The sequence below is a fragment of the Buchnera aphidicola (Macrosiphoniella sanborni) genome, from assembly GCF_005080885.1.
Classification (GTDB): Bacteria; Pseudomonadota; Gammaproteobacteria; order Enterobacterales; family Enterobacteriaceae; genus Buchnera; species Buchnera aphidicola_AU.
Map to the genome: position 1 here is coordinate 328,953 of NZ_CP034864.1, position 115,343 is coordinate 444,295.

The window sequence follows — 115,343 nt, forward strand, 5'->3', positions numbered from 1 at the left end:
AATTCCATGTATTAGTCTTCCAGGAACAATTGATAATGATGTTGCAGGTACTGATTATACAATAGGTTATTTTACAGCTTTACAAACAGTTGTTGAAGCTATTGATAGATTAAGAGATACTTCTTCTTCTCATCAACGTATTTCTATAGTTGAAGTTATGGGTAGATATTGTGGAGATTTAACTTTATCTGCTGCTATCGCTGGTGGATGTGAATTTATTGTATTACCAGAAATTCGTTTTAAAAAAGAAGAACTAGTTCTTGAAATAGAAGAAGGTATTGCTAAAGGTAAAAAACATGCTATCGTTGCAATTACAGAACACATTTGTGATGTAAAAGAATTAGCAGAATATATTCAAAAAAAAACACATCGTGAAACTAGAGCAACAATTCTTGGACATATTCAAAGAGGTGGTGCACCAAGCGCGTATGATCGCATATTAGCTTCAAGAATGGGTGCATATTCAATTGAATTATTATTAAAAGGTTATCAAGGTAAATGTGTGGGAATTAGAAATGAAAAAATGGTTTTTAACGATATAGAAAATGCATTAAAAAATATGAAATGTATTTTTAAAAAAGATTTATTAATCACTGCTAAAAAACTATACTAATATAAAATTAGTGCCGGTCTTTCCGGCGCTCTAATTTTAATATTATTTATCTTGAAAAAAGATAATATAGGTTATGTACAATGAATATTTATAGAAAAAAAAATATCATAAAAAAATGTTTATTTGAATTTTTAGGAACAGGTTTAATAATATTTTTTGGTATTAGCTGTTTAGCTACATCAAAATTAACAAATATTAAACTTAATGAATTTGAAATTAGTTGTATTTGGGGTTTAAGTGTTTCTATTTCAATATATTTAACTTCGACTATATCTGGTGCACATTTAAATCCAGCTATTACTATTTTTTTTTGGTTATCTAACAAATTTAATAAAAGAAAGGTATTACCATATATAATATCTCAAGTATTTGGTTCTTTTTTTTTTACTCTTGTAGTATATTATTTTTATAATCAATTATTAACCACATTTATAAAACAACATAACATTATTGTTGGTTCAATAGAAAGTATTGATGTAGCTTGTATTTTTTGTATCTATCCGAACTATAATAATAGCTTTTTATATGATGCTTTAGTAGAAATATTTGCAAATACGCTATTTATTATTATTTTATTAGAATTTAATAATAAAAAACATAATTTTTTCCTACAAAATCAATTTATTAAACCTCTTTTAGTAGGAATGTTAATATGTATAATTAATTTAGTTATGAATCCTTTAAGTAATATAAGTTTAAATCCAGCGCGCGATCTGGGTCCTAAAATATTTTTAAGTTTAATTGGATGGGGAACTTTATCATTTACTGGCGGTAATAATAATCTTTTATATTGTTTAATACCTACAATTGGTCCCATACTAGGTGCTAATTTAGGAGGTTGGATATATAAAAATATTAATAGTAATTAATTGATGTTTTATTAAAAAATATCATGCGAAGTTTTTACAATTTTTAAAAAAATTTCAGCATTTAAAGATGCATTACCGATTAATAAACCATCTATATCAGGTTGAATAATAAATGATTTTACATTTTTTATATTAACAGAACCACCATATTGTACAATAATGTTTTTAATAGATGAATCGTTTTTTTTAATATAATTTTTTATAAATTCATGTATTAATTGTACATCTTTTGGATTAGCTGATATACCTGTTCCAATAGCCCAAATAGGTTCATAAGCAATAATTATATTTTGAAATGCTAATTTTCCTAATTTTTTTAGTATACAATCTAATTGATTTTTAATAATTTTTTTAGTATTACCATTATCTTTATCTATCTTTGTTTCACCTACGCATAAAATCGGTGTTAAATTTAATTTTTTAATCAAACAAATTTTTTCTGCAACAAGATCATCAGTTTCATTATGCCATAAACGTCTTTCAGAATGTCCAACAATAACATATTTCGCACCTATTTCTTCTAACATTAAAATAGAAGTTTCACCAGTAAATGGACCTGTCAAATGAATGTCTACATTTTGAGCTCCAAGAAAAATATTCATTTTTTTTATTTTTTTATAAACTCGTTCTAAATATACAGTAGGAGGTGCAATAACAATAGTGTTCTTTTCTAAATAATTTAATGCATATAATTGAAAATATTCAAAAAAACTAGAAATCATATTAATATTTCCATTTAATTTCCAGTTTGCTACTATAAAAAATTTTTTCATATTGACCTTTTAAAACTTAAGATAATAGAAACTAAGCATATTTATAAATAAAATAAGTATATATTAACTTAGTTTCTACTATAAAAATATTAAGATATATTATTTATATGTATTTGCGCGATCACGTAATTGTTTTCCTGGTTTAAAATAAGTCACATATTTTTCATTCAGTTGTACTATTTCCCCAGTTTTAGGATTTCGACCAATACGAGGAGAACGATAATGTAGGGAAAAACTACCAAACCCTCGAATTTCAATCCTTTTTCCTTTTGCTAATGACGTTGTCATATGCTTTAACATTTCTATTATAGCTAGTCTTATTATTTTATTAGAAATATGAATTTTTTTTTTAGTAATTTTTGTAAATAATCCTGACTTCGTCATAAAACCTCTGCGATTTATATGTCTTAAAAGTTATTTTTTATTAATGTTTATTTTAAAAATAAAATTTTTTATTTTAAATAGAATAATTATTCAGTATTTTTAGCAGCGTTAAATGCAGCTGTCATAACATTAGAAAAATTATCATTATTTTTTTTATTGTTAGATATTATTGTAGAATCTTTTTTTTCTTTTTCGTCAGGAATGTGAATTACAAGATAAATTATTCTATTTTTTCGATCAAAACTAGATAATTTTACTAAAATTTTATCTTCAAAATTAAATTGATTGATTATTTTTTCAGAATTTACTCGAGGAATATCAGATAATCTAATAATTCCTTCTAAATGAGATTCTGGTAATTGTACAATAATATGTTTTTTATCAATAGATTTCACTTTTCCTGTGATAATTTCATTTTTTTTAAAATTAGAAACATATGTGCTAAACGGATCTTCTTCTAATTGTTTAATTCCTAAAGAAATACGTTCTCTTTCAGCATCTACTTGTAAAACCACGGCAGAGATTTCATCATTTTTTTTATATTTTTTAACTGCTTCTTCACCAGATATTGTCCAAGAAATATCAGATAAGTGTACTAATCCATCAATTCCTCCATTTAACCCAATAAAAATACCAAAATCTGTAATAGATTTTATTCTTCCAATCACACGTATTCCTTTTTTATGAGTTTCTGAAAATTCTTTCCATGGATTAATTGTACATTGTTTTAATCCTAAAGAAATTCTTCTTCTTTCTTCATCAATATCTAAAACTGTTACTTCAACGATATCGTTTACAGAAACTACTTTAGATGGATGTATATTTTTATTAGTCCAGTCCATTTCTGATACATGTACTAAACCTTCAACACCTTCTTCAATTTCAACAAAACAACCATAATCTGTCAAATTTGTAACACGTCCAGTTATTTTTTTTTCTTCTGGATAACGCTTAGAAATATCAATCCATGGATCTTCACCTAATTGTTTTAACCCTAATGAAACACGTGTTCTGTCTCTATCGAATTTTAAAATTTTTACTTGAATCTCATCTCCTACACTTACAATTTCACTAGGATGTTTTACTCTTTTCCAAGCCATATCAGTAATATGTAAAAGACCGTCTACTCCGCCTAAATCTACAAAAGCACCATAATCTGTTAGATTTTTTACAATTCCCTTAAGATGAATACCTTCTTGTAAATTTTCTAATAGTTGATCTCGTTCTGCACTATTTTCTGATTCAATAACAGCTCTACGTGAAACAACAACATTGTTACGTTTTTGATCTAGTTTAATTACTTTAAACTCTAATTCTTTACCCTCAAGATGTATGGTTTCTCGTACTGGACGTACATCAACTAAAGAACCAGGTAAAAATGCACGTATATCATTCAATTCAACAGTAAAACCACCTTTAACCTTACCGTTAATAATTCCAGTCACTGTTTTTGATTGTTCATGAGCTTTTTCTAATATTAACCATGCTTCATGTCGTTTTGCTTTTTCACGAGATAACAACGTTTCACCAAAACCATCTTCAATAGCATCTAACGCAACATCAATTTCATCGCCTACATTAATATCTATTACACCTTGAGAATTTTTAAATTGTTCAGAAGGAATAGAAGATTCAGATTTTAAACCAGCATCAACTAAAACAATATCTTTTTCTATTGCAACGACAATACCCCGAATAATTGAACCTGGACGAGTTTTAATCTCTTTTAAAGATTCTTCAAATAATTGAGCAAAAGATTCATTCATATTAATAATATACGAAATTTTGTTAATTGTTTATTTTAACTTCATGCTAAAATAATCTTGTTTAATATTATCTTGTAATAATCCTTATTAAAGAATGTTTATGATTTTAAAATTAAATGAATTATAAATAATTATATTTCTATTTTTTTTAAAATAATTTCTATTATAGATTTAATAACTTCTGATAAAGTCATATAAGTAGAATCTAATATTATAGCATTTTTTGGTATGCATAAAGGAGAAAATAATCGATTTCGATCAGATTCATCACGATTCTTCATTTGCATAAATAATTCTTCATAATTTACATGATAACCTTTTTTTTTAAATTCTATTGCTCTTCGTTGAACACGTACTTCTAAATCAGCATCTAAAAAAAATTTGATCACAGCATCTGGAAATACTGCTGTACCCATATCACGCCCTTCTGCTATTAAACCTGATAAATATTTTAAAGACCTTTGTTTATTAATTAATATTTTCTTCATATTAGGATAAGTTCCTAATTGAGAAGAAATATTACTAATTATCTCAAGATGTTTTGTTTTATGAAAAACATCAATAGTTTTTTTTTTATTAATGAGAAATTCAAATTATCTAATAAAAAGATCATATTTTTTTCAATAATTTCAATATTTTTATGTAATGCTAAAAATGCTATAAATCGATAAATACATCCTGATTCTAGTAGAAACCAATTTAAATTATGCGCTATTATTTTAGAAACTGTACTTTTACCGACACCACAAGGACCATCAATAGTTATAATAGGATTTTTGTTTATCATATTTTATCTTTAATATATAAAAATTTTTAATTATTACAAATAGATAAAAACTCTTTAAAATAATTCGGAAAAGTTTTTGACACACAACTAGGATTAAGTATATTTACACCAATACCAGATAAACAGATAAGTGAAAAACACATAGCTATACGATGATCATTATAAGTATTAATATTAGAATATTGAAAAACTTGAGGAGGAGAAATAGATAAAAAATCTTTTCCTTCTTTAACAATAGCACCAATTTTTTTTAATTCAATACTCATCGCAGATAGACGATCAGTTTCTTTAACTCGCCAATTATATATGTTTCTAATAGTAGTAGTACCCTGTGCAAATAAAGCAACTATAGCAATAGTCATTGCGCTATCTGGAATATGATTCATATCTAAATTTATTGCTGTTAATGTATTACGAATACAAGTAATAGAATAATCTTCCCATAAAATTTTTGCTCCCATTTTTTCTAAAACATGAGCAAAATTTATATCACCTTGAATACTTTTTTTTCCAATACCAACAACTTTAACTGTACCACCTTTAATAGCAGCAGAAGCTAAAAAATAAGATGCTGAAGAAGCATCTCCTTCAATTTTATATTCTCCTGGAGTAGTATATGATTGTTTTCCTTTGATATAAAAAATACGATAAGAATCGTGCGTAATATTTACTCCAAAAGATTTAATTAAACTTAGAGTAATATCAATATATGGTTTTGAAATTAAATCTTGTTTAATAAAAATAGTTGTATCTTTCAAAGCAAGTGGTGCACTCATTAATAAAGAAGTTAAAAATTGACTAGAAATATTACTATTTAAAATAATAGAACCACCAATAAAACCACCTTTAGTTCGTATTGGAGGATATCCAACATTTTTTTGATATTCAATATCAGCTCCTCCTTGTTGTAATGCATCTACTAAATCTTTTATTGGTCTTTCATGCATTCTATCTTCGCCATGAAGAAAAACATCATTTTTTTTTAAAGATAATACTGCAAGCAAAGGTCGAATCGCAGTACCTGCATTTCCTAAATACAATGATACTGATTTAGATAGAAAAAAAGATTGTCCTATACCTTCAACATAACACGTTTTTTTATCATCAGATAAACTATAATTAATGCCTAATTTTATTAAAGCATCTAACATGTAATGTGTATCATCACTATGCAATAAATTAGTTAATTTTGTTGTCCCCTTAGCCATAGAAGAAATTAATAATGCTCTATTTGAAATACTTTTAGAACCAGGTAAGTAAACAGTTCCATTAACATAAGAAACCGGTTTTAAATCAAGAGAATCTTGCATAATTAATATACGCTCTATTTAATAAAAATTAAAATAATGTTTTAAAAATTTATATAAATTTTTTATCCATATCGATTTTCAAAATATGACATAAAATTTATCAAAGCTTGAACCCCTGCTAATGGCATAGCATTATAAATAGATGCTCGCATACCACCTACTATACGATGTCCTTTTAAATATTTTAAACCTATTAAAGAAGCTTTTTCTAAAAAAATTGAATTTAATTGAGGATCTTTTAAATAAAATACAACGTTCATATTTGATCGATTCTTAATATCGATATTATTAATATAAAAATCACTATCATCGATTTTTTTATATAATAAATCTGCTTTTTTTTTATTTAATTTTTCAATATTTTTTAAACCTCCATTTTTTTTTAACCATTTAAAAACTAATCCTGATAAATACCAAGAAAATGTAGGTGGTGTATTAAACATAGAGTTGTACTGTAATATATTTTTATAATCTAAAATCGAAGGTGATATTTTTGAACAAAACTTTATTAAATTTTCTCTTATGATAATTATAGTTATACCTGCAGGACCAATATTTTTTTGTGCACCTGCATAAATGAGATCGTAATTTTCAATATTAATTTCTCGGGACAAAATACAAGATGAAAAATCTGCTATAATGACTTTGTCATTAAAACAAGGCTCTTCATAAATAGATAATCCATCTATTGTTTCATTAGGACAATAATGAATATATTCTGAATCTTTATTAAAATTCCATTTTTTCATTGGTAAAAGAAATGTTTTTCTATCATAATGTTTTTTTTTAATTAATATTGATTTGGGGATACAATATTTTTTAGATTCTATAAATGCACATTCAGACCAATAACCACTATTTATATAATCTGCTTTTTTATCACAACTTAATAAATTCATAGGAACAGCAGAAAATTGTCCTCTAGCACCACCTTGACAAAATAATACTTTAAAATGATCAGGTATATTTAACAAATCTCTAAGATCTTGTTCTGCTTCTAAGGCAACTTGTATAAATTCTTCACTACGATGGCTAATTTCTATAATAGAAGAACCGGATTGCTTCCAATTTTGCAGTTCTTTTGTTGCTTGTAACAAAACATCTTTTGGCATCATAGCTGGACCAGCACTAAAATTATAAACTACATTCATTGTTTCACCAATTATGTTTTAAGAATTATATTTATGATTAGTTTATAAATTCTAATCCTTGCATATATTTTTTTTGAAGAATTTTAGGGATTTCGACACGACCATCAGAATGTTGATAATTTTCTAAAATAGCAGCTAATGTTCTTCCTATTGCTAAACCAGAACCATTTAATGTATGTACAAAACAATTTTTTTGTTCAGATTTTTTTTTATAACGAGCTTTCATGCGACGAGCTTGAAAATCATGCATATTAGAACAAGAAGAAATTTCTCTATATTTTTTTTGGGAAGGAAACCAAACTTCTAAATCATAAGTTTTTACAGCAGAAAAACCCATTTCTCCTGCACATAATAGAACTTTTCTATATGGTAAATCTAAAAGTTGCAATACTTTTTCAGCATGGTTTGTTAATTCTTCTAATGCTGCTTCAGATTTCTCTGGTGTTACTATTTGCACTAATTCTACTTTATCAAATTGATGTAATCTTATTAAACCTCTGGAATCACGTCCATAAGAAGATGCTTCTGACCGAAAACAAGGAGTATGTGCAGTTAACATAATAGGCAAATCATTTTCATTTATTATTTTATTACAAACTAAATTAGTTAATGGTACTTCCCCAGTTGGAATTAATATATATTTTTTTTCATCTATCATAGTTATATGAAATAAATCATGACTAAATTTCGGCAATTGACCAGTACCATATAATGCTTTAGGCTTTACTAAATAAGGAACATAAGTTTCTATATAACCGTGATTCAAAGTATGTAAATCTAACATAAATTGGCTCAATGCTCGATGCAAAAGAGCTATTTTACCATGCATTACAACAAATCGAGATCCGGATATTTTTGCTGAAGATTCTAAATCTAATTCCTGAAATTTCTTGCCTATTGTTATATGATCTTGAACAATAAAATTGTATTTTCTTTTTTTTCCCCAATATTTAACTTCTTTGTTATAAATTGAAGAATTTCCTTTTGGAACATCATCTGCAGGAATATTAGGTATACACATAGAAAAATTATAAATTTCTTCTTTTAAAATATTTAGTTGATTTTTTAAATCATGTAAAGTTTTTGCTGATTCTATTAATTTTTTTTTTGATATTGAATGTTGATTTTTTTTTGTTTTAGATTCTCTGACTAAATTGGATAAAGAATTATGTTTAAATTGTAAATCCTCTGTAGCAATTTGTAATTTTTTCCGCTTATCTTCCATAGAAGAAATTTTTGAAATATCTAATATATAACCTTTTTTTAATAATTTTTTTGCTATTATATTTAATTCATTTCTTAAAAAATAAGGATTCAACATAACATATTTTTCTCCTCTAAATTATAAATATTTTTTATTTAATATATTTTATAATTTATTCAATAACTTAATTCAACGACTTATAAACGATAAAGATAGAAAAATACTCAAATTTTTATACTCAAAAAAATAAATAATTAAATTATTTAATATATTAAGATGTATTTGATAAAATTAAAACAATTATAATATTTTCTAATTAAATTAAAAAGATATATATTATTCTATTCAAAAATATTAATCATTAATATTAAAAAATACAATATTTATTGTATTATAGACATTAATAGACATTAACAATATATTTTTAGGAAATAAGAAAATGAATATTATTAAACATAATAAAATCATTATTTTAGGTTCTGGACCAGCTGGATATACTGCTGCAATATATGCTTCAAGAGCTAATTTGAATCCTATTTTGCTTACTGGTATCAATCAAGGAGGGCAACTTATGAATACTAATGAGATTGAAAATTGGCCTGGAGATGCAGATAAAATAAGTGGATCAGAACTAATGAATCGAATGTATAAACATATTATACAACTTAATACTACAGTGATATCTGATAATATCATAGAAGTAGATTTTAAAAAAAAACCATTTTATTTAATAGGTGAAAAAAATAAGTATACTGCAGATGCAGTTATTATTGCTACTGGGGCAAATCCTAGATATTTAGGATTAAAATCAGAAAAATTATTTCAAGGGAAAGGAGTTTCAACATGTGCTGTATGCGATGGTTTCTTTTATAAAGGAAAAGAAGTTGCAGTAGTAGGTGGAGGCAATACAGCTATAGAAGAAACATTATATTTATCTCATTTTGTTAAAAGGGTACATTTAATACATAGAAAAAAAAATTTTAGTGCTGAAAAAATTTTATTAGATCGATTACAACAAAAAATTAAGAACAAAACGATCATGATTTATTTTAATTCTACTATAAAAGAAATATTAGGTGATACTTTTGGAGTCACTCACGTACGGATTGAACAAGAAAATAATAAAAAAATACAAGAAAAACATATTCCAGTTTCTGGATTATTTGTAGCTATTGGATATATTCCTAATACAAGTATATTCGTTAACGAATTAAAAATGAAAGATGGTTATATTCAGGTCAAAAGAGGTAGACATGGAAATTATACACAAACAAATATACCTGGTATATTCGCTGCAGGAGATGTAATAGATCACGTATACAAACAAGCAATTACATCATCTGCTAGTGGTTGTATGGCTGCTTTAGATAGTGAACGTTATCTAAATGAAACAACATAAAAAAAGAATAAAAAATTATCTTTATAATATGTTGTATATTAAAATATACTAGTCAAAATGACTAGTATCTGATATTATTAAAATATAAAAAAAAATTTTAGTAAGGAATAAAATGTCTAAAGAAGAAAATATTGAAATGCAAGGAACAGTAATAGATACATTACCTAATACTATGTTTCGTGTAGAATTAGAAAATAAACATATTATTACTGCTCATATTTCAGGAAAAATGAGAAAAAATTATATAAGAATATTAACAGGAGATAAAGTAACTGTAGAACTTACTCCTTATGACTTAACTAAGGGAAGAATAATTTTTAGGAGTCGTTAATAATTTAACAAAAATCATAATTAATATTTTAGAAAAATCAATTATATTCCTAAACGGAATTCATATCTTAAGAACTTATCTAATAATAATCTAATTTGAAAAAAATATATTATACTTTTCTTGAAAAACCCAAACTTTTCAAAATAATTTAAAGAGAATTTATGCGCACGCAATATTGTGGGAATATTCGAATAAAAGATTTAAATAAAAAAGTAATATTATGTGGATGGGTGCATAAAATAAGAAATTTCGGTAAGTTGATTTTTATTGACATGAGAGATCATACAGGTTTAATTCAAATTGTTGTTCATTTGAAAAATAAAATTCTTTTTCAACAAGTATTAAATTTAAAAAATGAATTTTGTATTCAAATTCATGGCATCGTACAAAAAAGAATAGAAAAAAATAAAAATATTAAAATGAGTACTGGCGAAATAGAAATTTTAGCTCATGTATTAACAGTTTTAAATATTTCATCAACTCTTCCTATAAATTATCTCAATGATAATAATGACGAATTAAGATTAAAATATAGATATTTAGATTTACGTAATTTTAATCTTTTAGAAAATCTAAAAAAAAGAAATCAAATCACTTATTTAATCAGACAATTTTTAACAAAAAAAAATTTTTTAGATATTGAAACTCCTATACTTACAAAATCTACACCAGAAGGAGCTAGAGATTATTTAGTACCAAGTCGTAATCATTATGGAAAATTTTATGCATTACCTCAATCTCCACAATTATTTAAGCAAATATTAATGATTGCTGGTATTGATAAATATTATCAAATAGTTAAATGCTTTCGTGATGAAGATTTACGTTCAGATAGACAACCAGAATTTACTCAAATTGATATTGAAGTTTCTTTTATGAATTCTAAAAAATTTATTAATTTAATAGAAGCACTAATCATCAAAATTTGGTCAAAGATTATTAATTTTAATTTAAAAAAATTTCCTATAATATCTTTTAATGAATCTATAAAAACATATGGATCAGATAAACCAGATTTAAGAAATCCACTTAAAATTGTTGATATACATGATATATTTCAAGATAAAAAATTTACACTATTTTTTAAAATAAATATTCAAGAAAATAATCGTATAGCATTATTATGTATACCCCAAGGTGCTATTTTAAGTTTAAAAAAAATTAATAATTATATCGAATATGTAAAACAATACGGTGCAAAACAATTATTTTATATAAAAATTACAGCATATCATTTTAATTATAAAGATATATGCAGTTCTATGAAAAACATATTAGACGATATTACTTTTAATAAAATACTTCAAAAAAGTAGTGCAAAAATCGGAGATATTTTATTTTTAATGGCAGATAAAGACTATATTGTAAATAAATCTCTTAGTATGTTACGTTTAAAATTAGGTAATGATCTTCATATTACTGATAAAAATAGTTGGAAACCTGTCTGGATTGTTGATTTTCCTATGTTTCATAAAGATAGTACAGGAAAACTTTCTTCTGTTCATCACCCGTTTACAGCTGTAAAAAATATGGATATGGAAATGTTAAAAAATACACCAGATATTGCTATTTCAGATAGTTATGATCTTGTAATAAATGGTTATGAGATTGGAGGAGGCTCAGTTCGTATTCATAATGCTAACATGCAAAAACGAGTATTTGATATCATTGGTATTAATAAATCTCTTCAATATGAAAAATTTGGTTTCTTGATAGAGGCATTACAATATGGAGCACCTCCTCATGCAGGAATAGCTTTAGGTTTAGATAGAATAGTCATGCTATTAACTAATAGTAAAAATATTAGAGATGTGATTGCTTTTCCTAAAACAACATCAGCTACTTGTTTAATGACTGATTCTCCTAGTTTTGTTGATATTTCAACATTAAAAGAATTATCTATACAAATATTAAAAAAAAAACAATTATAAAAAATTTTTAAAAAAAACTTTTTTTATTATACCTAATACACATAAACACGAAGAACATAATACAATAGATGGGCTTGCAGGTGTATGAAGAAAAAAACATAAAATGATTCCTCCTGTAATAGAAACAATACTTGCTATAATAGCAATTATAACCATTTTTTCTGGTGAATTAGAAAAATTTTGTGCTGTTGCTGGAGGAATAATTAATAAAGATGTAATTAATAATGCACCTACAAATTTAATAGCTATAGCAATACTGAAAGCAGTCATTAACATAATAGTTAAACGAGCATAAAAAATATTTACGCCCTCTATTTGAGCTAATTCTTCATTAATTGTTGCTAATAAAATAGAATTCCAACGATAGTATAAAATAGTTAGTATTATTAGACTACTTATAATAATAACAATTAAATCATATTCTGTGACAGATAACAGATCGCCAAATAAATAATTTGTAATATCTGTTGTATGATGATTAGATATGAAACTTATAAGAATCATTCCTAAAGATAATGAACTATGTAATATTAGACTAAGTATTGTTTCTAAAGAAAATGGTAATGATTTTTCTAACCACGCTAAAATAAGAGAAAGTGTACTCATCAAAAGAAAAAGAGAAAAAAATGAATTTATATTGAATATAAGAGATATTGCTATACCAAGAAGAGAAGAATGTGATAAAGTATCACCAAAAGATGACATACGTCTCCACACGATAAATGAACCTAATGGAGCAGTAGTTAAAGAAAGAACAATCCCTGCAAACCATCCAAAAAAAAATATTTTAAACATATAAACATGTACTCTTTATTTTAGTAAAATATATTTAAAAATCATGAATGTGATTGTGATGATGCTGATAAAATGCCAGTTCTTTTACACGTTTAGAACCAAAAATAGAAATAAATTCTAAATTATTACAAACAGTTTCTGGTGTACCAGAACAACAAATATGATTATTTAAACAAATAACATCATCTGTTTTAGCTGTTACAAAATTTAAATCATGAGAAACAAATAGAACTGAACATTGTAATTCATTACGAATTTGATTAATCAATTTATAAAAAGTTGCTTGTCCAATGATGTCTAATCCTTGCATAGGTTCATCTAAAACTAATAAATCAGGATTATTCAACAATGCTTTTGCTAAAAGAATTTTCTGTGTTTCTCCTCCAGATAACTCTTGTAATTGTCGATATTTTAAGTGTTTTGCTTTTACACGTTTTAATATTTTAGATATTATGATATTATTTTTTTTTCGAGATAATTTCATGTAGCGTTCTACTGTAATAGGTAATAAATTATTAAGAAATAGCTTTTGGGGTATATAACCAATAGATAAATTCTCTCTTCGAATAATCTGACCAGAATTAGGTTTAATTAATCCTAAAATCACACGTATTAATGTTGTTTTACCTGCACCATTTGGTCCAATTAACGTTAAAACTTTATTTGAATGTAAAGATAATGTTATATTCGTCAAAATAGAACGATTAGATACATTTACATGAACATTTGTTAATGTAATTAATTTATACATATTTCATAAAACATCTCTATTAAGGAATGTATTTTTTAAATTAAAATGTATCATTTACATTGAATGTAAACTAAAATGATCTTTTTATTCTATAAATTACTTTTTAAAACGATATTTATACTATTTTATTAATTTATAAGTATATTACGATTCAGTTCAGTAGAGATACTATTTAATAAAATTAATTCGTATATTTATAGATTAAAAGTACAATTTTAATTTTTTAAATTTATTTTTTTAACATATATGTTTATGTTATAGAATTAACCTAATTAACACAACTCATCTTTAATATGTTATTTCAGACTTATCAGTAATCATATTTTTAAAAAATATTATTATAAAATTAAAAGTAATCATAATATGTAAAATAATTCTTGAAAATTTATATATTTTACACTGGATCAAAAAAATGAAGAAATTTTAAATAAAGATTGTACTGACGATTAATACAAGAAGATTTTTTCATATTTGAGCATTAAAGATGAAAAACAATTTTTATACAGTTTAGATGTAATTTATAAAACTATATTACTATCAAAATACATTCACTTAAAACAATGAAGAAAACATTTTTTAAAATTTAATAAATATTTTTGAATCTGCTGTGCTATAACTATAAATAAATATTAAAATAAATATAGTATCTTATACTATAATAAATTTCATCTATTTATCTGGAAAAATTATTTATCTATAGATAGCATATATTAGAAAGGAATATAGATAAGAATAAAAAATATTTCATTTAATCATATTATAAACTTAGGAAAAATATTTTTTATAAAAATGAAATTAGTATATATATCTATTATATTTAATATATTCATTAAAATAAAACATTCATATTAATCACAATTTAATCAATTTTAATAGAAAATGAAAATTTTATTATCAATTTCAAAAGAACAAATTTTTATGCAAAATTTTTAAAATTCTATTGTATAGAATTACAACACTTTTAAAATTCTACTAGTATTAGTTTTTCCTATCTCATTCATAATATCACCTTGAGTAATAATAACTAAATCTCCACTAAATAAAAAACCTTTATTACATAATAATAAAATTGCTTCTTGAGAAGATTTAAAGCCATCATTTTTACTATGAAAATATACAGGTGTTACACCTCTATAAAGAGCAGACAATCTTAAAGTCTTTTTATTTTTTGATAAAGCAAAAATAGGTAATCCAGATGTAATTCTGGACGTCATAAGAGCAGTCTTTCCAGATTCTGTCATAATAATAATAGCTTTAATACCTTTTAAATGATTAGCAACATACATAGCTGACATAGCAATAGCTTCTTCAATATCATTAAATTGTACATTAAGACGATGTTTAGATACATTAATACTTGGCATTTTTTCTGCACCTTGACAAATTTTTGCCATTTTTATAACTGTTTCTGATGGATATTTTCCAGATGCTGTTTCTGCTGAAAGCATAACAGCATCACTTCCGTCTAATACAGCATTAGCAACATCCATTACTTCTGCACGAGTAGGCAAAGGATTTGTAATCATAGACTCCATCATTTGTGTTGCTGTAATAACTATTTTGTTTAATTTCCTTGAAGTTTTAATCAATTTTTTTTGAATACCTGCAAGTTCATAATCACCAATTTCTACCCCTAAATCTCCTCTAGCTATCATAATTGCATCTGATTCTGAGATAATATCTTCTATTACATCTTGATTCATTACAGCTTCTGCACGTTCTATTTTTGCGATAATTTTAGCATGACTACCAGATTTTTCAGCTAATTTTCGTGCCTTTTTTAAATCATCACTACATCTAGGAAAAGATATTGCTAAATAATCTACATCAATTTCAGTTGCTAAAATAATATCTTTTTTATCCTTTTCGGTTAAAACATTTGCAGATAAACCACCACCTAATTTGTTAATACCTTTATTATTTGAAAGAATACCACCCATAATAACTTTTGTAATTATTTCACTATCCGTAACATTTATAACTTTTAATTGTATTCTTCCATCATCTAATAATAATACATCATTAACTGTTACATCATATGGTAATCTTTTGTAATCAATACCTACTCGTTCTTGAGTACCACTATTTTCTTCTAAAATTACATCTAATATAAAAATATCATTTATTTTTAAAAAAATATAACTATTCCTAAATCTAGAAATACGAATTTTAGGTCCTTGTAAATCACCAAGTAATGCAATATGAAAATTTAAATCTTTCATAATTTCTTTCACTTGATATGCTCTCAATTTATGTTCATCCGCTGAACCATGAGAAAAATTAAATCTCAAAACATTTGCTCCAGATTGAATAATTTTTTTAAGATTATTATTTATATCTGTTGAAGGTCCTAAAGTAGCTACAATTTTTGTTCTTCGTAATCGATTTAACATAAAATATACCTTATTAAAAATTTTTTTATGTCATTAATTGTTTATCAAAAAATATTTTTTTTATTTTTAAGTTATTTATTAATATATAAATAGTAATATATTAGTAATATATAAAAATATTATATAAAAATAAATAAGTGATACTAAAATTATATTATATTTATTAAAAAAAAAAATATATATCTATAAAATTATGCTCGTATATAATATTTTCAAAATTTTCTAATAAAAATATTTTTTAATTACTATTATTCAATTATTGTATTAAATTTTACAATTGATATTTTAAATGTTTAAAATAAAGAGAAGATTATGCTAAAAGAAAACAATCTAGCTTGTGATTTAGTTATTTTTGGTGCTAAAGGGGACTTAACAAAGAGAAAATTATTACCTGCTTTATATAAATTAGAACAATATCAAGAAATAAACGAAAATACACGTATTATTGCTACAGGACGCGCTAATTGGGATACAGAAAATTATATAAAAATAACAAAAATTGCAATAAAAAAATTTTTAAACGAAGATATTCAAGATATTGTTTGGAAAAAATTTAGTGCACGTATAATATTTTGTAATATTAATGTATATGAAAGTTCTCATTTTTTTAGATTAAAAAAAATATTAAAACAAAAAAATAATACAGTTATTTACTATTGTGCAATTCCTCCTGAAACACTGAATTCTATTTTTATAGGATTAGGAAATGCAAATTTAAATTTTTCATCATCACGTATAATTTTAGAAAAACCATTAGGTATTTCTTTACAAACGTCTCGAGAAATTAATAATCATCTTTCTAAATATTTTTTAGAAAAACAAATTTTTCGTATTGATCACTATCTTGGTAAAGATGCAATATTAAATCTTTTTTCTTTAAGATTTGCTAATTCATTATTATTTCATAATTGGAATAATAAAACAATTGATCATGTTCAAATTACTGTTGCTGAAGAAGTGGGTATTGAAGATCGATGGAATTATTTTAATAAAATGGGACAAACAAGGGACATGGTACAAAACCATCTTTTACAAATACTTACTATTATAACAATGGATGCACCCAGTAATATTACATCTGAAACTATTCGAGATAAAAAAGTTGAAATATTACGTACACTTAAGTCTATTAATATTGATAATATTCACAAAAAAACTGCACGGGGACAATATAGTTCAGGTTTAATTAACGGAGAAAAAGTACTTGCTTATTTAGATGAAAATGGTGCAAATAAAAACAGTCAAACTGAAACATTTGTTGCTATAAAAATCGATTTAAATCATGAAAGATGGTCTGGTGTACCATTTTATTTAAGAACAGGAAAACGTTTAGCACATAAATATTCTGAAATAGTAATTTTTTTCAAAAAAAGTCCTATAGAGTCATTTCAGAATTTTAATTCCACATTATTATCTAATAAATTAATTATACGTTTAGAACCAGATCCAAATATTCAATTTGATATTTTAAATCAAATTCCTAGTTTAAAAAGTAAATATGAATTAGATATCATTCAATTAAAATCTTATACGCTCAATGAAAAGTATTCTCAAAAATATTCTGTTAACGCGTATGAAAGATTATTATTGGAGAGTATGAGGGGTATACAATCTTTATTTGTATCTCGTGAAGAAGTAGAAGAAGCATGGAAATGGATAGATCCAATTATTGATGGATGGAAAAATACAAAAAAAAATAATCTTCAATTATATAAATCTGGTAGTTGGGGACCTAAAAATTCAAATATATTACTTGCTAATCACAATCATTCTTGGTATGAATTTAACTAAGCTAATTTAAAAAAAATATCAACCTTGACTTAATTGAGATAAATATGATAGGTTAATTTTTTATATGTAAAAATAATATAATTTTTAAAACATATATAATATATATATTTACAATATTTCAAATTTTCAATTGTTTTTTTTAACATTCGTTTTGCTAATCTAGGAAGATAATATCTTATGATACGTATTATTCTTTTCTTATTAACTAATTTAGCAGTTATGTTAATATTCAGTTTAATTCTTAGTCTAACAGGAATTCAATCTAATAGTATTTATGGTTTATTAATTATGTCAGGCTTGTTTGGATTTAGTGGTTCTATTTTATCTTTAATTCTTTCAAAATGGATTGCTTTAAAATCAGTAAATGGTGAAATTATCACGCATCCTCGAAGTGATATGGAAAATTGGTTGATTAACACTGTACGTGAACAATCTATTAAAAAAGGTATCATTATGCCTCAAATCGCAGTGTATGATGCACCTGACATGAATGCATTTGCAACAGGAGCACGCCGTAATTCAGCGTTAATTGCTGTTTCTACAGGACTTCTAGAAAATATGACACACCATCAAGCAGAAGCAGTAATTGCTCATGAAATCAGTCATATTGCAAATGGTGATATGATAACTATGACATTAGTACAAGGTGTTATTAATACATTTGTAATTTTTGCGTCTCGTCTTCTTTCACAAATAATAAGCAGTATTATATCAAACAATCGAAATGAAAATAATACAGAAGAAAAAAATCCTTTAATATACTTTTTTATTTCTACATTACTTGAAATTATCTTTGGTGTATTAGCTAGTATAATTACTATGTGGTTTTCTAGGCATCGTGAATTTTATGCAGATGCTAGTTCTGCAAAAATGGTAGGTCGTGAAAAAATGATTTCAGCTTTAAATCGTTTAAAAACTAGTTATGAACCTCAAGAATCTGATAGTATGATTGCATTTTGCATCAATGGTAAATCCAATTCTTTTTTAAAATTATTTTCATCTCACCCGTCTTTAGAAAAAAGAATACAAGCTCTACATAATAGAGAATATATGTAATAAAGAAAAAATCCATGTTTCTCTTAATAGAAATATATTTTTTATATTTCTATTAAGAATGCTCAAAGTCATTTTTTTAAATATATTTAAACTTGACTTTTTATAAAAAAATGATTTAATATATAAAATATTATGCTTTTTATTATAAAATTTTAATCATGAAGTTTTAAAGATAAAAATAAGTTATAATTCTGTTTATGCATGGAATATTAAAATTAAAAATTTTAGAGTTAAAGACGTTAAAAAAGCTTCTCTTGACCAATCTTAACTTCATGCTAATACAGTAATTTTTCTTTTTTATCCATTTTATCTATAATTAGCAATAAAAAGATAAATAAAATATTTTGAGGATGTTACAAATGGCTAAGATTAAAGGTCAAGTTAAGTGGTTTAACGAATCTAAAGGTTTTGGTTTTATTACACCGATAGACGGAAGTAAAGACGTTTTTGTTCATTTTTCTTCTATTCAGGGGAATGGATTTAAAACATTAACTGAAGGCCAAAATGTTGAATTTGAAGTTCAAGATGGACAAAAAGGTCCAGCTGCAATTAATGTATTTTCTATATAATTAATAAAAAATAAATGTAATTAAAAAATTATAAGTCTTCTGTATATATAAAATCAGAGGGCTTTATTTTTTCGATTGATTAGGATTATAGTTAATATTTTAATTTGAAAAATTTATTTTTATTTTAAATAAGCAATAATTTCAAAAATTTATACTCTCAAAAATATATTCATTATATGACCTATTTTTATTAAAAAATTTATTAAAAAATTTTTAATCTTCTAAATAAATCGATACATCCTATTTTTTTACGGAGTTTTCTGATGGAGTTTTTTTTCAACCCGTCAGCTTGGGCTGGATTATTAACACTAATCATCTTAGAAGTAGTATTAGGAATTGATAATTTAATATTTATAGCAATTTTATCAGAAAAATTACCTCCTAATCAAAGAGATCAAGCACGTTTAATTGGTTTAGGATTAGCATTAATAATGCGTTTAGCATTATTATCATTAATATCTTGGGTAGCAACTCTTAATACTCCTATTATACATAACAATTTTTTTGCTTTATCAATACGTGATATTATTCTTTTAATTGGTGGTTTTTTTTTATTGTTCAAAACTACAATAGAATTACATGAAAGATTAGAAAATAATCATCATGAAAATTCAGAAAACAAAAATTATGCAGGTTTTTGGGCTGTAGTAATTCAAATTGTTGTATTAGATGCAGTGTTTTCATTAGATGCAATAATAACAGCTGTAGGTATGGTTAATGACTTATTAATTATGATGATGGCTGTTGTAATAGCAACAATTATCATGTCATTTGCAGCAAAAAAACTAACCAATTTTATTAATCTACATCAAACAGTAGTTGTTTTATGTCTTAGCTTTTTGCTGATGATTGGTTTTAGCTTAGTAACAGAAGCATTAAGATTTTGTATCCCAAAAGGATATTTATATGCTGCAATAGGATTTTCTATTTTAATTGAAGCCTTTAATCAAATAGCACGTCATAATCTTATGAAAAATCAATCTAGAAGACCAATGAGACAAAGAGCAGCAGAAATAATTTTACGTTTAATGATTAAAGAACAAAATCAATATGAAAAAAATGAAATAAAACAAAATAACACTAAAGAAATTCATTCTTCTCAATCTTCATCTTCTCAAGAACACGAAATATTTAAAGAAGAAGAAAGATATATGATTAATGGTGTTCTTACATTAGCTGGTCGATCTATTAGAAGTATTATGACTCCAAGAAGTAATATTTCTTGGGTAAATATAGAAAAAAATACTGATGAAATTCGTACTCAGTTATTAGACACTCCACATAGTTTATTTCCAGTATGTAAAGGCGAATTAGATGAAATAATAGGTATTGTACATGCTAAAGAGTTATTAGTAGCTATTGAACAAAAAATAGATATTTATACCTTTTCTAAGAAAACAACACCTATTATTATCCCAGATACTTTAGATCCTATTGATCTGTTGGGTGTACTTCGTCGAGCGCAAGGTAGTTTTGTTATTGTAAGTAATGAATTTGGTGTGATACAAGGATTAATTACTCCATTAGATGTTTTGGAAGCTATAGCAGGAGAATTTCCAGATGCTGATGAAACACCTGATATTATTAAAGAAAATAACAGTTGGTTAGTGAAAGGTGAAACTGATTTACATTCTTTACAACAATTACTTAATACTGAAAAATTAATTAAAGAAAAAAATTATGCGTCTTTAGGAGGATTATTAATTGCTCAAAAAGGTCAATTACCTATTCCTGGAGAAGTGATCTATATTCATCCTTTTTATTTTCATATTGTTAAAGCAACAGAATATCGTATTGATTTAGTAAGAATTATAAAAAATCAAGATGAAAATTAATACTATATTACATAATTAATAATAAGAAAATTATACAAATTTTTAAAAATATTAAATTAATTTTTTGAGAAAAATATGTCTAATATTATTTTATCCATTGATAGTTCTTTAGGTCATTGTTCAGTTGCTATATATAAAAAAAAATGTATCTATCAATTAAAAGAAAAATGCAAAAAAAAACATACTATTACAATATTACCAATGATTCAAAAAATCTTATTTCAAACAGAAACAACATTTAAAAATTTAAATTATGTTGCTTTTTCAAAAGGTCCTGGAAATTTTACGAGTATACGGATTGCAGCAAGTATTGCTCATAGTTTAGGAATTAGTTTAAATATTCCTATTATTAGCATATCTACTTTAGCTATAATGGCTGAAAAAGCACAGCGTAAATATAAAAAAAAAATTTTTAATTTTTATTAAAGCAACTAAAAAACAATATTATTGGGCTCAATATAAAAAAAATAATAAATCTATTTGGATAGGAGAAGATACTGAATCTTTAATACAAAAAAAATTAATTTTAAATGAAATAAATAATTTACAAAAAAAATGGACTATAATCAGTAATGTCTGGGAATTAATTGAGCTTAACGAAATTTTTAGTATAAATAAAAATCATTATTGTTCTCCTGAAGCTAAAGATATTATTCCATTTGTATTATTAAAGATTAAAGAAAAATCGTTTTCTTACTGTACAGATAATAATATTAATTATTTGTATAATTTTTTTTAATATGTAATCAAAATACAACAAAAAAACAATCAATGCTGAAATATATTAAAATACTTCAGTATTGATTGAACTAAATTAATATAATATTAAAAAAAATATATTCATATATTATTTTTATTAAATCAATGAATCAGGTAAAATAATATTTAATTCTAATATAGAAATATCTTCGTTTTTTTGTTCTAATTGAAGTGTAACCATATTTGGTTCAATATTGACATATTTGCAAATTACAGACAATATTTCACGTTTTAGTTGTGGAAAATAATCCGGTTCATTATCGTATTTTCTTTGTTCTGCAATAATAATTTGTAATCTTTCTTTAGCAATATTAGCAGTAGTATTTTTGTTCCGGGATAAAAAAAAATCTAATAAAGCCATACTCCTATCTCCCGAATAAACGTTGTAAAAAACTTTTCTTCTCTTCTTCAATAAAACGAAACTGATGCTTTTCTCCTAATAATCTATTAACAGTATCAACATAAGCACAACCTGCATTTGAATTATTATCTAATATTATAGATTCTCCTTGATTAGATGCTCGAAGTACAGATGCATCTTCTGGAATAACACCTATTATAGGAATTTGAAGAATATCTAAAATATCTGTCATGCTTAACATTTCTCCTTTTTTAACACGAGTTGGATTGTATCGTGTCAATAAAAGATGTTCTTTGATAGGAGTTATATTGTTTTTAGCTCTTTTTGATTTAGAAGCAATTATTCCTAAGATTCTATCAGAGTCTCGTACTGAAGATACTTCGGGATTAGTAGTAATAATAGCTTCATCTGCAAAATATATTGCTAAAATCGCACCAGCTTCGATTCCTGCTGGTGAATCACAAATAATAAAATTAAATTCCATTTTTATTAGTTCATTTAAAACTTTTTCAACTCCAATATATGTTAAAGCATCTTTATCTCGAGTTTGTGAGGCTGGTAGAATGAATAAATTATTAGTTTTTCTATCTTTAATTATAGCTTGATTAAGTGAAGCATCACCTTGAATGACATTAATAAAGTCATATACAACTCTACGTTCACATCCCATAATTAAATCTAAATTTCTTAATCCTATATCAAAATCTATAACAATTGTTTTTTTTCCTTTTTTTGCTAAACCAGTTCCAATAGCTGCACTTGAAGTAGTTTTACCTACACCTCCTTTCCCTGAAGTTACTACAATAATCCGTGTCATATAAAATGTCCTTAAAAAAACATACTTAACTGAGAAAATTAATAGTTAAAAATTTATTTTTTAAGTAAATTTGGGCTGATTTTCCAATAAATTCTGATGGTATTTGATCTAATAACCAATATTCACCAGATATCGAAACTAATTCAGCAAATAATTCTGTACAGAATATTTTTCTTGTTGTATCTCCATCAGCACCGGCAAGTACTCTGCCACGAACTGTTCCATAAATGTGAATATTTCCATCTGCTACTAATTCTGCTCCTGCACTAACATTATTAATAACAACTAAATCAGCATGTTTTGCATAAATTTTTTGACCTGACCTTACAGGTATATCTATAATATGAGTTTTTTCTATTTTATTAATAATACTTTTTTTTGTATTTTTTTTTGTATCAATATAAAAGTTAGAAATTAAATCTGAATTAATTTTTTTTCTTTCTGATAAAATAGGTAGTCCTGAATCAATAATAGTTTTTTTTAATGGATTGGTTTCTGTACACCCACTAACTCCTACAACTAAAAAACCATGAGAAATAATAATTTCTTTAATTTTTTTCCAATCTGCTGTATTACATAAACCTGAAACGTTAACAATAATAGGTGCATTTTTAAAAAATTTTGGACATTCTTGAATTTTTTTATATAATGATTGATTAATTAAATCAATATTTTTATCATTCAGATATAGTACTAATAATGTAAAATTACTGCCTTTAATTTCAATAGATTTTTTTTGCATTTTTATTGCTCGATAATATTTACTTATATCCACCACACATAAAATATAATTTTTATTTTTCATACTTATTAAAATAAATAAATTATATGCGACCAAATTATAATATAAATAATATACGATAACAATTTCTATTTTTTTATTAAAAAATACATATGATGTCAATTATTTAATTATAAAAAATCTTCAATAAATACGTTTATATAAAATATGAAATATATTCAATTATAAAAGGAAGATTATTCACTTGTTAATATCCCAAAACAGTCAACTAATATTACGCAATAAAAAAATTTTTGAAAAAAAAAAAGTATTATTTTTTGGAAACATAAAAGATGATTATCCTTTATATTTACAAACTATTAATACTAAAATTCATGTTAAAAAATATGATTTTTACATTTTTTTAAAAAAAAAAATATTAAAAAAATTAGTATTTATAATAATTTATTACTATCGCAAGAAGTAATTCAAGAATGTGATACTATTATTTATTATTGGCCGAAAGATAAATCTGAAGCTAAATTTCAATTAATGAATCTTATTTCTTATTTAAAAATAGATTCTGAAATCTTTATTGTAGGAAACAAGACTAGTGGAATAAAAAGTTCTATATCTATATTTAAAAAGTGGATTCAATTAAAAAAAATAGATAATGCTAGACATTCAATATTAATTTCAGGTTTTTTAAAGAGAAGAAAAAAATTTGTTCTAGAAGAATTTTATAAAACACACATATGGAAAAATTTATTTATAAAATCTTTACCGGGTGTATTTGGACATAAAAAAATAGATGAAGGCAGCAAATTACTTGCTTCTACTTTTTCATATTCTATTAAAGGATCAGTTTTAGATGTTGGTTGCGGGACAGGTTTTTTGTCAATATCTATATTATATTTTTCACCTGATGCTAAGGTATCTTTAGTTGATAATGATTTAGCAGCATTACAATGTAGTAAGTTAACATTAGATGCTAATAATTTAAAAGGAGAAATAATATATAGTAATTTATATTCAAATATTTTTGAAAAATTTGATTTAATCATTTCGAATCCTCCTTTTCATGATGACTTAAAAATTACTTTTGAAATAATAAAAAAAATAATATTCAATGCTAAAAAATATTTAAAATCAACAGGAAAATTGAGATTTGTAACAAACAGATGTTTTAATTATCATTTTTTTTTAAAAGAAAATTTTAAAAAATATTCTATTTTAGCAACAACAAAAACACATAAAGTATATGAAGCATCTTTAAAATAAATTTTAATATTTTTAATACCCGGAGCGGGACTTGAACCCGCAAAGCTATAAAGCCGAGGGATTTTAAGTCCCTTGTGTCTACCAATTTCACCATCCGGGCAAAAATCGTTTTAGAGGCGTATCCCGGAATCGAACCGGGTTATACGGATTTGCAATCCGCTACATATCCAATCTGTCAATACGCCTATAACTATACATTATAAAAAAAAAAAAGAAAAATTACAAATAAAAAAAGAAATTATTTTTTAATAATTATTAAAAATAAAAAAATATCTTTACAATAAACATTGTAATAATTTATTATATCAATTAAAATATTATTGCAATTATTTTATATCGGAGAGGTGGCCGAGTGGTTTAAGGCAGCGGTCTTGAAAACCGCCGACGAGCAATCGTCCGAGAGTTCGAATCTCTCTCTCTCCGAAAATTAAAAAAAATAACTTTAAAATGTTAACAATTATTATATTTTTATTACATTAAAAAATATTTTTATTCATTACGATCGCTAATATAATACATAAAAATTTCTTATATCAGATATATACAGATATATAGTTTCAGATTAGTTTTGAATATCTGATAAAACTTCAATTTCTACTCGTCGATCAGGAGCTAAACAACTAACTAATAAAGGTTTGTGTACTATATTATTACATACTTGATTAGTTAATGGGTATAAATCTCCAACACCTCGTACAACTATCTTATCTCTAGAAAAACCTTTAGATGTCAAATAATTTTTAATGTTATAAGCTCGATCTTCAGATAATTTTTGATTATATTTTTGATTGCCTATTCTATCAGAATGACCTAAAAGAACAATAAACATGTTTTTTAATCTCATTTTTTTGATATCTTCATGTAATTTATTCAGTTTGTCATAAGAAATCGGTTTTAATTCTGAACTATTAAAAGGAAACGTAATATTTTCATTTAAGACACTATATTGTGTACTTAAAAATTCAGGATCATAAGACGAAAAAATATCATTTACATTAGATTTTCCAAATTTCCATCCAATAGAAAAAATAATATCTCCTAAATCTGGTTGAATAGAAGAATCTACGATATTTTTAAAATGATCTTTCCAATTATAATTTAATCGAGTAATTAGATGATCATAAAAAACATATTCAGCACCTAATGAAATACTTGGCAATAATGATGTGTCTTTAGTTGCAATATTATGAAAAGTATTTTTAGAAATCAAATCAGTCCATAACAGTGTTCCACCTAATCTAGTATAAAAAGATAATTCTTCTGTCATTGGATATGATATTTTTGTTGCTACTTGCACAGTACTATCTTGAATATTCCCATAATTTTTATATAAAGAAGAAGAGAAAAAACCATTAGTATTATTTTCTATTTCCAGACTAAAATATGGATTAAATTCATATCCAAAAAATAAACCAAGAATAGATGCACTTTTTTGCTCTTTTAAAATATTTTCTTGGCTCATTTCTGAAATATTCGATTTATGTTTTAAAAGATTAGACCATCCCATCGTAGTACCGACATACCATCTATTTTGATTATTTTCTTCAGAATAAACAGAAGTAACTAAGCTTGCTAATAAAAAAAACACAATAGCAAGAGCTTTTTTTTTCATTGAATACTCCATTTTTAAGATAAAACGATAAATTAATATATTGATTATATAATAAATATTATATTAATAATATATCAAAATAATATATCAATAATAAATTTATCGTACGTACATTATTAATGTAATATTACTATATTTAGAAATTTTTATAAGAAAAATTTAATATACGTATTCCTAAATAATGTAATGTAAATAAATAACTCAAACCAGAAACCACAACAATAAAAAATAAATGTATTACTTTATATAAGAAAGGATCTGTATTCCATATAGGCATAATTTTTAATAAAAACATTAAAATTAATAACATAACTAATGTTGAGATAACTATATTAGTAGTAAAAATTACTGAATTATACTGAAAGCGTATAATATTTTTTTTATAAAGTTTCCAATAAAGTAGGAAAAAATTTATCCAACTAGATATGCTTACAGACAAAGCAAGACCAGCATGTTTAAAATAAAAAATTAAAATCGGATTGAGAAATTGACTTAATAAAAGTGTCAGTAATGAAATTTTTATTGGAATATTCATTTCTTCTTGTGCATAAAAAGCTAAAGATAAAATTTTTACTAAAATAAAAGAAACTAAACCAAAAGAATATAATTTTAATACTTGTTCTGTCATTGAAACATCTAAATCTGTAAATTTTCCATATTGAAAAAGAACTATAATTATAGGTTTGGCAAGAAAAAAAAGTGCTATAGAACTGGGTAAAGATAAAATAATACCCATTTTAAAACCCCAATTAAGTAATTTTTTATATTCTAACTGCATACCTTTTTTAAAATTTTTAGTTAGAGGTGCAAATAAAATAGTCGTTAATGATACACCTAAAACACCTATAGGAAATTCTATTAATCGATCAGCATAATATATCCAAGATATTGATCCTGAACTTAACAAAGAGATAAAGATAGTATTAACTATTAAAGATATTTGATTGGCAGATACCCCTAAAATAGCAGGACCTATTTTTCTTAAGACTCTTAAACAAGCAATGTTATAAAAGTTAATCTTTGGGATAACTAATACATTAATTTTATATAATAGTGGAAACTGATAAAAAAGTTGAATCAAACCGCCTACGATGACTGCCCATGCCAAAGAAAAAATCATAGGACAAAAAAAAGAACTAAAAAATATAGAAAAAATAATTAAACTAATATTCAAAAATATAGGAGATAAAGCAGGAATAAAAAAATAATTCCAACTGTTTAAAATAGCTGAATATAATGAAGATAAAGAAATTAATAAAATATAAGGAAACATTATTTTTAATAAATTTTCAGACAAAAGCAATTTGCTAGGTTGTTTTGAAAAACCTGGAGCAGTTATCTCAATAATAAATTGAGAAAAGAAAATTCCTAAAATTATTATGAATAATAGAAAAAAAATCATCAAACCAGAAATAGAAGAAATAAAATCTTTAACATACTGTATATCTTTTTTTGATTTATATTCTATCAATACAGGTATTAAACATTGAGAAAAAGCACCTTCAGAAAAAATACGACGCAATAAATTAGGAATTTTGAAAGCTATAAAAAAAGCATCAGTATAAATAGAAGCACCAAACATCGTAGCAATAAAAAGATCACGGGTAAAACCTAATATACGAGATATTAAAGTGATAAAACTAATTGATATTAAAGATTTTAAGAGATTCATTCTCAAAACAACCTATCTTACTTTGTGATCTAAAAATATTTTTTCTTTTTTAAAAAGAAATGAATTGTTATGATATAACAATTATTAAATTATATAACTACTAAACTGATCTAAAAAAAGATGCATATATTTGTATTTTTAAAGTAAATTTTTAAAATTTATTTAAAAATAAAATTAATACAAATATTATACAATAAAATATAATATAAATCATACATGACTAAAACTGAATTCAAATATCTAAAAAAAAATTTTTTTAAATTCTTATTAAATTAGTTATATATTTTTTGTAATTCAATTGCTATAAAATACTTTAAAAAATTTTATTTAAATAAATTAATCAACAGGAATATATTAATTTTTTAAATAAATATTATTTAATATTATTTAAATTTTTTAAATAAATATTATTTAATATTATTTAATTAATAACATAAACTAACCTAAAAAAAAATTAAGATAAAATATTTCAACTAATGATTAGACATTTAAACAACGAAACATCATAATAGATTTAATTTAATTTTTTTAAATCACCATTCTTATCATAAATTAAAGCTGCTTTATATGAAATAAACAATTCTAAAAAATATTGATTTAAATAAAAATTTTTATTCATTAAAACTTTGTTTTTATTATTTAAATCTCTTAATATAAAAGATTTTTTAATAAAATTAGAAGAATAATTTTTTAATTCTATATTGCTGTTGTAAGGTGGGTATATAGAATTTATTTTTTCAAGTAATAACTTTTCTTGATTTAAGATAGAATATGTTTTAAATAGTCTTTTTTTTTCTTGAATAATTGTATCTAAAATATATATGTTTTGATTAAAATTTATTAAAAAATTATATTCTTTTTTCAATATAATTTCTATAGAGTTTAAAACTTTTTCTATTTTTTTTACAGTATTGACTAGTTTTTTATTTTTCATCATAAAAAAGGTTTTAATATATTGAAATTTTTAATATATTTACATAAAGAGACAACTAGATCAATCAAAAAAAACATATTTTTTAAAAAAAATAATTACTTCACCTTTTTTATTTACAATGCCCTGAATAATTTTACCAGTATTTGTTTTTACACGTACCATTTCATTTTCAGAACCATTATTTAATGATTTTGCTTCTGAAGAAATAGTAAAATTTTTACCTTGAATAATAATTTTAACTTGTTGATTAACTCTAACTAACCAAACTGGATGAATCATAAAAGTGGTGATTGGTTGTAATGGAAAAATATCACGTGAATTTACTCTACCTATAACATCTTTCTTTCTACGATAAGTATGATGAGGTAATTGATCTAAACGTCCTGTTAAAATTTTTAAATCTGAGGCTTGTATTTTTGTTCCATGAGGAATATATTTGTTTGCAACAATATATTTTCCTACAGATTGAATTTCTACTGTTAAGTAATATTTTTTTTTATTACAAGTAAGCATAAGATCAACAATATTTGAATTTCTTATATAACTTACAAGAGAAAGAATAGGTTTTTCACAATATATCTTTTTTTTTAATGGAGTCCGTATTAGTATATCAATACTGTCTTCTCTAAAATCTTTAAAAAATTTTTCTTTTTTAAAAAAATTGTATATTTTATGAGTTAAAATACTTGAATCAATTTGTCGAGTAGCAGAAGATACAGAATTAATTGAAAAAAACATAACAAATAAAATAAAATAAATAATTATTTTCATTATTATTATCTTTACCTAATTATTTAAATTTAAAATATATTTTTAAAATATTTTCAAAATTATTATCATTGTTAATGAAAAATATATATTAATAATAAAAATCAAATAAAAATATTTTAATTAAAAAGTGAGCGTTAATAATAAATTGAATTAAATGTTATATTGTTGATAAAAATATTTTTTTGAAAATTTTTTTTTCAAAAAAAACAAGATAATCAATATCATTAAATTAGGATGAAACATATGTTTAATAAAATTAACCAAATATTTGATTTTAGCCAGAAAGCATTAAATCTTTCTGCTAAAAGACAAGAAATCTTATCTTCTAATATTGCTAATGCTGATACACCAGGATATCAAGCAATAGATATTAATTTTAAACATGAATTAAAAAAAATGTTAAATAAAAACATTTACAATAATATTAGTTTAAAAAAAACTTCTCCGAACCATTTAGATACTGCTGATAAAAATATATTTTTATTAAAAAAAATACAAGTACCTGTCTTAACAAATACGATAAAAAAAGATAATAATACAGTAAATATGGATCGAGAAAGAATTGAATTTATTAACAATAGTTTAAAATATGAATCTAGTTTAACTTTTTTAAAAAATGAAATTAAAAATATTTTATATGTTATAAAAGGATAATATAAATATGTCTTTACTAAATATATTCAATATTGCTGGATCAGGGATGATGGCGCAATCAGAAAAAATAAATATTATTGCTAGTAATTTAGCCAATATAGATAGTACAATTTATAAAAATGGAAAATTTTATCCTTATGTTGCAAAACAAGTAATCTTTTCGTTGAATAATTTTGAAAATTCAGATATAAGTGGAGTAAAAGTATCTAATATAATAGATGACCCTAATCCTATGAGGTTAATATACGATCCTCATAATCCTTTAGCAAACAGTAAAGGTTATATTTTGAAATCGAATGTAAATCCTATTACAGAAATGGTAAATAATATTGCAGCATCAAGAAGTTATCAAGCAAATATAGAAGTATTAAAGACAGCTAAATCTATGATTATAAAAACATTAACACTTGGTGAATAATGGAGAAAAAAATGAGTACTATTAGTACTGACATTAATAAAAATGATATTAACATAGAAATTCTTAAGAATAATGATAATACTTTTCAAAAAGATCCTGATCCATTAAATTTACAAAAAAATTTTTTAAATTTATTACTTACTCAAATTCAAAATCAAGATCCTACAAATCCACTGAAAAATACTGAATTAACATCACAATTAGCTTTAATTAATACAGCAAGTGGTATTTTACAATTAAATAATACTGTATCAAATCTTTCTAATCAAATTCATAAAAATCAAGCTATCCAATTAACTTCATTAATTGGACATCGCGTAATGATACCTAGCGATGAGATTATACATACTAAAAATACTAAAACAAACTTTGGGTTAGAATTGTTTGCTGATACTGATGAAATAGAAATAAAAATTTTAGATAAAAATCAAAAAGTATTACATCACAATAAAATAATAAAAAAGATGAAACCTGGAATACATACTTTTTCTTGGGATGGAGAAGATTTAAATCATAAAATTATGGAAACTGGTAAATATTATATTACTGTTTCAGCTAAGAATCAAGATAAATCTGTTCCTATATCAACTTTATCAGAATCTATAGTTCATAGTATTATTATCTCATCGTCTGCTGATCCTATAATTGATTTAGGTCCAGCAGGACAAACAACATTATCACATATTCGTGAAATTCTTACATCACAACAAAAACAACAACAACAACAACAATAACTATAACTATAACAATAATAAAAAAATATTTTATCTTATATGATAAGGAAAAAAAATCATGTCGAGAATACAAAACAGTTTACTGATCAATTATGATTATATTTATATTATATCTAATAATATTGCCAATGCATTAACCATGGGATATAAATCTAGTAAACCTGTTTTTTTTGATATATTTTCTAATTCATTATATTCAAAACATAATATTGGATATGGCGTCGGAATGTCAAATATCGTACAAGATTTTCATAATGGGATGTTGTTACAAACTGATAGAGATTTAGATCTAGCGATTTCACAAGCGGGATTCTTTCGAATGATGGATTCACAAGGTCATATATATTACACAAGAAATGGTCAGTTCATAATTGATAACAATCATAATATTATTAACAGACAAGGTCTGTATTTAACTGGTTATAATCATCAATTAAATACAAAAGACTACAAATCATATAATTCTAATGCTAATAATATAGAAAAAATTAATTTTAGCAAAAATATTAAATTGGACCAAAAATCAACTTCTGAAATAAAATTAAAAGCTATATTAAATAGTTATACTCATGCTATTTCCGAAGCAGATCCTCACAAGAACAATTCATCTAATTTAGAAAATTATATTACTATATACAAAACAAACGGTGAAGAAGAAAAACTTAATATTTCTTTTAAAAAATTAGAAAATAATAAATGGGCAATACATTTAAAATCTCAAAACAATAATTCTGATAATGATTCGAATGAGAAAGGTATTGATACCAGTTTTGAAATAAAATTTAACTCAAATGGTGAATTAATTTCTGATTCTAATGTTACTATCAAATCACCAAATTCAGACTATAATAATATAAATATAAATTTAACTGATACTGTAGAAAAATCAGATGTTGATAACAGTTTTGAAGAATTATCTCAAAATGGTAATCTTATAGGAAATTTACAAATATTAGATATTTCTCCTAATGGAGAAATGATTGGAACATATTCTAATCAACAAAAAAAAGTAATAGGTCATATATTATTATCTAACTTTATCAATCCTGAAGGTTTACAAGCTGAAAGTGGTAATCTATGGTCTGCTACTGAAATATCAGGACGAGAACAAATTAATATTCCAGGGAATAATGGTTTGGGAGTTATCAGTGAGCGCACTTTAGAAATGTCTAATGTTGATGTAAATAAAGAATTGATAAATCTAGTTATAGCACAACGTAATTATCAATCAAATATTCAATCTTTTAAAACAGAAGATAAATTAATTAATGCATTAATTAATTTACGTTAACATTAATAAGAATAAGGTTCTAAAGTATTATGGATAGTTCAATATATGAATCTATGACTGCAGCGAATCAATTATTAGAAAAACAAAGTGTTATTTCTAATAATTTAGCTAATATTTCAACTACAGGTTTTAAAGAAAAATTTATTTTTACAGTAAAAAATCAAAATAATAATTATAAAAATATCATTAAAGAATACTATAATATTTTTCCGGGAAAATTAAATTATACAGATAGAAATCTAGATGTATTTATCAAGGATAATGATGGTTGGTTAGTTGTTAGAGATATTCATGGTCAAGAAGGATATACAAAAAACGGCCATTTAAAAATTAATGCAAATAGCCAATTAACTATTCAAAATCATGAAGTTGTAGGAAATAATTGTAATATAAAAATACCACATGATTTGAATATTAAAATTTTATCTAATGGTTTGATTAAATCAATAAAACAATATAATAATCAAATTATTGAAAATACAATAGGTGCATTAAAATTAGTAAAACTTCCTAGTAATGTTCTGATACATAAAGAAAATGGATTATTTTATTTTAAAAATAGCAGTCAAAAAAATAAATATAATAACCTAATCAATCATAATAATCACATACGTTTACAATCTGGTATGTTAGAAGAAAGTAATGTTAATGCTGTGCAAAACATGATTGAAATGATTTCAAATTCTAGACAATTCGACATGCAAATAAAAATGATATCTACATATGATCGAAATTCAGAATATGCTAATCAATTAATTAATATTAACAACTGAAAATAACAGGAAAAAATATGATTTCTTCTTTATGGATTGCTAAAACTGGTCTTGATGCTCAACAAATTAATATGAATATTATTTCTAATAATTTAGCTAATGTCAGTACAAATGGATTTAAACGATCTAGAGCAGTTTTTGAAGATTTAATATATCAAACTATACGAGAAGCTGGAACTAACTCATCTATGGATACAATATTACCATCAGGATTACAGTTAGGAACTGGAGTAAGACCGGTATCTACTGAAAAAATTCATAGTCAGGGAAATCTTTCTAAGACAGATTCTCCCAAAGATATAGCTATTAATGGTTCAGGATTTTTTCAAGTACAATTACCAGATGGTAATATCGCATATACAAGAGATGGTTCTTTTCAATTAGATCAAAATGGTCAGCTAGTAACTAATAGCGGTTTTCCAGTAATACCAGAAGTGGTAATTCCTCCTAATTCTACGAATATTAATATAGCACGAGATGGTGTTATTAGCGTAAGTATACAAGGACAAACACAACCGAGTATTCTTGGTCAATTAAATATAATTAATTTTGTAAATTGTTCCGGATTAGAAAGTTTAGGAGAAAATTTATATCAAGAAACTCAAGCGTCAGGAGAACCAATTGAAACTACTCCAGGATTAAATGGAACGGGTTTGTTATATCAAGGATATGTTGAAACTTCTAATGTCAATGTAGCTGAAGAATTAGTAAATATGATTCAAACACAACGGGCATATGAAATAAACAGTAAATCTATTAGCACATCAGACCAAATGCTACAAAAATTATCGCAATTATAATTTTTACCTTATAATTAATATATATAATATATTGTATATATTTAAAAAATTATACTATTAAACATTTATTATTAAAGGTAACTTTTTCGTGATAAAGTTATTAATGTCTAAAAATAAATACTATGTCACTGCTATTTTTTTATTAACACTACAGAGTTGTGCTAGTATTGAACAACAGAACGGTATAAAAACTTTTGCAACACCTAATATTTGGACAACAGTAACTAATGGTTCTTTATTTCAGGAAAAAAAATCATTAAATTATGGATATCAACCATTATTTGAAGATCATCGCGCACATAACGTAGGAGATATAGTTACTATTGTTTTACAAGAAAATATTAGTGCTAGTAATAGTTCGTTTTCAGATGCAAGTAGAAATGGGAATGTTAATTTCGGGGTCAAACTTACTCCTGGACAATTAAATCCTACATTCGGTATTGATTTAAAAGATAATACCACTGGAGTAGACACAATAGGAAGAAATACTTTTCATGGAAAAGGTAGGAATACAGCTGAAAATAAATTTTCTGGTTTAATTACTGCTACTGTTCAAAAAGTTTTTCCTAATGGGAATTTACAAGTAATTGGAGAAAAGAGAGTTTCTATAAATGAAGGAATAGAATTTATTCGTTTTTCAGGAATTGTGAATCCAAAAAATATTAATAACAATAATTTTATTATATCTAATCAGATTGCTGAAACAAAAATTGAATATGTTAATCACGGACGTACAAATAATTTTCAAAAAATGGGATGGTTACAAAGATTGTTATTAAAAATATCTCCGATATAAATATATTTTTATAAAATTACATTTTTCTCAATTTTATTTTATTTCATAAAGAACATTTAATTGTTCTTTATGAAAGAATATTTAAAAAATCTTTTAAATAACAACTTTTAGAATGAAAATTTTCATCGAAAAACATGTACATATATATTATAATTAATACTTTTTAAAATAGCATATTATAAAGGTTTCTTATGTCTAAGAAAATATTTTTATTGATGAAATTATTGTTTTTTATTTTTATAAGTTTTTCATCATTTGTACATGCCGAAAAAATACGTGATTTAACTAGTATTCAAGGCATTAGAGATAATCAACTCATTGGTTATGGTTTAATAGTAGGATTAAATGGAACAGGTGATCAATCTACACAAATTCCATTTACTAATCAATCATTAAATAATATGTTATCGCAGTTAGGTATTAGTATTCCCAAAAATTCTCGTATGAATTTAAAAAATGTTGCTGCAGTTGTTGTTACAGCAAATCTGCCTCCATTTAGTCATACAGGCGAGCAAATAGATGTTGTAGTTTCATCAATGGGAAATGCAAAAAGTCTTAAAGGAGGAATGTTATTAATGACTCCTTTAAAAGGAACTGATAATCAAATTTATGCTATTGCTCAAGGAAATATTTTTATATCAGAAAACAGTGATCAAAATAATAAAATAAGACGAATGCGTATTAATCAGGTTAATTCAGGTAAAATTCATAATGGTGCAACTATTGAACGTGAAATTCATACAGATTTTGGAAAGCAAAAAACAATTAATCTACAATTAAATCAAGAAAATTTTAGTACAGCACAACGTATTAGCGATATGATTAATATCAGATATCCAGATACAGCAACACCTATTGATGCCAAAACAGTTCAATTAAGTACTGTTCCTAATAATGATATACAAGTACATATGCTTTCTAGAATTCAAGATATAGATATTACTTTACCAGCACAAGAAGCTAAAGTTGTAGTTAATACGCATACTGGATCTATAGTTATTAATCAATCAGTAAAATTAGGAGCGTGTGTAGTTTCAAATGGCAATATGTCAATCATAATAGATAAAATGTATGATGATGAAAACAGAGATTTGAATTTCTTCGAATCAGTTGACACAGAAAATGATAACTATCAAATGGATGAAACAAATCAAAACTATTTCGATAATCTTGATTATGATCGAGATAATTTAAATAATATAGTTAATTCTTTAAATGCAATAGGCACTAAAACTGATGAATTAACATCTCTTTTACAATTAATGAAAAGTGCTGGTTGTCTAAATGCTAAATTGGAAATTATTTAATGAATAATGATAAATTATCACTTTTAAATATATCAAATTATAATACGCAATTTGTTCATGAACTTAAACATCACGTTCATAATGATTCAAAAAAATATAAATTAAAAATAGCAAAACAAGTAGAAAGTATATTTATACAAATATTACTTAAAAGTATGAGAAATTCTTTATTAAAAGATGATTTACTAAATAGTAACCAAATGAATTTATATACTGATATATATGATCAAAAGATCTCTGAAGAAATGAGCAAAAAAGGAATAGGATTAAGTGATATTATTTTAAAACAAATTGAAGTTCAAAAAAATATGTTTTGAAAAAATATTTCATTAAACAGGAAGAATAAAAATGAGTTCTATATTCAATATTGCCATTGCTGGTATAAATGCAATGAAAATTATGATTGATAATACTGTTGATAAAATTAATCATCCTCATGCGAAAAACTCAAATACACGTATTTTTGTTGAAAATACGATAGAAAAAGGTTCGAAAACTAATACTACTACAGCCTTAAAAGTAAAAGAAATATATGATAATTACAATGATTTTATCACAGAAGAAAAACGTAAAACTGATTCAAAAATTCAAGAAGAACAAACTAAAATTGAACAATTACTAAAATTAGAAGATTTATTTTGCGAAAAAGCTAATATATTTAATGAAATGATTAATTCTGTATATCAACAAATAAAAAAAGATATTATTATAGATCAAAAAAATACAGTCGATCAAAATATTAGAAATAAATTAAGTGATATTACTTTTGCAATAAAAGATTTTGATAAAAAATTATCTTTTTTAGAAAAAGATACTAAAGAAGCTATTATTAATAATTTAGCAAAAGTTAATACATTAATCGATGAAATTCATGACATCACTATGAATATACGTTATTTCCCTATTTCACGTATGCGCAACACAATTAATGGTTTAATTGAACAAAGAGAAAACTTAGTTGATGAATTAAATTCTTTAATTGGAGTAACAGTTGTTAAAAATCATGATGATTATAAAATTTCTTTAAATAATGGTATTGCTCTTATAGATAATAATGATAAACAAAATTTAATTCCATTAACATCAGAATCTGATGATAAATATATTAGTATAGGATATATTGATCGTAGTGAACAAATAGCTAAAAAAATAGAAAATATGATTCCTACCGCTGTTTTAGGATCACTTCTTCAATTTAGGAGAGGAGAATTAAATGATGCTAGAAATAAAATAGGACAACTCACAGTAAATTTTGCTGATAGCATTAATGAATACCATGCATTAGGATATGATATTTTTAGAAATAATGGAAAAAAAGTTTTTAATTTTAGTGATCCAGAAAGTACAGCAAGTTCTACTAATTTATCATCAACAAATACATATGTAAAATGGTACGGTTGTCGTGATGCACAAGATACTGATTACGTTGTATATTTTAAAGATGACACTTGGACAGTAACAAAATTAATAGATTATACTACAATACCATGTACCGTACATCAAAAAGATAATCTAACATCAATGAATTTTGGTGGGATGCAGTTTTTTATAGAAGGGAAAAATGCTGATGGCGATATTTATATGATTAAACCATATTCTAAAACATTAGAAACATTAGAATTGTCATTTAATTCTCATGATCCATTTTCATTTTCACTCCCAGAAAAGAACAATAATGAACATAATAACAATACTCTTATAATCAATAAATTTAATGAAGACGTTTTATTCAATCGTCAAGAACAATTAGATCAATCTTATCAAAAATTTTCTAAGTCTTTATCTTATAAATATAATCTTCTTGAAGAAAAACTGCCTTTTAAAAAAAATATGATTAAAATACTCGAAAATAAAAAAATTGCTATGTCTGATAATATTGATAAAGATTATAGTGATTTAAATTATGAGCAAGAATGTTATCTTGCAAACGTAAAAGTTTTAGAAACAGCAGAAAATATTTTTAATGAGATAATCGACGCATATAGTTAATTTAAATTTATCTATTATGATAAAAAATAAAAACTTACTTTTAAGTAAGTTTTTATTTTTTATACTAATGAAAATTTTAAATTATTTTTTCAAAATATTCATTTATCTATTAATATTAATAAAAATGTTATATTTTAGGTTTTGAAACAGGATAATAAGAAAAATTTTCAGCAATATGTACTCCTGCAGAATTTTTTCTTTGATAATTCAAATGTATCATCAATAAATTAAATTGAAAAGTTTGTTGTGTTTGATGTAAATATAAATTATTAGATATTTTGGTGATAGGAGCACTAGATTGATTTTTTTTATTATCTCTTATGAGAGATTGTTTAAAATATAAATTATGTTTTTCTGAGATCAATATCTTTTTTTTTCTAAAATTTAAAAATAATTTTGAAGGCATAACTATTTGAATTGGATATTTATTTTCTATATTTTTTTTTAAAATATTTACTTTAGTGATTATTTTTTTTGATTTATAAGAATGTTTATTTCTAATAATTTTTTTATTTTTACATTGACGAAATATGTTAGTTTTTTTTTTTAAAATATTTTTCTTTAATGATTTATCAGTATTTAATATTACACTAGGGTAATTTACTGATGTTCTATTTAATCTTAATTGCAAAAATACTTTTAAAGTAACATTATATATAGGATATGGTATTTGAGAAAAATTTAAAAAATTATTATAGTGATATATAATTTGATTTTTAAAAATATTAGAAGTATAAAAACATGAATAAATTTTAGAATTATATTTTATACTATGAATATCATTATATTTTTTTAATATATCTTTATTTAAGATAATATTTTCATCACAACATTTATTTTCTAAATCATATTTTTTAATATTGTTTTCTTGTTTTTTAATATTATATAGTAAATTATATTCATCAGAAATTGCTAATTGTTTATTCTCTAATAATTGCATCATGTATTTTGAACAAAAATAATACATTTTTTTTAAATCAAAAACATCCTCTTTTCTAAATAATGCAGAAAATGGATTTTTTGCAACTACATTTTCAATCTTGTTTTGACATAATGTATTTTTATTTTGAAAAGTATTTTTTTTTAAAATATTAGTAGTAATGAAGATATTTTTAAACCAGTTTATTAACTTAAATATATAATTGATATTAATTTTTAAAATCTTTTTTAAAAAAACATCTTGATAAGTATATTTTTTGTGTATTTCTTTTTTTTGTATTATATTTTCATTTTCATTTAAAGGAATACAATCAGTATAATTTATTTTTTTTTTCTGTTTAGTTGTAAGAATTTTTTCTTTTAAAAAATTTGCGATTTTATTATTTTTAGTATTAGAATAAGTATAATTAGGAAAATTCTTACTCTCACCTTTTTTAATCCGAGAAATAGAATAATGTGGTGTTTTCATTTTTTTACTAGGAATAATAATGGTTTTACCACCTGCTTGACGTTTTTCAATAGCATATACTGCTTCACGTTTTTCATTCAATAAATAACATGCAATTTCTATAGGAACCACTGCTCGTACTTCGTGCGTATTTTCTTTTAAAGCTTCTTCTTCAATTACACGTAAAATAGATAAAGACAGTGATTCGTTATCTCTAATAGTTCCTGAACCTGTACATCGTGGACAAATATGATGACTAGATTCACCTAAAGATGAACTTAATCTTTGTCGAGACATTTCTAACAAACCAAATCGAGAAATTTGACCAATTTGAATACGTGCACGATCTTCTCGTGCAATTTCACGTAATCGATTTTCAATTGCTCGTTGATGACTAATAGGAGACATGTCTATAAAATCAATAACTATCAAACCTCCTAAATCGCGTAAACGCAATTGACGAGAAATTTCATCAACTGCTTCCAGATTAGTATTAAATGCTGTAGATTCAATATCTGTTCCAATTTTAGAACGAGAAGAGTTAATATCAATAGCTGTTAAAGCTTCAGTACTATCAACCATTATTGAACCGCCAGAAGGCAATCTAACTTTTCTTTGAAAAGCAGAATTAATTTGTGTTTCAATCTGAAAATAACTAAAAAGAGGAATATTTCCAGTATATAATTTGATTTTATTAGTGAAATCTGGACGACCTAAAAAACTAATATGTTTTCGTGCTAATTCTAATATTGTAGGATTATCAATTAAAATTTCTCCAATATCTTGGCATAAATAATCTCTAAACGCACGTACAATAATATTACTTTCTTGATGAATTAAAAATGGTGCTTTTACACTATTTGCTAGTTTTTGAATTTTTCTCCAATGCTTTAATCTTAGTGATAAATCCCATCTTAATGAATCTATAGATTTTCCTGCACCAGCAGTTCTAATAATTAAACCCATATCTTTAGGAAATTTTAATAAATTAAATAATTCTTTTAATACTAATCTATCATCACCTTTAATTCTTCTTGAAATACCACCGGATTTAGGATTATTAGGCATAAGTACTAAATAACTTCCTGATAAACTAATAAAAGTAGTTAAAGATGCGCCTTTATTACCTCGTTCTTCTTTATTTATTTGAACAATAATTTCTTGTCCTTCTTGTAAAATTTCTTTAATATTAGAACCTAAATTATAAATATATTTTTCTGGAAAATACTCTTGAGAAACTTCTTTTAATGGTAAAAACCCATTTTTTTTTTCACCATAATCTACAAAAGCAGCTTCTAAACTAGGTTCTATGCGAGTGATTTTTCCTTTGTATATATTTGATTTTTTTGATTCAGATCCAGAATTTTCTATATTAAGATCATATAAACGTTGACCATCAACTAAAGCTACACGCAACTCTTCCTGCTGAGTTGCATTAATTAACATTCTTTTCATTATAACTTTTTCTCTCTTATTTTTATAAATAAGTAAAAACATCAACAGGAAATATAAAACTATTACAATATTCACTTCATTTGAAATCATCATTAACCGAATACTATATAATATTTTCTAAATAACACTACAAAATGAATGTATTCATAAATTATTATATATAAATATATATATTTTCAAAAAATATATATCAAAATATAATTAATATATTTATATACATAAATATATTATAATAAATAAAAATTAAAATTACTTGAAAATCGAATTTTTAATGAAATATAAAATTACATCTACATCTATTACACATATTGATAAAGATATGATAAATCAAAGAATAGATAATTTTATGCATGGTAAATTTAAAAATGTACCTAAAAGTATGATTTATCGTATTATTAGAACAGGAAAAGTTCGAATTAATGATAAAAAAATTCAGCCATATTACAAACTACAAACTGGAGACATATTAAAAATTCCACCAATAAAAATTTTATATCATCCAAAAAAAAGTTTTTTTCCTTTAAACAATGCAAAAATTTTATTAAATAGTATTTTATATGAAGACAACGATCTATTAATCATTAACAAACCTTCAGGAATCGCAGTACATGGTGGTAGCGGCTGTACTTTTGGAGTTATAGAATATTTTCGTAAATTACGTCCATTAGATAAATTTCTTGAACTTGTACATCGAATTGATCGTGAAACATCAGGTATTTTAATAATAGCAAAAAAACGCCAATCTTTAGTATTTTTACATAAACAATTACGAGAAAAAAAAATAGAAAAAGAATACATAGCATTAGTACATGGTACATGGCCAATTAACATAAAAAAAATTTCAGAACCGCTGTTAAAAGTAAAATTTCAAAATAATGAAAAAAAAGTCTTAATTAATCCAAATGGAAAACCTTCAGAAACTTATTTTTATATTAAAAAAACATTTTCTAAATCAACTTTATTATCAATTATTCCTAAAACTGGTAGAACACATCAAATTCGTGCACATGCTTTACATGCAGGACATCCAATATTGTTTGATAAACGTTATGGTAAAAATAATTTAGATGCTCATATAAAAAATAAAATCAGTATATGTAGATTATTACTTCATTCTTATAAAATTAATTTTATACATCCAAAAAATGGAAATATAACTTTTATTACTGCTCCACTAGATAGAGAATTTCAAAATTATTTAAATAATATGATATAGTTTATACAAAGAAATTTCTAAAATAAATTAATATATCAATATTTAACATAAAAATGAGAATTATAATATATGGCAGTTCAAAAAAGTAAACCAACTCGTTCTAAAAGAGGTATGAGACGCTCTCATGACTCTTTATTAAAATCCACTTTATCTATAGATAAATTTTCTAATGAAATACATATTCGACACCATATTACTACTAAAGGCTATTATAAAGGGAAAAAAGTCATATAAAAAAAAATAAAAAAAATGGTACTATTATAGTACCATTGTAAAAAAATTATATAAATAATACATAAATTGTATATTATTTTAATTCAATATTTATATGAAAAAATAAAATAAATTTAATTATTCAAGGAATAAGAAATCTTTATATTATTCAATAAGTTGCACTAATCTTACTAAAGAAAATAATTTTATTATCTAAAAATATTAATTTTTAATAAAAATGGTAATTATAATGACTTCATTTGTAATGTTGTTTCCAGGACAAGGTTCGCAATATATCGGAATGTTATCTTCCTTTTTTTATAATGAAAAAAATAATATCTTTCAAAATACTTTTAATAAAGCATCAGATTATATACACTATGATTTATTAAAACTAATAAAAGAAGGACCTGAACAGCAATTAAAAAAAAGTCAATATACTCAAGTCGCGATATTAACTGCTTCATATGCAATATATCGTTTTTGGAAATACCAAAAAGGAATATCTCCATTGTTTATGTCTGGACATAGTTTAGGTGAATATTCAGCATTAGTATGCTCTAGTTCTATTAAATTTTTAGATGCATTAAATATTGTTTTTTTACGAGGAAAATTAATGCAAAAAATTACAAAAAACAAATCATATTCAATGCAAGCAATTATTGGTATAGATAAAAAAAAAATTCAATATATATGTGAAATGATATCAAAAAAAAGAAAAATAGTGTCTTTAGCTAGTATCAACTCTAATGATCAAATTGTTATTTCAGGAGATGAATCTGCTGTAAAGAAAGTATCTTCAAATTGTAAAAAATTAGGTGCAAAACATATATTAAAAATTAATGTTAATATACCTGCTCATTCAATATTCATGAAACCAGTATCTAAAAAAATAGAAAAACTTTTAAATATTATTACTATAAAACCACCCAAAATTCCAGTAATTAACAATGTAGATGTTGCAATTGAATATACCAAAAAAAACATAAAAAATGCATTATTAAGACAAATTTATAGTACTGTAAGATGGAAAGAAATTATAGATTTCATAAAATCAAAAAAAATTTTTACAATGTTAGAAATTGGACCGAATCAAATTTTAACCAATTTAAATAAAAAAGACCATAACATTATTGCATTTAATACTAAAAATTTAAAAAATTTCTCAACTGCATTCAATACAATTAATTTAATAAAAAAATGAAAAAAAATAAAAAAACCGCGTTAATTACAGGTGCAAATCGAGGAATCGGAAAAACTATAGCAAAAACATTAATTAAACAAGGTATTCAAATTATTGGAACTTCTACTACAGAAGACGGCGTAGAAAAAATTAATAATTATTCAAAAAAAAATGGATTTGGTATAATTTTAAATTTAAAAAATACTGATTCAATTATTGAAACAATGAAAGAAATTTATAAAAAACAATATTCTATTGATATTTTAATTAATAATGCCGGCATTAAAAAAGATAATTTATTAATAAAAATGACAAAAACAGAATGGGAAGATGTTATACAAATCAATTTATCATCAGTATTTTATCTTGTAAAATCTGTTATTGGTTCTATGATTAGAAAAAGACAAGGTAGAATCATTACTATTGGTTCAATCATTGCTAATATAGGAAACAAAGGTCAAGTCAATTATAGTGCCTCAAAATCCGGATTAATAGGATTACATAAATCATTAGCATTAGAAGTAGCATCAAAAGGTATTACTGTAAATATTATTTCACCTGGCTTTATTAATACAAATTTTACTAATACATTAAGTTTCAAACAATATCAAAAATATTTATCTAATATTCCTGTTAAAAGAACGGGATATAAAGAAGAAATAGCTCATGCCGTGATATTTTTAACATCAAACAAAGCATCTTATATTACTGGACATACCTTACATATAAATGGAGGCATGTATATGATGTAATCATATACAATGTTGCATAGTCAATTTTTATTTCTATAAACATTTAAAAAATTAATTTTCACTATACTAACTATAAAGATATTTAAAAATGAATAACGTTGAAAAAAGAATCAAAAAAATAATTGTAGAAAAACTAGATGTAAAAGAAGAAAATCTTTTCAATCACACTTCCTTTATAGAAGATCTTGGAGCCGATTCTTTAGATACAGTAGAACTAATTATGGCTTTAGAAGAAGAATTTGATATTGAAATCTCAGATGAAGAAGCAGAGAAAATTACTACAATACAAAAAACAATTGATTATATTAATAATTATCATTTGAAAAATAAATAATTTTAACAAATTTTATAAAAATTTATATAAAACACTTACAAAAATATAACATTAATCAATACTTTAAAATGATAAAAAATAAATTTATCGTAGTAGAAGGATTAGAAGGTGCAGGAAAAACTTGTGCATGTATACATATTAAAAATATATTAAAAAAATATAATATTAATAATATATTATTAGTACGTCAACCAGGAAGTACACTAATTGCAGAAGTTATAAGAAAACTAATTAAAAAAAAATTTCATTCTGATAAACTAACTAAAGAAACAGAATTATTATTAATGTATGCAGCAAGAATTCAATTAGTTCAAAAAAAAATAAAACCTGCATTAAAAAAAGGAATATGGGTAATTTCAGATCGTCATGATTTATCTTCAATAGCTTATCAAGGAGGTGGATTAGGAATCAAAAGAACAGTAATTGATCAACTAAAATCACTATTTTTACATGATTGTAATCCAGATTTAACTGTTTATTTAGATGTATTTCCAGATATCGGTTTAAAAAGAATATTAAATAGACATTCATTAGATATAATTGAAAATCGATCTTTAGAATTTTTTAAAAAAGCTAGAAATAGTTATTTAAAAAATATAAAATTAGATAAAAAAAGTATAATAATTAATGCTAACGTGAATCTTGATCAAGTTAATAAAAATCTTACAAAAACAATATTAATTTGGTTAAACAAACAAATTATATGAAATTATATCCTTGGTTAATAAAACCTTATAATAATATTATTCAACAACATAAGAAAAAAAAAAATCATCATGCTATTTTACTCAAAACTCAAAGAGGAATAGGAGCATCTTTATTAATTTGGTTTATTAGTCGATGGTTGTTGTGTCTTCAACCAAAAGGAATACATTTTTGTAACGAGTGTCATGGATGTCAACTGATGTCTTCTAATAATCACCCTGATTGGTATAATTGCATTAATCATAAAAAAAATTACTGCAATATAGATACGATTCGTATTATTAATGAAAAAATCTTTCAATATTCACAACAAGGTGGATGTAAAATTATTTTTTTATCTGATATTGAAAAAATTACAGAATCAGCAGCTAATGCATTTTTAAAAACTTTAGAAGAACCTCCAAAAAATACTTGGTTTTTTCTTATTAATTATAGAGATCTAAATTATTTTTCTACATTAAATAGTCGTTGTCTTATTTATAAATTATTTCTTCCATCAGAAAAAGAAAGTCTTAATTGGTTAAAACAAGAAACAAAACAAAATAATACATTATCTTTAACAGCATTACGTATCAATCAAGGATCTCCTATATCTGCAAAAAAATTTATTAACGGAAATATGTGGACAGAAAGAACATGTTTTTTTCAATCATTAGATAGTGCTTTTAAAAAACATGATTTAGTAAAAATACTACCTATATTACAAACAAATAATACTATAATTAAAATTGATTGGATTTGTCTGTTATTATTTGATGCCATTAAATTAAATTTTAATCAAAAAAATTATTTAATTAATTTCGATCAAATAAAATTAATTCAATTTCTTTCTGATCATCATACAAATATTATTTTAGACTTTAGTATACGTACTTGGATGCATTGCAAACATAGATTTCTTAAAATATCTGGGATTAACCATGAGTTGTTATTATTAGAACAATTACTGAAATGGGAAAAAATTTTAAATAACATATTAAAAAACTAAATTTTATATAAAAGCGATAATATTATTATGTTCTTAATTGACTCACATTGCCACCTTGATAGATTAAATTATCATCTATTACATAAAAGTATAAAAGATATGTTACTCAAGTCTTCTATAAATTATGTCAAGAAATTTTTAACAGTCTCTACTTCTATAAGAAATTTTCATAAAATTCAAAATTTATTTGAACAATATCATAATATTTTTTATTCTTGTGGTATACATCCTTTAAACTGCACAAAAGAATTAAATCATTTTGATAAACAAGAAGATTGTTTTAATATCATAAAAAAATTATCAAATATTAAGCGTGTAATTGCAATAGGTGAAACAGGTTTAGATTATTATTATAATCCTGAAAATAAAAATATACAAAAAGATTTTTTTCGCGAACATATTAGAATTGCAATCAAATTAAAAAAACCAATTATAGTGCATTCACGTAATGCAATGCATGATACCATTAAAATATTACAAGAAGAACATGCAGAAAAATGTACAGGTATATTACATTCTTTTAATGAAAATTTTAATGCAGCATTAAAATTATTAGAATTAGGTTTTTATATTTCTTGTTCTGGCATTATTACTTTTAAAAATTCTATAGAACTATGCAAAACTATAAAAAAAATACCTTTAGAACGTTTATTAATCGAAACAGATTCCCCATATTTATCACCAGTTCCGTATAGAGGAAAAGAAAATCAGCCGGCTCATTTGTTTAATATAGCAAAAAAAATATCTATAATAAAAAAAATAGATATAAAAACTGTTGCGAAAATTACAACAAATAATTTTTATAAACTCTTTCAATTACAACATAACATATAATTTATGAAAAAATTTGATATATATTTAGGAGTCTTTTGAATATGTTTAAAAATGTATTTGCAAACCTACAAAAGGTTGGTAAATCACTAATGTTACCTGTTTCAGTATTACCTATTGCAGGAATATTACTCGGAATAGGATCAGCACATTTTATTTTATTACCAGATATTCTTTCTGAAATTATGGCTCAAACAGGAGGTTCTGTTTTTACAAATATGCCATTAATTTTTTCTATTGGTGTAGCTCTTGGTTTTACAAAAAACGATGGTGTTGCAGCATTAGCTGCAGTAGTGTCCTATGGAATTCTAATTCAAACATTAAATGCAGTTGAACCAATTATTTTACATACAAATATTGATACTATAATGCATCAACATCTTGCTGATACTGGTATATTAGGAGGAATTATTGCGGGTGCTATCGCCGCATATATGTTTAATAAATTTTATCGTATTCAATTACCTGAATATTTAGGTTTTTTTTCTGGAAAAAGATTTGTACCTATTATTTCAGGATTATCTGCAATATTAATAGGTGTAATATTATCTATAATATGGCCGCCTATTGGTCAAGGTATACAGATTTTTTCACAATGGGCAGCATATCAAAATCCTATCCTAGCTTTTGCTTTATACGGATTAGTAGAAAGAGCACTTGTTCCATTTGGATTACATCATATATGGAATGTACCATTCCAAATGCAAATTGGTGAATATACTAATTCTATAGGACAAGTCTTTCATGGAGATATTGCAAGATATATGGCTGGAGATTCTACTGCTGGTAATTTATCAGGAGGTTTTATTTTTAAAATGTATGGTCTTCCAGGTGCTGCTTTAGCAATATGGCATACAGCTAAAAAAGAAAATAAAAAAAAAATAGGTAGTATTATGATTTCAGCAGCATTAACTGCTTTTCTTACTGGTATTACTGAGCCTATTGAGTTTTCATTTATTATTGTTGCACCAATACTATATGTTATCCATTCTATTCTAGCAGGATTATCTTTTCCATTATGTATTTTTTTAGATATGCGTTCAGGAACGAGTTTTTCACATGGTTTAATAGATTTTATAGTATTGAGTGGAAATAGTCATCATATTTTTCTTTTTCCCATTGTCGGATTGTTCTATGGATTATTATATTATAGTCTGTTTTATTTTATCATTATTAATTTTAATTTATATACACCTGGACGTGAAAATGTAATAAATCACGTTTTAAAAAAAAATAATAATGAAATAGCTCCATATATTATTGATGCATTAGGAGGGAAAAATAATATTCAGAATTTAGATGCATGTATTACACGATTAAGAATTACTGTTTTAGAAATTTCTAAAGTAAATCAAGATAATCTAAAGAATATTGGAGCCGCAGGCGTAATCATTTCAGGATTAGGGATACAAATTGTATTTGGAACAAGATCTGAAAATATTAAAACAGAAATAGATGAATATATAAAAAAAATATAAAAAATTCAAGGATCTTTATAATGGAAGATGGTGTAATTTTCAAAAAAATTATTAATAATAAAATTTCAGCTAATATTGTATATCAAGATCATAAAGTAACTGCATTTACAGATATAAAACCAAAAGCACCAGTACATATCTTAATTGTACCTAATTGTTTTATTGCATCATCTAATGAAATTAATAAAAATAATAAATATATTTTAGCACATATGTTTTATATTGCTGTAAAAATTGCTAAAAAAGAAAAAATTAGTCAAACAGGATATAAAATTATTATTAATTGTAATAAAAATGGAGGACAAGAAATTAATTATCTTCATATGCATTTACTAGGTGGAGAAAAACTTAAATTTTTATATTAATATTAAAACATGATGATAACTGACATATTTTAAAATGATTGAAGGACAAATTTTGAATAAATATTTCTTTTTAATTTTTTATGTTATGTTTTTTTTAAATGGTTGTCATGTTTCTAATCATATAAACGATAGTATTATACAAAAAAACAATACCAATTTAATTTTATTAGATTTTGATACTGCTATAGAAAATATAATTACAAAAATAACACAATCAAAAAATATATCTTTTTATGAGAATACATTATTTTTTGTCGATGTTCAAAAAAATAACACAAATCTGATTTTTAATGAAGAAAATTTAATAAATTTAATCAAGAAAAAATTATTTCAAAAAAATAAAAATATTTATTTTCTTGAAAAAAAAATTATTGAAGAAAATAAAAAAAAATTAGGAATATTAAATATAAATAATCATTTAGACAATAATGTTTCTATGTTATTAGCTCGTCAAAATCATGTAAAATATTATCTAAATAGTACTATTTTAGATAAAAATAATTCTTATGAAATAAAAGTAGAACTAGTGTTAGTGAAAACTGGAGAAATAATGTTTACAAAAACAGAAAAATTGTATTACTTAAAGTAGTATATAAAAATGTTAAATAAAACACATATTTTAAAAAAAAATATTTTTATATTTAATTTTTATGTCTATTAATTTAATAAACTTTATCTTTTATTAAGAGCAGCCTTTTCTACTAAAATTCATATAAATTCATATATAATTATTTTTTAAAAGAAAATTAATATTACTATTTATAATATTTAGTAGAAAGTTCTGACTCTTAATATATAAATATTATATTTATTTTTTAAATAATAAGACAACTTTAAAAAAATTAAAACTGATAAACTATTCCAGCACCAATAGTATTGTCTGCAGAATTATTTTGATTTTGATTTTGATTTTGATTATTTTCAACATGATCATTTTTTAATAAATTAATTTTATAATTCATATATGTAGAAATATTTTTATTAAATTCATAACGTGTAGAAATATTTATTTCTTTTTCAAATGCTATATTCTGTCTATTTGGATCATCTTGAACATTAAAATTTTGTCCTTTTGAATCTAAATAACTTAAAGAAGAATGAAATCCAGAATGAAAATCATATTCTGCAATAGCTTCAATATTTTGTGTTTTATTAATATATTTTTGTTCGTTTGATTGATTATTATTGTTATCATTATTATTTTGATTCATAATATCTACTGGTATTAAATTACGTGCTTCACCATAAAAAGCAGCAATATAAATATCATTTGTATTATATTTAACACCTAATCCATATGCTCCAACAGAAGCAAGATTATCATTATTGTTGTTATTGTTGTCATTATTAATGTGAATTTTTGGAGAAGAAAAAAATGAAGCAATTGCAGTTAAACCTACATCAGTTTCATATTTTACAGAAGCACCCCAAGTCATACCATTTTGTTTTTTATCTGTTCTATTTTTAGCTTCATCTTGGTATTGCAATGCAACACTCACTCCATCAACTAAACCAAAAATGTTATTATTTCTATAAGTTAATAAACTATTATTTCGACCTATCATATAATGATCATTATTATTAAAAAAACTATTTTTATTAACATATGGTATATGATTTGTTAGTGATTCAACATCATGAAAAATCCCATAATTACGTCCATAATCTATCGAACCCCAGTTTCCATATTTAAAACCAGCATATCCTAGACGTACTGCATTAGAATGTTTCATATTCGATAATTTTTCTAAATTTGTAAAATCTGTTTTATATTCAATTGCAGCATAACTGAATAATTCATCAGTAATATTTATTTTTCCTGATACACCTAAAATAGCATTAGTACTGTCTTCATTAGAAGTAATATTGGTTGATAAAAAACCATGAGATAATTTATAATTAGGATTAATACTACCATATAGTTCAATTTGATTACCATTTTTATTAAAAATCTCTGTGGCATGAATACTATTAGTAGTAGCTAATAACATAGGTATGATAATTGCTAAAGATTTACGATTTTTCATAATTTTTATTACTACCTTTTAGTAAAAATAATTTAAATCAATATTAATTTATAAAAATAATAAGAATTATTTATTTTACAAGTATTTTATACACATAAATACTGTATGTGAATAAATATCTTAATAAAAGACTATCAAAAATAATATTATAATTAAAAATTAGCATTTTTGGCAGTACGTGGAAATGGAATAACATCTCTTATATTTGAAACACCAGTGATATAAGAAAGTAATCGTTCAAAACCCATGCCAAAGCCTGAATGCGGCACTGTGCCATATCGACGAAGATCACGATACCACCAATAATCTTCTTTGTTTAAGTCCAATTCTAATAAACGTTGATCTAAAATTTCAATACGTTCTTCACGTTGCGAGCCACCAATTAACTCTCCAATATTAGGAACTAATAAATCCATAGCCGCAACAGTTTTATTATCATTATTTAATCTCATATAAAATGCTTTTAATTCTTTAGGATAATTTCTAATTATCACAGTATTTTTAAAATATTTTTCTACAAGAAAACGTTCATGTTCTGAAGATAAATCTATTCCTAAAAAAACAGATTCTTGAAATTTAACTTTAGATTCACATAAAATTTTTACAGCATCTATATAATCTATACGTATAAAATTAGATGATAATAATTTTTCTAAACGATGTACTATATTAGTATCAATATTTTTTTCAAGAAAATCTATATCTGAAAGACAATTTTTTAAAACAGATTGACAAATATATTTTAACATGTCTTCAGAAAAATCTGATATATCATTTAAATTTGAAAAAGCTGATTCTACTTCTAACATCCAAAATTCTGCTAAATGACGTGTAGTATTAGAGTTTTCTGCTCGAAAAGTAGGACCAAAGGTATACACTTTTGATAAAGAACAAGCATATGTTTCTATATTTAACTGACCCGAAACAGTTAAAAAAGATTCTTTTCCAAAAAAATCCTTTTTAAAATTAACGGATCCATCTTTATTTTTAGGAATATTATTCATGTCTAATGTCGAGACACGAAACATCTCTCCTGCACCTTCAGTATTTAAACTAGTTACAATAGGTGTTGGAACCCAAAGATAATAATTTTCACAAAAAAAACGATGTAATGATTGCATGACATGGTGTCTTATTCGAGATATTACACCTATTAGATTTGTTCTTGATCTTAAATGTGCTACTTTTCTTAAATGTTCTAGACTATGTTTTTTAGCAGATATTGGATAAGTATCTGCATTTTCAACCCAACCAAGAACATTGATTACTTTTAATTGAATTTCATATTTTTGTTTTTTACCAATTGATAATATTAATTTTCCAGTAGCTCTCACAGCACATCCAGTTGTTAACTGTAATATATCTTTACGATAATTATATAAAATATCTTTTGCAACAATTTGTATAGATTGGAGACATGAACCATCATAAATAGAAATAAAAGAAAATCCTAATTTTGAACTTCTACAACTTTTAACCCATCCACATACAGTAATTACACTATTCACTATAATATCATCTTTATATATATTTGATATTGATACTACATTCATACAACATTTCCTATGACTAATTTTCAAATTATAGCAATACTTGTTTTTGAAAAATAAAATTTTTTAGAATTTTTATTCTATTTATTTTTTTAATGATACATTAAATGTTTTGCATAACATTTTTAAAAAATGTGCATCTAAACAAAATGTTTTACCTGGACTATCAGATATTTTAGCAACAGGTTTTCCATTACATTTAACTAATTTAATTACTATATTTAAAGGTTTAACATATGGAATATCACAAGTCAATTGTGTTCCTATCCCAAATACAATATTAATTGTTTTATTAAATTTCTTATATAAAGATATAATCTTGTCAAAATTTAAATTATCAGAAAATAATAATGTTTTAGTTAAAGGATTGATACCTAACTTTTCATAATGCTTAATAGCTTTTTGAGCCCATTTAACTGGATCTCCAGAATCATGTCTAATTCCTCTATAAGAAGAAGCCAAACTAAAATTAAAATCATTTAAAAATGCATCCATATTAATTGAATCTGTCAGAGCAATATTAAGATGACTCTTGTATTGATATAACCATGTTTTTAAAGCTAAAATTTGACTATTTTTTAAATCAGAACTAATTTGTTGATGTGCTTGAAACCATTCGTGTGCCTGTGTACCCACAGGTTGTAATTGTAATATTCTAGCTATATGATAATTACTAGATCCAATTAAAAAGGGAAATGTTTTTTTTAATCTTGCAATAATAGATAACTGTACATCATAAGAAAACCTTCTTCTTGTACCAAAATCAACAATTTTTAAACGAGATAAATCTAAATTTTTTGTACAATTAAAAAATTTTACTAATTTAGTATCTAAATGTTCAATAGCAAGTTGAGAATTAATTTTAGGAGATAAATCATTATGAAAAATTTCACTGATAAGTGATAAAATAGGTACTTCCCATAGTATCACTTCTTTCCATAATCCACTGATACGAATATTTAATTGTCCTTTATTATTTTTAATCTTCACTTGCGAGATATTATAACGAAATTTTTTTAACCAATGTAAATATTCTTTTTTAAAAAAAGGGAAAGAAGCCATATATATATATTCTTCATGACTTAAAAACAAAGATTTCATCATATTAATCTGTTCTGATAAAACGTTTGCATAACAACCTAAAAAATTTTCTCCTCTACAAAAAAAATGAGCAACTACATTAACATTTTTATAGTGATAAAAAATAGCTTGTTGCATATGAAGTTTATATGCATCAGTATCAAGAAATTTTTTGATGATTGGATAATTGTATTGTTTCATATTTTGTTTTTTATTGTATTGTTTATATAAAAAACTATTCATACAATAAATGTAATATACTTTGATACTTTAATAAAAGTTAAAAATCATTCAAATATTTTATAAAAATATAACATAAAATAATGAAAATAAAAAAATTATAAATTATCTAAAAAAAATAATATTCTAATATTATTAAAATAATTTTATTATCATATGTATAAAATAATTTTATTATAATTCATACAATATTAAGTTGTATTATAAAAATAATTATAATGTTTTATTATTTCATTCGTAAACTATTATTTTAAATTATAATAATAAAGATTTTATTTCCGAATATTAAAACATCTTAAAATAAGATCTATTTTATACAATAAAAATTGTAATATTCTTATTTTTCTTTTTAAATCAATTATTTACAACCTAAAATTTTTAAAATAGGACATAAGAAAGGTATACAAGAAATACATACTCTTAAAATGGATAATTTATAATAAATCATATTAAAACACATAATTTTACAGAACATTCTGTATGATATAAAAAAATTAATAAATTAAATATACATAATTTTTATTGTTACAATTAACAGGTATATAATATAAAAAAGATCTAAAATATATACTTATAAAAATTATAAAATATTAGCTAATATTTCAAAAAAATAACATAACATATTTAAATAAAAGATGTAAATCAATTAAATATTATATGTAATTAATAAAAATATAATCTTTTATAAAAATTAATATTATTTAAATATCATTAAATGTATTAAATTACTAAATACAACAAGATAAATTGAATTTTTTAGATAAAAATAATATTACGTATTAATCTTATATAAATTTGATAAATGTTTTAATATGATAAATTTATAAAAAAATATATTATATATTTTAAATACTTATTTTTTTAGAAAAAATGATTACTGAACAAATAATTATATTTATAAATTAATTATATCAATATTTTGCATTAAAGTATGTATTGTAAAAGTGATAATATATTATCATATCAAACTAATATAGAAGTATATTATATCATTTATTTTTTTATATCAAAAATGTATTATAAAAATATAAGATGATTTTATTATCATACATCTAATATTAAAGAGAAAATCTTTTATAAAAATAGTAATTTTTCAGTGTATTTACAAGAAACTTATAATATGATTTATAATCATTTATTTAGATAATGAATTCAAACAAGACACTATCTTTAATCTTGTATTAATCTTATTGTATTAATCTTATCAAAATATATATTATCATGAAATTTTTATTGCATTATAATAATATACATATTATTTTAGATGCTAATAAAATGTTTTTATATTAAATAAAAAGATATCTTTATTGTTTATTATAATTTTATTAAAAAAATTTAGTAAATTTAATTTAAATATTATAAAATATAGAAATTATCAAAAACGTTAAAATAACTATATATTATCTTATTTTAGTATATTAAAATAATGTAATTCTCTATATAATATCTAAAAATTTTTATACTAATAATACATCATTTATTAAGATATATAAGTAGATATTTATAAAAAAGATAGCTTTAAAAATATGTTAAAATATAAAATCAATCAATTGTTATCAAACGCTAATTGAGATTATTTCATTTTATCCATGATGCTAAAAAAATATCATCTGTTTTATAGATAATATAACTCTAATAATTAAAAAACAATTACACAATATCAAATATTCTTGAATATTTTTTAAAATATTAAAAAAAATTAGTTCATTTAATTAATTTTTTATATGTTAATTATTTTTAGATAAAAAAACTAATAAAAAATATTAAGAAATATATTTCTTAATAAAATAACTGAACCTAAATATATTTTTATAAAATCTGGTCGTATAAAAGATAAAAAACTTAATATTTTATCTCATGTTTATCAATTAACTTTCTTTTTCTTCTTCTTAAAAATATGAATTAATATTTTAATCTTATTAAAATAAAACTAAAAAAAATTGTACATAATAACAATATTTTTATTTTTTCAAGATCTATAAAAAATTTTTAATATTAGTTATAATTTTATGAAATATATTGTTTTAAAGTACAATTATAAGATTTAAAATATATAAATATTCATCATGCATCGTCAAAAAAATATATAACTATTTCTAAGGATTTAAAAAATTTATGTCTTTAATTAATATAAAAGATGCTTTTTTATCATTTAGCAATTTAGAAATACTCAAAAATAGCACGTTATCCATTTATAAAAATGAAAGAGTATGTTTAATTGGAAAAAATGGAACCGGAAAATCAACTGTATTAAAAGTAATTGATCAACAACAAGAATTAGATTTTGGACATGTTATTTATAAAAAAAATCTTAAAATATCTTATTTGCAGCAAGAAAATCCTAAAAATCTTAACATTTCTTTATATGATTTTATTAGTTCAGGATGTCAAAAAAATCATTTAATCAAAAAACAATCTAATCAAGAAAGTATACAAATCGAAAAAATAATACATTTAATTAAATTAGACAAAAATACTTTACTTTCTGAACTATCTGGTGGTTTATTAAGAAAAGCAACTTTAGGACGAGTATTAATAGGAGAACCTGATGTACTCTTACTTGATGAGCCGACTAATCATTTAGATATAAAAACTGTTAAATGGCTAGAAACGTTTTTAAAAAAATTTTCTGGTAGTATCTTATTTGTATCACATGATAGAAAGTTTATACAAAATATATCTACACGTATTGTTGATCTTGATCGCGGGAAATTAATTTCCTGGCCAGGAAACTATAAAAATTTTATAAAATTAAAAAATGAAAGCATTAATTTAGAAAAGATACAAAAAAAATTATTTGATAAAAATTTAGAAAAAGAAGAGAAATGGATTAGAAAAAGTCCTAAAGCACGATCTACACGAAATGAAGGAAGAGTAAAGAATTTAAAAATTTTAAGAAAAGAATATGAAGATTATAAAACAATAGAAAAATTTAATAATATTAAAATTAATGAATCTAAAAAAAATTTGGGTAAAATAATTTTTAAACTAGAAAATATAGAATATTTTATTAATAATAATATTATTATTCGAAATTTTTCATCAATTATTCAGCATGGTGATAAATTAGGATTAATTGGTGACAATGGATGTGGGAAAAGCACATTAATCAAAATACTTTTAGGTAAAAAAAAACCTAAAAAAGGAAATATTTATACAGGTAGTACATTAAAAATATCATATTTTGATCAAAATAGATCTTCATTAGATTTAAATAAATCTATTATTGATAATATATCTTATGGTAAAGAAAAAATTTTTATGAATGGAAAAGAACAACATATTATAGGATATCTAAAAAATTTTCTTTTTAAACCATATCAATTACAATCTTTAGTAAAAACATTATCTGGAGGAGAATGTAATAGATTAATGTTAGCAAGATTGTTTTTGAAACCAAGTAATGTACTCATTCTTGATGAACCTACAAATGATTTAGACTTAGATACTTTAGCGTTAATAGAAAAAATTATTATAAATTACAAAGGTACTGTAATAATCGTAAGTCATGATGAAGAATTTATTAATAATACAGTAAATAAATGTTGGTTATTTAAAAATAATGGCATTATTGAAACACATGCAGGAAATTATGAATTTTTAAAAAAAATAGATAATAATTTTAAGAAAAAATCAAAACAAGATACTTTATCTAAAAAAAATATTACAGTAAAAATAAAAAATAATTCTTTAAAAATACTTAATCAAACATTATATCAAATAGAAAAAATAGAATTAAAAATTAAAAATTTACAACAAATTATTAATGAACCAAACTTTTTTAAAAAAAAACTAGAAGAAAAATTACCAATATTACAAATGTTATCTACAGAAGAAAAAAAATTAAAAAAAAATATCATCTATTGGGAACAATTAGAAGAATCAATACATAAAAAAAATAAAAATATTTAATTTTTCTAAACAACTTATTATATTTAAGAAATATATTTTTCTCTACATAATAAAGAACAACATTTTTTAAAATATATTGAACATTGATGACATTGAATGAAAAGAAGATGACATAAATTATATTGACAATTAATATAAGTATCAGCAGGTTGATTACACTGTTTACAAAAAGATATTATTTTATCTGAAACTTTTTCGCTCATGCGATGATCAAAAACAAAATTTTTTCCTTCAAACAAAATTGGCAATCCATTTTTTTTAGCATCATGTACATAACCTAAAATACCTCCTTGTATATGATAGACATTTTTAAAACCATTAAAAAGCATCCAAGCAGTAGCTTTTTCACAACGAATACCTCCGGTACAATACATAACAATATTTTTATTTTTTGCATAATGCATTAATTTTATTACATTTCGTAATTGTTCTCGAAAAGTTAAACTTTTAATTTCTATTGCATTTTTAAAATGACCAATAGCATATTCATAAGAATTTCTCATATCAATAAATATTGTTTGGTTATCATGTAACATGAAATTAACCATTTTTGCTTTAATATAAATACCAACATGCTGTGGATGAAAAAAAGGTTCTATAATACCATCTTGTACAATTTTTTTTTTAATTTTAACAGATAGAAACCAGAAAGATTTTTCGTAATTTAATGCCTTATTAATATGTAAGTTTTTTAATTGAACGTCTAATCTAGCTAAAAATCTTTTTAAAAATAAATAATATTGTTTTGGAATACTTATTTGTGCATTAATACCTTCTTCAGCAATATAAACACGTCCTAAGAAATTATATTTATAAAAAAATTTATAAATTAAATCTCGATATTCTTGAAGTTTGATTATTGTAAAATATTTATAAAAAGACAATGTTAAACGTGAATCATTTTCATAAAACATACGTTTTTTTAGTTCTTTTTTAGAAATTACATTATGTAAACGAGACATTTTAAACACCTTTTATTATGATAATTTAATCATATATAAAATCATTTTAAGAAGATAAATTTTGTAAAAGTTTTATTTGATCAGATAATTTTTTCCATGTTTTCTTTAATTCTAATAGTCTATTTTTTTCTTTAGTAACTATAGTGTTTGGAGCAAATTTCATGAAATTTTTATTAGAAATATTTTCTTGAATTTTTAATAAATTAATTTTTATTTTTTTTTCTTCTTGTTTTAAACGTTTTAATTCCACTTCTTTATCAATTAATTTTAGAATAGGAATGAGAATCTCTACTTCATCTATTATCTCTTTAACACATAAATCTTCATTATATTTACGAACCAATATTGTAATGCTGTCTAAAAAAGATATACTCTTAATTAATAAGAGATTATCTATAATAATTTTCTCTTTTTCATGAGTAACATTATATAAAAATATAGGTAATAGTTTAGTACGGCTAATATTCATTTTAACTCTAATATTTCTTAGAAATACAATAATTTTTTTTATCCAATTCATATTAATTAATATTTTTTGATCAAATAATTCTTTTTTATATTTTGGAAAATTTTCTAACATAATTGTATTTGATTTAATATTTTTAATTAACTTTATACGCTGCCAAATTGTTTCTGTAATAAAAGGCATAATAGGATGTGTTAATTTTAAAAAAGACTCTAAAACATGTAGCAAAACATTTTTAGTTAAATAAATTTCTCTATCAGAACCTGTTTTAATCACGATTTTTACAAATTCTAAATACCAATCACAAAATATATTCCAAATAAAATCATATAAAGTATTAGATGCAATATCAAATCTATAAGTATCTAAAGATTTGCGATACAATTTTATTGTATTATTTAACTTTATTAAAATCCATTTATTTATTAATAACATATTATCTTCTAAATCACATTCTAAAAAATTATGATTTTCTGTGTTTTGCAAAACAAATCGACTAGCATTCCATAGTTTATTACAAAAATTACGATACCCCTGTAATCTACTCATATCCCATTTTATATCACGTGTGCTAGATGCTAATGCTAAAAAAGTAAAACGTAGTGCATCTGTTCCAGTAGATGCAATACCTTCTGGAAATTGTTTTAAAGTAGACTCAACGATTTTTTTAGATAGTTTAGGATCGAATAAATTTTTTGTTCTTTTTTTAATTAATGCATTTATTGAAATACCGTCTATCATATCTAAAGGATCAATAACGTTACCTTTTGATTTTGACATTTTTTGACCATATTCATCTCGAATTAATCCTGTGATATAAATGTTTTTAAAAGGTACTTCAGGATTATTATGTTTATCTTTTATAAAATACATTGTTAACATAATCATCCTTGCAATCCAAAAAAAAATAATATCAAAACCACTGACTATTACATTAGTAGGATGAAAAATTTTTAAAAATTTAGTTTTCTTAGGCCACCCTAGTGTTGAAAAAGTCCATAATCCTGAAGAAAACCAGGTATCTAATACATCTTCTTCTTGAATTAACGATATATTTTTTGATATTGAATATTTTAAACGTATTTCTTCTTCATTATGTCCTACATATATATTTTTTTTATCATCATACCACACTGGAATTTGATGCCCCCACCATAACTGACGAGAAATACACCAATCTTCAATATTATTCATCCAAGACAAATACATACTTTCATATTTTTTAGGTATAAATTTTATTTTTTTATCTTTTACAGCATAAATAGCTTCTTGAGCTAATTTAGATGTTTTTAAATACCATTGATTTGTAAGCATGGGTTCAATAATAACATCACTTCTGTCACTATAAGGTACAATAATATCAGATTCTTCAATTTTTTCTAACAACCCTAATTTCGATAATTCATTAACTATTTTAGTTCGTGCAGATAAAATATTTAATTTTTGAAATTGATATGGAATAAATGTGCTATATTTATGAGATTTTTTACCTTTGTAGTTATATACGTCAGCAACAGATTTTATACGTCCATCAAGAGTAAAAATATTAATCATTGGTAAATGATGCCTTACCCCTACTTTATAATCATTAAAATCATGTGCAGGAGTTATTTTTACACAACCAGTATCTTTATCTAAATTAGCATATTCATCTCCAATGATAGGAATGACTCTATTGATTAACGGACACATAGCAAATTGTCCAATAAGAAAATTATTATTCATATCTTTAGGATTTATAGCAATAGCTGTATCTCCTAATAAAGTTTCTGGTCGAGTAGTAGCAATAACTAAATACTTAATTTGATTTTTTAGCAAAATGTTATTTTGAATAATTGGATAACGAATAAACCATTTTTTTCCTTTTATTAAACGATGCTCAACTTCTAAATCTGAAACTACAGTCTCTAATTTTGAATCCCAATGTACTAACCTTTTTTTTTGATAAATAAAATTATTTTGATAAAAAATAATAAAAGCTTCTCTTACAGCAACAGATATTTCAGGATCTAAAGTAAATTTTTCATATTCCCAATCAACAGATATACCTAAACGTCGCATTTGTTGTTTTATAATATCACTAGATTTTTTTTTCCATATCCATATTTTTTTTATAAATTCTTCTCTGCTATAATCTTTTTTAGTTTTTTGTTCAGTTAAAAACATATGACGTTCAACTAATATTTGAGTTGCTATTCCTGCATGATCTGTTCCAACTTGCCAAAATGTATTTTTTCCTTGCATTCTATTATAACGAATTAATACATCCATAATAGTTTGTTGAAATGCATGACCCATATGTAAACTACCTGTAATATTAGGAGGAGGCATCATAATACAAAAAGTTGTTTTTTTTTTATTATTGGGTTTGAAATATCCATTTGTTTCCCAAAAATTATATAAAACTTCTTCAATACGTTTAGGATTATAATTTTTTTCCATGATGTTTATTATTTTGTCAATTAAAAAGAAATGATATATAATGAAATTATTTTTAAAATAATGAATATTTTAAATATTCTTATTATTATACATAACAATATTTGATTGATTTAATAAAAATTTGATTGATTTAATAAAAATTGACATAAAAGTTCTACGGGACGTCCAGTTGCACCTTTATCTTTATTAGATCTCCATGCAGTTCCTGCAATATCTAAATGTGCCCACTTATATTGTTTAGTAAAATTTGCAAGAAAACAAGCAGCAATAATAGCTCCAGCTTGACTACTGGTTCCTGTATTATTTAAATCTGCAATGTGAGAAGTTAACTCTTTTTGATATTCCGGATCTAATGGTAAAGACCATATTTTGTCATCAGTTTGTTGAGAAGCATGATATAATTGTTTTTCAAGATTCTTGTTATTACTAAAAAGACCACTGATTGATTTTCCTAAAGCAGTAACACAAGCACCAGTTAAAGTGGCAATATCAATTACTATGTCCGGAGAAAAGCGTCGGACATATGTTAAAGAATCACATAATACTAAACGTCCTTCTGCATCAGTATTTAATATCTCTACTGTTTTACCTGACATGGTAGTTAAAACATCTCCAGGTCTAAAAGCTTGACCACTAGGCATATTTTCACAACCAGATAAAATCCCTATTATTGTTAACGGTAAATTTAATTCAGCAGCCATAATCATAGTTCCATAAACTGCTGCAGCACCGCACATGTCATATTTCATATAATTCATATTAGCAGAGGGTTTAATAGATATTCCTCCAGAATCAAATGTTAAACCTTTACCTATTAAAGCAATAATTTTTTTATCAGCACTATTTTTTCTTGAATATTTAACTACAGACATAAATGGTTTATTTTTTGATCCATTTCCAACAGAAACATATGCATGCATACCTAATTTTTTCATTTCTTCAACATTAATCACTTCAACAGTAATATTCTGTGGATATTTTTCATGTAATTTTTGAGCTTCATTAGCTAAATACAACGGATTACAAATATTAGGTGGTAAATTACTTAAATTTTTTGCTGATATAAGCGCATCACTAATAGCTAATGCATGTTTTAAAGATACTTGTGCATTATATAAATCATGTTCTATTAAAATATTTATAGTTACTTGGTATAGATGATGTACATCATTTTTTTTAAAACTATTAATTTTACAAATTTTATATGTATTCTCTCTTATAGAGAGTAACAAACATCTAACAATCCAATATATATTATCCTGAATATCAATAATTAATTCTGAAACAGAATAAATGACATTTTTTATAGAACACTTATTCAATACCTCTACACTATTTTTTATAATTTTTTTAAAATTTGATTTGTTTAATTCATTTTTTTTTCCACAACCAATTAATAATATTCTTTTTGAAATTACATTCGGAATATTATATAATATAAGTGTATCTCCTATTTTTCCTTGAATATCATTCAACTGAAGTAAAGAAGTAATATAATGATTACTACATTTATCTAAATAATTTGCAGAATCAGATAATTGACATGATTCAAAAATAGCGATAACAATACAATCAGTCTGTTCTTTTTCCAAAATAGAATTCTTTATAAAAAAATTCATAATATTTTCACTTATCTTTAAATAATGATTTTCATTTTAAAATTTTTATAAAAAAAAAGAAACATATTTTTATTAAAGTTCTATTATTTTCTTTTGCAATCAAAATAATTTACATCTTATTTGTTAAAACTTGATTAAGATTAAAACTTAATTGAGATAATTTAAATTTAATATAAAATATTATATACTATAAAAATATTTTTCTTCAATTTGAATTTATATAAATAATATTTTTATTTAGAAACGAGATTATTATGAATCATCTATATCAACGTGATTTTTTGAGATTATTAGATTTTAATACTTCAGAATTAGAGAATATAATAACATTAGCCCAAAAATTAAAAAAAATAAAAAAAAACAATCAAGAAATCCAACTATTAAATAAAAAAAATATAGCTTTAATTTTTGAAAAAGAATCAACTCGAACCAGATGTGCTTTTGAAGTAGCTGCGTTTGATCAAGGAGCACATGTCACATATCTTGGAGTCGGTAGTACACATTTAGGAAAAAAAGAATCAATTGAAGATACAGCTAAAATACTTGGACGTTTATATGATGGTATTCAATATAGAGGACATAATCATAAAACAATAGAAACATTAGCTAAATATTCAGAAGCTCCAGTATGGAATGGATTAACTGAAAAATTCCATCCAACACAATTACTTGCTGATTTATTAACCATAAAAGAAATCTCCCCTCAAAAAAAAATACATGAAATAAAATGTGCATATATAGGAGATGCACGTAATAATATAGGAAATAGTTTATTAGAAGCAGCTGTATTATATAATTTTGATCTTCGTTTTATTGCTCCAAAAGAATTTTGGCCAGAAAACAATCTATTAACATTTTGTCAAAAAAGAAGAAATAATATAAAATTAAATATTACATGTACTGAAGATATACATCAAGGAGTAAAAAATGTAGATTTTATATATACCGACGTTTGGGTGTCGATGGGAGAATCAAAAAAATTTTGGGAAAAAAGAATTAAATTATTACGCGCTTATCAAGTAAATAATTTAGTACTAGAAATGAGTGAAAATCCACAAATAAAAGTATTACATTGTCTTCCTGCTTTCCATGATCAAAATACTGAAATTGGAAAATATTTATTTAAAAAATATGGATTTAAAAATGGCGTAGAAATTACAGATGATGTATTTCAAAAAAATGAAAAAATTATTTTTGATCAAGCTGAAAACCGACTACATACTATAAAAGCCATTCTTATATCTAGTTTAAGAAAAACCATAGAACTTTAAAAAATCTTTATATAAATAAGATAAACCTAATTGAAAGTATAATAAATATTTTTAATAATAATATCTTGTCTTGATAAAAATTTTATTTTATCACATTACTTAAAAAGTATACAAATGACGTAACATATGCAAAATGTTATTAAATATTTTTCGACTTTGTTCTGTAAAAAAATAAAAAATACTTTAAAAAAAATGAAATATTTTAATATTACTAATTAAAATTTTTAGACTTTATTAATAAAAACATTAGATTTTCTATAAATAGAAATTTTATAAATCATTACATTTATAATAAATATTATGTTTTAATTTTAAATTAAAAAAAAAGAAAATTTACTTACACATCTACATAATAGACACAATTAAACTTAATAATATTCAGAATTACTGTTCTATAAAATTTTTTTAAATAGTTTAAATAGAACACAATAAGGAAATAATATATTGCTATACACTTATATTTATTAAATACTTTTAAAATAAAAATCAATATATTATATTGATCTATATTAATCTATATACTATTTATTATTAATAAGCATATTAATAAACATGATCTTATAAAGATATTTTTAAAATATTTGTATAAGATTTCCTAAAAAATTAATCTTTATATATAAATATTAATAACAATACAACTAAAAATTTTATTTAAAACACTCAAATTATTTTTAAATAAATTTTTATAAAAATAAGTGACAATTATAATGATTGATATAATTAAAACAAAAATGGCACCTGAACCTATTGGTCCTTATTCGCAAGCAATTAAAATTAATAATTTTATTATATTATCAGGACAAATACCTATTAATGTTCTGTCTAATGATATACCAGAAAATATTGCAGAACAAACATATCTTGTTTTAAAAAACATTCAGTCAATTTTATTAGAAGCTAAATTTCAAGTTAAAGATATTATAAAAACTACTATATTTACTACGAATTTAAAAAAAATTCATATTATTAATGAAATTTACAAAAAATTTTTTTTAGATCATCAGTCAAGTTTTCCAGTTCGTTCTTGTGTTGAAGTTCAATCATTACCTAAAAATGTCAAAATCGAAATTGAAGCAATAGCATTTAAAAAATAGTCATAAAATAATAAATAAAATAATATGCCGCAAAGCGGCATAAAATAAAAACTAGACGTTTCTACGGCGGGACAAAAACGATTTAAATTCATTTTTCTTAGATATACTAGTTTTGTTCGAATAATTTTCAGAATTACGACGATTTCCGTTTTTATCTCGATCTCGATTTAATACAATACGATGAGATGTTTTATTTACATATATACGAGTATCTCGTAATAATTTCATATTAATTGATTTATTTAAGATTCTAGTACGAGCAAATTTTTGTAATAAATCTTTAGATATTCCTTTCGGCAATTCAATTGTTGAATAAGAAGAAAAAAGTTTAATATTCCCAATATGACGACTATTAATATTTCCTTCATTAGCAATAGCTCCGACTATATGACGTACTTCAACTCCATCATTACGACCTACTTCAATTCGATATAAATCTATATCTTTAGATTCACGATGTTCACGACGTAATCGATGATTATTTTTAATATCTTCATTTCGACGGTTATCTTTATTAAAAAAATCATGTGTTGGACGTTTTATTGAATCATATTTAATAATTAATGGCCGTTCACCTTGAGCCATTTTTAATAAAGCAGCTGCTAAAGTTTTAATATCTAAATCATCTGTTGAATATAATTTATCTAATAAAGCACTATATTGATCTAAATCACGGCTTTCTAATTGTTGTTGTACTTTTTTTGCAAATTTTTCTAAACGTCTTTCACACAATAGTTCTATTTTTGGTAACTGAACTTCTGGAATAGACTGCTTAATAGTTCGTTCTATATTACGTAATAAACGACGTTCACGATGTTCAACAAATAATAATGCACGACCTGCACGACCTGCACGACCTGTACGACCTATACGATGTACATAAGATTCTGAGTCCATTGGAATATCATAATTGATTACAAAACTAATACGATCAACATCTAAACCACGAGCAGCAACATCAGTAGCAATTAAAATATCTAATCTACCATTTTTTAACCTTTCTAAAGTTTGTTCTCTTAATGCTTGATTCATATCTCCATTTAATGCAGCACTATTATATCCATTTCTTTCTAAAGCTTCTGAAACCTCTAAAGTTGCACTTTTGGTCCGAACAAAAATAATTGTCGCAGAAAAATCTTGTGCTTCCAAAAAACGAATTAATGCATCAGTTTTTCGACCGTATACCATCCAATAGCTTTGTTTTATATCTGGACGTGTAGTTATATTTGACTGTATTTTTATTTCTTGTGGATTATTCATAAATCTTTTAGAAATACGACGTATCGCTTCTGGCATAGTAGCTGAAAATAATGCAGTTTGATGTTTCTTTGGAATTTGTGCCATAATTGTTTCTACATCTTCTATAAATCCCATACGTAACATTTCATCTGCTTCATCTAATACTAAACCGTGTAAATTTGAAAGATTTAGAGTCCCTCTTTTTAAATGATCTAATAAACGACCAGGAGTTCCTACAACGATTTGAGGTCCTTGTCTCAATGCTCGTAATTGTAATTCATATCTTTGACCACCGTATAAGGGTAATACATGTATACCGATCATATGTTTAGAAAAATCTGAAAACGCTTCTGCTACTTGTACTGCTAGTTCTCTTGTAGGAGCTAAAACTAAAATTTGAGGAGCTTTTAAATTAATCTTAAGATTATGTAATAAAGGTAAGGCAAAGGCAGCAGTTTTACCACTACCTGTTTGAGCCATTCCCAAAACATCGCGTCCTTCTAAAAGTAATGGGATACAAGCTGCTTGAATAGGAGAAGGTTTAACATACCCCATTTCGCTTAAAGATTGAATAATAAAAGAATTTAAACCAAGAAAAGAAAATGTGCTTTCAATATGAGTCATCCAGTAGATATGCCTTTTAAGTTACAGTAGCCAGTCTACATATCTCATTATGAAAATAATGATTTATTCTCATTTAAAAGTGTGAACCGGCACAAATTAAATAATCTAAAATAGTATTATTAAGCTATTTTAACATCAATTAATAATAATATTTATCATTTATTGCTAATGATTTTGTAATATAAATATTTATAAATATAACATCAGCAATTTATTTAAAAATAATATATTAATATTATATAACAATAATATTAAATAATATTAACTAAATTTTATACTATTTCTATTTATATGGTACTATTTGAAAAGATATAAATCTATATTTTATTGAAAAAATATAAATAATATTTAAATTTATTAAAAATATCAGATAATACTATTATTAATGATTTTGTTAGATGAAATAGAATTTTCTGTTTCTTTAATACTTAATCTTAAACGACCTTGACGATCGATCTCTAAAACTTTAACAGATATAACTTGATCAAGTTTTAAATGATTAGAGACTTTATCAACTCTTTTTTCAGAAATTTGTGAAATATGTACTAATCCTTCTTTTCCAATACCAATAGATACAAAAGCTCCAAAATCAACAATACGAGTAACTTTACCAGAATAAATACGACCTACTTCAATTTCCGCTGTAATTTCTTCAATTCTACGAATTGCATTATTTGCTTTTTCTCTGACACTAGACGATATTTTTATTGTTCCATCATCTTCTATTTCAATGATTGTTCCTGTTTCTTCAGTCAACATACGAATTACAGAACCACCTTTCCCTATAACATCTTTAATTTTTTCAGGATTTATTTTAATAGTATGAATTCGAGGTGCAAATTCAGATATTTCACTTCTTGCTGTACTTAATGCTTGATTCATGACATTTAAAATATGTAATCTAGCTAATCTTGCTTCATTTAATGCTACATGTATAATTTCATTAGTAATCCCTTCAATTTTCATATCCATTTGTAATGCTGTAATTCCTTCTTTGGTACCAGAGACTTTAAAATCCATATCACCTAAATGATCTTCATCACCTAGAATATCTGACAGTAAAACGTATCTTCTACCTTCTTTCACTAATCCCATTGCTATCCCCGCAACAGCAGATTTAATAGGAACTCCAGCATCCATTAAAGCTAAAGAAGCACCACAAACAGAAGCCATTGATGAAGATCCATTAGATTCAGTAATTTCAGATACTACTCTTATAGTATAAGGAAAATCATCTAATGTCGGCATGACAGCTAAAAGACTTCTTTTAGCAAGACGACCATGTCCAATTTCTCTTCTTTTAGGTGATCCTACAATTCCTATTTCTCCAACAGAGTAGGGAGGAAAATTATAATGAAATAAAAAATTGTCTATTCTATCTCCTAATAGTTCATCTAAATTTTGTGCATCTCGAGATGTACCTAATGTAACAGAAACTAAAGACTGAGTTTCTCCTCTAGTAAACAAAGCCGAACCATGAGTACGAGGCAAAATACCAGTACGAATATCTAAAGCACGAATCATATCTTTTTCACGTCCATCAATACGTTTATGATTATCTAATATTCTCTTGCGAACAATTGTCTTTTCAATATTTTGTAAAATATCTTCTATTGTAGGTATATCTATGTTTAGATTATCTTCTAAACATATTTTTACAATTTCTTCTTTAATATTATTTAATCGTTCAAATCTTTCTTGTTTATTAAAAATTAAATAAGCATCAGCAATATCTTGTTGTGATAAATTAATTATTTTTGATTCTAATATTTTATTTATTTCTGGGTACTCTATAACCCATGGTAATTTACTAGCTTCATTTGATAAAGAGCGAATATTATTAATTACCACTTGTTGTTGTTGATGACCAAATATAATAGCTCCAAGAATTTGTTCTTCACTCAGTATTTTAGATTCTGCTTCAACCATAAGAATTGCGTTTTGTGTACCCGAGATTACTAAATCTAAAGAACTATTTTTTATATCATCACCAATAGGATTTAATATATATTGATTATTAATATAACCTACTCTAGCAGCACCTACTGGTCCATAAAATGGAATACCTGATAAACTAAGTGCAGCAGATGCTCCTATAATAGAAATAATATCAGGATTGATTTGCGGATTCACCGATACGACTGTAGCAATAATTTGTACTTCATTTAAAAAATTTTTTGGAAACAATGGACGGATAGGACGATCTATTAATCTAGCAGTTAATATTTCATTTTCACTTGGACGACCTTCTCGTCTAAAAAATCCCCCAGGTATACGACCTGCTGCATATGTACGTTCTTGATAATTAATCGTTAATGGGAAAAATTTTTGTCCAGAATGTATTTTTTTTTGTCCAACAACAGTAACAAAAACTGCTGTATCATCCATACTAGCCATCACTGAAGCTGTAGCTTGTCGAGCCATCACACCTGTTTCTAAAGTAATAGTATGTTGGCCATATTGAAATTTACGCACAATTGGATTTAGCAAAATAATATCCTTAACATAAAACTAATTTTAATAAAAATATCTAACTAAAAATTTTAAATAAAACTGTAAAAAAAGGGCTAATCAAGCCCTTTGCAAAAAATACATTTTTATTGATATCATACTTTGATAAGTATCATAAAATTATTTATCGTCTTAAATTTAAATTTTCGATTAAATTAGTATAACGAGCTATATTTTTTTTCTTTAAATAATCTAATAATTTACGACGTTTTGATACCATATTTAAAAGACCTTTACGACTGCAATGATCTTTTTTATGTTCAGAAAAATGTATTTGAAGATGATTAATTTTTTTTGTTAACAATGCAACTTGAACTTCTGTTATTCCGCTATCGTGTTTTAATTTACCATATTTTAAAATAATTTCTTTTGTATTCATTGTAGATAAAGACATGTAATAATACTCCATATAATATATTTAAAACTATATTAAATTTATGCTCACTATACTTGAGAACTGTAAAATAATATCACGCTAATCTTAAATTGAATAGTGTATAACTTAATTAGCTCATATTGAAACTAATCGATATGGAGTCAATAATTCTCTACTTTTAATTTTACCTAAACCAATAAATTTATTATTTTCTTCTATTACACGTACTAAACCATTTGTTATATCGGAAGTAAATTTTACTGCTTGACCTAATTTAAAATTATAAGATTGTTTAATAGAAAGATAAACTTTTGGTAAAAAAGATACTGGACTATCTATAGACATTAATAATGAATCTAATTTTTTAAAAAAAATAACGTCATTAATATAATTTGTATTTAATAATTCATACAAACTTGGTAATGTTACTAACTGATTATGAAGATATGAAGCTACTTGTAATCTTCTCAAAAAAATAACATGCGCACCACAACCTAACTTTTCACCTAAATCATCAATAAGTGTACGAATATATGTTCCTTTTGAACATAATATCTTAAATTCAATTAAATTTTTTTCTTGATAGAGAGAATATATATTATGTACTATAATTTTTCTTGTTTTTCTTTCAATATTTAATCCTTTACGAGCATATTTATATAAAGGTAAACCTTGATATTTAATTGCCGAATACATAGACGGCATTTGATGAATTACACCTATTAATTGATCAATAGATGATTTAAGCTGAGAAGAATTAAACAAAATAGGACGTTTTTTTATAATGACACCATTAGAGTCAGAAGTAGATGTTTTTTCTCCTAATTTAGCAATGACATGATATCTTTTATTAGACTGCATTAAATAATCCGAAAATTTTGTACATTCTCCAAAACAAATAGGTAACATTCCTGTAGCTAAAGGATCCAAAGTACCAATATAACCAGCTTTTTTAGCATTAAATATTATTTTGACTTTTTGCAAAGCATTATTTGAAGATATACCTTGAGGTTTATCTAATAATAATAATCCATGTACACTACGTTTTTTATAAAAAAACATCTATTTGACCTTATTTAATATTAAAAACAATAAATTTTTTTATTATTTTTTAATTTTTTTTTAAAAGTAATGAAATTTTATTACCTTTTAATAAAGTGTCATCATAACAAAAAACAATAATAGGCATAATACGCAATCTCATTTTTTTACATAATAACTTACGAATATAACCAGTAGAATTATTTAATATAATTAATATTTCTTTAATATTCATTTTTTTATTTTTATCAAAAAAACTTAAAAAGACTTGAGCATGAGATAAATCTTTAGAGACTTGTACTTGAGATACAGTAATCATAGTCATGATACGTGGATCTTTTAATGAAAATTGTATAATCATAGATATATTTTTTTGTAATTCTTGAGCAATACGCATAGATCGATTGAATGATTTTTCCATAGTAATATTACCAAATAAAATATACGTAATAACTTATAATATTCTTTTAATTTCTTTTATTTCAAAAACTTCTATAATATCTCCAATACGCATATCATTATAGTTTTTGATGCCAATTCCACATTCCAATCCATTACGTATTTCATTTACATCTTCTTTAAAGCGCCTTAAAGATTCTAATTCACCTTCATATATAACAATATTATTTCTTAAAATATGAATAGGATTATTTTTCTTAATAATACCTTCTATCACCATACAACCAGCTATTAAACCAAATTTAGGAGATTTAAACACGTTTCTAACTTCTGCTAAACCAATAATTTTTTCTTTATATTCTGGTGATAATAAACCAGTCATAGCAGATTTTACTTCATTTAATAAATCATAAATTACTGAATAATATCTAAGATCTAAATTCTCTGCATGAATAATTTTTTTAGCAGAAGAATCTGCACGAACGTTAAATCCTAAAATAATAGCATTTGAAGCTAGAGCTAAAGAAGCATCTGTTTCTGTAATTCCACCAATACCTAAACTAACAATTTTTATTTTTACTTCATTTGTAGATAATTGTAATAAAGCACCAGAAATTGCTTCTAAAGAACCTTGTACATCTGATTTAAGAATAATTTTTAATTCAGAAATATTATTTTTTTTGATACTATCAAACATATTTTCCAAATTAATTCTATTTTGATTTAATAACTTTGTCTCACGAGATTTTTCTTTGCGATAAGAAGCTACCTCTCTTGCTTTTTTTTCATCACGGACTACAGTAACAATATCACCTGAAAAAGGAACTTGAGATAAACCTAAAATTTCTACTGGAATAGATGGTCCTGCATATAAAACTTCCTGTCCATTTTGATTGCGTAAAGCTTTAACACGACCATATTCAAAACCACATAATATTATATCTCCTTTATTTAAATTACCTTTTTTTACTAAAACAGTAGCTATCGGTCCTCGACCTTTATCAAGAAATGACTCTATAACAATTCCTTCTGCCATACCGGTAGGAACCACTTTTAACTCTAACATCTCTGCTTGTAGTAAAATAGCACTTAATAATTTATCAACACCTTCACCTGTTTTTGCAGAAACAGATACAAATATATTTTCACCTCCCCATTCTTCTGATAGAATATTATGCTTCATTAAATCATTTTTAATTTTTTTAATATCAGAATCTATCTTATCAATTTTATTTATAGCAACTATTACAGGAACATTAGCTTCTTTTGCATGTTGAATCGCTTCAATAGTTTGAGGCATTACTCCATCATCTGCTGCAACAATTAAAATTACAATATCAGTTAACTGAACTCCACGAGATCGCATTGCAGTAAATGCTGAATGTCCAGGAGTATCTAAAAAAGTAATAGCACCTAATTTCGTTTTGACATGATATGCTCCAATGTTTTGTGTTATTCCACCCGCTTCATAAAATGCAGTCTTTGTCGAACGAATATAATCTAATAATGATGTTTTTCCATGGTCAACATGTCCCATTATAGTTACTATTGGTGCTCTAATAATAGAAATATTATTTCCCGTATCGCGATCTTTCATTATTGATTCTTCTAATTCATTTTCTCGACGTATAATAACTTTATGACCCATTTCTTCTGCAATTAACTGAGCTGTATCTTGATCAAGAATATGATTAATAGTACCTAAAATTCCCATATTCATCATATTTTTTATCACTTCAGAACTTTTTACAGCCATTTTATTTGCTAAATCAGATACAGTAATCGTATTACTAATAATAACATCTCTATTTATAACAGATTCTGGTTTTTGAAAAACTTGCTGTAATAAAATCGGCTTATTTTTTTTCTTAATATTTTTTTTGTTGCGATTAGAAATGCGAATTTCTTCTTTATGATTTTTCCCATTATACGAGTGTTTATTATTTTTCTTTTTACGAAAATTTTTTAAAACTCGGTTATGATTTCTTTTATCTGTTTCTACTGCTCTATCATTATCATCTTCAGCTTGACGTGCGTGTAAAAACGTTGTTAGATGATAATCTTTTTTTTCTTCTTCAAAAGAAGATCGATGTTCTTTATTTTCTTTAATTCTTTTTCTGTTATTTAGAAAATTAACTTCAATATTTTTTTGTGGTTGTTTATTTTTTTCATCTTGATCAATAACTTTAAACTTATTTTTTTTCTGTAGATTTACAAATTGGATATCATTTTTTTTTAATTCTATTTTTTGAGTATTATGAATATATTTTTTATCTATATCATTTTTTTTTAATATTTTTCTAAAAAAATTTTTATCTTTATTTTTTATATAAGTTTTTTTCTTTCTTACCTCCACTGGTACAGATTTATTTTTTCCTCCAATAGTTGATACATTTAATATACTGTGAGTTTTTCTTTGTACAATTAAAGTATCTGAAGAAGATTTTTTTTTAGACTCTAAATATTTTAATAAAATATTTTTTTCAAATAAACTAATTTTGTCATTATGATTTTTTTTTATACCAAGATTAGAGAATGCTTCTATTAATTTATTTATTTCTAATTGTGTTTCATCAGATAAAACTTTTAAACTTATATCTGGCATACTGTTTTCCTATTATCAGACTTTACTACCAAACCAACAGATATTACGAGCAGTCATAATTAATAAGCCAGCTTGTTCTGAATTTAAGTTTTTTATATCACTTAAATCATCTATTCCCTGATCAGCTAACTCTTCTAAAGTAAATATATTTTTTTTTGCTAATTGATTAGCTAATATTTCATTCATACCATTAATTTGTAATAATTTTTCTTCTATTTTTTTTTCTTTATTTTTTTCTTTTAGCATACTTTTTCTATTAAATTCTATTGAAAGTAATTTATTTTCTGCGTTTTCACGTACTAATTTTATTTGTTCAATAGTTAAATTCTTAATTTTTAACAATTCGTTAAATGGTACGTATACTAATTCTTCAAGAGAAGAAAAACCTTCTTTTACTAATATTTTAATAATATCTTCATTAACATTTAAATTATTTTTAAAAATGCTAAAAGCTAAATGTGCTTCTTCTTGATGTTTAGAATGCAAATCTTCTGTTGTCATAACATTTAATTCCCATCCACTAATTTGAGAAGCTAGGCGAACATTTTGTCCATTTCGACCAATAGCTTGAGCTAAATTATTAGCATCTACAGCTATGTCCATAGTATGATTGTCTTCATCAACTACTATTGATGAAACATCAGCAGGAGCCATTGCATTTATAACAAATTGTGCAGGATTATCATCCCATAAAATGATATCAATACGCTCTCCACATAATTCGCTAGATACAGCTTGTACACGAGCTCCTCTCATCCCTACACAAGCACCTACTGGATCAATTCGTTTATCATTAGTTTTTACTGCAATTTTAGCACGAGAACCTGGATCACGTGCTGCTGCTTTTATTTCAATAATCTCTTCTCCAATCTCAGGAACTTCTATGCGAAAAAGTTCAATAAGCATTTCTGTTTTCGAACGACTCATAAATAATTGAGAACCACGAGATTCGGGATATACTCCATATAAAATACCTCGAATGCGATCACCAGGACGAAAGTTTTCTCTAGGTAACATACCTTCACGTAAAATCAATGCTTCAGCATTATTACCTAAATCTAACATTATATTATCTCGATTATTTTTTTTAACTATTCCAGTAATAATTTGACCTACATATTTTCGAAATTGTTCAACTAACATTGCTCTTTCAGCTTCACGCACTTTTTGTACAATAACTTGCTTTGCAGTTTGAGTTGTAATTCTATCAAAATCAACAGATTTAATTTGATCTTCTATGTAATCATTTAAGTGAAATTTTTCACCATCAAAACAAGCAGCTTCTAAAGTAATTTCTTTAGTTGGTTGAGTTACTATATCTACTACCATCCAACGACGAAAAGTACTAAAACTACCTGTTTTTCGATCAATACTGACCCTTACATCAATTTCTTGTTCATATTTTTTTTTAGTTGCTGTTGCTAATGCAATTTCTAAAGCTTCAAAAATTTTTTCACGAGGAAGAGATTTTTCATTAGAAACAGCTTCTACAACAGCTAATATTTCTTTATTCATCTTGTAAACCTCAAAATAAAACTTGCTCAAATGAATAATCAAGTATCATTTTACATATTATTAATTTTAATAATATTAATTATAAAATTAGCTAACTAATACGTTAAATTTACAAAATAAAAGTTGCATAATTAATTATTACTTAATATTTAAAGATTGATAAAGATATATAATTTAGAATAAATACTCTAATAAAAAACCCCGAAAATTCGGGGTTTGAGGTTCTATTACCCTATTTTAATTTTATTTTAATAATTCTAATATCTTCAATAAGCATACAATAAACAAAAAAATATTTTTTTGATAAAATAATACTTTTAATACCGAGAATGGGATTTGAACCCATACGCTTATTCAGCACTATCCCCTCAAGATAGCGTGTCTACCAATTTCACCATCTCGGTAAACAATATAATAATTATCTTTATTTTTTTAAAATATTAATGAGGTATATGAGAATTTAATATTTTTTTATCTGAAGAATATTCTTTTATTATAGTTTTTTTCGTATTATCTTCTAAAAAAAAATCAGAATCAATTTTTCTATTCTTAATATTACATAAAATAATAGTTATCAATAAAAATAAACAAGAAAAAATTCTAATAATATTTATTATAAAACTATTTTTTTCAACATATCTTAAAGATTTAACATTATTTTTGACATTAGAATAAATAGTATTATTCAGTCCTTTTTCTGGTTGTAACAAAATTAAAACAATTAAAGAAATAGAAATAAAAATAAAAAATACTAAAAAAAATACATACATAAAAAATAATTTCCTATTTTATAATATTTTATTATGTAATAAAATTGTTTGTAAAATTTGTATATTTTTTAAAAAAATATTTTATATAAAAATGTATATCTAAAAAACTATATAAATTATCTATTACATTAATAAAATAATTTTTTAAATAATATTAATTTAATAATTTTATCAAAACAAACATCTATTGATATAATAATATCAAAAAAAGTAAATTTTATAAAATATTAATGACTATAACATATTAAAAAAATATTTTTATATAACAAATATTTTTAATACTGTCACAGTAATTTAATCGTCTCAGAAATATATTGAGATAATTCATGCACTTTAGAATAATTCTCACCTTGTACCATAATTCTCACACATGGTTCTGTTCCAGATTCACGGATGGAAACAAGACTATTTTTTCCTAAAATATCTTGATATTTATTAAGAATATTTTTTATTTTTACATGTTGATAAAATTTTTTTTTATTTTTTAAAGAGATATTTAACAAAACTTGGGGAAATAATTTTATTTCATGTGTTAAATGATATAAAGACGTATTATTATTAATCATGCTTAAAAATACTTGTAAACTTGCTATAATTCCATCTCCAGTAGAATGTTTATCTAATAAAATAATATGACCTGATTGTTCTCCTCCTAGTATCCATTTTTTTTCCTTCATCTTTTGATATATATTACGATCTCCTATTTTTGCTTGATAAAAAGGAATTCCTAATTTTTTTAAACTTAAAATTAGACCAATATTAGTCATTAAAGTTCCAACTACACCACCTAATAATTGTTTATTTTTTAAATATTCTTTTGCAATAATATAAATTATTTGATCTCCATTTATTTGATTTCCTAAATGATCTATCATAATTACTCGATCTCCATCACCATCAAATGCTAATCCAATATTAGCTTGTTCTAACAAAACCCTTTTTTTTAATTGTACAGTATTAGTTGATCCTGAATTTTCATTTATATTCACTCCATTAGGATTAGCAGAAATTGTGATTACCTTCGCACCTAATTCTTGAAAAACTTTTGATGCTATATTAGATGTTGCACCATTCGCACAATCTAAAACAATAGTGAAATATGATAAATTTATATTTTTAGGAAAAGTATTTTTACAAAAATTTATATATTGCCTTTCAGGATTAATTATATGTTGAGAAAAACCAAAGTGATTAATATTCGAATAGCAAAAAGTATCATTTATATAATTTTCAATATTCAATTCAATTTTTTTAGTTAATTTAATTCCATTTTTATAAAAAATTTTTATACCATTATCATAAAAAAGATTATGAGAAGCAGAAATTACAACACCACCAGAAGCATTAAAAAATCTTGTAAAATACGCAATCGCTGAAGTAGGGATGCACTCAGCTAATAAAGTAGACACTCCTGTAGATAAAATTCCGAATTCTACAATAGACTGTAACATAGATCCAGAAATGCGTGTATCTCTTCCTATAATTATTTTTTTATTCTTATTTTTTCCCAACACTGTACCAATTGACCATCCTAAATTTAATAAAAAATTTGGTGTAATCGGATGATGTCCTACTTTTCCGCGAATTCCATCTGTTTTAAAATATTTTAAAAGAGTCATGACTATTTATCCCTGTATCATTATTAAAAATATTTTTATATTAGTTTAATATTAAAAACAAGATGAAGTTATAATACCTTTGTCACTTCATCTTATTTTAAGATATTTTCAATGAAAGAATACTAAACATTAAAAAATAAATATTTTTAAAAATATTTATATAAAATATATTTATATTTCTCAATTAAAAACTATTTATTAATTTCTGTCTCAATCCATCCTATAGGTTTACGGACTTCTCTTCTTTCCATTAAATCATCTATTTGAAATGCATCAATTGTTTCATATTTTATTAATGCTTCTTTCATTGCATGTAATATGTCAATATTTTCATTTAAAATATTTCGTGCTCTTTTATAATTTACTTCAATTAATAGTTTAACTTCTTCATCAATAATTCTAGCTGTTTCATCTGACATATGTTTTGCTTTAGCTACAGAACGACCTAAAAATATTTCTCCTTCCTCTTCTGCATATAATAAAGGCCCTAACTTTTCTGAAAACCCCCATTGTGTTACCATATTTCGTGCTAAACTAGTAGCAACTTTAATATCATTATAAGCCCCAGTAGATACATTTTTAGAACCATAAATAATTTCTTCAGCTAAACGACCACCGTATAAAGTAGATATTTGACTTTCTAATTTTTGACGACTAATACTTAATGTATCTGATTCAGGTAAAAAAAACGTGACACCTAATGCACGGCCCCTTGGAATAATAGTTACTTTATGTGCAGGGTCATGATCGGGAACTAGTCTTCCAATAATAACATGTCCAGCTTCGTGATATGCTGTTGATTCTTTTTGAAATTCACTCATAACCATTGATCTGCGTTCAGAACCCATCATCATTTTATCTTTAGCTTTTTCAAATTCCAACATAGAGACTACACGATGATCAAGTCTAGCTGCAAAAAGAGCAGCTTCGTTCACTAAATTGGCTAAGTCAGCACCTGAAAAACCAGGTGTACCACGAGCGATAATCATAGGGTCAACATCTTTAGATAAAGGTACTTTTCTCATATGTACTTTTAAAATTTGTTCTCTTCCACGAATATCTGGAAGAGGAACAATCACTTGACGATCAAAACGACCTGGGCGTAAAAGAGCTGGATCTAAAACATCAGGTCGATTAGTAGCAGCTATTAAAATAATACCTTCATTCCCATCAAAACCGTCCATTTCTACTAACATTTGATTTAATGTTTGCTCTCTTTCATCATGACCACCACCTAATCCTGCTCCTCTTTGACGACCTACTGCATCAATTTCATCAATAAAAATTATACATGGTGCAGATTTTCTAGAATGTTCAAACATATCTCTAACTCTAGAAGCACCAACACCTACAAACATTTCAACAAAATCAGAACCAGAAATCGTAAAAAAGGGAACTTTAGCTTCTCCAGCTATTGCTTTAGCAAGTAATGTTTTACCAGTACCAGGTGGACCAACCATTAACACACCTTTAGGGATTTTTCCTCCTAATTTTTGAAAACGACTAGGTTCTTTAAGATATTCAACTAATTCACTAACTTCTTCTTTTGCTTCATCACATCCAGCAACGTCTGCAAAAGTAGTTTGAATTTGATTTTCTGATAGCATTCGTGCTTTGCTTTTTCCAAACGACATTGCACCTTTTCCACCACCTATTTGCATTTGACGCATAAAAAAAATCCATACCCCAATTAACAATAACATAGGAAACCAAGAAATAAAAATTGAGATAAGAAGACTAGGTTCCTCTGGAATTGCTCCAATAATTTTGACTTTTTTTGTTAAAAGATTATCTAAAAGTTTAGGATCATTAATGGGAATATAGGTAGTATATTTACTACTATCTTTCTTTATAACACTAATCATACGTCCATTAATATATGCTTCACGAACTTGATCTTGATTCACTTCGGATAAAAAAGTTGAATAATCAACTTTGTGATTATTTACATCGTTAGTATTGAAATTCTGAAAAACAGACATTAATACAATTGTGATAACTAACCAGAAGATCAGATTTTTAACCATGTCACTCAAAGGAACAACCTCTCATTCAATCTATATTTAAAAAACAACACAGATATTATATCATCTGGTCGCTATAATGAAGATTTCTCGAGATCTTGTTCGAGAAGTTTTAGGTTTACAGATTTTCACTTTTTTAAAAAATATCTTAATCTCTTGATATAATTCGTTAAAACCTTCCCCTTGAAATGATTTTAATAAAAATATACCATTTCTGGATAAAACATCATTTGATATTTTTAATGCTAACCTAGACAATTCAATAATACGAGGCATATCAATAGAACAATGTCCTGTTATATTTGGAGCCATATCTGACATCACTAAATTAAAAGTAATATTTTTAAAAGAATCTAGCATGTTATTTAATATTTTTTGATTACGAAAATCTCCTTGAAAAATATTAACACCTGTGATTGGTTTTATAGGTAAGATGTCACATGCTATAACAGAACCTGTTGTTCCTATCTTTTTCACGGCATATTGAGACCAACTTCCAGGAGCAGCACCTAAATCAATAATATTCATACCAGTTTTAAATAATTTATTATTTTTATCTAGTTGTTCTAATTTAAACCAAGCTCTTGAACGTATATTATTTTTTTTTGCTTCTTTAACATATGGATCAGTCAAATGTTCTAAAAGCCAATGACGAGAACTTTTTCTTTTTTTTTTAGAAATCATATTTGCACTAGTTTGATTTTATTATTGAATTGATGTTTTTTATAAAATTAAATAAAACAAATATTTGTATTTTTCATTTATTCATACTATATATGATCAATTTTTAAAATCTTATATTCAACATTTCCACCAGGTGTAGAAATATTCTCAATATCACCAATTTTTTTCCCAATAAGACCCCTTGAGATTGGAGAATTAATAGAAATTAAATTTTTTTTAAAATCAGATTCATCATCTCCTACAATTTTATATGTAAATATTTCATTGCTGTTTATATTTAAAATTGTAACAGTAGTACCAAAAATCACTCGACCAGTATTAGATATTTTTTTTATGTCGATAATTTGAGAATTAGATAATTTTAACTCAATTTCTTTAATTCTTCCTTCACAAAAACTTTGTTCTTCACGAGCTGAATGATATTCAGCATTTTCTTTTAAATCACCATGTTCTCTAGCTTCTACTATTGCTTGAATAATACGGGGACGTTTTATCGTTTTTAATATTTTTAGTTCTTGAAGAAGTTTTTCTGCACCTCGCACAGTCATGGGGATTAAATTAATCATAATACAAATACTCCTTTTCTACTGATACAATATTTTCAAACAACTTATAAAAAATACTTTTTAAAATTTTTAAACCTGTTAAATTATAATAAGTATTAAAAATAACTAAGTATTAAAAATAACTATAAGTATTAAAAATAACTAAAAGATAACTATATAAAAAGATAACTATATATAATAACATTATATTTTTTTAAATATGATATGTATCGTATATTATATTTTTATATTTTTGAAGTGAGATATTAAAGATAGCATTTTGTATTAAAAATATTTATTTAATAGAATTTTATAGATTATGAAAATATTTTTAAAATATACTTATCTATTTTAAATTAAACAATACAATTTATCAAAATTTTAACAATTTAGATTCACTATTTTGAACTTTTACAATTAAAATATTAATAACCTCATGTTATTTATCATCATGAAATTCCATAACATCAATATTAAAAAATCATTTATATTAAAAAAGACTAAAATCACAAGCAGATTTCAAAATGGATAATAAACAAATCAAATCATTACTCATAAAACAATTAGATTTAACAAAAATATACGTTACAGGAGACAATCAACATGTTCAAATCATTGCTATTGGAAAAATATTTAAAGGATTCAGTTCAGTAAAACGACAACAAATAGTTTATGCACCTTTAATTCCAATGATTACAGAAAAACATATTCATGCAGTATCTATTACTTCTTATACAGACGAAGAATGGGAAAAAATAAAAAATTAATAATTATTATTCAAAAAAATATAATAGAGATTTATTAATACATGAATAAATTATGCATACAAGGAAATAAACACTTAAATGGTAATGTAATTATTTCTGGATCAAAAAATGCAGCATTACCAATTTTATTTATGACTATATTAACAGAAGAAAAAATTAAAATTAGTAATGTACCTAATTTAACTGATATTCAAATAGCTCTAAAATTACTTATACATCTAGGGGCTAAAATAAAAAAAGATAAAATACTTCACATTGATACAAGTTCAATAAATATTTTTTGTGCACCATATTATTTAATTAATAAAATTAGAGCATCAATTTGGACTCTAGGTCCTCTTTTAGCACGTTTTAGAAAAGCTAAAATATTTTTACCCGGCGGATGTAAAATAGGTAGTAGACCAATAGATTTACATATACATGGTTTAACTCAATTAGGTGCAACTATTAATATAAATAAAAATTATATTAATGCTCATGTTAAAGGACGTTTTCAGGGAAAATATATTTTTATGGAAAAAATTAGTGTAGGCGCTACTATTACAATAATGAGTGCTGCTACATTAGCTGAAGGTTTAACTATTATTGATAATGCAGCTTGCGAACCAGAAATTATTGATACTGCAAAATTTTTAAATTCTATAGGTGCCAATATCACTGGTGCAGGTAGTAAAAAAATATATATTCACGGTGTATTAAAGTTAAAAGGTGGGACACACAAAATTATTCCAGATAGAATTGAAACAGGAACATTTTTAATAGGAGCGACAATTTCAAAAGGTTATATTATTTGTCATAAAACAGAACCTAAACATTTAACAAATGTATTAATTCATTTGAGTAAATCTGGAGCTAAAATTACAACAGGAAAAGATTGGATTAAATTAGATATGAGAGGAAAACGTCCAAAATCTTTAAATATTAAAACTGCTCCATATCCAGGATTACCAACAGATATGCAATCTCAATTTACATTATTGAATATAATTTCTACCGGTGTTGGTAGCATCACTGAAACTATTTTTGAAAATCGATTTATTTATGCTTCTGAATTAATTAAAATGGGTGCTAAAATAAAAATTAAAAATAATACTATTACATCTTTTGGTATACCGAAATTAATATCTTCTGATGTTTTGTGTAGCGATTTACGGGGATCAGCTACATTAATATTAGCAAGCTGTATTGCTATAGGTGTAACAATAGTTAATCATGCTCATCATCTTTTTAGAGGATACGATTCATTTCCTGATAAATTAAATAAATTAGGAGCTGATATAAAAATTATATAAGTATCATATTTTGTAAAATTTAAAATAATATAACTGGAGTTTTTATGTATGCAGTTTTTATAAGTGGTGGAAAACAATACAAAGCAATTAAAAATAAAATTGTTAGATTAGAAAAATTAAACTATCCAGTTGGCACAACTATAGAATTTAAGAAAATTTTAATGATCTCTCAAAATAATTCTGTAATAATTGGAGAACCTTTTGTTAAAGATCAAATAATAAAAGCAAATATCAAACATCACGGTCGTTTTAAAAAAATTAAAATTATAAAATTTAATCGCCGTAAACACTATAAAAAACAACAAGGTCATCGTCAATATTTTACTGATGTAAAAATTATAGATATTAATAATATCACATAAGGAATTTTAAAATGGCACATAAAAAAGCAGGTGGATCAACTAGAAATGGGAGAGATTCTAATGCTCAAAGACTCGGTGTAAAATGTTTTGGAGGTCAACTCATTTCTTCAGGAAGTATTATTGTTAAACAACGTGGTACAAAATTTCATCCAGGAAAAAATGTAGGTTGTGCAAAAGACCATACAATTTTTGCTACTGTAACAGGAAAAGTGGAATTTAAAAAAAAAGGATTAAAAAAAAGAACATTTATAAATGTTATAAATTAAATAATATATAATTTTTTATACCAACCCCTTTTCTAGGGGTTATCTCTTTTATAATAATTTTTTAAAAACTACCTGAATATTAATAATAAAAATATTAATATTAAATATTCTTATTAAAAAAATATTAAAAATGGAGAAAAAATGAAATTTATTGATCAAACTATAATACAAGTTATTGCTGGAAATGGTGGAAATGGTTGTGTTAATTTTAGAAGAGAAAAATATATTCCTAAAGGAGGACCAGATGGAGGAGATGGTGGAGATGGTGGAAATATTTGGATAGAAGCTAACAGACATTTAAATACACTAATAGATTTAAAATTTAAAAAAAATTTTCAAGCTCAACATGGACAAAATGGATCAGGAAAAAAATGCTCTGGAAAAAAAGGAAAAGATATCAAAATATATGTACCTCAGGGAACAAAAATCATTAATTATCAAACACGTGAAAAAATTAGTGATTTAATTCATCATAAACAAAAAATATTAATTGCTCAAGGAGGCTGGCATGGTTTAGGTAATGCTAGATTCAAATCTTCAACAAATCGTACACCTACACAATATACATTAGGTCAAAAAGGAGAAACAAGAGAAATACAACTGGAGCTGATGTTAATAGCAGATGTTGGAACATTAGGAATGCCTAATGTTGGAAAGTCAACTTTAGTTTCAAATATTTCTGGTGCTAAAACAAAAATAGCAAGCTATCCATTTACAACATTAAATCCTATTTTAGGTTGCGTGACTAACAATAATAAAAAATTCATTATAGCGGACATCCCAGGTATTATTCAAGGAGCATCGTATGGTTGCGGATTAGGCATACATTTTTTAAAACACTTAACTAGATGCAAATTACTTCTTCATATAGTTGATTTGGTTCCACAAAATAATTATCATCCAAAAGACAATATCAAGATAGTTTTAAATGAATTAAAAAAATATAGTCTAGAACTATATAAAAAACCAAGATGGCTAGTATTTAATAAAACTGATTTATTAAGTCAACAAGAAATTGATCAAATTATTTATGAAATTCAACTTAATTTTAAAATACCAAATCAATATTATTTAATTTCATCTCTAGATAAAAACAGTATGAAAAAATTATGTTTTGATATCAGTCAATATTTAGAAAAATAAAAAAAGAACTCGGTTTTAAAAAACCAAGTTCTCTTGAATGTAAACACCATATTTTTAAATTTTAACGTTTAGAAAATTGTGGACGTTTTCTAGATTTTCTAAAACCTACTTTTTTACGTTCTACTTGACGTGAATCACGTGTTACAAAACCAGATTTTCTTAATTCAAAGCGAAATAATGGATTATATTTAATTAAAGCACGAGTAATACCTTGACGAATAGCACCTGCTTGACCTGAAATACCTCCACCTTTTACTGTAATATAAATATTAAATTTATCTGTCATATCAACTAAATCTAACGGTTGACGAACAATCATACAAGAAGTTTTACGACCAAAATAGTCATTTAAAGAACGTTTATTAATAAAAATCTCTCCATTACCAGATCTTAAAAATACTCTTGCAGAAGAACTTTTTCGACGACCAGTGCCATAATTTTCATTAGCAATCATTGATTTTTTTATACCTTTTATAAAATATTTAATAATTTAGGACATTGAGCAATATGATTATGGGTTTCATCAGAAAATACTTTTAATTTTTTAAACATAGCACGTCCTAAAGGACCTTTAGGTAACATACCTTTTACAGCATTTTTTATTATTCTCTCTGGATGTGATGCTATTATTTCTTCAAATCTAGCTTGCTTGATACCACCAACATAACCTGTATGATGATAGTATATTTTATTAATCTTTTTTTTTCCTGTAACTAATATTTTTGAAGCATTTATAACAATAATATAATCACCAGTATCAAGATACGGGGTATATTCAGTTTTATATTTCCCCCTTAAATAAGATGATAAGACACTTGCTAACCTACCCAATATTTTATTAGTAGCATCGACATAGTACCAATTTCTTTTAATATCATTTAATTTTATTGAAAATGTTTTCATATCAAACTCACTTAAATATAATTTATATAGAAAATAATACTATCATTGAAATTAATAAGATATAGTAAATATATTTTACTAAAAATTTTTTAGAATATTTCTATAGTTTTATTAATAAAATAAGTTTTATTAATAAAATATATAGAAAATATATAGTATTAGTAAAATTCACTTTATTACGTTAACTATATTTCCAAAGAAATTATATATACTTTATTATATATTAATTAAAATTTTCATAAAAAAATTATTTTATATATTTAATACACTATTATTTTATAGGTAATAGATTATGCCTACTGAGAATTCTTTATTTTTCTTTCGTGAACAAATTAATAATATTGATAAAAAAATTGTAAAATTATTAGCAGAAAGAAAATATTTAGTATTAAAAATCGCTGAATCTAAGATACAAAATAAAAAAGAAATAAGAGATTTAGAACGAGAAAAAAATATGCTAAATAAACTAACTATTTTAGCAAAAAAAAATGATCTTAAACCTAAATATATAATACAACTCTTTCAATTAATTATTAAAGAATCAGTTTTAACTCAACAAAAAATACTAAAACAATTTATTAATAAAAATCCAATTCATGCTAGTTTTTCTTTTCTTGGACCTCAAGGTTCCTATTCTTATATTGCTGCTCATAAATATGCAAATCATATTTTTCAAAAATACAATATAAAAGCATGCTCAACATTTGAAGAAGTCATTTTATCAGTCGAAAATAATCAATCAGATTATGCTATTTTACCAATTGAAAATACTTGTTCTGGTGCTATCAATGAAGTCTTTAATTTTTTAAAATACACTAGTTTATTCATTGTCGGAGAGATTAATATTTTAATTAATCATTGTCTACTTGGACATAAAAACGTTGAAATAGATAAAATTCAAAATATATATAGTCATCCTCAACCATTTAAACAATGTAGTAATTTTTTAAAAAAATTTCCAAAATGGAAAATAAAATATACTAAAAGCACAGCAGATGCTATGAAAAAAGTTTCTGAAGATAATAAAGATAACAATGCAGTATTAGGTAGTGAAATAGGAGGTAAAATTTACGGATTAAAAATATTATCTAGAAATTTAGCAAATGAAGAAAAAAACATTACAAGATTTATTATATTACATCAAAAAACTATTGAAATTGATAAAGAAAAATCTAATAAAACAACTTTACTATTTACTATAGAAAAACAATCAAAAGATCTTTCTAATTTATTGTTTACATTACAAAAAAAGAAAATTATTATGAAACAGCTTACCTCTCAAATATCAGATCAAAATTCATGGGAACAAATATTTTATATTGATCTGCAATTAAATCTATCGTCACAAACAATAAACGAGATTCTTGAAAAAATTAAAAAATTTACTACATTCATAAAAATTTTAGGTCGTTATCCTCATGATAATAAAATTATCACAATGCCTTAACTTTTTTAAAAATTCAAAAATTTAGTAGAATATTAAATATTAAAAATACTAATGTGAGTAATAAATAATGTTTAAAAATTTAACTCAGCGTCTATCAAGCAGTTTTAAAAAAATTGTTAATAAAGGTAGACTTACAGAAGCAAATATTTCTGATACTATACGAGAAGTACGAAAAGCCTTATTAGAAGCAGATGTAGCATTATCAGTAATAAAAAAATTTATAGAAAATGTTAAAAAAAAATCTATTGGTCATCAAATTAATAAAAGTTTAACTCCTGGACAAGAATTTATTAAAATCGTTAGAAATGAATTAGTTTTTACTATGGGAAAAAAAAATAATGCATTAAATTTATCTATTAAACCACCTGCTATTGTATTATTAATTGGTTTACAAGGTTCAGGAAAAACTACTAGTTTAGCCAAACTAGCAAAATGGATTAAAGACAAACATAAAAAAAAAATATTAATTGTATCCACTGATGTTTATCGCGCTGCTGCTATTAAACAACTAGAAATATTATCTCATCAAATTGAAGTAGATTTTTTTCAGTCTTATATTCATCAAAAACCTACTGAAATAACTTTACAAGCAATACAATATGCAACATTAAAATTATATGATGTTGTTTTAATTGATACAGCAGGACGTCTTCATATTGATGAAAATATGATGAATGAACTATATGAAATAAAGAAAATATCACAACCTATTGAAACACTATTAATAGTAGATTCTATGATGGGTCAAGATGCTATAAATATGGCAGAAATATTTAATAATAAATTATTAATTTCTGGTATAATTTTAACAAAAACAGATAGTGATTCTAGAAGTGGTGTTGCTTTATCAATGAGGTACATTACTGGTAAACCAATTAAATTTATAGGAACAGGAGAAAAAATTACATCTCTAGAAGTATTTTATCCAGAAAGAATAGCTGATAGAATTTTAGGTATGAATGACATTATATCTCTTATTGAAGATATTGAAGAAAAAGTAGATAAATCAGATATTCAAAAACTAACAAAAAAAATAAAACAAGGTCATGATTTTAATTTGAATGATTTTTTAGTACAAATCAAACAGATGAAAAAAATAGGAGGATTAAATTATTTTATAGATAAATTTTCTTTAAATAATCAATTATCTCAAAATCCATCTTTATTAAAAACAGATAAAAATACATTTAAAAAAATAGAAGCTATGATATATTCAATGACACCTAAAGAAAGAAATACACCAATGATTATTAAAGGATCAAGAAAACGAAGAATAGCTTTAGGATCTGGAACAAAAATACAAGATGTAAATAAATTATTAAAAAATTTTGATGATATACGTAGAATTATAAAAAAAATTAAAACTAGTGGCATATCAAAAGTCATGCGAGGTATCAAAAATATGTTACCTAAAAATTTTTAAAAATACTAAATACTATATAAAAATATTTTTTATATTTAAATTTTAAAATGTTAATCATTTTTTATTATAAAAACATATCTTTTCACAACTTTTATTAAAGAGTTAAAATATGGTTAAAATTCGCTTATCAAGATATGGAACAAAAAAACGTCCTTTTTATAAAATCATAGTAGCAGATAGTCGTTTTCCTAGAAACGGTCGTTTTATTGAAAGAATAGGTTTTTTTAATCCTATTGCTAAAGGAAAATCTGAAACGCTTAAAATAAATTTAGAAAGAGTTCAATACTGGATTAATCAAGGAGCTCAAATGTCAGAAAGAAGTAAAAAATTAATAAAATTATTTAATAAAAAAGAGGTTATTTTATAAAAAATAATATTAATATACCTATTCAACCATTATTAATTGGAAAAGTAGGTAAATCTTACGGAATATTAGGTTGGATAACTATTTTTTCTTTTACAGAAGAAAAAGAAAAAATATTCAGTTATCTACCATGGTTTTTTTATAAAGAAAAAAAATGGACTAAAATAATAGTCGATGATTGGAAAAAATATAAAAATAATTTTATTATACATATCAAAGAAATTTCTAATCGTTCAATAATTAAAAAATTTACTAATTCAGATATAATAATTAGTCAATATACATTACCTAAATTAAAAAAAAATAATTATTATTGGACCGATATTATTAATTGTCAAGTATTCAACATTGATAAAAATTATCTTGGAAAAGTCATTGAGTTAACTAGAACTAAAAATAATGATATTCTGATCATACAAAATCCATTCAAAATATCAAAAAAAAATATTCTAATTCCGTTTGTAGAAAATACAATAATAAAAAATATAAAAATTAATAATAAACTAATAATAGTTCAATGGAACAAAATGACATATTCTAAATGAAAAAAATACATTATGATTCTTTAATATATTTTAACATTATCACAATTTTCCCTGAAATATTTGATGCACTGATTCGTTATGGTATTATTGGAAAAGCTATTCAAAAAAAAATTATTAATATAACATTTTTAAATTTAAGAGATTTTAGTCAGAATAAATACAAATCTATAGATGATCGTCCTTATGGAGGAGGCGCAGGTATGTTAATGAGCTTCGAACCATTATATTTAGCTATTCAATATGCTAAATCTCTGTTTAAATATTCTACTGTTATTTATTTATCTCCTCAAGGAAAAATATTTCAACAAAAAGATATAAAAAAATTAATAACAAAGAAAAAAATTATCTTTATATGTGGTCGATATGAAGGGATAGATCAGCGTATTATTGATGATCAAGTAGATGAAGAATGGTCTATTGGAGACTATATACTCAGCGGGGGAGAATTAGCTGCTATGGTAATGATTGATGCTATTTCTAGATTAATTCCCGGTGTTATTAAAACTCAAAAATCAATTCAAGAAGATTCTTTTTCTAATAATCTTCTTGATTTTCCTCACTATACTAGACCAGGAACTATAAAAGAAATGTCTGTCCCAAACGTGTTATTATCTGGAAATCATCAAAAAATTCGCCTTTGGCGATTACAACAATCTCTTGGACAAACATGGATAAAACGTCCTGATCTTTTAAAAGATAAAATACTAAGTAAGGAAGAAAAAAAATTACTATATGATTTTAAAAAAAAAAATAAAAAAAAATATGTTTGAAATTTTATTTTTCTAATTTTATGAGGAAATAATGCTTAATATAATTCAAAAAATAGAAAAAGAGCAAATAAAAAAAAATATACCCATCTTTAGATCTGGAGATACTGTAGAAGTGAAAGTATGGGTAATAGAAGGCTCAAAAAAACGAATTCAATCTTTTGAAGGAATAGTAATAGCAATAAAAAATCGTCATTTAAATTCATCATTTACAGTTCGTAAGATATCTAATGGAGAAGGTGTAGAACGAGTTTTTCAAACACACTCGCATAGTATCGATGAAATTATTGTTAAAAGAAAAGGTTTAGTTAGAAAAGCAAAATTATATTATTTAAGAAATCGTACTGGTAAAGCCGCTCGTATTAAAGAAAGATTAAATTAATATAAATATGCAGTCATGACACTATCCTTGACTGCATTATTTTTTAATATATAAATTACACAAAATGATATATTTCTGACAATTAAATAGTACCACCTATAGTCAAATTATCTAATTTAATAGATGGTTGACCTATACCTACTGGGATATTTTGACCATCTTTACCACATAGACCCGTTCCTTCATCCATTTTTAAATCATTTCCAACCATAGATATTTTTTGCATGATTTCCAAACCTGATCCTATTAATGTAGTGTTTTTAATAGGAGTTAAAATTTTTCCTTTTTTGATTAAATATGCTTCTGATGTAGAAAATACAAATTTCCCAGAAGTAATATCTACTTGTCCTCCAGAAAAATTTACTGCATATACTCCATAATCAACACTATTGATTATATCATCTATTTTAGATTTTCCTGATAGCATAAAAGTATTAGTCATACGAGGCATAGGCAAACATGAATAAGATTCTCGACGTCCATTTCCAGTAGATTTCATTCCCATTAAACGTGCATTTAATTTATCTTGCATATATTTTTTTAATATTCCATTTTCGATTAAAATATTACGTTGACCTGGCGTACCTTCGTCATCAATGGTTAAAGAACCACGATGATTTTTTATTGTTCCATCATCAATAATAGTACATAATTCAGATGCAACTTTTTTCCCTATCATGTTAGTAAAAATAGAAGTTCCTCTTCTATTAAAATCACCTTCTAAACCATGACCAACTGCTTCATGTAGTAAAACAGCAGGACATCCAGATCCTAAAATCACTGGAAAAGTTCCAGAAGGAGCTTCTTTAGAAGAAAGATTTAATAAAGCTATACGAACAGCTTCTTTAGACCAATTTTCAATACGAATTTCATTTGAAATATCATCTTTATTTAAAAAATAATTATAGTCAGTACGACTGCCTCCACCACTGCGACCACGTTCTCTTTTTCCATGATCTTCAACTACAACATTAATTGAAAATTGTACTAATGGTCTTATATCAGCAACTATATTACCATCTGTAGATGCAATTAAAACATATTCATATGACCCTGTTAAGTTAGCATTTACTTCTTTAACTCGATTATCAATACTGCGTGCTATACGATCTACTCTATAAAGAAGATCAATTTTTTCTTTTGCAGAAAATGTTTCTAAAGGATTGATGTTACTATAATAAAATGGATTTTGTTTTTTTGATAATTTTTTATTTTTTCTTACACCTTTCATAGGAATAATACTACATGCTTTATTAGTACTATTTCTTAGAGATTCTAAAGATATTTGATCTGCGTATGCAAAACCTGTACTTGTATTTTTAACTGCTCTGACTCCTACACCTTGATCTGAATGATAAGTACCTTCTTTAATAATACTATCTTCTAAAAACCAAGATTCATAAATATGAGATTGAAAATAACAATCTCCATAATCTATGTTACGAGTACAAAGATCTTCTAAAGCCATAAAAACATCTTGATAATTTATTTGATTATTAATTAATAAAGATTCACCAACTAATTCAAATGTCATTTAATCTCACTTAATTGATTATATGTTAATATTAAAAACATATTATAAAATATAACATAAAAATAAAAGATATTATTTTATATCTTTAATGTTTTTTTAAATTATAGTTTATAATATAATAGTTTATAATATAATAAATTATTTGAAAAAAATTATTTGAAAAAAAATATGAAAAATATTATAAATGTATTAGTGGTTAATGGACCAAATTTAAATCTTTTAGGAACACGAGAAGTAGATATTTATGGAAATACCAAATTATCTAATTTAATAGAAAACATGCAAAAAAAATCAAAAAAAAATAATATATCATTACATCATATTCAATCTAATGCTGAACATGTTCTTATTGATAATATTCACAAAGCTAAAGACAATCAAATTGACTATATTATTATTAATCCAGCAGCGTTTACACATACTAGCATAGCTATAAGAGACGCATTAATTGCAGTGAACATTCCTTTTATTGAAGTTCACATTTCTAACATCTTTTCTCGAGAGCAATTTCGTTCACATTCATGGTTATCTGATATTTCTCAAGGTGTTATATCTGGATTAGGAATAGATGGTTATTATTGGGCTCTTAAGACAATATCGAATAGATTAAAATATAAGTTTGAATTAAAATAAAATCAATCAAAATATTTTAAAAAAATAGATATATTATTTTGCACTCTCTTGATATTTTATCAGTATAAAAAGTATCAGTGATAGAAAGTGCAATAAATATATCATAAAATATTAATAATTTTAAAATAATTAATTCATACTGTATTTTTTCAATTTTTTTCTTAATGTGCTTCGATTAATACCCATCATTAAAGCAGCACGAGTTTGATTTCCTCGAGTATATTGCATAACCATATCTAATAATGGTTGTTCTAATTCAGATAATAGTAATTCATACAAATTATTTACATGTCGATTATGTAAATTTACTAAATAATATTTTAGAGCATTTTTAACTAATTCACGCAAAGATTTTTTTATTATTTTATCTTGAAAATTTATTTTAGAATAAAATAAAAATTCTGTATCTATTTTTTTATCTAACATGAAATGATCAACTCTGTATTTTTATATTTTATATAATATAAAATTATTTAAGAAAATTATATTATTAAATGACAATAATATATTTTTAAATTCTTCATAAAATTAATAATATGATTTATCAAAAATAAATACAATAAATAAAAAAACTTTACTTTTGTTTTTATAATTTTAAAATCAATTCTTTCATATCTTCAGGGAGAGGTATTGTCCAAGACATAATATTCTGACGTACAGGATGTCGAAAAGAAAGATAATGCGCATGTAATGCTTGACGAGAAAATATATATTTTTTGTTATTTTTTTTGTTTTCTCTCAAATGAAGACAATTTTTAGTACCTCCATAATGTGAATCACCAATTAACGGGTGATTAATATATAACATATGAGCACGAATTTGATGAGTTCGTCCAGTTTCTAACTGTATAGATATATGCGTATAACTTTTAAAATGAGCAATTATTTTATAATGTGTAATTGCATATTTTCCTGAAGCATGTGCAAACATACATGTTCTTTTAAAAGGATGTCGCATAATAGGTTTATTAATAGTTCCACCTGAAATCATATTTCCTTTAACAATACCTTGATATTTTCGAGTAATTTTTCTATCTTGTAATAATTTGAATAAATAATTATAAGAAAAAATATTTTTAGCTATTACCATTAATCCTGTAGTATCTTTATCTAAACGATGGATTATACCTGCGCGGGGTACAGATTTAATATTTTCATTATAGTGTAATAAAGCATTTAAAATAGTTCCTTTTTTATGACCTGCTCCTGGATGAACAACTAATCCAGCAGGTTTATTAATAATTAATATATCATTATCTTCATATATAATATTTAAAAAAATATTTTCTGGAAGATCATATTGTAATTCTTTTAAAAAAAATTGAATAGTAATTCTTTCCCCACCCAATATTTTTTTATCAGGTATATTGATAATATTTTCATTAATAAATACTTGATTCATAATAATTAATTTTTTTAAATAGGAACGAGAATACTCTTTGAATAAAATTGATAAAACTTGATCTAATCTTTTCCCAAACAAAGATACACAAGATACAGTTGCATTTAATTCTACTTTTTTCAATATAATTACCTTATATATTTATAGAAACTTAAAACTAAATCTTTAATTAGAATATGATATTCTAGTATTATTCTGAATAAAATGTTTTTAAATGTTTTTACTATAAAAAATATATTTTATTAATTCATTTAAACTGAATAAACTATCATGAAAAGAAAAAAAAATATTATCTTCATATTTATTATTTTATGCTTAAATTTCATAGTTAATTGCAAAGCTTTTAATCATAATTCTTTTATAGAAACTTTTATTTTATATGAAAAATCTAAAAAAGAATTAAAAAATGAACGATTTAATAACGTGATATTTATATTAGAAAAAATTAAAAAAAATAATATTACATATTTTAATGATGATAAAATTCGAATAGACTTAATTTATGCTTATTATAAAACTAATAACTTTGATATGGCTTTAAAAAATATACAACAATTTATTTATATTTATCCACACCATCCACATATAGATTATGTTTCATATATAAAATGTCTAATTAACATACATTTAGATCAAAATACCTTTTTCAAAATATTATTTAAATATTATCATAATAATGATTTAAACCATGCTAAAAATACATTTTTCCAATTGAAGCAATTTATTAATAAATACCCACATAGCTTATATATCCCAAATGCTAAAAAACACTTATTATGTTTAAAATATCGTTTATCAGAATATGAGCTTAATATATTAAAATTTTATTTTTTTCAAAAAGAATACATGGCTGTTATAAATAGAGGAGAAGAAATACTTCAAAAATATTCAGAAACAGAATCAGCACGAAAAGCTTTAATATATATGGAAAAATCTTATAATTCATTAAAAATTTTTGATAAAGCTAAAAAAATATCAAAAATTATTTCATTAAATACAGTTTAAAATAAAAATAAAAACATGATGATAACTATATATAATACATTCTGCTTGAAAAATATTGACATATCATTAAAATTGATTTTTTCAATTAATTAAGTATAAACATGAATAGAACAACAAGTAAAATACGTCAAGATTTTTTAAATTTCTTCAAAGAAAAAAAACATATAATTCTTCCCAGCAGTCCCCTAGTACCATATAACGATTCTACATTATTATTTACTAATGCAGGAATGAATCAATTTAAAGAAATTTTTTTAGGTTACAAAAAAACAGATTATTCTCGAGTTGCTACTGTACAACGTTGTTTAAGAACTGGGGGAAAACATAATGATTTAGAAAATGTAGGATATACTTCAAGGCATCATACTTTTTTTGAAATGCTTGGAAATTTTAGTTTTAATGATTATTTTAAAAAAGAGGCCATTGAATATGCTTGGGAATTATTAACATCACAAAAATGGTTTAACATACCAAAAAATAAATTATGGGTTTCAGTTTATCACGAAGATGATGAAACATATCAAATTTGGAAAGATATTATAAAAATACCTTCTCAAAGAATCATAAAAATAGGAGATAATAATCAAAATCAATACGATTCAGAAAATTTCTGGCAAATGGGTGATGATGGACCATGCGGTCCATGTACAGAAATATTTTACGATTATGGAAACAATATTAATAATACTACAGATTTTTTTAAAAACAATAATCATCGTTTTATTGAAATCTGGAATATTGTTTTTATAGAATTTAATCGTATTTCAAAAACAAATATTATTCCCTTAAAGAAAAAATCAATAGATACAGGAATGGGTTTAGAAAGAATAGCTTCTATTTTACAAAATGTATCATCTAACTATGATATTGATATATTTCAAGATTTAAAAAAAAATATATCTCAATTAAGTAAAATAAAAGATTTAAATCATCCATCTTTACAAATTATTGCTGATCATGTTAGAGCTTGTGCATATATTATTTCTGATAATATTATTCCATCAAATGAACATAGAGGGTATGTTTTAAGAAGAATTATCAGACGAGCATTAAGACATGGTCATAAAATAGGAATAAAAGACAATTTTTTTTATAAATTAGTTTCTGTAGTAATCAAAGTAATGGGTGATACTTCTGCAATATTAAAACAAAAACAAAAAAAAATAGAAGAAATATTAAAATTAGAAGAAACACAATTTTCTTATACTTTAGAAAAAGGTTTAAAAATATTAAAATTTGAAATAAAAAAAATACATAATAATATACTGCCTGGTGAAACTGCTTTTTATCTTTATGATACTTTTGGTTTTCCTATTGATTTAACAGCCGATGTTTGTCGTGAAAAGAATATAAAAATAGACTATAATGAATATGAATTAGTAAAAAATAAACAAAAAAAACAGTCAATTATAAATCAAAAATTTTATAAAAGTTATAATGATAATATTATTATTAATCATACATGTACATTTGAAGGATATAAAAAAAATCATACAAAATCATTAGTAAAATATATTTTTGTAAATAATAAATCTGTAAAAAAAATCCTTAAAAATGAAACAGGAATTATTTTTCTTAATACAACACCATTTTATCCTGAATCAGGAGGACAAATAGGTGATATAGGTGAAATTTATAATAAAAACTGTTCTTTTATAGTAAAAAATACAAAAAAATATGGAAATTCAATAGGACATTTCGGTACATTATTGTCAGGAAAAATTGAAATTGATCAATATATTTATACTAAAATCAATCAAAATTATAGAAATGCAATTCAATTAAATCATTCAGCAACCCACTTGTTACATGCTGCATTACGGAATATTTTAGGCGAACATGTAAACCAAAAAGGTTCTTTAGTCACTGATAATTATTTACGATTCGATTTTTCTTATCATCCTACAATAGAGATTTTTCAAATACAAAAAATTGAACATATGATAAATATGTATATTCGTCATAACTTTCTTATTAAAACTCAAATATTGAGTTTAGAAGAAGCTAAGAAAAAAAACGCAATAGCTTTATTTGAAAATCAATATAATTCTATCGTACGAGTTGTTTTTATAAATAATATTTCTATAGAACTATGCGGTGGAACACATACTAAAAGAACTGGTGATATTGGAGTATTTAAAATCACTTCTCAATCTAGTATAGCATCAGGAATCAAAAGAATTGAAGCTGTCACAGGGAAACAAGCAATATATTATTTACATAAAAAAGACAACTATATAAAAGATTTATCTATCGTATTAAAATGTAATAACAGTGATATTAAAAATAAAGTTGAAAACCTAAAAAATAGAATTAGTTGTCTTGAAAATCAAATAATTAATTTACAAAAAAAAGAACACACATACTATATAAAAAAATTATTTAAAAAATGTCTTGATATCAAAGGAACAAAATTTTTAACACATATATTTTATGATTATGAACATAAATTTTTAAGAGTTATCATAGATGAATTAAAAAAAACACTAGAAAAAACTATTATTATATTAGTAAACGTCATAAATAATCGCTTTACTTTTGTAATTGGAATAACAAAGAATTTACTAAATTATATAACGGCTATAAATATTATGGAAATTATTATAGAAAAAACAAATGGAAAAGGAGGAGGAAAAAAAGAAATTGCAGAAGGAGGAGGTATATATACACAGAAACTAATAATTGTTTTGAATGACATCAAATCATGGATTGACGAACAATTAAATAAAAAATGAATAACATTTTAATATAAAGTATATATTTAAAGAATAAAAAAAATTTATTAGATATATTTAATAAAATATATTTTTAAAATATTATGGTCTAAATTTAAACCTGTATTATTCATGAGACCAGGAACTAGAGAGGCCGAACTCTTTTTATCTTTCAAGGAACAAAGAATGCTTATTCTAACTCGTCGGGTCGGTGAAACGTTAATAATTGGCGATGAGATAACTGTAACAGTACTAGGAGTGAAAGGTAACCAAGTTCGCATTGGTGTAAATGCCCCTAAAGAAGTCTCGGTACATCGTGAAGAAATATATCAACGTATTCAAGCTGAAAAAAAACAACAAAAAAAATGTTAATTAATACTACATCTTACTAATGTTAAGTAAGATGTAGTTTTCATAATTTATAAATAAAAAAATATATTTGACTTATATAAAAATAAAAGTACAATAAAAAAAAATGAAAAATTTTTATATTCAGGTGAGATGGCCGAGAGGATGAAGGCGCTCCCCTGCTAAGGGAGTATGTAGAAATAACTGCATCGAGGGTTCGAATCCCTCTCTCACCGTTATTAGTAAAAATTTATATTGCATCCGTAGCTCAGATGGATAGAGTACTCGGCTACGAACCGAGCGGTCGGAGGTTCGAATCCTTCCGGATGCAAAATTTAAAATTAATAATCTCTAAAAAAATATTTAGCAAAAATAATAAAATATAAAAATATTTCAATATTTAGTCATAGGATATAAAATTGATAGAAGATATCTCGAAAAAAATTTCTTGGTTAAGAGAACATCCAAAATTATTAACAGGTATTTTTCGAGGAATTGAACGTGAAACCTTAAGAATAAAAAAAAATGGCGATTTCTCTCAAACTAAACATCCATATTTTCTTGGTTCTCCTTTAACACATCAATGGATAACTACTGATTTTTCTGAAAACTTATTAGAATTTATTACTCCTGCTAGTAATAAAATAGATGATTTACTGTCTTTTTTAACAGATATTCATTGTTTTACTGCTTCAAATATAAATGATGAACGCATGTGGCCTTTTAGTATTCCATACTCTTATAATAAAAACAATAATATTCAAATTGCCCAATATGGTAATTCTAATCTAGGAAAAATGAAATCTGTTTATCGAACAGGCTTAAAAAATCGATACGGAGATCTAATTAATACTATATCAGGTGTACATTATAATTTTTCATTACCCCTTTGTTTTTGGAAATATTGGAAGACAACTGAACAAAAAAAAAATAGTTTTGATTATGTTTCAAAAGGCTACTTACATTTAATTAGAAATTATTATCGATTTGGTTGGATTATTCCTTATTTATTTGGAGCATCCCCAGCGATACCATCAGATTTTTTAAATAATTCTAATACTAACATAAAATATCAATTTAAAAAAAATAAAGAAAATATTTTTTATTTACCATGGTCTACTTCATTAAGAATTAGTAATATTGGATACACGCAAACAAAAATTTTAGATTTAAATATTATGTTTAATAATTTTGATGAATATCTTACATCATTACAAAAAGCTTTAGATACACCATCAAGAAAATTTATTAATATTGGATTAAAAGATAAAAAAAATAATTTTCAACAATTAAATACAAATTTTTTACAAACAGAAAATGAACTTTATACACAAATAAGACCTAAAAGAAATATAAAAAATGGTGAAACACCCATAGAAGCGCTCAAAAAAAGAGGAATTGAATATATTGAAATACGTTCTTTAGATATCAATCCATTTTCACCAATAGGTATCGACAAAAATCAAATACTTTTATTAGATTTATTTTTAATTTGGTGTGCTCTCATTGATTCGCCCAAAACTAATAAAAAAGATTTTATACTTATAAATAAAAATTGGGAAAAAATAATCTTTGAAGGAAGAAAACCTAATCAAAAAATGTATATTTATAATCAAAATAAAACAAAAAAATTAATTGAGATAAGTGAAATAATATTTAAAGACTTAAAAAAAATTGCATTAATACTTGATAAACATTCAAAAAATCTTGAATATCAAATAGTATGTGAAAAAATGAGATTATTTTTTTTCAATCCTCAACTTACTTATTCAGCTAGAATTTTACAATTATTAATTAAAGAAGGAATTAAAAAAACAGGACTATATTTGTCACAAAAATATTATAAAAAATTTATTAATCACAATATATCTAATATAAATAAAAAAATATTACAACAAGAAGTTGAATATTCTCATCAAAAACAAACACAAATAGAAAAATCAGATACTTTATCTTTTGAAGAATATATAAAAAATAAATAATTTTTTCATCTCCTTGAAATATAAAAAATATAAAATGTTCATATATTCTTATATATAAAAACAATCTATATTTTTAAAAAAATTACAAAATTATTTAATTTTTTAATTAAGATAAATCATTTACTCTATCAATTTTTTCCCATGGAAATTCTTCTCTCCCAAAATGACCATATACTGCTGTTCTTAAATAAATAGGTCGAAGTAAATTTAACATTTTAATTAATCCATACGGACGTAAATCAAAAACATTTTTAATTAAAATAATTAAATCATTATTACTTATTTTTCCTGTTTTAAAAGTATCTATCATAATAGAAATGGGTTCTGCTATTCCAATAGCATAAGCAATTTGAATTTCACAACGATCAGCTAAACCTGCTGCAACAATATTTTTTGCTATATATCTTGCAGCATAAGCTGCAGAACGATCTACTTTTGAAGGATCTTTACCAGAAAACGCTCCTCCTCCATGCCTTGACATTCCACCATAGGTATCAACAATAATTTTGCGACCTGTTAATCCACAATCTCCTACAGGTCCACCAATTACAAATCTACCTGTAGGATTAATAAAAAATTTTGTATTTTTATTTAACCATTTTTGTGGTAGTACAGGTTTAATAATTTCATCCATAATTGCTTCTTTTAAAATATTTTGAGTAATATGATCTTGATGTTGTGTAGAAAAGACTACAGTATCTATTGCTATTATTTTATCATTATTATATTTAAATGTTACTTGACTTTTCGCATCTGGTCTTAGCCAAGGAAGAATATTTTTTTTTCTTAAATCTGATTGTTTTTTCATCAAAAGATGAGCATAAGTAATAGGAGCTGGCATTAATACATCTGTCTCATTAGTGGCATAACCAAAAATAATACCTTGATCTCCAGCTCCTTGATTTTTAGAATTAAAACGATCTATACCTTTATTGATATCTAATGATTGTTTACCAATTGCACTCAAAATTACACAAGAATTAGCATCAAATCCTGTATTAGAATCAACATAACCAATATTATTAATTGTATTTCGGGCAATTTCTTCAACATCAATCCATGCAGTTGTTGTAATTTCACCTCCAATTAACACCATTCCTGATTTAACATAAGTTTCACAAGCAACTCGTGCTTTTATGTCTTGTTTTAATATTTCATCTAGCAAGGCATCAGAAATTTGATCAGCGATCTTATCTGGATGACCTTCAGAAACTGATTCAGATGTAAAAAAATGTTCATTCATATTATATCTTCCTTATTAAAAAATAATTTATATCTATATTAAATAAAACATGCTTATATAATTAATAGAATATAAAATATATTAATATAAATATTTACTCAAAATAAAAAATATTACTTTATTATAGTATTTTTTAAGATAAAAATGTAATTAGATACTAATTAACATTCATATTATATTTTAATATATAAAAATTATATTTATATTATTTTAATAAATATGTATGATAAAAAATAATTTTTCCAAATAAAATAGATGATAATGACATGATAAAAAAAATAATTTTTATAATTATTATATTTTTTTTTTATCTTTTAATAAAAAAAATAATTTTAAAAAACGCACTATAAATAATTTTTATCAAACACAAAATGCAGCAATTGAAATCCATAAAAATGCACCAGGATCTTTTTATTGTGGATGTAAAATTCTTTGGAAACACAAAAAAGGAATTCCTAATTTGACTTCTTGTGGCTACAAAATTCGTAAAAATAAAGTTCGCGCAAAAAGAATTGAGTGGGAACATGTAGTACCAGCATGGCAATTTGGTCATCAAAAAAAATGCTGGAAAACAGGAGGACGTAAAAAATGCATAAATGATGCAGAATATAGATATATCGCATTAGATCTTCATAATTTGCAACCAGCTATTGGAGAAATAAATTCTGATCGTTCTAATTTTATGTACAGTCAATTAACAGGTCATATTTCGAAATATGGAAAATGTAATATGAAAATAGATTTTCAAAAAAAAATCGTGGAACCACCAGAAAGAGCTCGAGGAATGATAGCTAGAACTTATTTTTACATGATTCAAAAATACAATATTGTTGTATCTCGAAAACAAAGAAGATTATTTTATGTATGGAACAAAAATTTTCCTGTGACAAAATGGGAATGTAAAAGAGAAGAATTAATATTTAAATTGCAAGGTAATCACAACAATTATACTTATAAACAATGCAATAAAAAATTTAAATGAAAATAAAAAAAAATATTCCTCGTATTTATATTGAAAATGATTTATATATAAATGAAACTTATCTTTTATCAAAAGATAATGTACATTATCTAAAAAAAGTTTTAAGAGTAAATAATTATTATATATTAGAAGTATTTAACAATACTAATTATATTTTTTTTGCTAATATAATATATTTTTCTAACAATATTATTAAAATTAAAATTTTTTCAAAGAGATTAAAAAATATTGAATCCCCTATTCATATTCATTTAGGGCAAGTTATACCTAAGCACTATAAAAAAATGGATTTAGCAATTCAAAAATCAATTGAAATGGGAGTAAATATTATTACACCATTATTTCTGCATAATTTGTATACTCAAAATAATAATATTAATATTTCTCACAAAATTCAACGTTGGAAAAAAATAGCTATTTCTGCTTGTCAACAATGTCAACGTAATGTTATTCCAGAAATTAAAAAACCAATAGATCTTTTTTCATGGTGTAAAAAAAACGAGGATGATATAAAAATTATATTTCATCCAAAAGCAATTTTTAAAATTAATGAATTACAAAAATCTGTCAAATCTATAAAAATTATTATTGGTTCTGAAATAGGATTTTCTCGTGAAGAAATAAAAAAAATTGTTCAGTATGGATTTATTCCAATTAAATTAGGACCAAGAATACTCAGAACAGAAACAGCAGCAATGGTAGCAATTACTGCATTACAAATGCAATTTGGAGATTTAAAATAAATATAATATAGAAATTTTATTCTCTTGATAATTATTTAATATATATTCTAATATAATTATTCATTTAATATAAAATGAATAATATTATATTGAATAAATATTATTGAAATTTTAAATATTTTTTGAATGATTATTAATTGTTTCAATCCCATTTTCTTTACCAATCAAGATAATATCAGCTGTTCTAGAAGCAAATAAACCTACTGTGACTACTCCAGGAAGAGCGTTAATTTTTTGTTCCATAGATAAAGGATCTTCTATATTTAAATTATATACATCAATTATAATATTACCATTATCCGTAATAACATTTTTTCGATGTTTTGGTTGTCCTCCAATTTTTATCATTTCTTTTAAAATATAGGTAAGTGCTATTGGAATAATTTCAATGGGAAGAGGAAATCTACCTAAAACATTGACTATTTTTGATTTATCAATAATACAAAGAAATTTTTTAGCCATTGTAGCTATAATTTTCTCTCTGGTTAATGCAGCTCCTCCACCTTTAATCATTTCCATACGATGATTAATTTCATCTGCACTATCAACATAAATAGTAATAGAACTAAAATATTTTAAATTAAATACTTCTATGCCTTGTTTTTTTAATAATATAGTAGAAGCATGAGAACTAGAAACTGCTCCAGATATTAAATTTTTTATCGTGCTTAATGCTTCAATAAAATAAAAAATAGTTGTACCAGTTCCAACTCCAACTATTGTTCCAGGATAAATATAATCTAATGCTGCCCATGCTGCTTGTTTTTTTAATCTATTTAAACTCATAATATTAAAAATTTTTTTATTTGAAAATAGAAATTAAAATATATATTAATTAAAAAAAATAATATATTTTGATCTAATTGAATGATAATTTGATATATAATATCAAATTAACAATTTTAATCACATTACATAAAAAGAAGATTATTTAATAAACTAATTGAATAAAAAAAAGATAGTTTTGAGAATGGCTGGGGTACCTGGATTCGAACCAGGGATGCCGGTATCAAAAACCGGTGCCTTAACCACTTGGCTATACCCCATAAAAAAATTTTAATACATGTATTTTTATATAATATACGGGAGGCGAGATTTGAACTCGCATACCTTACGGCGCCAGAACCTAAATCTGGTGCGTCTACCAATTTCGCCACTCCCGCATTATTAAAAAATGGTAGCTACGACGGGAATCGAACCCATGACCCCAGCGTTATGAGTGCTGTGCTCTGACCAACTGAGCTACGTAGCCTAATAATTTTACATTTTATAATATATATGTTGAATAATCAACAAAATTATTTTAATAAACAAATTAAATAAGAAAAAAATGAATAATAAAAAATACAATAATTTTATTTGTCATATCATTAATCAAGATTTTCATAAAAATAAAAACTTATCTTTTCATACTCGCTTTCCACCAGAACCAAATGGACATCTTCATATTGGTCATGCAAAGTCAATATGTTTAAATTTTGAATTAGCATATTTGTATAAAGGACGGTGTAATCTTCGTTTTGATGATACGAATCCGTCAAAAGAGAATATAAAATATGTTAATTCTATAAAAAATGACATTTCTTGGTTAGGTTATAAATGGCATGGTAATGTGCGTTATTCATCTGAATATTTTTCAATATTATATCAATATGCTAAAGAATTAATTTATAAAGGACTAGCTTATGTAGATCATTTAACAAAAGAAGAAATACGTGAATATAGAGGTACTTTAAATACACCAGGGAAAAATAGTCCTTATAGAAATAGAACAATTGAAGAAAATATACAACTTTTTAAAAAAATGAAAATAGGAAAATATGCTGAAGGAGAGGCTTGTTTACGTGCTAAAATAGATATGCATTCTTCTTTTATTGTTATGCGAGATCCCGTTTTATATCGTATTATTTCTATTAGTCATCATCAAACTCAAAAAAATTGGTGTATATATCCAACATATGATTTTGCTCATTGCTTATCTGATTCTATTGAAAAAATTACTCATTCATTATGTACATTAGAATTTCAAGATAATAAACGTTTATATAATTGGATTTTAAAAAATACTAATGTTTCACATCATCCTAAACAATATGAATTTTCTCGACTTAATTTAGAATTTTCTATTTTATCTAAAAGAAAATTGAAAATATTAATTGACAATAATATAATCCAGGGATGGGATGATCCACGTATACCTACGATTTCTGGTTTGAGAAGAAAAGGATATACACCATCTTCTATTAAAGAATTTTGTCAGAAAATTGGTATTACAAAACAAAATAATTTAATAGAATATTCTTTATTAGAACACTGTATTCGAAAAGAATTAAATCAAACTGCTATACGTACTATGGCTATATTAGAACCAATTAAAATTTTTTTATATAATTTAGATCAAAATCATAAAGAAATTTTTACAGTTCCTAATCATCCTAATAATCCTAATATGGGGACACATGAAGTTATTTTTACTAATATGATATATATTGAACGATCTGATTTTCAGGAAAAATATGACAAAGAATATAAAAGATTAAGAATTGGAGAAGAAATACGTTTAAGATATGCTTATATAATTAAAGCAGAAAAAATAGAAAAAGACGAATATAATAATATTATTAGTATAATATGTTATTGTGATATTAGTACTTTAGGAAAAAGACCAAAAAATAAAAAAAATCCTGCAGTAATACATTGGATTTCAACAAAAAATACGCTAAAAGCAGAATTTAGATTATATAATCAATTGTTTAACATTAAAAATCCAGAACAACAAAAAAATTTTTTATCTTGCATTAATCCTCTATCATTAGTTAAAAAAAATGGTTTTATTGAAAAAACATTAGAACAAAAAATACAAAAATATATTAACAATGATCGTAATCAACTATTTTTTCAATTTGAAAGAATTGGTTATTTTTGTTTAGATTATATAGATTCTAAAAAAAGTTTTTTAATCTTTAATCGTACTGTAAATTTGCGTGATGTATGGAATAGAAAATAAATATAAAAAACATTACTAATGCTTACTATAAGTATATACTTGTAAAGATATATTATAATTAAAAATTTAATAAAATTAAAAAATAAATTTAATACTATTAAAAATTTTTATGTTTAGAAAACATTTTATTACAAATATTTAAATAAAACATTTGCAATTAAACACTTATTCATTTTAACTGATATTTTTACATTTAGCATGACGAAAAATTATATTTTTATTACTGGTGGAGTAGTTTCATCTTTAGGAAAAGGTATTGCAGCAGCTTCATTAGGTGCAATACTAAAAGCACGAAATTTAAACATAACTATTATAAAACTAGATCCATATATTAATATAGATCCAGGTACCATAAGTCCTATTCAACACGGAGAAGTATTTGTTACTGAAGATGGTTCTGAAACGGATTTAGATTTAGGTCATTATGAACGTTTTATTCATACAAAAATGACATATTTAAATAATTTTACTACAGGAGGGGTTTATGATCAAGTATTAAAAAAAGAAAGACGAGGTGATTATTTAGGTGCTACGATTCAAGTTATACCTCATATTACTAATGCTATTAAAGAAAGAATTATTTTATGTTCAAAACATCATCAAATAACTCTTGTAGAAATAGGTGGCACAGTAGGAGATATTGAATCTTTACCATTCTTAGAAGCTATTAGACAAATGGCTGTTGATATTGGACGTAAAAACATTATATATATACATTTAACACTCGTTCCTTATATTACTACAGCAGGAGAAATAAAAACAAAACCTACTCAACATTCAGTAAAACAATTACTTTCAATAGGAATACAACCAGATATTTTAATTTGTCGTTCTGAAAGAATTATACCTCATAATGAAAGAAAAAAAATTGCATTATTTTGTAATGTACCTGTCAATGCAGTGATATCTTTAAGAGACGTAAGTTCTATTTATAAAATTCCGAAATTACTAAAAAATCAAAAATTAGATGATTATATTTGTGAATATTTTCAACTAAATGTTCCTGAAGCAAATTTAAAAAAATGGGAACAAGTAATTTATGCAGAAAAAAATTATAAAAAAACTATCATTATTGGAATTATTGGTAAATATGTTAAATTACCTGATGCTTATAAATCTGTAATAGAAGCTCTAAAACATGCTGGTTTTAAAAATCAAATTAAAGTAAATATAACATTAATTAGTGCTAATGAAATAGAATGTACAAATACTAAGTTATTAAAAAACCTTAATGGTATTTTAATACCTGGAGGTTTCGGTGATCGGGGTATTAAAGGGAAATTATTATCTATAAAATATGCAAGAGAAAATAATATTCCATATTTTGGTATTTGTTTAGGTATGCAAATAGCAATTATTGAATTTGCACAAAATGTTATTGGAATTAAAGAAGCTAATTCAACAGAATTTGATCCTCAATGTAAATATCCAGTTATTGATTTAATAAAAAATCGTAATATTAATTCATTAAAATATAACAATAAAAAAGAAAAAAAAAGCGATTTAGGTGGTACTATGAGATTAGGTGGTCAACCTTGTAAATTGAGCACAAATAGTTTATCTCGAAAACTATATAATAAAGATGTGATTATAGAAAGACACAGACATCGATATGAAGTTAATAATATTTTATTCAAAAAAATAGAAACAGCAGGATTAAAAGTAACAGGACGTTCAGAAAAAAATAATATTGTAGAAATTATAGAAATAACTAATCATCCATGGTTTCTAGCTTGTCAATTTCATCCAGAGTTTACTTCTACACCACATGATGGTCATCCGCTATTTATTGATTTTATAAAATCAGCAGGAAAAAATAAAAAAAGTTTAAAATAAATATATTAAGGTATTATAATATGTCTAAAATTATAAAAATTATAGCACGTGAAATTATAGATTCCCGAGGTAATCCTACTGTAGAATCTGAAGTATATTTAGAAGATGGTTCTATAGGATTATCTTCTTCTCCTTCTGGAGCTTCTACAGGTTCATTAGAAGCTATGGAATTAAGAGATAATGATCAGGATCGATTTACAGGGAAAGGAGTAAAAAAAGCAGTTTTATTAATCAATACTGAAATATCTATGGCACTAAAAAATAAAAATGCTCAAGATCAAAGTCAGATCGACTATACTATGATTGATTTAGATGGCACAAAAAATAAATCTAGAATAGGTGCAAATGCAATTTTATCTGTATCTTTAGCTGTTGCAAAAGCTGCTGCTTCATCTAAAAAAATACCTTTATATAAACATATTGCAGAACTAAACAACACACCAAATATATTTTCTATGCCTCTTCCTATGATTAATATTATTAATGGTGGAAAACATGCTAATAATAATATTGATATTCAAGAATTTATGATTCAACCTATTAGTGCACGAACAATCAAAGAAGCTATACGTATGGGATGTGAAATATTTCATGCTTTGGGTACGTTACTTAAAGAAAAAAACATGAGCACAACCGTAGGAGACGAAGGTGGATATGCTCCAAATTTAAAATCTAACGAAGAAGCTTTAGATATTATTCAAGAAGCGATATATCACACTAAATATACATTAGGAAAAGATATAAGATTAGCAATAGATTGCGCAGCTTCAGAATTGTATAATGAAAAAACAAAAAAATATGAATTAATAGGAGAAAATATTTCTTTTTCTTCAAAAGAATTTACTCATTATTTAGAAAAACTATCTCAAAAATATCCTATCGTTTCAATTGAAGATGGTCAAAATGAATCAGATTGGGAAGGATTTTTATATCAAACAAAAATATTAGGTCATAAAATACAATTAGTTGGCGATGATTTGTTTGTAACAAATCCTCATATTTTAAGAAAAGGAATTAAATCAGGTATTGCAAATTCCATATTAATTAAATTAAACCAAATTGGTACATTAACAGAAACTATAGAAACAATTAAAATAGCTAAAGAAGCACACTATAATGTAATTATTTCTCATCGTTCAGGTGAAACAGAAGATTGTTCTATAGCAGATTTATCTGTAGGAACATCAGCAGGTCAAATTAAAACTGGTTCTGTTAGTCGTTCTGATAGAACTGCAAAATATAATCAATTAATTAGAATTGAAGAAAAATTAGGTTCTAAAGAAGCTCCGTTTAATGGTTTAAAAGAAATTCCATTTGCATTGTAAATAAAAACATATTTCAAAGAACCAGGTATTTTAAAATATGCCTGTTTCTTAACATATTCAAAATGATTTAAATCATTTATTTTAAAAAACATATTTTTTTTTAATCAAAATAAATATTTTTAGTATATGATTTAAAAAAAAATAAAAATATTTTTAATTTTTTTTATATTTCATATATCTTATTTTTTATATAAAATTATTTTTTAAAAAAATACATATTAATAAAAGTTCTTTTCTATATAATGATCTATAATACAAAATACACTTTGTTTTATATTTTTTTGAATATATACAAAAAAATTACTTTCTTATAAAAGTGAAATAAAATAAAATTTTATTACATAATACAAAATAATAAAAATATTAAATCTAATTATTTATAATAGGTTAATATATAATATTAAAAATATTTTAAGAATATTCATTTAATGATTTATCATTGATCATCACTTGGTATAATATGATGTAAAACATTCGTTATTAAAGATAATATTTTTTATTAAAAAGTATCAAACATTTAATTGTTTCGCAATATTATGTTATATATTTTTAAATATTTTTTTGATACTATAATAGTTAGTTTTTAACTATTCATTATTTAATAATTAAATAAAATAAATTATATTTTGATATAATATAAAATATTTTTAATTTATTTTAATTAAAAATATTAATAATATTATTATACTAAAAAAGTATATACTTTTTTAGAAAATATATTATCATTTAATTTGGAAATATTATATTAAAACATAATTTTTTTTTAGTAAAAATTATTTTATTTTTTATAATTAAAATATTCATGTATATAATAATAATAATAATATATTTTATACATTAGGAATGTAGATTAAGACAATAAAAAATAATATAAAAAATTTTAATTATAAATTTCATATATTATTTCAGAATAGAATCATTCAATATATAACATAGTATATAAATATAAAAGATAAGTATTATAGAGATATTGTTTTAATTTTCTTAAGTAAAACAATTGCTTGGCAAGCAATTCCTTCTTTTCTACCAATACAGCCTATCTTTTGAGCAGTACTTGCTTTTATGCTAATATTATCTATCTTAGTATGAAGATCTAATGATAAATTTGATCTCATAAAAAATGTATATGGTGACATTTTTGGATATTCTGTAATAATTGTAATATCGATGTTAGATATATTATAATTTTTTAATTGAATTTTTTTCCAAATTGTTTTTAATAATATTCGGCTGTCAATATTTTTATAGATTTTATTATTACTTGGAAAAAAAGTTCCAATATCACCCATAGAAGTAGCACCTAAAAGTGCATCGATTACTGCATGTATTAATAAATCACCATTAGAATAAGCAATTAAACCTTGATTACAAGGTATTATAACACCACCAATAATTAATGGTTTTTTACTTCCAAAAGAATGAAGATCAAAACCATAACCAATCCGCATAAATTATTCCTTTTCTGTTTATAATTTATATACAATTAGATCTTTGCAAATAAAATTTTGCAAGAAGAAGATCGTCAGGCCAAGTAATCTTAATATTTTTACTGCTTCCTAAGATGAGTAATGGAGTATATCCACAATATTCTAAAGCTGATGCTTCATCAGTTATATTAATTTTATCTTGAACAATTTTTTTTAAACAATATTTTAATAAATTCATTTGAAATAACTGAGGCGTTAAAGCATGCCATAAATTTTTTCTATCTAAAGTATATAAAGAATGTTTGTTTTTCATATTACTATATTTAATAGTATCAGATACCGGCCTTGCTAAAATAGCACCTACTGGATTTTTTTTAATAATTGATATTAAATTATCTAAATCTTTATAATTCAAACATGGACGAACTGCATCATGAATAATAACCCAATCTGCATCTGTTTCAAAAATTAATCCTGATAAAACAGAATACATTCTTTTTTTTCCACCTATTACAGATACAATACGTATATTAGATGATATTGATAATGTATGAAAATAATGATCTTGTTGATTTAAACTTACAACAATACGATTTATATTAGGATGTAATAATAACGTATTTAAGGTATGTTCAAGAATAGTACAATTTTGAATTTTTATATATTGTTTTGGCAAATTTGATTTCATTCTAGAACCAATTCCAGCAGCTGGGACAATAGCCATAATTTTTGGTTTATACATATTAAATAAGACCATATTATATTTAAAAATATAAAAATTATTTATTTCAAATAATTAATATAAATATTAAATTTTATTTTTGATGATTAATATCATTATTTAAATTTTTAATATTTGCAATTACTTCTTTGTTACGCATATCAAGATATTCATTATTTATTTTTTCCAAAATAACTTTTTTATATATTTTAATATAATCAAAAATACCATTTTTTCCTAACCAAAGAGAATATTGTAACCAAAATAACAAAAATAAAAAAAACATTTTCAATATTTTCATATTTATATTTAAACGGATTATATTAATTAAAAAATATTATATTATTTTCATACAAAATATTTATAATTTTTTTTGAATTTTCCTCTAAAGAGTATGTCCCATTTAAAATTAAACTAGGATTATCAGGAATTTCATATACAGATTGTACACCAGTAAAATCTAATATTTTACCTTCTCGAGCTTTTTTATATAATTTTTTTGGATCTCGAGATTCACAAATACTAATTGGTGTATTAACAAATATTTCTAAATAATTCTTCTTACCACCTAGTATATTACAAATCATTTCTCTTTGTTTTCGATAAGGAGAAATCACTGATATTAATGTTATTATTCCAGCATCTAACATCATTTTCACTATTTCCCCAATTCGTCTAATATTTTCATTTCGATCTATTTCACTAAATGTCAAATCCGAACAAAGACCAGATCTAATATTATCGCCATCTAATAAATAAGTATTAATACTATTTTTAAATAGTATGTTTTCTAAATGATTAGCAATAGTTGATTTTCCTGAACCTGAAAGACCAGTAAACCATATTGCAATAGATTTATGTTTATTTTTTATTTCACGTTTTTTACGTGTAATAGAATTATATTGCCAAAAAATATTTCTTTTAATATTATCATTATTCATCTTTATGAAAACCTTGATTATGAAAAATTTTTGGTATATTCCAATGCGGGAAATATCGAGAAATTAAATCATGTAATTCTGATTCGAATTTTTTTTCATAATTAAAAATCATATTATTTTTTGTTTTTATTCCTTCTATAATCATTCCAGCTCCTACAGTAATATTAGTCATAAGATCAATAAAAATCATACTACCTGTCATACGATTTTTTTCATAACTGTCAAATATCATTGGTTCACTAAAAACTACTATAATACGACCAATACTATTTAATTCGAGAGAATTAGTTTTAATTTTTACGAGAGTATTTATATTTATTTTAAATAAAATTTCTTTTATATGCACACGTGTTTTTTTACCTGATAACTTAATATTATATGATTGTCCTACTAGTAATTCCGCATCTATCATCCAAACAACATCAACAATTGCTTCTTTAAAAGATGTTAAAACAGAATTAATATCTACAAAAAAATCTCCACGATTAATATCTATTTCATCTTTTAAAGTAATAGTGATTGCTTCTCCGACTTCTGCATATTTTAAATCTTGATTAAATATAACAATTCGATTAATGTAAGAATTAATATTTATAGGTAAAATTTTAATAGGTTGACCAACATGAATTTTACCAGATACTAACATTCCAGAATATCCACGAAAATCTGAAGTAGGACGATTAATATATTGAACTGGAAATCTAATTTCTTCTGTATTATTATGATTTTTTATTTCTATTGTCTCTAAAATATTTAATAAGGTTGAACCCTGATACCAAGGAATCAGATTTTTTTTAAAAACAATATTTTCACCAATTAAAGCAGATATAGGAATAAAAATAATATTTAAATCATTAGCAAGCTTTTTAGAAAAAAGCAAAAAATTTTTTTTTATATTGATAAATCTTTCTTCTTCATA

Annotated in this window: 106 protein-coding genes and 9 tRNA genes (2 of these 115 cut by a window edge); 60 read left to right on the top strand and 55 right to left on the bottom strand. The window is 24.0% G+C overall.

The window, feature by feature from the left end:
- Both pfkA and D9V74_RS01440 read left to right on the top strand, forming a co-directional pair.
- A protein-coding gene (gene pfkA / locus D9V74_RS01435; protein ID WP_158362619.1) for a 6-phosphofructokinase crosses the window boundary here: on the top strand, positions 1–613 show its 3' portion. Its footprint begins 350 nt before the window's first position; 613 of the gene's 963 nt are visible here — the last part of the coding sequence; the start codon falls outside the window, past its left edge; its stop codon occupies positions 611–613.
- 80 nt (positions 614–693) lie between these two features.
- On the top strand, positions 694–1,482 hold the full coding sequence (locus D9V74_RS01440) for an MIP/aquaporin family protein (RefSeq protein ID WP_158362621.1): 789 nt from the start codon (positions 694–696) through the stop codon (positions 1,480–1,482).
- An 11-nt stretch (positions 1,483–1,493) separates the two neighbouring features.
- Here D9V74_RS01440 and tpiA read toward each other — a convergent pair whose 3' ends face one another.
- The 8 genes from tpiA to serS form a co-directional block, all read right to left on the bottom strand.
- Positions 1,494–2,255, bottom strand: coding sequence for a triose-phosphate isomerase (tpiA, locus tag D9V74_RS01445; protein ID WP_158362622.1), 762 nt, complete (start codon positions 2,253–2,255; stop codon positions 1,494–1,496).
- A gap of 99 nt (positions 2,256–2,354) precedes the next feature.
- Complete coding sequence (gene ihfB, locus D9V74_RS01450; RefSeq protein WP_158362624.1) at positions 2,355–2,639, bottom strand: integration host factor subunit beta; 285 nt, start codon at positions 2,637–2,639, stop codon at positions 2,355–2,357.
- A gap of 86 nt (positions 2,640–2,725) precedes the next feature.
- On the bottom strand, positions 2,726–4,405 hold the full coding sequence (gene rpsA / locus D9V74_RS01455; RefSeq protein WP_158362626.1) for a 30S ribosomal protein S1: 1,680 nt from the start codon (positions 4,403–4,405) through the stop codon (positions 2,726–2,728).
- A 131-nt stretch (positions 4,406–4,536) separates the two neighbouring features.
- A complete protein-coding gene (locus D9V74_RS01460) occupies positions 4,537–4,893 on the bottom strand; it encodes a (d)CMP kinase (protein WP_261979348.1) in 357 nt (118 codons plus the stop codon).
- A gap of 38 nt (positions 4,894–4,931) precedes the next feature.
- Positions 4,932–5,192, bottom strand: a complete 261-nt coding sequence (locus D9V74_RS01465) for a (d)CMP kinase (protein WP_158362630.1) — start codon at positions 5,190–5,192, stop codon at positions 4,932–4,934.
- 26 nt (positions 5,193–5,218) lie between these two features.
- On the bottom strand, positions 5,219–6,502 hold the full coding sequence (gene aroA, locus D9V74_RS01470) for a 3-phosphoshikimate 1-carboxyvinyltransferase (RefSeq protein ID WP_158362632.1): 1,284 nt from the start codon (positions 6,500–6,502) through the stop codon (positions 5,219–5,221).
- A gap of 62 nt (positions 6,503–6,564) precedes the next feature.
- Positions 6,565–7,653, bottom strand: a complete 1,089-nt coding sequence (gene serC, locus D9V74_RS01475) for a 3-phosphoserine/phosphohydroxythreonine transaminase (RefSeq protein WP_158362633.1) — start codon at positions 7,651–7,653, stop codon at positions 6,565–6,567.
- Between the two features lie 37 nt (positions 7,654–7,690).
- A complete protein-coding gene (serS, locus tag D9V74_RS01480; protein ID WP_158362635.1) occupies positions 7,691–8,974 on the bottom strand; it encodes a serine--tRNA ligase in 1,284 nt (427 codons plus the stop codon).
- A 322-nt stretch (positions 8,975–9,296) separates the two neighbouring features.
- Between serS and trxB the strand changes: the two genes are divergently transcribed.
- From trxB to aspS, 3 genes are all read left to right on the top strand, one after another.
- Positions 9,297–10,256 carry a thioredoxin-disulfide reductase gene (gene trxB, locus D9V74_RS01485; RefSeq protein WP_158362636.1) on the top strand — a complete coding sequence of 320 codons (960 nt, stop codon included), beginning with the start codon at positions 9,297–9,299 and terminating at the stop codon, positions 10,254–10,256.
- Between the two features lie 112 nt (positions 10,257–10,368).
- Entirely contained in the window at positions 10,369–10,587 is a 219-nt protein-coding gene (gene infA / locus D9V74_RS01490) for a translation initiation factor IF-1 (protein ID WP_014500015.1), read from the top strand.
- 161 nt (positions 10,588–10,748) lie between these two features.
- Positions 10,749–12,518, top strand: a complete 1,770-nt coding sequence (gene aspS, locus D9V74_RS01495) for an aspartate--tRNA ligase (RefSeq protein ID WP_158362638.1) — start codon at positions 10,749–10,751, stop codon at positions 12,516–12,518.
- Here aspS and D9V74_RS01500 read toward each other — a convergent pair.
- From D9V74_RS01500 to pyk, 3 genes are all read right to left on the bottom strand, one after another.
- Positions 12,513–13,313, bottom strand: coding sequence for a metal ABC transporter permease (locus tag D9V74_RS01500; RefSeq protein ID WP_158362640.1), 801 nt, complete (start codon positions 13,311–13,313; stop codon positions 12,513–12,515). The two genes, aspS and D9V74_RS01500, sit on opposite strands and share 6 nt — an antisense overlap.
- Before the next feature lie 34 nt (positions 13,314–13,347).
- Positions 13,348–14,064 (bottom strand): zinc ABC transporter ATP-binding protein ZnuC, encoded by a 717-nt coding sequence (gene znuC / locus D9V74_RS01505; protein WP_158362642.1) that lies wholly within the window; start codon positions 14,062–14,064, stop codon positions 13,348–13,350.
- 950 nt (positions 14,065–15,014) lie between these two features.
- The gene (gene pyk / locus D9V74_RS01510; RefSeq protein ID WP_158362644.1) at positions 15,015–16,457 is read right to left on the bottom strand and encodes a pyruvate kinase; all 1,443 of its coding nucleotides are present in this window, start codon (positions 16,455–16,457) and stop codon (positions 15,015–15,017) included.
- 312 nt (positions 16,458–16,769) lie between these two features.
- On the opposite strand from pyk, the gene zwf reads away from it, so the two are divergent.
- The 5 genes from zwf to tsaB all read left to right on the top strand — a co-directional run bounded on the left by zwf (position 16,770) and on the right by tsaB (position 22,134).
- Complete coding sequence (gene zwf, locus D9V74_RS01515) at positions 16,770–18,248, top strand: glucose-6-phosphate dehydrogenase (RefSeq protein ID WP_158362646.1); 1,479 nt, start codon at positions 16,770–16,772, stop codon at positions 18,246–18,248.
- Between the two features lie 177 nt (positions 18,249–18,425).
- Positions 18,426–19,304 (top strand): protease HtpX, encoded by an 879-nt coding sequence (gene htpX / locus D9V74_RS01520; RefSeq protein ID WP_158362648.1) that lies wholly within the window; start codon positions 18,426–18,428, stop codon positions 19,302–19,304.
- A 359-nt stretch (positions 19,305–19,663) separates the two neighbouring features.
- The gene (gene cspC / locus D9V74_RS01525) at positions 19,664–19,873 is read left to right on the top strand and encodes a cold shock-like protein CspC (RefSeq protein WP_158362650.1); all 210 of its coding nucleotides are present in this window, start codon (positions 19,664–19,666) and stop codon (positions 19,871–19,873) included.
- A gap of 263 nt (positions 19,874–20,136) precedes the next feature.
- Entirely contained in the window at positions 20,137–21,708 is a 1,572-nt protein-coding gene (locus D9V74_RS01530; RefSeq protein ID WP_158362652.1) for a TerC family protein, read from the top strand.
- A 75-nt stretch (positions 21,709–21,783) separates the two neighbouring features.
- Positions 21,784–22,134, top strand: coding sequence for a tRNA (adenosine(37)-N6)-threonylcarbamoyltransferase complex dimerization subunit type 1 TsaB (tsaB, locus tag D9V74_RS02975; RefSeq protein ID WP_261979349.1), 351 nt, complete (start codon positions 21,784–21,786; stop codon positions 22,132–22,134).
- Positions 22,135–22,564: 430 nt separating this feature from the next.
- On the opposite strand, the gene minE is transcribed toward tsaB, so the two are convergent.
- Genes minE through minC form a run of 3 tightly spaced genes read right to left on the bottom strand, consistent with a single transcriptional unit; the run spans position 22,565 to position 24,387 of the window.
- On the bottom strand, positions 22,565–22,828 hold the full coding sequence (gene minE, locus D9V74_RS01540) for a cell division topological specificity factor MinE (protein ID WP_158362654.1): 264 nt from the start codon (positions 22,826–22,828) through the stop codon (positions 22,565–22,567).
- 4 nt (positions 22,829–22,832) lie between these two features.
- Positions 22,833–23,645, bottom strand: coding sequence for a septum site-determining protein MinD (minD, locus tag D9V74_RS01545; protein WP_158362656.1), 813 nt, complete (start codon positions 23,643–23,645; stop codon positions 22,833–22,835).
- Between the two features lie 25 nt (positions 23,646–23,670).
- Complete coding sequence (gene minC, locus D9V74_RS01550) at positions 23,671–24,387, bottom strand: septum site-determining protein MinC (RefSeq protein ID WP_158362658.1); 717 nt, start codon at positions 24,385–24,387, stop codon at positions 23,671–23,673.
- Positions 24,388–24,631: 244 nt separating this feature from the next.
- Here minC and D9V74_RS02980 point away from each other — a divergent pair, with 244 nt between their 5' ends.
- Both D9V74_RS02980 and D9V74_RS01555 read left to right on the top strand, forming a co-directional pair.
- The gene (locus D9V74_RS02980) at positions 24,632–24,853 is read left to right on the top strand and encodes a hypothetical protein (protein ID WP_261979351.1); all 222 of its coding nucleotides are present in this window, start codon (positions 24,632–24,634) and stop codon (positions 24,851–24,853) included.
- Positions 24,853–25,647, top strand: a complete 795-nt coding sequence (locus D9V74_RS01555; protein WP_261979372.1) for a class I SAM-dependent methyltransferase — start codon at positions 24,853–24,855, stop codon at positions 25,645–25,647. Before D9V74_RS02980 ends, D9V74_RS01555 begins: the two co-directional genes overlap by 1 nt.
- A gap of 16 nt (positions 25,648–25,663) precedes the next feature.
- Here the strand turns inward: D9V74_RS01555 and D9V74_RS01560 are convergent.
- Positions 25,664–25,747 (bottom strand) — tRNA-Leu (locus tag D9V74_RS01560).
- A 14-nt stretch (positions 25,748–25,761) separates the two neighbouring features.
- Positions 25,762–25,832, bottom strand: a tRNA-Cys gene (locus D9V74_RS01565).
- A 153-nt stretch (positions 25,833–25,985) separates the two neighbouring features.
- Between D9V74_RS01565 and D9V74_RS01570 the strand changes: the two genes are divergently transcribed.
- Positions 25,986–26,070, top strand: a tRNA-Ser gene (locus D9V74_RS01570).
- 139 nt (positions 26,071–26,209) lie between these two features.
- Here D9V74_RS01570 and D9V74_RS01575 read toward each other — a convergent pair.
- From D9V74_RS01575 to flgA, 4 genes are all read right to left on the bottom strand, one after another.
- A complete protein-coding gene (locus D9V74_RS01575) occupies positions 26,210–27,259 on the bottom strand; it encodes an OmpA family protein (RefSeq protein WP_158362660.1) in 1,050 nt (349 codons plus the stop codon).
- A 136-nt stretch (positions 27,260–27,395) separates the two neighbouring features.
- Positions 27,396–28,931, bottom strand: coding sequence for a murein biosynthesis integral membrane protein MurJ (gene murJ / locus D9V74_RS01580; RefSeq protein ID WP_158362662.1), 1,536 nt, complete (start codon positions 28,929–28,931; stop codon positions 27,396–27,398).
- 514 nt (positions 28,932–29,445) lie between these two features.
- Positions 29,446–29,868 (bottom strand): flagellar biosynthesis protein FlgN, encoded by a 423-nt coding sequence (locus D9V74_RS01585; protein WP_261979352.1) that lies wholly within the window; start codon positions 29,866–29,868, stop codon positions 29,446–29,448.
- Positions 29,869–29,925: 57 nt separating this feature from the next.
- Positions 29,926–30,636, bottom strand: coding sequence for a flagellar basal body P-ring formation chaperone FlgA (flgA, locus tag D9V74_RS01590; protein WP_158362664.1), 711 nt, complete (start codon positions 30,634–30,636; stop codon positions 29,926–29,928).
- Between the two features lie 243 nt (positions 30,637–30,879).
- Between flgA and flgB the strand changes: the two genes are divergently transcribed.
- From flgB to D9V74_RS01640, 10 genes are all read left to right on the top strand, one after another.
- Entirely contained in the window at positions 30,880–31,290 is a 411-nt protein-coding gene (gene flgB, locus D9V74_RS01595) for a flagellar basal body rod protein FlgB (protein ID WP_158362666.1), read from the top strand.
- A gap of 7 nt (positions 31,291–31,297) precedes the next feature.
- Positions 31,298–31,708 (top strand): flagellar basal body rod protein FlgC, encoded by a 411-nt coding sequence (gene flgC / locus D9V74_RS01600; RefSeq protein WP_158362668.1) that lies wholly within the window; start codon positions 31,298–31,300, stop codon positions 31,706–31,708.
- A gap of 11 nt (positions 31,709–31,719) precedes the next feature.
- Entirely contained in the window at positions 31,720–32,442 is a 723-nt protein-coding gene (locus tag D9V74_RS01605; protein WP_158363113.1) for a flagellar hook capping FlgD N-terminal domain-containing protein, read from the top strand.
- Positions 32,443–32,500: 58 nt separating this feature from the next.
- Positions 32,501–33,733 carry a flagellar hook protein FlgE gene (locus tag D9V74_RS01610; protein WP_158362670.1) on the top strand — a complete coding sequence of 411 codons (1,233 nt, stop codon included), beginning with the start codon at positions 32,501–32,503 and terminating at the stop codon, positions 33,731–33,733.
- 29 nt (positions 33,734–33,762) lie between these two features.
- Positions 33,763–34,506 (top strand): flagellar basal-body rod protein FlgF, encoded by a 744-nt coding sequence (flgF, locus tag D9V74_RS01615; protein ID WP_158362672.1) that lies wholly within the window; start codon positions 33,763–33,765, stop codon positions 34,504–34,506.
- A 17-nt stretch (positions 34,507–34,523) separates the two neighbouring features.
- A complete protein-coding gene (gene flgG, locus D9V74_RS01620) occupies positions 34,524–35,306 on the top strand; it encodes a flagellar basal-body rod protein FlgG (protein WP_158362674.1) in 783 nt (260 codons plus the stop codon).
- Between the two features lie 88 nt (positions 35,307–35,394).
- Entirely contained in the window at positions 35,395–36,102 is a 708-nt protein-coding gene (locus D9V74_RS01625; RefSeq protein WP_158362676.1) for a flagellar basal body L-ring protein FlgH, read from the top strand.
- Positions 36,103–36,293: 191 nt separating this feature from the next.
- Positions 36,294–37,409, top strand: coding sequence for a flagellar basal body P-ring protein FlgI (locus tag D9V74_RS01630; RefSeq protein WP_158362678.1), 1,116 nt, complete (start codon positions 36,294–36,296; stop codon positions 37,407–37,409).
- Complete coding sequence (locus D9V74_RS01635) at positions 37,409–37,726, top strand: rod-binding protein (protein WP_158362680.1); 318 nt, start codon at positions 37,409–37,411, stop codon at positions 37,724–37,726. The genes D9V74_RS01630 and D9V74_RS01635 overlap by 1 nt, the downstream gene beginning before the upstream one ends.
- A gap of 31 nt (positions 37,727–37,757) precedes the next feature.
- Positions 37,758–39,398: a FlgK family flagellar hook-associated protein gene (locus tag D9V74_RS01640; protein ID WP_158362682.1), complete on the top strand. Its 1,641-nt coding sequence runs from the start codon at positions 37,758–37,760 to the stop codon at positions 39,396–39,398.
- A 127-nt stretch (positions 39,399–39,525) separates the two neighbouring features.
- Here D9V74_RS01640 and rne read toward each other — a convergent pair whose 3' ends face one another.
- Positions 39,526–42,240, bottom strand: a complete 2,715-nt coding sequence (gene rne / locus D9V74_RS01645) for a ribonuclease E (RefSeq protein ID WP_158363115.1) — start codon at positions 42,238–42,240, stop codon at positions 39,526–39,528.
- 271 nt (positions 42,241–42,511) lie between these two features.
- Between rne and rluC the strand changes: the two genes are divergently transcribed.
- From rluC to D9V74_RS01700, 11 genes are all read left to right on the top strand, one after another.
- The gene (gene rluC / locus D9V74_RS01650; protein WP_158362684.1) at positions 42,512–43,456 is read left to right on the top strand and encodes a 23S rRNA pseudouridine(955/2504/2580) synthase RluC; all 945 of its coding nucleotides are present in this window, start codon (positions 42,512–42,514) and stop codon (positions 43,454–43,456) included.
- A 69-nt stretch (positions 43,457–43,525) separates the two neighbouring features.
- Positions 43,526–43,690 (top strand): 50S ribosomal protein L32, encoded by a 165-nt coding sequence (gene rpmF / locus D9V74_RS01655; RefSeq protein WP_158362687.1) that lies wholly within the window; start codon positions 43,526–43,528, stop codon positions 43,688–43,690.
- Between the two features lie 229 nt (positions 43,691–43,919).
- Positions 43,920–44,873, top strand: coding sequence for an ACP S-malonyltransferase (fabD, locus tag D9V74_RS01660; RefSeq protein ID WP_187308543.1), 954 nt, complete (start codon positions 43,920–43,922; stop codon positions 44,871–44,873).
- Complete coding sequence (fabG, locus tag D9V74_RS01665; RefSeq protein WP_158362691.1) at positions 44,870–45,604, top strand: 3-oxoacyl-[acyl-carrier-protein] reductase; 735 nt, start codon at positions 44,870–44,872, stop codon at positions 45,602–45,604. The genes fabD and fabG overlap by 4 nt, the downstream gene beginning before the upstream one ends.
- 88 nt (positions 45,605–45,692) lie before the next feature.
- Positions 45,693–45,938, top strand: a complete 246-nt coding sequence (gene acpP / locus D9V74_RS01670) for an acyl carrier protein (protein WP_158362693.1) — start codon at positions 45,693–45,695, stop codon at positions 45,936–45,938.
- A gap of 68 nt (positions 45,939–46,006) precedes the next feature.
- Positions 46,007–46,645: a dTMP kinase gene (gene tmk / locus D9V74_RS01675; RefSeq protein ID WP_158362695.1), complete on the top strand. Its 639-nt coding sequence runs from the start codon at positions 46,007–46,009 to the stop codon at positions 46,643–46,645.
- Positions 46,642–47,631 (top strand): DNA polymerase III subunit delta' C-terminal domain-containing protein, encoded by a 990-nt coding sequence (locus D9V74_RS01680; protein WP_158362697.1) that lies wholly within the window; start codon positions 46,642–46,644, stop codon positions 47,629–47,631. Before tmk ends, D9V74_RS01680 begins: the two co-directional genes overlap by 4 nt.
- Before the next feature lie 27 nt (positions 47,632–47,658).
- A complete protein-coding gene (locus tag D9V74_RS01685) occupies positions 47,659–48,465 on the top strand; it encodes a TatD family hydrolase (RefSeq protein WP_158362699.1) in 807 nt (268 codons plus the stop codon).
- 41 nt (positions 48,466–48,506) lie between these two features.
- On the top strand, positions 48,507–49,940 hold the full coding sequence (gene ptsG, locus D9V74_RS01690; protein ID WP_158362701.1) for a PTS glucose transporter subunit IIBC: 1,434 nt from the start codon (positions 48,507–48,509) through the stop codon (positions 49,938–49,940).
- Between the two features lie 20 nt (positions 49,941–49,960).
- Positions 49,961–50,305, top strand: a complete 345-nt coding sequence (locus D9V74_RS01695; protein WP_158362703.1) for a histidine triad nucleotide-binding protein — start codon at positions 49,961–49,963, stop codon at positions 50,303–50,305.
- A 52-nt stretch (positions 50,306–50,357) separates the two neighbouring features.
- Positions 50,358–50,894: a hypothetical protein gene (locus D9V74_RS01700; protein ID WP_187308544.1), complete on the top strand. Its 537-nt coding sequence runs from the start codon at positions 50,358–50,360 to the stop codon at positions 50,892–50,894.
- 253 nt (positions 50,895–51,147) lie between these two features.
- Here D9V74_RS01700 and D9V74_RS01705 read toward each other — a convergent pair whose 3' ends face one another.
- From D9V74_RS01705 to pncB, 3 genes are all read right to left on the bottom strand, one after another.
- Entirely contained in the window at positions 51,148–52,332 is a 1,185-nt protein-coding gene (locus D9V74_RS01705) for a porin (protein ID WP_158362707.1), read from the bottom strand.
- Between the two features lie 152 nt (positions 52,333–52,484).
- A complete protein-coding gene (gene asnS, locus D9V74_RS01710) occupies positions 52,485–53,885 on the bottom strand; it encodes an asparagine--tRNA ligase (RefSeq protein WP_158362709.1) in 1,401 nt (466 codons plus the stop codon).
- A gap of 81 nt (positions 53,886–53,966) precedes the next feature.
- A complete protein-coding gene (gene pncB, locus D9V74_RS01715; RefSeq protein ID WP_158363118.1) occupies positions 53,967–55,163 on the bottom strand; it encodes a nicotinate phosphoribosyltransferase in 1,197 nt (398 codons plus the stop codon).
- A 2,154-nt stretch (positions 55,164–57,317) separates the two neighbouring features.
- Here pncB and D9V74_RS01720 point away from each other — a divergent pair.
- Positions 57,318–59,114, top strand: coding sequence for an ATP-binding cassette domain-containing protein (locus tag D9V74_RS01720; RefSeq protein ID WP_158362711.1), 1,797 nt, complete (start codon positions 57,318–57,320; stop codon positions 59,112–59,114).
- Between the two features lie 23 nt (positions 59,115–59,137).
- Here D9V74_RS01720 and D9V74_RS01725 read toward each other — a convergent pair whose 3' ends face one another.
- From D9V74_RS01725 to D9V74_RS01735, 3 genes are all read right to left on the bottom strand, one after another.
- The gene (locus D9V74_RS01725; RefSeq protein WP_158362713.1) at positions 59,138–60,076 is read right to left on the bottom strand and encodes a rhodanese-related sulfurtransferase; all 939 of its coding nucleotides are present in this window, start codon (positions 60,074–60,076) and stop codon (positions 59,138–59,140) included.
- Between the two features lie 46 nt (positions 60,077–60,122).
- A complete protein-coding gene (locus D9V74_RS01730; protein ID WP_158362716.1) occupies positions 60,123–62,984 on the bottom strand; it encodes a valine--tRNA ligase in 2,862 nt (953 codons plus the stop codon).
- A 110-nt stretch (positions 62,985–63,094) separates the two neighbouring features.
- Positions 63,095–64,603: a leucyl aminopeptidase gene (locus D9V74_RS01735; RefSeq protein WP_158362718.1), complete on the bottom strand. Its 1,509-nt coding sequence runs from the start codon at positions 64,601–64,603 to the stop codon at positions 63,095–63,097.
- A 254-nt stretch (positions 64,604–64,857) separates the two neighbouring features.
- On the opposite strand from D9V74_RS01735, the gene argF reads away from it, so the two are divergent.
- Positions 64,858–65,874 carry an ornithine carbamoyltransferase gene (argF, locus tag D9V74_RS01740; RefSeq protein WP_158362720.1) on the top strand — a complete coding sequence of 339 codons (1,017 nt, stop codon included), beginning with the start codon at positions 64,858–64,860 and terminating at the stop codon, positions 65,872–65,874.
- A gap of 707 nt (positions 65,875–66,581) precedes the next feature.
- Positions 66,582–66,968 (top strand): Rid family detoxifying hydrolase, encoded by a 387-nt coding sequence (locus D9V74_RS01745; RefSeq protein ID WP_158362722.1) that lies wholly within the window; start codon positions 66,582–66,584, stop codon positions 66,966–66,968.
- A 51-nt stretch (positions 66,969–67,019) separates the two neighbouring features.
- Here the strand turns inward: D9V74_RS01745 and D9V74_RS01750 are convergent, their stop codons facing one another.
- The 13 genes from D9V74_RS01750 to greA all read right to left on the bottom strand — a co-directional run bounded on the left by D9V74_RS01750 (position 67,020) and on the right by greA (position 82,941).
- Positions 67,020–68,831: a DEAD/DEAH family ATP-dependent RNA helicase gene (locus tag D9V74_RS01750; protein WP_158362724.1), complete on the bottom strand. Its 1,812-nt coding sequence runs from the start codon at positions 68,829–68,831 to the stop codon at positions 67,020–67,022.
- Positions 68,832–69,197: 366 nt separating this feature from the next.
- Complete coding sequence (gene pnp / locus D9V74_RS01755; RefSeq protein ID WP_158362726.1) at positions 69,198–71,321, bottom strand: polyribonucleotide nucleotidyltransferase; 2,124 nt, start codon at positions 71,319–71,321, stop codon at positions 69,198–69,200.
- A gap of 145 nt (positions 71,322–71,466) precedes the next feature.
- Positions 71,467–71,736: a 30S ribosomal protein S15 gene (gene rpsO, locus D9V74_RS01760; RefSeq protein WP_158362729.1), complete on the bottom strand. Its 270-nt coding sequence runs from the start codon at positions 71,734–71,736 to the stop codon at positions 71,467–71,469.
- Between the two features lie 117 nt (positions 71,737–71,853).
- Positions 71,854–72,780 (bottom strand): tRNA pseudouridine(55) synthase TruB, encoded by a 927-nt coding sequence (gene truB / locus D9V74_RS01765; protein ID WP_158362731.1) that lies wholly within the window; start codon positions 72,778–72,780, stop codon positions 71,854–71,856.
- A gap of 49 nt (positions 72,781–72,829) precedes the next feature.
- Positions 72,830–73,180 (bottom strand): 30S ribosome-binding factor RbfA, encoded by a 351-nt coding sequence (gene rbfA / locus D9V74_RS01770; RefSeq protein ID WP_158362733.1) that lies wholly within the window; start codon positions 73,178–73,180, stop codon positions 72,830–72,832.
- Positions 73,181–73,213: 33 nt separating this feature from the next.
- Entirely contained in the window at positions 73,214–75,763 is a 2,550-nt protein-coding gene (gene infB, locus D9V74_RS01775; RefSeq protein ID WP_158362735.1) for a translation initiation factor IF-2, read from the bottom strand.
- Positions 75,764–75,778: 15 nt separating this feature from the next.
- Positions 75,779–77,278 carry a transcription termination factor NusA gene (nusA, locus tag D9V74_RS01780; RefSeq protein ID WP_158362737.1) on the bottom strand — a complete coding sequence of 500 codons (1,500 nt, stop codon included), beginning with the start codon at positions 77,276–77,278 and terminating at the stop codon, positions 75,779–75,781.
- Between the two features lie 321 nt (positions 77,279–77,599).
- Positions 77,600–77,682 (bottom strand) — tRNA-Leu (locus D9V74_RS01785).
- Positions 77,683–77,718: 36 nt separating this feature from the next.
- Positions 77,719–78,048, bottom strand: a complete 330-nt coding sequence (secG, locus tag D9V74_RS01790) for a preprotein translocase subunit SecG (RefSeq protein WP_158362739.1) — start codon at positions 78,046–78,048, stop codon at positions 77,719–77,721.
- 284 nt (positions 78,049–78,332) lie between these two features.
- The gene (gene glmM, locus D9V74_RS01795; protein ID WP_158362741.1) at positions 78,333–79,667 is read right to left on the bottom strand and encodes a phosphoglucosamine mutase; all 1,335 of its coding nucleotides are present in this window, start codon (positions 79,665–79,667) and stop codon (positions 78,333–78,335) included.
- A gap of 191 nt (positions 79,668–79,858) precedes the next feature.
- Complete coding sequence (ftsH, locus tag D9V74_RS01800; RefSeq protein WP_158362743.1) at positions 79,859–81,694, bottom strand: ATP-dependent zinc metalloprotease FtsH; 1,836 nt, start codon at positions 81,692–81,694, stop codon at positions 79,859–79,861.
- A gap of 60 nt (positions 81,695–81,754) precedes the next feature.
- Positions 81,755–82,375, bottom strand: a complete 621-nt coding sequence (rlmE, locus tag D9V74_RS01805; protein ID WP_158362745.1) for a 23S rRNA (uridine(2552)-2'-O)-methyltransferase RlmE — start codon at positions 82,373–82,375, stop codon at positions 81,755–81,757.
- 86 nt (positions 82,376–82,461) lie between these two features.
- Entirely contained in the window at positions 82,462–82,941 is a 480-nt protein-coding gene (greA, locus tag D9V74_RS01810; protein ID WP_158362747.1) for a transcription elongation factor GreA, read from the bottom strand.
- A 503-nt stretch (positions 82,942–83,444) separates the two neighbouring features.
- On the opposite strand from greA, the gene D9V74_RS01815 reads away from it, so the two are divergent.
- The 5 genes from D9V74_RS01815 (at position 83,445) to cgtA (ending at position 86,750) form a co-directional block, all read left to right on the top strand.
- A complete protein-coding gene (locus D9V74_RS01815; protein WP_158362749.1) occupies positions 83,445–83,687 on the top strand; it encodes a BolA family protein in 243 nt (80 codons plus the stop codon).
- 41 nt (positions 83,688–83,728) lie between these two features.
- The gene (murA, locus tag D9V74_RS01820) at positions 83,729–84,979 is read left to right on the top strand and encodes a UDP-N-acetylglucosamine 1-carboxyvinyltransferase (protein WP_158362751.1); all 1,251 of its coding nucleotides are present in this window, start codon (positions 83,729–83,731) and stop codon (positions 84,977–84,979) included.
- 44 nt (positions 84,980–85,023) lie between these two features.
- Complete coding sequence (rplU, locus tag D9V74_RS01825; RefSeq protein WP_158362753.1) at positions 85,024–85,341, top strand: 50S ribosomal protein L21; 318 nt, start codon at positions 85,024–85,026, stop codon at positions 85,339–85,341.
- Between the two features lie 11 nt (positions 85,342–85,352).
- Positions 85,353–85,607 carry a 50S ribosomal protein L27 gene (gene rpmA / locus D9V74_RS01830; protein WP_158362755.1) on the top strand — a complete coding sequence of 85 codons (255 nt, stop codon included), beginning with the start codon at positions 85,353–85,355 and terminating at the stop codon, positions 85,605–85,607.
- A 141-nt stretch (positions 85,608–85,748) separates the two neighbouring features.
- Positions 85,749–86,750 (top strand): Obg family GTPase CgtA, encoded by a 1,002-nt coding sequence (cgtA, locus tag D9V74_RS01835; RefSeq protein ID WP_158362757.1) that lies wholly within the window; start codon positions 85,749–85,751, stop codon positions 86,748–86,750.
- A gap of 61 nt (positions 86,751–86,811) precedes the next feature.
- Here cgtA and rpsI read toward each other — a convergent pair whose 3' ends face one another.
- Together rpsI and rplM are read right to left on the bottom strand one after the other, a co-directional pair.
- Entirely contained in the window at positions 86,812–87,204 is a 393-nt protein-coding gene (rpsI, locus tag D9V74_RS01840) for a 30S ribosomal protein S9 (protein ID WP_158362759.1), read from the bottom strand.
- A 17-nt stretch (positions 87,205–87,221) separates the two neighbouring features.
- Positions 87,222–87,653 (bottom strand): 50S ribosomal protein L13, encoded by a 432-nt coding sequence (gene rplM, locus D9V74_RS01845; protein WP_158362761.1) that lies wholly within the window; start codon positions 87,651–87,653, stop codon positions 87,222–87,224.
- 292 nt (positions 87,654–87,945) lie between these two features.
- Here rplM and D9V74_RS01850 point away from each other — a divergent pair, with 292 nt between their 5' ends.
- The 6 genes from D9V74_RS01850 to rplS all read left to right on the top strand — a co-directional run bounded on the left by D9V74_RS01850 (position 87,946) and on the right by rplS (position 92,581).
- Positions 87,946–89,100, top strand: a complete 1,155-nt coding sequence (locus D9V74_RS01850) for a chorismate mutase (RefSeq protein ID WP_158362763.1) — start codon at positions 87,946–87,948, stop codon at positions 89,098–89,100.
- Positions 89,101–89,167: 67 nt separating this feature from the next.
- Positions 89,168–90,523, top strand: coding sequence for a signal recognition particle protein (gene ffh / locus D9V74_RS01855; RefSeq protein ID WP_158362765.1), 1,356 nt, complete (start codon positions 89,168–89,170; stop codon positions 90,521–90,523).
- A 109-nt stretch (positions 90,524–90,632) separates the two neighbouring features.
- A complete protein-coding gene (gene rpsP, locus D9V74_RS01860; RefSeq protein WP_158362767.1) occupies positions 90,633–90,890 on the top strand; it encodes a 30S ribosomal protein S16 in 258 nt (85 codons plus the stop codon).
- Positions 90,887–91,432 (top strand): ribosome maturation factor RimM, encoded by a 546-nt coding sequence (gene rimM, locus D9V74_RS01865; protein WP_315984293.1) that lies wholly within the window; start codon positions 90,887–90,889, stop codon positions 91,430–91,432. The genes rpsP and rimM overlap by 4 nt, the downstream gene beginning before the upstream one ends.
- Complete coding sequence (gene trmD, locus D9V74_RS01870) at positions 91,429–92,202, top strand: tRNA (guanosine(37)-N1)-methyltransferase TrmD (RefSeq protein ID WP_158362769.1); 774 nt, start codon at positions 91,429–91,431, stop codon at positions 92,200–92,202. The genes rimM and trmD overlap by 4 nt, the downstream gene beginning before the upstream one ends.
- 31 nt (positions 92,203–92,233) lie before the next feature.
- Positions 92,234–92,581: a 50S ribosomal protein L19 gene (rplS, locus tag D9V74_RS01875; protein ID WP_158362771.1), complete on the top strand. Its 348-nt coding sequence runs from the start codon at positions 92,234–92,236 to the stop codon at positions 92,579–92,581.
- Positions 92,582–92,663: 82 nt separating this feature from the next.
- Here rplS and tldD read toward each other — a convergent pair whose 3' ends face one another.
- Entirely contained in the window at positions 92,664–94,115 is a 1,452-nt protein-coding gene (gene tldD, locus D9V74_RS01880; RefSeq protein WP_158362773.1) for a metalloprotease TldD, read from the bottom strand.
- Between the two features lie 168 nt (positions 94,116–94,283).
- Here tldD and aroQ point away from each other — a divergent pair, with 168 nt between their 5' ends.
- Positions 94,284–94,748, top strand: a complete 465-nt coding sequence (aroQ, locus tag D9V74_RS01885) for a type II 3-dehydroquinate dehydratase (RefSeq protein WP_158362775.1) — start codon at positions 94,284–94,286, stop codon at positions 94,746–94,748.
- A gap of 129 nt (positions 94,749–94,877) precedes the next feature.
- Here aroQ and fis read toward each other — a convergent pair whose 3' ends face one another.
- Both fis and rluD read right to left on the bottom strand, forming a co-directional pair.
- Positions 94,878–95,174 (bottom strand): DNA-binding transcriptional regulator Fis, encoded by a 297-nt coding sequence (gene fis / locus D9V74_RS01890; protein ID WP_158362777.1) that lies wholly within the window; start codon positions 95,172–95,174, stop codon positions 94,878–94,880.
- 160 nt (positions 95,175–95,334) lie between these two features.
- On the bottom strand, positions 95,335–96,273 hold the full coding sequence (gene rluD / locus D9V74_RS01895; protein ID WP_158362779.1) for a 23S rRNA pseudouridine(1911/1915/1917) synthase RluD: 939 nt from the start codon (positions 96,271–96,273) through the stop codon (positions 95,335–95,337).
- A 147-nt stretch (positions 96,274–96,420) separates the two neighbouring features.
- On the opposite strand from rluD, the gene D9V74_RS01900 reads away from it, so the two are divergent.
- From D9V74_RS01900 to gshA, 6 genes are all read left to right on the top strand, one after another.
- Positions 96,421–97,155 (top strand): outer membrane protein assembly factor BamD, encoded by a 735-nt coding sequence (locus tag D9V74_RS01900; protein WP_158362781.1) that lies wholly within the window; start codon positions 96,421–96,423, stop codon positions 97,153–97,155.
- A gap of 101 nt (positions 97,156–97,256) precedes the next feature.
- Positions 97,257–99,890: an alanine--tRNA ligase gene (alaS, locus tag D9V74_RS01905; RefSeq protein ID WP_158362783.1), complete on the top strand. Its 2,634-nt coding sequence runs from the start codon at positions 97,257–97,259 to the stop codon at positions 99,888–99,890.
- A gap of 165 nt (positions 99,891–100,055) precedes the next feature.
- Complete coding sequence (csrA, locus tag D9V74_RS01910) at positions 100,056–100,241, top strand: carbon storage regulator CsrA (protein WP_158362785.1); 186 nt, start codon at positions 100,056–100,058, stop codon at positions 100,239–100,241.
- 123 nt (positions 100,242–100,364) lie between these two features.
- Positions 100,365–100,453 (top strand) — tRNA-Ser (locus D9V74_RS01915).
- Between the two features lie 21 nt (positions 100,454–100,474).
- Positions 100,475–100,548: transfer RNA gene (locus tag D9V74_RS01920), tRNA-Arg, on the top strand.
- A gap of 88 nt (positions 100,549–100,636) precedes the next feature.
- Positions 100,637–102,199: a glutamate--cysteine ligase gene (gene gshA / locus D9V74_RS01925; RefSeq protein ID WP_158362787.1), complete on the top strand. Its 1,563-nt coding sequence runs from the start codon at positions 100,637–100,639 to the stop codon at positions 102,197–102,199.
- Positions 102,200–102,305: 106 nt separating this feature from the next.
- On the opposite strand, the gene metK is transcribed toward gshA, so the two are convergent.
- Complete coding sequence (gene metK / locus D9V74_RS01930) at positions 102,306–103,442, bottom strand: methionine adenosyltransferase (protein WP_158362789.1); 1,137 nt, start codon at positions 103,440–103,442, stop codon at positions 102,306–102,308.
- Positions 103,443–103,740: 298 nt separating this feature from the next.
- Between metK and D9V74_RS01935 the strand changes: the two genes are divergently transcribed.
- Complete coding sequence (locus tag D9V74_RS01935; RefSeq protein WP_158362791.1) at positions 103,741–104,424, top strand: endonuclease; 684 nt, start codon at positions 103,741–103,743, stop codon at positions 104,422–104,424.
- Positions 104,421–105,167 (top strand): 16S rRNA (uracil(1498)-N(3))-methyltransferase, encoded by a 747-nt coding sequence (locus D9V74_RS01940; protein WP_158362793.1) that lies wholly within the window; start codon positions 104,421–104,423, stop codon positions 105,165–105,167. Before D9V74_RS01935 ends, D9V74_RS01940 begins: the two co-directional genes overlap by 4 nt.
- 111 nt (positions 105,168–105,278) lie before the next feature.
- Here the strand turns inward: D9V74_RS01940 and rpiA are convergent, their stop codons facing one another.
- From rpiA to D9V74_RS01960, 4 genes are all read right to left on the bottom strand, one after another.
- On the bottom strand, positions 105,279–105,953 hold the full coding sequence (rpiA, locus tag D9V74_RS01945) for a ribose-5-phosphate isomerase RpiA (protein WP_158362795.1): 675 nt from the start codon (positions 105,951–105,953) through the stop codon (positions 105,279–105,281).
- 185 nt (positions 105,954–106,138) lie between these two features.
- Positions 106,139–106,213 (bottom strand) — tRNA-Gln (locus D9V74_RS01950).
- A 35-nt stretch (positions 106,214–106,248) separates the two neighbouring features.
- A tRNA-Leu gene (locus tag D9V74_RS01955) sits at positions 106,249–106,330 on the bottom strand.
- Positions 106,331–106,342: 12 nt separating this feature from the next.
- Positions 106,343–106,419, bottom strand: a tRNA-Met gene (locus D9V74_RS01960).
- A 78-nt stretch (positions 106,420–106,497) separates the two neighbouring features.
- Here D9V74_RS01960 and glnS point away from each other — a divergent pair.
- From glnS to eno, 3 genes are all read left to right on the top strand, one after another.
- Positions 106,498–108,174 carry a glutamine--tRNA ligase gene (gene glnS, locus D9V74_RS01965; protein ID WP_158362797.1) on the top strand — a complete coding sequence of 559 codons (1,677 nt, stop codon included), beginning with the start codon at positions 106,498–106,500 and terminating at the stop codon, positions 108,172–108,174.
- 198 nt (positions 108,175–108,372) lie between these two features.
- Positions 108,373–110,010, top strand: a complete 1,638-nt coding sequence (locus tag D9V74_RS01970; RefSeq protein ID WP_158362800.1) for a CTP synthase — start codon at positions 108,373–108,375, stop codon at positions 110,008–110,010.
- Positions 110,011–110,030: 20 nt separating this feature from the next.
- A complete protein-coding gene (gene eno / locus D9V74_RS01975) occupies positions 110,031–111,335 on the top strand; it encodes a phosphopyruvate hydratase (protein ID WP_158362802.1) in 1,305 nt (434 codons plus the stop codon).
- A gap of 959 nt (positions 111,336–112,294) precedes the next feature.
- Here the strand turns inward: eno and ispF are convergent.
- The 5 genes in view from ispF to cysN are tightly spaced (at most 58 nt apart) and all read right to left on the bottom strand, a layout consistent with a single transcriptional unit that may run on beyond the window.
- The gene (ispF, locus tag D9V74_RS01980) at positions 112,295–112,783 is read right to left on the bottom strand and encodes a 2-C-methyl-D-erythritol 2,4-cyclodiphosphate synthase (protein WP_158362804.1); all 489 of its coding nucleotides are present in this window, start codon (positions 112,781–112,783) and stop codon (positions 112,295–112,297) included.
- Between the two features lie 25 nt (positions 112,784–112,808).
- Positions 112,809–113,519: a 2-C-methyl-D-erythritol 4-phosphate cytidylyltransferase gene (gene ispD, locus D9V74_RS01985; RefSeq protein ID WP_158362806.1), complete on the bottom strand. Its 711-nt coding sequence runs from the start codon at positions 113,517–113,519 to the stop codon at positions 112,809–112,811.
- Positions 113,520–113,577: 58 nt separating this feature from the next.
- Positions 113,578–113,769 (bottom strand): septum formation initiator family protein, encoded by a 192-nt coding sequence (locus D9V74_RS01990; protein WP_261979357.1) that lies wholly within the window; start codon positions 113,767–113,769, stop codon positions 113,578–113,580.
- Positions 113,770–113,806: 37 nt separating this feature from the next.
- Entirely contained in the window at positions 113,807–114,424 is a 618-nt protein-coding gene (gene cysC, locus D9V74_RS01995) for an adenylyl-sulfate kinase (protein ID WP_158362810.1), read from the bottom strand.
- A protein-coding gene (gene cysN, locus D9V74_RS02000; protein ID WP_158362812.1) for a sulfate adenylyltransferase subunit CysN crosses the window boundary here: on the bottom strand, positions 114,417–115,343 show its 3' portion. It continues 504 nt past the right edge of the window; 927 of the gene's 1,431 nt are visible here — the last part of the coding sequence; the start codon falls outside the window, past its right edge; its stop codon occupies positions 114,417–114,419. The genes cysC and cysN overlap by 8 nt, the downstream gene beginning before the upstream one ends.

Bases quoted from the DNA above. Each gene is read 5' to 3' on its own strand.
- flgG (WP_158362674.1), top strand. From the start codon at position 34,524: ATGATTTCTTCTTTATGGATTGCTAAAACTGGTCTTGATGCTCAACAA.
- D9V74_RS01730 (WP_158362716.1), bottom strand. From the start codon at position 62,984: ATGGAAAAAAATTATAATCCTAAACGTATTGAAGAAGTTTTATATAAT.
- D9V74_RS01465 (WP_158362630.1), bottom strand. From the start codon at position 5,192: ATGATAAACAAAAATCCTATTATAACTATTGATGGTCCTTGTGGTGTC.
- rbfA (WP_158362733.1), bottom strand. From the start codon at position 73,180: ATGGAAAAATCATTCAATCGATCTATGCGTATTGCTCAAGAATTACAA.
- D9V74_RS01500 (WP_158362640.1), bottom strand. From the start codon at position 13,313: ATGTTTAAAATATTTTTTTTTGGATGGTTTGCAGGGATTGTTCTTTCT.
- glmM (WP_158362741.1), bottom strand. From the start codon at position 79,667: ATGACTCTTTTAAAATATTTTAAAACAGATGGAATTCGCGGAAAAGTA.
- rluC (WP_158362684.1), top strand. From the start codon at position 42,512: ATGAAATATAAAATTACATCTACATCTATTACACATATTGATAAAGAT.
- D9V74_RS01630 (WP_158362678.1), top strand. From the start codon at position 36,294: ATGTCTAAGAAAATATTTTTATTGATGAAATTATTGTTTTTTATTTTT.
- flgF (WP_158362672.1), top strand. From the start codon at position 33,763: ATGGATAGTTCAATATATGAATCTATGACTGCAGCGAATCAATTATTA.
- tsaB (WP_261979349.1), top strand. From the start codon at position 21,784: ATGTCTAATATTATTTTATCCATTGATAGTTCTTTAGGTCATTGTTCA.
- nusA (WP_158362737.1), bottom strand. From the start codon at position 77,278: ATGAATAAAGAAATATTAGCTGTTGTAGAAGCTGTTTCTAATGAAAAA.
- trxB (WP_158362636.1), top strand. From the start codon at position 9,297: ATGAATATTATTAAACATAATAAAATCATTATTTTAGGTTCTGGACCA.
- D9V74_RS01460 (WP_261979348.1), bottom strand. From the start codon at position 4,893: ATGAAGAAAATATTAATTAATAAACAAAGGTCTTTAAAATATTTATCA.
- fabD (WP_187308543.1), top strand. From the start codon at position 43,920: ATGACTTCATTTGTAATGTTGTTTCCAGGACAAGGTTCGCAATATATC.
- D9V74_RS01990 (WP_261979357.1), bottom strand. From the start codon at position 113,769: ATGTTTTTTTTATTTTTGTTATTTTGGTTACAATATTCTCTTTGGTTA.
- minE (WP_158362654.1), bottom strand. From the start codon at position 22,828: ATGGCTTTATTAGATTTTTTTTTATCCCGGAACAAAAATACTACTGCT.
- D9V74_RS01695 (WP_158362703.1), top strand. From the start codon at position 49,961: ATGGAAGATGGTGTAATTTTCAAAAAAATTATTAATAATAAAATTTCA.
- rplS (WP_158362771.1), top strand. From the start codon at position 92,234: ATGCTTAATATAATTCAAAAAATAGAAAAAGAGCAAATAAAAAAAAAT.
- D9V74_RS01440 (WP_158362621.1), top strand. From the start codon at position 694: ATGAATATTTATAGAAAAAAAAATATCATAAAAAAATGTTTATTTGAA.
- fabG (WP_158362691.1), top strand. From the start codon at position 44,870: ATGAAAAAAAATAAAAAAACCGCGTTAATTACAGGTGCAAATCGAGGA.
- argF (WP_158362720.1), top strand. From the start codon at position 64,858: ATGAATCATCTATATCAACGTGATTTTTTGAGATTATTAGATTTTAAT.
- minD (WP_158362656.1), bottom strand. From the start codon at position 23,645: ATGACACGGATTATTGTAGTAACTTCAGGGAAAGGAGGTGTAGGTAAA.
- cspC (WP_158362650.1), top strand. From the start codon at position 19,664: ATGGCTAAGATTAAAGGTCAAGTTAAGTGGTTTAACGAATCTAAAGGT.
- rpsA (WP_158362626.1), bottom strand. From the start codon at position 4,405: ATGAATGAATCTTTTGCTCAATTATTTGAAGAATCTTTAAAAGAGATT.
- secG (WP_158362739.1), bottom strand. From the start codon at position 78,048: ATGTATGTATTTTTTTTAGTATTTTTTATTTTTATTTCTATTTCTTTA.
- D9V74_RS01750 (WP_158362724.1), bottom strand. From the start codon at position 68,831: ATGACTCATATTGAAAGCACATTTTCTTTTCTTGGTTTAAATTCTTTT.
- rplU (WP_158362753.1), top strand. From the start codon at position 85,024: ATGTATGCAGTTTTTATAAGTGGTGGAAAACAATACAAAGCAATTAAA.
- ptsG (WP_158362701.1), top strand. From the start codon at position 48,507: ATGTTTAAAAATGTATTTGCAAACCTACAAAAGGTTGGTAAATCACTA.
- zwf (WP_158362646.1), top strand. From the start codon at position 16,770: ATGCTAAAAGAAAACAATCTAGCTTGTGATTTAGTTATTTTTGGTGCT.
- D9V74_RS01745 (WP_158362722.1), top strand. From the start codon at position 66,582: ATGATTGATATAATTAAAACAAAAATGGCACCTGAACCTATTGGTCCT.
- D9V74_RS01720 (WP_158362711.1), top strand. From the start codon at position 57,318: ATGTCTTTAATTAATATAAAAGATGCTTTTTTATCATTTAGCAATTTA.
- cysC (WP_158362810.1), bottom strand. From the start codon at position 114,424: ATGAATAATGATAATATTAAAAGAAATATTTTTTGGCAATATAATTCT.
- D9V74_RS01900 (WP_158362781.1), top strand. From the start codon at position 96,421: ATGAAAAGAAAAAAAAATATTATCTTCATATTTATTATTTTATGCTTA.
- rne (WP_158363115.1), bottom strand. From the start codon at position 42,240: ATGAAAAGAATGTTAATTAATGCAACTCAGCAGGAAGAGTTGCGTGTA.
- metK (WP_158362789.1), bottom strand. From the start codon at position 103,442: ATGAATGAACATTTTTTTACATCTGAATCAGTTTCTGAAGGTCATCCA.
- D9V74_RS01575 (WP_158362660.1), bottom strand. From the start codon at position 27,259: ATGAAAAAAAAAGCTCTTGCTATTGTGTTTTTTTTATTAGCAAGCTTA.
- serC (WP_158362633.1), bottom strand. From the start codon at position 7,653: ATGAATGTAGTTTATAATTTTAGTGCTGGTCCAGCTATGATGCCAAAA.
- eno (WP_158362802.1), top strand. From the start codon at position 110,031: ATGTCTAAAATTATAAAAATTATAGCACGTGAAATTATAGATTCCCGA.
- ffh (WP_158362765.1), top strand. From the start codon at position 89,168: ATGTTTAAAAATTTAACTCAGCGTCTATCAAGCAGTTTTAAAAAAATT.
- infB (WP_158362735.1), bottom strand. From the start codon at position 75,763: ATGCCAGATATAAGTTTAAAAGTTTTATCTGATGAAACACAATTAGAA.
- D9V74_RS01635 (WP_158362680.1), top strand. From the start codon at position 37,409: ATGAATAATGATAAATTATCACTTTTAAATATATCAAATTATAATACG.
- D9V74_RS01970 (WP_158362800.1), top strand. From the start codon at position 108,373: ATGACGAAAAATTATATTTTTATTACTGGTGGAGTAGTTTCATCTTTA.
- htpX (WP_158362648.1), top strand. From the start codon at position 18,426: ATGATACGTATTATTCTTTTCTTATTAACTAATTTAGCAGTTATGTTA.
- glnS (WP_158362797.1), top strand. From the start codon at position 106,498: ATGAATAATAAAAAATACAATAATTTTATTTGTCATATCATTAATCAA.
- rplM (WP_158362761.1), bottom strand. From the start codon at position 87,653: ATGAAAACATTTTCAATAAAATTAAATGATATTAAAAGAAATTGGTAC.
- murA (WP_158362751.1), top strand. From the start codon at position 83,729: ATGAATAAATTATGCATACAAGGAAATAAACACTTAAATGGTAATGTA.
- ispD (WP_158362806.1), bottom strand. From the start codon at position 113,519: ATGGTCTTATTTAATATGTATAAACCAAAAATTATGGCTATTGTCCCA.
- tldD (WP_158362773.1), bottom strand. From the start codon at position 94,115: ATGACATTTGAATTAGTTGGTGAATCTTTATTAATTAATAATCAAATA.
- pyk (WP_158362644.1), bottom strand. From the start codon at position 16,457: ATGTTAAATCGATTACGAAGAACAAAAATTGTAGCTACTTTAGGACCT.
- D9V74_RS01680 (WP_158362697.1), top strand. From the start codon at position 46,642: ATGAAATTATATCCTTGGTTAATAAAACCTTATAATAATATTATTCAA.
- fis (WP_158362777.1), bottom strand. From the start codon at position 95,174: ATGTTAGATAAAAAAATAGATACAGAATTTTTATTTTATTCTAAAATA.
- trmD (WP_158362769.1), top strand. From the start codon at position 91,429: ATGAAAAAAATACATTATGATTCTTTAATATATTTTAACATTATCACA.
- asnS (WP_158362709.1), bottom strand. From the start codon at position 53,885: ATGAATGTAGTATCAATATCAAATATATATAAAGATGATATTATAGTG.
- greA (WP_158362747.1), bottom strand. From the start codon at position 82,941: ATGATTAATTTAATCCCCATGACTGTGCGAGGTGCAGAAAAACTTCTT.
- serS (WP_158362635.1), bottom strand. From the start codon at position 8,974: ATGTTGAATCCTTATTTTTTAAGAAATGAATTAAATATAATAGCAAAA.
- ftsH (WP_158362743.1), bottom strand. From the start codon at position 81,694: ATGGTTAAAAATCTGATCTTCTGGTTAGTTATCACAATTGTATTAATG.
- rpmF (WP_158362687.1), top strand. From the start codon at position 43,526: ATGGCAGTTCAAAAAAGTAAACCAACTCGTTCTAAAAGAGGTATGAGA.
- minC (WP_158362658.1), bottom strand. From the start codon at position 24,387: ATGCAAAAAAAATCTATTGAAATTAAAGGCAGTAATTTTACATTATTA.
- alaS (WP_158362783.1), top strand. From the start codon at position 97,257: ATGAATAGAACAACAAGTAAAATACGTCAAGATTTTTTAAATTTCTTC.
- aroA (WP_158362632.1), bottom strand. From the start codon at position 6,502: ATGCAAGATTCTCTTGATTTAAAACCGGTTTCTTATGTTAATGGAACT.
- murJ (WP_158362662.1), bottom strand. From the start codon at position 28,931: ATGAATCTCTTAAAATCTTTAATATCAATTAGTTTTATCACTTTAATA.
- flgA (WP_158362664.1), bottom strand. From the start codon at position 30,636: ATGAAAATAATTATTTATTTTATTTTATTTGTTATGTTTTTTTCAATT.
- D9V74_RS01640 (WP_158362682.1), top strand. From the start codon at position 37,758: ATGAGTTCTATATTCAATATTGCCATTGCTGGTATAAATGCAATGAAA.
- rpsI (WP_158362759.1), bottom strand. From the start codon at position 87,204: ATGATTGCTAATGAAAATTATGGCACTGGTCGTCGAAAAAGTTCTTCT.
- infA (WP_014500015.1), top strand. From the start codon at position 10,369: ATGTCTAAAGAAGAAAATATTGAAATGCAAGGAACAGTAATAGATACA.
- znuC (WP_158362642.1), bottom strand. From the start codon at position 14,064: ATGTATAAATTAATTACATTAACAAATGTTCATGTAAATGTATCTAAT.
- D9V74_RS01530 (WP_158362652.1), top strand. From the start codon at position 20,137: ATGGAGTTTTTTTTCAACCCGTCAGCTTGGGCTGGATTATTAACACTA.
- D9V74_RS01605 (WP_158363113.1), top strand. From the start codon at position 31,720: ATGAGTACTATTAGTACTGACATTAATAAAAATGATATTAACATAGAA.
- D9V74_RS01685 (WP_158362699.1), top strand. From the start codon at position 47,659: ATGTTCTTAATTGACTCACATTGCCACCTTGATAGATTAAATTATCAT.
- rpsO (WP_158362729.1), bottom strand. From the start codon at position 71,736: ATGTCTTTATCTACAATGAATACAAAAGAAATTATTTTAAAATATGGT.
- D9V74_RS01735 (WP_158362718.1), bottom strand. From the start codon at position 64,603: ATGAATTTTTTTATAAAGAATTCTATTTTGGAAAAAGAACAGACTGAT.
- cgtA (WP_158362757.1), top strand. From the start codon at position 85,749: ATGAAATTTATTGATCAAACTATAATACAAGTTATTGCTGGAAATGGT.
- aspS (WP_158362638.1), top strand. From the start codon at position 10,749: ATGCGCACGCAATATTGTGGGAATATTCGAATAAAAGATTTAAATAAA.
- rpmA (WP_158362755.1), top strand. From the start codon at position 85,353: ATGGCACATAAAAAAGCAGGTGGATCAACTAGAAATGGGAGAGATTCT.
- aroQ (WP_158362775.1), top strand. From the start codon at position 94,284: ATGAAAAATATTATAAATGTATTAGTGGTTAATGGACCAAATTTAAAT.
- D9V74_RS01705 (WP_158362707.1), bottom strand. From the start codon at position 52,332: ATGAAAAATCGTAAATCTTTAGCAATTATCATACCTATGTTATTAGCT.
- pncB (WP_158363118.1), bottom strand. From the start codon at position 55,163: ATGAAACAATACAATTATCCAATCATCAAAAAATTTCTTGATACTGAT.
- rpiA (WP_158362795.1), bottom strand. From the start codon at position 105,953: ATGAGTTTAAATAGATTAAAAAAACAAGCAGCATGGGCAGCATTAGAT.
- tmk (WP_158362695.1), top strand. From the start codon at position 46,007: ATGATAAAAAATAAATTTATCGTAGTAGAAGGATTAGAAGGTGCAGGA.
- D9V74_RS01815 (WP_158362749.1), top strand. From the start codon at position 83,445: ATGGATAATAAACAAATCAAATCATTACTCATAAAACAATTAGATTTA.
- csrA (WP_158362785.1), top strand. From the start codon at position 100,056: ATGCTTATTCTAACTCGTCGGGTCGGTGAAACGTTAATAATTGGCGAT.
- flgB (WP_158362666.1), top strand. From the start codon at position 30,880: ATGTTTAATAAAATTAACCAAATATTTGATTTTAGCCAGAAAGCATTA.
- D9V74_RS01850 (WP_158362763.1), top strand. From the start codon at position 87,946: ATGCCTACTGAGAATTCTTTATTTTTCTTTCGTGAACAAATTAATAAT.
- ihfB (WP_158362624.1), bottom strand. From the start codon at position 2,639: ATGACGAAGTCAGGATTATTTACAAAAATTACTAAAAAAAAAATTCAT.
- D9V74_RS01725 (WP_158362713.1), bottom strand. From the start codon at position 60,076: ATGTCTCGTTTACATAATGTAATTTCTAAAAAAGAACTAAAAAAACGT.
- rpsP (WP_158362767.1), top strand. From the start codon at position 90,633: ATGGTTAAAATTCGCTTATCAAGATATGGAACAAAAAAACGTCCTTTT.
- rlmE (WP_158362745.1), bottom strand. From the start codon at position 82,375: ATGATTTCTAAAAAAAAAAGAAAAAGTTCTCGTCATTGGCTTTTAGAA.
- ispF (WP_158362804.1), bottom strand. From the start codon at position 112,783: ATGCGGATTGGTTATGGTTTTGATCTTCATTCTTTTGGAAGTAAAAAA.
- tpiA (WP_158362622.1), bottom strand. From the start codon at position 2,255: ATGAAAAAATTTTTTATAGTAGCAAACTGGAAATTAAATGGAAATATT.
- D9V74_RS01610 (WP_158362670.1), top strand. From the start codon at position 32,501: ATGTCGAGAATACAAAACAGTTTACTGATCAATTATGATTATATTTAT.
- truB (WP_158362731.1), bottom strand. From the start codon at position 72,780: ATGTTTTTTTATAAAAAACGTAGTGTACATGGATTATTATTATTAGAT.
- D9V74_RS01940 (WP_158362793.1), top strand. From the start codon at position 104,421: ATGAAAATAAAAAAAAATATTCCTCGTATTTATATTGAAAATGATTTA.
- acpP (WP_158362693.1), top strand. From the start codon at position 45,693: ATGAATAACGTTGAAAAAAGAATCAAAAAAATAATTGTAGAAAAACTA.
- flgC (WP_158362668.1), top strand. From the start codon at position 31,298: ATGTCTTTACTAAATATATTCAATATTGCTGGATCAGGGATGATGGCG.
- D9V74_RS01585 (WP_261979352.1), bottom strand. From the start codon at position 29,868: ATGATGAAAAATAAAAAACTAGTCAATACTGTAAAAAAAATAGAAAAA.